This window comes from Streptomyces sp. CA2R106, from assembly GCF_037034245.1.
Lineage (GTDB): Bacteria > Actinomycetota > Actinomycetes > Streptomycetales > Streptomycetaceae > Actinacidiphila.
This window is the reverse complement of record NZ_JBAGKC010000004.1, coordinates 230687-346029: the sequence shown is the minus strand read 5'-3', so window position 1 is coordinate 346029 and position 115343 is coordinate 230687. Positions and strand designations below refer to the sequence as shown.

General features: G+C 73.4%; 95 protein-coding genes, 1 pseudogene and 1 riboswitch (2 of these 97 running past the window's edge). Of the genes and pseudogenes, 65 read left to right on the top strand and 31 right to left on the bottom strand.

The genetic code is table 11. The annotated features are described in order from the left end of the window. On the bottom strand, positions 1–630 hold the 5' end (the start) of the coding sequence (locus WA788_RS09230; RefSeq protein WP_335973947.1) for an anthranilate synthase family protein. 1374 nt of this gene lie to the left of the window's left edge; the window shows 630 of its 2004 coding nt (coding positions 1–630); it begins with the start codon at positions 628–630; its stop codon lies off the left edge, out of view. Positions 631–954: 324 nt separating this feature from the next. Between WA788_RS09230 and WA788_RS09225 the strand changes: the two genes are divergently transcribed. Continuing rightward, positions 955–2304, top strand: a complete 1350-nt coding sequence (locus WA788_RS09225; RefSeq protein WP_335973944.1) for a class II 3-deoxy-7-phosphoheptulonate synthase — start codon at positions 955–957, stop codon at positions 2302–2304. Between the two features lie 162 nt (positions 2305–2466). Next, positions 2467–2760, top strand: coding sequence for a (2Fe-2S)-binding protein (locus WA788_RS09220; RefSeq protein WP_335973943.1), 294 nt, complete (start codon positions 2467–2469; stop codon positions 2758–2760). 27 nt (positions 2761–2787) lie between these two features. On the opposite strand, the gene bfr is transcribed toward WA788_RS09220, so the two are convergent. Beyond that, entirely contained in the window at positions 2788–3267 is a 480-nt protein-coding gene (gene bfr / locus WA788_RS09215; protein WP_335973936.1) for a bacterioferritin, read from the bottom strand. Between the two features lie 146 nt (positions 3268–3413). Here bfr and WA788_RS09210 point away from each other — a divergent pair, with 146 nt between their 5' ends. Beyond that, positions 3414–4028: a sulfite oxidase-like oxidoreductase gene (locus WA788_RS09210; RefSeq protein ID WP_335973932.1), complete on the top strand. Its 615-nt coding sequence runs from the start codon at positions 3414–3416 to the stop codon at positions 4026–4028. 112 nt (positions 4029–4140) lie between these two features. Here the strand turns inward: WA788_RS09210 and WA788_RS09205 are convergent, their stop codons facing one another. The 5 genes from WA788_RS09205 to thiO form a co-directional block, all read right to left on the bottom strand. Next, positions 4141–5022 carry a deoxyribonuclease IV gene (locus WA788_RS09205; protein ID WP_335973929.1) on the bottom strand — a complete coding sequence of 294 codons (882 nt, stop codon included), beginning with the start codon at positions 5020–5022 and terminating at the stop codon, positions 4141–4143. Between the two features lie 78 nt (positions 5023–5100). Beyond that, entirely contained in the window at positions 5101–7059 is a 1959-nt protein-coding gene (pknB, locus tag WA788_RS09200) for a Stk1 family PASTA domain-containing Ser/Thr kinase (protein ID WP_335973927.1), read from the bottom strand. 371 nt (positions 7060–7430) lie between these two features. Next, positions 7431–8276: a thiazole synthase gene (locus WA788_RS09195; RefSeq protein ID WP_335973924.1), complete on the bottom strand. Its 846-nt coding sequence runs from the start codon at positions 8274–8276 to the stop codon at positions 7431–7433. 3 nt (positions 8277–8279) lie between these two features. Further along, complete coding sequence (gene thiS, locus WA788_RS09190; RefSeq protein WP_335973920.1) at positions 8280–8486, bottom strand: sulfur carrier protein ThiS; 207 nt, start codon at positions 8484–8486, stop codon at positions 8280–8282. Further along, entirely contained in the window at positions 8483–9643 is a 1161-nt protein-coding gene (gene thiO / locus WA788_RS09185; RefSeq protein WP_335973917.1) for a glycine oxidase ThiO, read from the bottom strand. The genes thiS and thiO overlap by 4 nt, the downstream gene beginning before the upstream one ends. Continuing rightward, positions 9640–9752: riboswitch (TPP riboswitch) on the bottom strand. It overlaps the preceding gene by 4 nt. 109 nt (positions 9753–9861) lie before the next feature. Between thiO and WA788_RS09180 the strand changes: the two genes are divergently transcribed. From WA788_RS09180 to WA788_RS09160, 5 genes are all read left to right on the top strand, one after another. Beyond that, positions 9862–11073, top strand: a complete 1212-nt coding sequence (locus WA788_RS09180; RefSeq protein ID WP_335973912.1) for an NAD(P)/FAD-dependent oxidoreductase — start codon at positions 9862–9864, stop codon at positions 11071–11073. An 81-nt stretch (positions 11074–11154) separates the two neighbouring features. Beyond that, positions 11155–11529, top strand: coding sequence for an Rv2175c family DNA-binding protein (locus tag WA788_RS09175; protein WP_335973908.1), 375 nt, complete (start codon positions 11155–11157; stop codon positions 11527–11529). A 99-nt stretch (positions 11530–11628) separates the two neighbouring features. After that, complete coding sequence (thiE, locus tag WA788_RS09170) at positions 11629–12366, top strand: thiamine phosphate synthase (RefSeq protein ID WP_335973905.1); 738 nt, start codon at positions 11629–11631, stop codon at positions 12364–12366. A gap of 135 nt (positions 12367–12501) precedes the next feature. Further along, positions 12502–13422, top strand: a complete 921-nt coding sequence (metF, locus tag WA788_RS09165) for a methylenetetrahydrofolate reductase [NAD(P)H] (protein WP_335973901.1) — start codon at positions 12502–12504, stop codon at positions 13420–13422. Positions 13423–13458: 36 nt separating this feature from the next. After that, on the top strand, positions 13459–14556 hold the full coding sequence (locus WA788_RS09160; RefSeq protein WP_335973897.1) for a hypothetical protein: 1098 nt from the start codon (positions 13459–13461) through the stop codon (positions 14554–14556). Positions 14557–14575: 19 nt separating this feature from the next. Here WA788_RS09160 and WA788_RS09155 read toward each other — a convergent pair whose 3' ends face one another. From WA788_RS09155 to WA788_RS09145, 3 genes are all read right to left on the bottom strand, one after another. Next, positions 14576–16831, bottom strand: a complete 2256-nt coding sequence (locus WA788_RS09155) for a terpene synthase family protein (protein WP_335973893.1) — start codon at positions 16829–16831, stop codon at positions 14576–14578. A gap of 154 nt (positions 16832–16985) precedes the next feature. After that, the gene (locus tag WA788_RS09150; protein WP_335973890.1) at positions 16986–18497 is read right to left on the bottom strand and encodes a phytoene desaturase family protein; all 1512 of its coding nucleotides are present in this window, start codon (positions 18495–18497) and stop codon (positions 16986–16988) included. A 438-nt stretch (positions 18498–18935) separates the two neighbouring features. Beyond that, entirely contained in the window at positions 18936–19562 is a 627-nt protein-coding gene (locus tag WA788_RS09145) for a TetR/AcrR family transcriptional regulator (protein WP_335973887.1), read from the bottom strand. Between the two features lie 212 nt (positions 19563–19774). Between WA788_RS09145 and WA788_RS09140 the strand changes: the two genes are divergently transcribed. Then, complete coding sequence (locus WA788_RS09140; protein ID WP_335974167.1) at positions 19775–20293, top strand: SAV_6107 family HEPN domain-containing protein; 519 nt, start codon at positions 19775–19777, stop codon at positions 20291–20293. Positions 20294–20300: 7 nt separating this feature from the next. Here WA788_RS09140 and WA788_RS09135 read toward each other — a convergent pair whose 3' ends face one another. Then, complete coding sequence (locus tag WA788_RS09135; protein ID WP_335973882.1) at positions 20301–21185, bottom strand: LysR family transcriptional regulator; 885 nt, start codon at positions 21183–21185, stop codon at positions 20301–20303. Between the two features lie 95 nt (positions 21186–21280). Here WA788_RS09135 and WA788_RS09130 point away from each other — a divergent pair, with 95 nt between their 5' ends. After that, positions 21281–22306, top strand: coding sequence for an amidohydrolase family protein (locus tag WA788_RS09130; protein WP_335973877.1), 1026 nt, complete (start codon positions 21281–21283; stop codon positions 22304–22306). A gap of 172 nt (positions 22307–22478) precedes the next feature. On the opposite strand, the gene WA788_RS09125 is transcribed toward WA788_RS09130, so the two are convergent. The 3 genes from WA788_RS09125 to WA788_RS09115 are packed head-to-tail and all read right to left on the bottom strand — an operon-like array spanning position 22479 to position 26625. Next, on the bottom strand, positions 22479–24089 hold the full coding sequence (locus WA788_RS09125; RefSeq protein WP_335973872.1) for an acyltransferase family protein: 1611 nt from the start codon (positions 24087–24089) through the stop codon (positions 22479–22481). After that, the gene (locus WA788_RS09120) at positions 24086–26257 is read right to left on the bottom strand and encodes a bifunctional polysaccharide deacetylase/glycosyltransferase family 2 protein (protein WP_335973868.1); all 2172 of its coding nucleotides are present in this window, start codon (positions 26255–26257) and stop codon (positions 24086–24088) included. The genes WA788_RS09125 and WA788_RS09120 overlap by 4 nt, the downstream gene beginning before the upstream one ends. A gap of 38 nt (positions 26258–26295) precedes the next feature. Continuing rightward, positions 26296–26625 (bottom strand): hypothetical protein, encoded by a 330-nt coding sequence (locus WA788_RS09115; RefSeq protein WP_335973866.1) that lies wholly within the window; start codon positions 26623–26625, stop codon positions 26296–26298. A 299-nt stretch (positions 26626–26924) separates the two neighbouring features. On the opposite strand from WA788_RS09115, the gene WA788_RS09110 reads away from it, so the two are divergent. From WA788_RS09110 to WA788_RS09095, 4 genes are all read left to right on the top strand, one after another. Further along, positions 26925–27968: a glycoside hydrolase family 26 protein gene (locus tag WA788_RS09110; protein WP_335973863.1), complete on the top strand. Its 1044-nt coding sequence runs from the start codon at positions 26925–26927 to the stop codon at positions 27966–27968. Positions 27969–28103: 135 nt separating this feature from the next. Then, positions 28104–29417, top strand: coding sequence for an outer membrane protein assembly factor BamB family protein (locus WA788_RS09105; RefSeq protein ID WP_335973859.1), 1314 nt, complete (start codon positions 28104–28106; stop codon positions 29415–29417). 167 nt (positions 29418–29584) lie between these two features. Next, positions 29585–30367 carry a methyltransferase gene (locus WA788_RS09100; protein WP_335973856.1) on the top strand — a complete coding sequence of 261 codons (783 nt, stop codon included), beginning with the start codon at positions 29585–29587 and terminating at the stop codon, positions 30365–30367. Positions 30368–30649: 282 nt separating this feature from the next. Then, complete coding sequence (locus tag WA788_RS09095) at positions 30650–31060, top strand: DUF3040 domain-containing protein (protein ID WP_335973853.1); 411 nt, start codon at positions 30650–30652, stop codon at positions 31058–31060. Between the two features lie 144 nt (positions 31061–31204). On the opposite strand, the gene WA788_RS09090 is transcribed toward WA788_RS09095, so the two are convergent. The 4 genes from WA788_RS09090 to WA788_RS09075 form a co-directional block, all read right to left on the bottom strand. Further along, positions 31205–33619, bottom strand: coding sequence for a transglutaminase family protein (locus WA788_RS09090; RefSeq protein ID WP_335973850.1), 2415 nt, complete (start codon positions 33617–33619; stop codon positions 31205–31207). After that, on the bottom strand, positions 33616–35241 hold the full coding sequence (locus tag WA788_RS09085; RefSeq protein WP_335973849.1) for a DUF58 domain-containing protein: 1626 nt from the start codon (positions 35239–35241) through the stop codon (positions 33616–33618). The genes WA788_RS09090 and WA788_RS09085 overlap by 4 nt, the downstream gene beginning before the upstream one ends. Further along, complete coding sequence (locus tag WA788_RS09080) at positions 35241–36287, bottom strand: AAA family ATPase (RefSeq protein WP_335973847.1); 1047 nt, start codon at positions 36285–36287, stop codon at positions 35241–35243. Before WA788_RS09080 ends, WA788_RS09085 begins: the two co-directional genes overlap by 1 nt. 151 nt (positions 36288–36438) lie before the next feature. Next, a complete protein-coding gene (locus tag WA788_RS09075; protein ID WP_335973845.1) occupies positions 36439–36996 on the bottom strand; it encodes a beta-class carbonic anhydrase in 558 nt (185 codons plus the stop codon). A gap of 196 nt (positions 36997–37192) precedes the next feature. Here WA788_RS09075 and mraZ point away from each other — a divergent pair, with 196 nt between their 5' ends. The 17 genes from mraZ (at position 37193) to WA788_RS08990 (ending at position 56530) form a co-directional block, all read left to right on the top strand. Further along, positions 37193–37633 carry a division/cell wall cluster transcriptional repressor MraZ gene (gene mraZ / locus WA788_RS09070; protein ID WP_335973841.1) on the top strand — a complete coding sequence of 147 codons (441 nt, stop codon included), beginning with the start codon at positions 37193–37195 and terminating at the stop codon, positions 37631–37633. Between the two features lie 323 nt (positions 37634–37956). Further along, positions 37957–38919 (top strand): 16S rRNA (cytosine(1402)-N(4))-methyltransferase RsmH, encoded by a 963-nt coding sequence (gene rsmH / locus WA788_RS09065; RefSeq protein WP_335973838.1) that lies wholly within the window; start codon positions 37957–37959, stop codon positions 38917–38919. Further along, a complete protein-coding gene (locus tag WA788_RS09060) occupies positions 38916–39524 on the top strand; it encodes a hypothetical protein (RefSeq protein ID WP_335973835.1) in 609 nt (202 codons plus the stop codon). The genes rsmH and WA788_RS09060 overlap by 4 nt, the downstream gene beginning before the upstream one ends. A gap of 4 nt (positions 39525–39528) precedes the next feature. Next, the gene (locus WA788_RS09055) at positions 39529–41661 is read left to right on the top strand and encodes a peptidoglycan D,D-transpeptidase FtsI family protein (protein WP_335973830.1); all 2133 of its coding nucleotides are present in this window, start codon (positions 39529–39531) and stop codon (positions 41659–41661) included. Positions 41662–41774: 113 nt separating this feature from the next. Continuing rightward, on the top strand, positions 41775–43355 hold the full coding sequence (locus tag WA788_RS09050; RefSeq protein WP_443033996.1) for a UDP-N-acetylmuramoyl-L-alanyl-D-glutamate--2,6-diaminopimelate ligase: 1581 nt from the start codon (positions 41775–41777) through the stop codon (positions 43353–43355). Beyond that, a complete protein-coding gene (locus tag WA788_RS09045) occupies positions 43352–44788 on the top strand; it encodes a UDP-N-acetylmuramoyl-tripeptide--D-alanyl-D-alanine ligase (RefSeq protein WP_335973822.1) in 1437 nt (478 codons plus the stop codon). Before WA788_RS09050 ends, WA788_RS09045 begins: the two co-directional genes overlap by 4 nt. Then, positions 44785–45849, top strand: a complete 1065-nt coding sequence (gene mraY / locus WA788_RS09040; protein WP_335973818.1) for a phospho-N-acetylmuramoyl-pentapeptide-transferase — start codon at positions 44785–44787, stop codon at positions 45847–45849. Before WA788_RS09045 ends, mraY begins: the two co-directional genes overlap by 4 nt. Next, entirely contained in the window at positions 45846–47363 is a 1518-nt protein-coding gene (murD, locus tag WA788_RS09035) for a UDP-N-acetylmuramoyl-L-alanine--D-glutamate ligase (protein ID WP_335973814.1), read from the top strand. The genes mraY and murD overlap by 4 nt, the downstream gene beginning before the upstream one ends. Before the next feature lie 265 nt (positions 47364–47628). Then, positions 47629–49071: a putative lipid II flippase FtsW gene (gene ftsW / locus WA788_RS09030; protein ID WP_335974165.1), complete on the top strand. Its 1443-nt coding sequence runs from the start codon at positions 47629–47631 to the stop codon at positions 49069–49071. 6 nt (positions 49072–49077) lie between these two features. Next, positions 49078–50166, top strand: coding sequence for an undecaprenyldiphospho-muramoylpentapeptide beta-N-acetylglucosaminyltransferase (gene murG, locus WA788_RS09025; protein ID WP_335973811.1), 1089 nt, complete (start codon positions 49078–49080; stop codon positions 50164–50166). A gap of 85 nt (positions 50167–50251) precedes the next feature. Further along, positions 50252–51043: a cell division protein FtsQ/DivIB gene (locus tag WA788_RS09020; protein WP_335973807.1), complete on the top strand. Its 792-nt coding sequence runs from the start codon at positions 50252–50254 to the stop codon at positions 51041–51043. Positions 51044–51304: 261 nt separating this feature from the next. Next, positions 51305–52552, top strand: a complete 1248-nt coding sequence (gene ftsZ / locus WA788_RS09015; protein WP_335973804.1) for a cell division protein FtsZ — start codon at positions 51305–51307, stop codon at positions 52550–52552. A gap of 10 nt (positions 52553–52562) precedes the next feature. Continuing rightward, positions 52563–53345, top strand: coding sequence for a peptidoglycan editing factor PgeF (gene pgeF / locus WA788_RS09010; RefSeq protein ID WP_335973801.1), 783 nt, complete (start codon positions 52563–52565; stop codon positions 53343–53345). A 6-nt stretch (positions 53346–53351) separates the two neighbouring features. Further along, positions 53352–54071 (top strand): YggS family pyridoxal phosphate-dependent enzyme, encoded by a 720-nt coding sequence (locus tag WA788_RS09005; RefSeq protein ID WP_335973796.1) that lies wholly within the window; start codon positions 53352–53354, stop codon positions 54069–54071. Positions 54072–54166: 95 nt separating this feature from the next. Next, positions 54167–54784, top strand: a complete 618-nt coding sequence (locus WA788_RS09000) for a cell division protein SepF (RefSeq protein ID WP_335973794.1) — start codon at positions 54167–54169, stop codon at positions 54782–54784. Positions 54785–54876: 92 nt separating this feature from the next. Further along, positions 54877–55164, top strand: coding sequence for a YggT family protein (locus WA788_RS08995; RefSeq protein WP_335973791.1), 288 nt, complete (start codon positions 54877–54879; stop codon positions 55162–55164). 46 nt (positions 55165–55210) lie between these two features. Next, positions 55211–56530, top strand: a complete 1320-nt coding sequence (locus WA788_RS08990; RefSeq protein ID WP_335973787.1) for a DivIVA domain-containing protein — start codon at positions 55211–55213, stop codon at positions 56528–56530. A 188-nt stretch (positions 56531–56718) separates the two neighbouring features. Here the strand turns inward: WA788_RS08990 and ileS are convergent, their stop codons facing one another. Continuing rightward, complete coding sequence (ileS, locus tag WA788_RS08985) at positions 56719–59856, bottom strand: isoleucine--tRNA ligase (RefSeq protein ID WP_335973783.1); 3138 nt, start codon at positions 59854–59856, stop codon at positions 56719–56721. 599 nt (positions 59857–60455) lie between these two features. Between ileS and WA788_RS08980 the strand changes: the two genes are divergently transcribed. The 4 genes from WA788_RS08980 to WA788_RS08965 all read left to right on the top strand — a co-directional run bounded on the left by WA788_RS08980 (position 60456) and on the right by WA788_RS08965 (position 64570). Beyond that, positions 60456–61154: a TraR/DksA family transcriptional regulator gene (locus WA788_RS08980; RefSeq protein WP_335973782.1), complete on the top strand. Its 699-nt coding sequence runs from the start codon at positions 60456–60458 to the stop codon at positions 61152–61154. Between the two features lie 223 nt (positions 61155–61377). After that, positions 61378–61971 carry a signal peptidase II gene (gene lspA / locus WA788_RS08975; protein WP_335973780.1) on the top strand — a complete coding sequence of 198 codons (594 nt, stop codon included), beginning with the start codon at positions 61378–61380 and terminating at the stop codon, positions 61969–61971. A 44-nt stretch (positions 61972–62015) separates the two neighbouring features. Beyond that, the gene (locus WA788_RS08970) at positions 62016–62957 is read left to right on the top strand and encodes an RluA family pseudouridine synthase (protein ID WP_335973776.1); all 942 of its coding nucleotides are present in this window, start codon (positions 62016–62018) and stop codon (positions 62955–62957) included. A gap of 20 nt (positions 62958–62977) precedes the next feature. Next, on the top strand, positions 62978–64570 hold the full coding sequence (locus WA788_RS08965; protein WP_335973772.1) for a Na+/H+ antiporter: 1593 nt from the start codon (positions 62978–62980) through the stop codon (positions 64568–64570). A gap of 22 nt (positions 64571–64592) precedes the next feature. Here WA788_RS08965 and WA788_RS08960 read toward each other — a convergent pair whose 3' ends face one another. After that, entirely contained in the window at positions 64593–65645 is a 1053-nt protein-coding gene (locus WA788_RS08960) for a mechanosensitive ion channel family protein (protein ID WP_335973768.1), read from the bottom strand. A 127-nt stretch (positions 65646–65772) separates the two neighbouring features. Between WA788_RS08960 and WA788_RS08955 the strand changes: the two genes are divergently transcribed. Next, on the top strand, positions 65773–66348 hold the full coding sequence (locus tag WA788_RS08955; protein ID WP_335973764.1) for a dienelactone hydrolase family protein: 576 nt from the start codon (positions 65773–65775) through the stop codon (positions 66346–66348). A gap of 63 nt (positions 66349–66411) precedes the next feature. On the opposite strand, the gene WA788_RS08950 is transcribed toward WA788_RS08955, so the two are convergent. The 4 genes from WA788_RS08950 to WA788_RS08935 all read right to left on the bottom strand — a co-directional run bounded on the left by WA788_RS08950 (position 66412) and on the right by WA788_RS08935 (position 72001). Continuing rightward, positions 66412–67218 carry a thioredoxin domain-containing protein gene (locus tag WA788_RS08950; RefSeq protein WP_335973761.1) on the bottom strand — a complete coding sequence of 269 codons (807 nt, stop codon included), beginning with the start codon at positions 67216–67218 and terminating at the stop codon, positions 66412–66414. Positions 67219–67335: 117 nt separating this feature from the next. Beyond that, entirely contained in the window at positions 67336–68016 is a 681-nt protein-coding gene (locus tag WA788_RS08945; RefSeq protein ID WP_335973757.1) for a hypothetical protein, read from the bottom strand. Between the two features lie 117 nt (positions 68017–68133). Further along, positions 68134–71697: a DNA polymerase III subunit alpha gene (gene dnaE, locus WA788_RS08940; RefSeq protein ID WP_335973752.1), complete on the bottom strand. Its 3564-nt coding sequence runs from the start codon at positions 71695–71697 to the stop codon at positions 68134–68136. Between the two features lie 130 nt (positions 71698–71827). Continuing rightward, complete coding sequence (locus WA788_RS08935) at positions 71828–72001, bottom strand: hypothetical protein (protein ID WP_335973748.1); 174 nt, start codon at positions 71999–72001, stop codon at positions 71828–71830. A gap of 225 nt (positions 72002–72226) precedes the next feature. Between WA788_RS08935 and WA788_RS08930 the strand changes: the two genes are divergently transcribed. From WA788_RS08930 to WA788_RS08915, 4 genes are all read left to right on the top strand, one after another. After that, positions 72227–73453, top strand: coding sequence for an NYN domain-containing protein (locus WA788_RS08930; protein ID WP_335973745.1), 1227 nt, complete (start codon positions 72227–72229; stop codon positions 73451–73453). 144 nt (positions 73454–73597) lie between these two features. Continuing rightward, complete coding sequence (locus WA788_RS08925; protein ID WP_335973740.1) at positions 73598–74599, top strand: ABC transporter ATP-binding protein; 1002 nt, start codon at positions 73598–73600, stop codon at positions 74597–74599. Then, on the top strand, positions 74596–75414 hold the full coding sequence (locus WA788_RS08920; protein WP_335973737.1) for an ABC transporter permease: 819 nt from the start codon (positions 74596–74598) through the stop codon (positions 75412–75414). Before WA788_RS08925 ends, WA788_RS08920 begins: the two co-directional genes overlap by 4 nt. Positions 75415–75514: 100 nt before the next feature. Then, positions 75515–76261 carry an ABC transporter permease gene (locus WA788_RS08915; RefSeq protein ID WP_335973733.1) on the top strand — a complete coding sequence of 249 codons (747 nt, stop codon included), beginning with the start codon at positions 75515–75517 and terminating at the stop codon, positions 76259–76261. On the opposite strand, the gene ybaK is transcribed toward WA788_RS08915, so the two are convergent. Together ybaK and WA788_RS08905 are read right to left on the bottom strand one after the other, a co-directional pair. Next, positions 76235–76744 (bottom strand): Cys-tRNA(Pro) deacylase, encoded by a 510-nt coding sequence (gene ybaK / locus WA788_RS08910; RefSeq protein WP_335973729.1) that lies wholly within the window; start codon positions 76742–76744, stop codon positions 76235–76237. The two genes, WA788_RS08915 and ybaK, sit on opposite strands and share 27 nt — an antisense overlap. 47 nt (positions 76745–76791) lie before the next feature. Continuing rightward, positions 76792–77508 carry an LON peptidase substrate-binding domain-containing protein gene (locus WA788_RS08905; RefSeq protein WP_335973727.1) on the bottom strand — a complete coding sequence of 239 codons (717 nt, stop codon included), beginning with the start codon at positions 77506–77508 and terminating at the stop codon, positions 76792–76794. A 223-nt stretch (positions 77509–77731) separates the two neighbouring features. Here WA788_RS08905 and hisD point away from each other — a divergent pair, with 223 nt between their 5' ends. From hisD to WA788_RS08855, 10 genes are all read left to right on the top strand, one after another. Further along, the gene (gene hisD / locus WA788_RS08900; protein ID WP_335973724.1) at positions 77732–79042 is read left to right on the top strand and encodes a histidinol dehydrogenase; all 1311 of its coding nucleotides are present in this window, start codon (positions 77732–77734) and stop codon (positions 79040–79042) included. Beyond that, on the top strand, positions 79039–80208 hold the full coding sequence (locus tag WA788_RS08895; RefSeq protein ID WP_335973721.1) for a histidinol-phosphate transaminase: 1170 nt from the start codon (positions 79039–79041) through the stop codon (positions 80206–80208). Before hisD ends, WA788_RS08895 begins: the two co-directional genes overlap by 4 nt. After that, positions 80205–80798: an imidazoleglycerol-phosphate dehydratase HisB gene (gene hisB / locus WA788_RS08890; protein ID WP_335973719.1), complete on the top strand. Its 594-nt coding sequence runs from the start codon at positions 80205–80207 to the stop codon at positions 80796–80798. Before WA788_RS08895 ends, hisB begins: the two co-directional genes overlap by 4 nt. Before the next feature lie 16 nt (positions 80799–80814). Beyond that, positions 80815–80967, top strand: coding sequence for a hypothetical protein (locus WA788_RS08885; protein ID WP_335973717.1), 153 nt, complete (start codon positions 80815–80817; stop codon positions 80965–80967). 14 nt (positions 80968–80981) lie between these two features. Continuing rightward, positions 80982–81629, top strand: a complete 648-nt coding sequence (gene hisH / locus WA788_RS08880) for an imidazole glycerol phosphate synthase subunit HisH (protein WP_335973715.1) — start codon at positions 80982–80984, stop codon at positions 81627–81629. A gap of 175 nt (positions 81630–81804) precedes the next feature. Then, positions 81805–82530 carry a bifunctional 1-(5-phosphoribosyl)-5-((5-phosphoribosylamino)methylideneamino)imidazole-4-carboxamide isomerase/phosphoribosylanthranilate isomerase PriA gene (gene priA, locus WA788_RS08875; RefSeq protein WP_335973713.1) on the top strand — a complete coding sequence of 242 codons (726 nt, stop codon included), beginning with the start codon at positions 81805–81807 and terminating at the stop codon, positions 82528–82530. Between the two features lie 107 nt (positions 82531–82637). Beyond that, entirely contained in the window at positions 82638–83087 is a 450-nt protein-coding gene (locus WA788_RS08870) for a Rid family hydrolase (protein WP_335973710.1), read from the top strand. Then, complete coding sequence (hisF, locus tag WA788_RS08865; RefSeq protein ID WP_335973706.1) at positions 83084–83839, top strand: imidazole glycerol phosphate synthase subunit HisF; 756 nt, start codon at positions 83084–83086, stop codon at positions 83837–83839. Before WA788_RS08870 ends, hisF begins: the two co-directional genes overlap by 4 nt. A 163-nt stretch (positions 83840–84002) precedes the next feature. Next, positions 84003–84623: a helix-turn-helix domain-containing protein gene (locus WA788_RS08860; protein ID WP_335973703.1), complete on the top strand. Its 621-nt coding sequence runs from the start codon at positions 84003–84005 to the stop codon at positions 84621–84623. Between the two features lie 189 nt (positions 84624–84812). Beyond that, entirely contained in the window at positions 84813–86234 is a 1422-nt protein-coding gene (locus tag WA788_RS08855; protein WP_335973700.1) for an MFS transporter, read from the top strand. A gap of 30 nt (positions 86235–86264) precedes the next feature. Here the strand turns inward: WA788_RS08855 and WA788_RS08850 are convergent, their stop codons facing one another. Then, positions 86265–86897 carry a TIGR03085 family metal-binding protein gene (locus WA788_RS08850; RefSeq protein WP_335973698.1) on the bottom strand — a complete coding sequence of 211 codons (633 nt, stop codon included), beginning with the start codon at positions 86895–86897 and terminating at the stop codon, positions 86265–86267. 67 nt (positions 86898–86964) lie between these two features. Continuing rightward, positions 86965–87924 (bottom strand): hypothetical protein, encoded by a 960-nt coding sequence (locus WA788_RS08845; protein WP_335973695.1) that lies wholly within the window; start codon positions 87922–87924, stop codon positions 86965–86967. Between the two features lie 126 nt (positions 87925–88050). On the opposite strand from WA788_RS08845, the gene hisI reads away from it, so the two are divergent. The 3 genes from hisI to WA788_RS08830 all read left to right on the top strand — a co-directional run bounded on the left by hisI (position 88051) and on the right by WA788_RS08830 (position 94785). After that, positions 88051–88407 (top strand): phosphoribosyl-AMP cyclohydrolase, encoded by a 357-nt coding sequence (gene hisI, locus WA788_RS08840; protein ID WP_335973692.1) that lies wholly within the window; start codon positions 88051–88053, stop codon positions 88405–88407. A gap of 130 nt (positions 88408–88537) precedes the next feature. Then, a complete protein-coding gene (locus WA788_RS08835) occupies positions 88538–90046 on the top strand; it encodes an anthranilate synthase component I (RefSeq protein WP_335973688.1) in 1509 nt (502 codons plus the stop codon). Between the two features lie 878 nt (positions 90047–90924). Then, the gene (locus WA788_RS08830) at positions 90925–94785 is read left to right on the top strand and encodes a kelch repeat-containing protein (protein ID WP_335973684.1); all 3861 of its coding nucleotides are present in this window, start codon (positions 90925–90927) and stop codon (positions 94783–94785) included. Positions 94786–94876: 91 nt separating this feature from the next. Here the strand turns inward: WA788_RS08830 and WA788_RS08825 are convergent, their stop codons facing one another. Both WA788_RS08825 and WA788_RS08820 read right to left on the bottom strand, forming a co-directional pair. Next, complete coding sequence (locus WA788_RS08825; protein WP_335973678.1) at positions 94877–97813, bottom strand: helix-turn-helix transcriptional regulator; 2937 nt, start codon at positions 97811–97813, stop codon at positions 94877–94879. 175 nt (positions 97814–97988) lie between these two features. Further along, the gene (locus tag WA788_RS08820; RefSeq protein ID WP_443033995.1) at positions 97989–99230 is read right to left on the bottom strand and encodes a S53 family peptidase; all 1242 of its coding nucleotides are present in this window, start codon (positions 99228–99230) and stop codon (positions 97989–97991) included. A 245-nt stretch (positions 99231–99475) separates the two neighbouring features. On the opposite strand from WA788_RS08820, the gene WA788_RS08815 reads away from it, so the two are divergent. The 12 genes and pseudogenes from WA788_RS08815 (at position 99476) to WA788_RS08765 (ending at position 114957) form a co-directional block, all read left to right on the top strand. Beyond that, entirely contained in the window at positions 99476–100165 is a 690-nt protein-coding gene (locus tag WA788_RS08815; protein ID WP_443033994.1) for a TIGR02234 family membrane protein, read from the top strand. A gap of 854 nt (positions 100166–101019) precedes the next feature. Then, entirely contained in the window at positions 101020–101274 is a 255-nt protein-coding gene (locus tag WA788_RS08810; RefSeq protein ID WP_335973673.1) for an HGxxPAAW family protein, read from the top strand. 177 nt (positions 101275–101451) lie between these two features. Next, positions 101452–101910, top strand: a complete 459-nt coding sequence (locus WA788_RS08805) for a DUF2752 domain-containing protein (protein ID WP_443033997.1) — start codon at positions 101452–101454, stop codon at positions 101908–101910. A 160-nt stretch (positions 101911–102070) separates the two neighbouring features. Further along, positions 102071–102880, top strand: a complete 810-nt coding sequence (trpC, locus tag WA788_RS08800; protein ID WP_335973669.1) for an indole-3-glycerol phosphate synthase TrpC — start codon at positions 102071–102073, stop codon at positions 102878–102880. Between the two features lie 62 nt (positions 102881–102942). Further along, positions 102943–103086, top strand: a complete 144-nt coding sequence (gene trpM / locus WA788_RS36030; RefSeq protein ID WP_435133069.1) for a tryptophan biosynthesis modulator TrpM — start codon at positions 102943–102945, stop codon at positions 103084–103086. Between the two features lie 53 nt (positions 103087–103139). Beyond that, on the top strand, positions 103140–104393 hold the full coding sequence (gene trpB, locus WA788_RS08795) for a tryptophan synthase subunit beta (protein WP_335973665.1): 1254 nt from the start codon (positions 103140–103142) through the stop codon (positions 104391–104393). Then, entirely contained in the window at positions 104390–105208 is an 819-nt protein-coding gene (gene trpA / locus WA788_RS08790; RefSeq protein ID WP_335973662.1) for a tryptophan synthase subunit alpha, read from the top strand. Before trpB ends, trpA begins: the two co-directional genes overlap by 4 nt. 397 nt (positions 105209–105605) lie before the next feature. Then, positions 105606–106427 (top strand): DsbA family protein, encoded by an 822-nt coding sequence (locus WA788_RS08785; RefSeq protein WP_335973657.1) that lies wholly within the window; start codon positions 105606–105608, stop codon positions 106425–106427. Positions 106428–106563: 136 nt separating this feature from the next. After that, a pseudogene (gene lgt, locus WA788_RS08780) lies at positions 106564–107409 on the top strand (prolipoprotein diacylglyceryl transferase); the annotation flags it as partial. A 343-nt stretch (positions 107410–107752) separates the two neighbouring features. Further along, entirely contained in the window at positions 107753–108499 is a 747-nt protein-coding gene (locus tag WA788_RS08775; protein ID WP_335973655.1) for a VIT1/CCC1 transporter family protein, read from the top strand. Positions 108500–108938: 439 nt separating this feature from the next. Beyond that, positions 108939–113501, top strand: coding sequence for a glutamate synthase large subunit (gene gltB, locus WA788_RS08770; RefSeq protein ID WP_335973652.1), 4563 nt, complete (start codon positions 108939–108941; stop codon positions 113499–113501). Continuing rightward, entirely contained in the window at positions 113494–114957 is a 1464-nt protein-coding gene (locus tag WA788_RS08765) for a glutamate synthase subunit beta (RefSeq protein WP_335973647.1), read from the top strand. Before gltB ends, WA788_RS08765 begins: the two co-directional genes overlap by 8 nt. 163 nt (positions 114958–115120) lie before the next feature. On the opposite strand, the gene WA788_RS08760 is transcribed toward WA788_RS08765, so the two are convergent. Beyond that, positions 115121–115343, bottom strand: the final stretch of a protein-coding gene (locus tag WA788_RS08760) for a hypothetical protein (RefSeq protein WP_335973643.1). The gene runs 704 nt beyond the window's last position; only the last 223 of its 927 coding nucleotides appear in the window; the start codon falls outside the window, past its right edge — the gene reads right to left on this strand; its stop codon occupies positions 115121–115123.

The window sequence follows — 115343 nt, the reverse complement described above, 5'->3', positions numbered from 1 at the left end:
CACATGGACCTCCGGGCTGGCGCCCACCAGCGTCCGCTCGGGGGTGTGCACGGTGTACGTCCAGTACGCGCCCCGCTCGCCGCGCAGCAGCCTGCCGAACAGCTCCAGCGCCGCCGCCGGCCCGAAGTCCGGCACGACACCGCGGAAGGTGCGCCGGATCACGAAGTTGGCGCCCTCGCCGCGGCCGATCTCCTCCTCGAGCACCTGCCGCACGATCCGCGCGTACGCGTCGTCGTCCACGTCGAACGCGCCGCCCTCGACCCGCACTTCGGACCCGCCCGGCAGCTCCCGCAGCGCGTCCCGCACCTCGGCGAGCGGGAGTTCGTACACCTCCTGCGGGCGCAGGACGACCAGCGGGGTGCCGTCGTCATGGACGTCGAAGCCCCGCTCGCGGATCTGCCGGAAGGGCACCAGGGCCAGCGCGTCGGTGACCGGGGCGCCGGGGGCGCCGGAGGGCAGCGGGATGCCGGCGAGCGTGTCGACCTGCTCGACGGGGCCGAGCAGCACCTCGACCACGTCCTGCGGGCGGCCGGGGGTGCGGCGGTGCAGCAGGGCGAAGGGCGGGCAGGCGGGGTCGAGCAGGCGCTGGACGAGCCGGGCGGCGCTGGGGGGCGGGGCGGAGTGGGGCACGGCGGGCGTTCCTTCCTGGACGTTCCTGGACGTTCCTGGATGTTCCTGGACGTTCTCGGCGGGCGACGGACGGGAAGGGCGGCCGGACCCGGAAACACCGAAGGCCGCCCTCGGGCGGCCTTCGCGACGTGTTCTGCGCGCGATGTCTAACGGGCCGCCGTGGAAGCGGTCCGCCAGCAGGAGTGCTGGGTGGTGCGGGTGATCATCGCGGTCATGGTCCCGAGCCTACCGCAACCGGGCGGCGACGATCCGCACACGGGGCGGAACGTCTCATCCACTGAGCGCAGCGGTCCGGGCCCGACCCGACCACGTAGGGTGGGGCCCGTGACCGTGAATGCCGAAACCCATGCCGGGACCCGTACCTGGCAGTCTCTTCCCGCGGCGCAGCAGCCTGAATGGCCCGACCCCGAGGCGCTGCGCGACGTGATCGCCGAGCTCGCCTCGTATCCGCCGCTGGTCTTCGCCGGCGAGTGCGACCAGCTGCGCGCCCGCATGGCCGAAGTGGCCGAGGGCAAGGCGTTCCTCCTCCAGGGCGGCGACTGCGCCGAGGCGTTCGACGCCGTGGGCGCGGACCAGATCCGCAACAAGCTCAAGACGCTGCTCCAGATGGGAGCGGTGCTCACCTACGCCGCTTCGGTGCCGGTGGTGAAGGTCGGCCGGATCGCCGGCCAGTACAGCAAGCCGCGCTCCAAGCCGACCGAGACCCGCGACGGCGTGACGCTGCCGACCTACCGCGGCGACTCGGTGAACGGCTTCGAGTTCACCGCCGAGGCCCGCGTGCCCGACCCGCAGCGGCTGAAGCGGATGTACCACACCTCCGCCGCCACGCTGAACCTGGTGCGCGCCTTCACCACCGGCGGCTACGCCGACCTGCGCCAGGTGCACGCCTGGAACCAGGACTTCGTGAAGTCCTCGCCGTCCGGGCAGCGGTACGAAGCCCTCGCCCGCGAGATCGACCGCGCGCTGACCTTCATGGCCGCCTGCGGCACCGACCCGGCCGAGTTCCGCACCGTCGAGTTCTACGCCTCCCACGAGGCGCTGCTGCTCGACTACGAGACGGCGCTGACCCGGACCGACTCGCGGACCGGCAAGCTCTACGACGTCTCCGGCCACATGCTGTGGATCGGCGAGCGCACCCGGCAACTCGACGGCGCGCACATCGAGTTCGCCGCGCAGATCGGCAACCCGATCGGTGTGAAGCTCGGCCCGTCGACCACCCCGGAGGAGGCGCTCGCCTACATCGACCGCCTCGACCCGGACCGGGTGCCCGGCCGGCTCACCTTCGTGGTGCGGATGGGCGCGGACAAGGTCCGCGACAAGCTGCCGACGCTGGTGGAGAAGGTCACCGCGTCCGGGGCGAAGGTGGTGTGGGTCAGCGACCCCATGCACGGCAACACCTTCGAGGCCGCCTCCGGCCACAAGACCCGCCGCTTCGACGACGTCCTGGACGAGGTGAAGGGCTTCTTCGAGGTCCACCACGGCCTGGGCACCCACCCCGGCGGCATCCACGTGGAGCTGACCGGCGACGACGTCACCGAGTGCGTCGGCGGCGGCGACGAGATCTTCGTCGACGACCTGCACCAGCGGTACGAGACGGCGTGCGACCCGCGGCTCAACCGCAGCCAGTCGCTCGACCTGGCGTTCCTGGTCGCCGAGATGTACCGGGGCCAGTAGCAGCGGGCGCCGGCACCCGGCCCGTCGGTGCCGGCTTCGAGAAGTATCCGCGGAGGGGCGCGTATCACACCGGTACGCGCCCCTCCCGGCTTTTCTTCCGCGCGACCGTCTGGGTAAGGTAAGGGTTACCTCAGCTTCTGGCCCTCGATCGGTGGTGACCGCGTGTACGTCTGCTCGTGCTTCGGCATCACCGAGCAGCAGGTGAAGCAGCACGCCGAAGAGGGCCGCTGCACCCCGCGCCAGATAGCCTCCGCCTGCAAGGCAGGCACGGACTGCGGGTCCTGCGTCAAGCGCATCCAGGCGGTGCTGGGCCGCGGCGACGGCTGCGTCACCCGCCACGGGCTGGCCGCCCCGGCCGCTGCGGCCGGGCCGGCCCCGGCCGATCTCGCGCAGCCGGAGATCCCGCGGCCGGACCCCGCGCCGCCCGCCCTCCGGCCGCTGCGGCGCGTCGCCTGACCCGCGGCCGCGCACCTCAGGGGCGGATCAGCTCTCCGGCTGCTCGATCTGCTGCGCGATGTACAGCGGCTCGCCCAGCTTCTCGATCAGGCCGAGCTGCGTGTCCAGGTAGTCGATGTGGTGCTCCTCGTCCTTGAGGATGTCCTCGAACAGCCGGGCCGAGGTCACATCGGACTTCGACCGCATCAGGTCGATGCCGCGCCGCAGCCGGTCGATCGCCTCGACCTCCACCAGCCGGTCGGCCTGGAACATCTCGGTGACGGTCTGCCCCACCCGCACATGGAACAGCCGCTGGTAGTTCGGCAGCCCCTCCAGCAGCAGGATGCGGTCGGTGATGATCTCCGCGTGCCGCATCTCGTCGAACGACTCGGCCCTGGTGTTCTTCGCGAGCTTCGTCCACCCGAAGTTGTCCTGCATTTTCGCGTGCAGGAAGTACTGGTTGATCGCGGTCAGCTCGGCGGTCAACTGCTCGTTGAGGAACTCGATGACCTCGGGGTCGCCCTGCATGGCAACGCCGTCCTTCCCGTTCGGGCCCGATATGTCCGCGCATCCTTGCACCGCGTGACCGTTCGATCCAGTAAGTGCACGCTTACGGTGTCGGCGCCGCCCGGCCCGCGGCCCGAGCACGGTGTCCGGTCTGTCACCATGGACGTATGAGTCGGCAAGCGCATCCGGAGGGGCGGCTCCCCCCGGGGCAGCGGCTCCAGCGGGGCTGGCCGGTCACGCACTACGGGCCCGTGCCCCGCTTCCGCCCCGAGCGCTGGGACTTCCGCGTCTTCGGCGCCACCGCGCACGGCGCCCGCCCGGTGTGGAACCACGACGAGTTCTCCGCGCTGCCGTACACCACCGTGGTCGCCGACTTCCACTGCGTCACCAAGTTCTCGATGACCGGCATGGAGTGGGGCGGGGTCTCCGCCGCCACCGTCGCCGAACTCGCGCCCCCGGCGGCCGACGTCACCCACGTCATGGTCTGGGCCGAGTACGGCTTCAGCTCCAACCTGCGGATCGAGGAGTTCCTCGACGACCTCACGATCTTCGCCACCCACCAGGGCGGCCAGCCCCTCACCGCCGAACACGGCTTCCCCGTCCGCCTCGTCGTGCCCCGCCTCTACGCCTGGAAGGGCCCCAAGTGGGTGCGGGGCATCGAGTACATGACGGCCGACCGCCGCGGTTTCTGGGAGGAACGGGGCTACCACAACCTCGCCGACCCCTGGCACGAACAGCGCTACTCCTTCCAGGAATCCCCGGGCGACGGCCCCGAACTCTGAGCCCGGCTCACCCCGCCGGGCGCCCCAAAGGGGCGCGGGGAACTGCGCGACCAGCCAGAGCGTGGCCCGCAGTCCGCACACCCGCGGCATGGGGCAGACGCGGCCGTAAGGGTCACCCCTCCCGAAGGGACTGGAGCAACTTCACGTCAGAAGCGTGCCCTTCAACTCCCCCCGGGGTCTCGATGACCAAGGGCACCCCGTCCGTCGCCGGGTGGGCCAGAACCTCACGGAAGGCGGCCACCCCGATCCGCCCGGCACCAATATTCTCGTGGCGGTCGAGGTGCGCCCCGCACCCCGCCTTCGAGTCGTTCGCATGGATCAGCCGCAGCCGCCCCGCCCCCGCGGCCCCCTCGATCTCCGCGAACATCCGGTCCACCCCGCCGGGCGCCGCGATGTCGTGCCCGGCGGCGAACACATGGCAGGTGTCCAGGCACAGCCCGACCCGCGGATGCCGGTCCAGCGCGTCCAGATACGGCCCCAGGTCCTCCGCCAGCGAACACAGCGAGGACCCCTGCCCGGCGGTCGACTCCAGCAGCAGCCACGGGTCGTCGTCGTGCGTCAGCTCCTCCAGCAGCGGCCGCACCCGCTCCCGTACCTGCGCAAGAGCGGCCTCCCGGGGGCGGCCGCCGGTCGCGGAACCGGTGTGCACCACCACCCCGAGCGCCCCGATCCGCCGCCCCCGGCGCAGCGAGTGCCGCAGCGACGCCACCGAGCGGTCGACGGTCTCCGGCGTGTGCGAGCCGAAGTTGATCAGATACGGCGCGTGCACGTACGCGGGGATGCCCGCGCCGGCGCAGCGGGCGCGGAACTCCTCGTCCTGCGCCGGATCACCCGGGCCGGTCGCCCAGCCCCGGGGGTTGGCCACGAAGACCTGCACCGCCTCCGCGCCCAACTGCTCGGCGTAGCCCAGGCCCTTGGTGGCCAGGCCGCCCGCCACCGGCACGTGCGCGCCGACCGGATTGCGGCGGCGCCCGGGCGCGGTCTGCTCGTTCACTCGTCCGTCACCGGTCTTCACAGTTCGTCGTTCGGGTCGGTCAGGGCACCCAGGGTCGGTCAGCGCATCCAGAGTCGGTCAGCGCGCCCAGAGGGTGATCGTCGCGCCCTTGGGGGCCTGGCTGCCGCCGTCGGGGGACTGGCTGAACACGGTACCGCTGAAGAAGAGGTTGATCACCCGCACCTCGAAGCCGGCGGCGGTGAGGATCTTCTTCGCGTCGCCCGTCTTCTTCCCGGTCACGTCCGGCACCGGGAACTGCTGCTGGCCCTTGGAGACCGTGATCGTCACCGAGTCGCCCGCCGCGGCCTGGCCCCCGGCGCCCGGAGACTCCAGCGCGACCTTGTCCTTGTCGGCCACGTCGGAGAAGACCTTGCCCGGCGCGAGCACCACCTTCAGCCCGGCCGCCTCCAGGTCCTGCTGCGCGTCGGTGACCGACTCGCCGACCACGTCGGGGATGTCGACGGGGGCGCCGCGCGAGACGGTGATCGAGACGCGCTTGCCCGGGTCGGTCTGGGTGGTGCCCAGCGGGTCGGTGGACACGACCCGGCCGCGCGGCACGTCGTTGCTGTACGCCTGGGTGACCGTGCCCGGCACCAGGCCCGCGGCCTTGATCTCCTTGCGGGCGGTGGCCAGGTCGCGCCCGGCGACGTCGGGCACCCGGACGTGCTGGGGGCCCTTGGAGACCGTCAGGGTCACCGTGCCGTTGCCGCGGATGCGCCGGCCGGGGGAGGGGTCGGTGGCGATCACGCTGCCGCGCGGCACCGTCAGCGAGAAGCCCTGCTTCACCTTGCTGTCCAGCCCGGCCTGCTCGATCTTCTGCTCGGCCTTCGCCTGCGGCAGCGACAGCACGCCGGGGACCGTCGTGAACTGGCCGTCGTTGATGTACCAGACGCCCGCGCCGACCCCGAGGACGACCAGCAGGGCGACGAGCACGGCGAGCGGGCCGCGGCGCGAGCGCGCCCACCCGGGTGCCGGGGCGGGGGGAGGGTCGTCCGGCGGCGGGGTGGGCAGCAGCAGGCGGGTGGTGCGGTCCGGGACCGCGCCGTCGGGCCGCGCCACCACGCTGGTGGGCTCCTCGGAACCGGGCGGCAGTACGGGCGGCACCTCGTCGGTGGGCACCTCGTCGGCGTGCACCTGGTCGGCGGGCTCGGGTGCCGCCGGTCCGGCCGGGCGCGCGTCCAGCTCCTCCGCGGTCAGCGCCGCCCGCGCCGTACGGGTCTCGGCGAGCAGTTCCACCGCGTCCGCCGGGCGCTGCTGCTGCGGGCGGGCGCAGGCCCGCGCCACCAGCGCGTCCAGCAGCGGCGGTACGGTCGGCACGACCGCGGAAGGCGGCGGCACGTCCTCGTTGACGTGCTGGTACATCACCTTCATCGGGGTGTCGCCGTCGTACGGCTTGCGGCCGGTCAGCATCTCGTAGAGCACCACGCCGCACGCGTACACGTCGGCCCGCTGGTCCACGGTGCCGTGGCCGATCTGCTCCGGCGCCAGGTACGACACGGTGCCCAGCACCACGCCCGTCGACGCGCTCGTCTTCGTGTCGATCGCCCGCACCAGGCCGAAGTCGGCGACCTTCACCCGGCCGTCGTCGCCGATCAGCACGTTCTCCGGCTTCATGTCCCGGTGCACCAGACCCGCGCGGTGCGCCGCGCCCAGCGCCGCGAGCACCGGTTCCACGATGTCCAGCGCCGCGTGGACCTGGAGCGCCCCGCGCTCCCTCAGCACGTCCCGCAGCGTGCAGCCCGCGACGTACTCCATCGCCAGGTACACGTACGTGCCGTCCGTGCCCTGGTCGAAGACGCCCACCACGTTCGGGTGCGCGAGCTTCGCGACCGCCTTCGCCTCGCGGATGAAGCGCTCCACGAACACCGCGTCGTCCGCGAGGCGCGGGTGCATCACCTTCAGGGCGAGCTCCCGGTCCAACCGGGTGTCCACGGCGCGGTAGACCGTCGCCATCCCGCCGACGGCGATGCGCTCCTCGACCAGATAGCGCCCGTCGAGCGTCTGCCCGACGAGCGGGTCCTCCACGCTGGTGTCCACGGCCACCGATTCTACGAGGCGGTTCGCACCCAACCGCGGGATCACGGCGCAATGTGTCCCACCCGTGCGGATTCGCTACGCGGTTGTAACCGTCCCCGTCCCCCTCCTCCCGCCCTGCGGGCCCCACGGCCCCCGCCGCGACGGTCCCGTCCCGCCCCCGGCCGCCGCCGGCTTCTTTCGCGGGAGGGCCCGAGCAAAACCAGGGGCGCGGGGAACTGCGCGGCCAGCCAGAGCGCACCGTGAGGTGAACGAGGACGGGAGGGGGCACTACCCAGGGGCGCGGGGAACTGCGCGACCAGCCGGAGCGGGGCGTGGGGTGGACGGGGACCGGAAGGGGCACCAGCCCCGGGGGCGCGGGGGAGGGCGGCGCCCTAAGCGCGGGGGGCTGGGGGCGGCGCCCCCAGGGAGAGGGCGCCGTTCGAGGGGGTCGAAGCGAGGGCACCGTACCTGCGGGGGATACGCCCGGCCCGGTGGGCGAGCCGGCCGGCGGAAACGGCCTCCCGCATGGCCGCGGCCATGAGCACGGGCCGCTGCGCCCGGGTGACGGCGGACGCGAGCATGACGGCATCGCACCCGAGTTCCATGGCGAGCGCGGCGTCGGACGCGGTGCCGGCCCCGGCGTCGAGGATGACGGGCACGGACGCCCGCTCGACGATGAGCTGGAAGTTGTGCGGGTTGCGAATCCCGAGCCCGGAGCCGATCGGCGAGCCGAGCGGCATGACCGCCGCGCACCCGACATCCTCCAACTTGCGGGCGAGCACGGGGTCGTCGCTGGTGTACGGCAGCACCGTGAACCCGTCGTCCACCAACGTCTCGGCAGCGTCGAGGAGTTCGACCGGATCGGGCAGCAACGTCCGCTCGTCGGCGATCACTTCGAGCTTGACCCAGTCGGTGCCGAGCGCCTCCCGGGCGAGCCGCGCGGTGAGGACGGCCTCGCCCGCGGTGAAGCAGCCGGCCGTGTTCGGCAGGACACGAACCCCCAACCGGCTCAGCACGGACAGCACGGAACCCTTCGCGGTGGGGTCCAGCCGCCGCATCGCGACGGTCGTCAGCTCCGTACCGGAGGCGACGAGCGCCCGCTCCAGCACGTCGAGGCTCGGCGCCCCGCCGGTGCCCATGATCAGCCGGGACCCGAACACGGCGTCGCCGATCCGCAGCGGATCAGCCCCGTCAGGCGACGCGGACGGCGCGGCCTGCGCCGACGGTGTCGTGTGCAACGCTCAGCCCCCCTGGACCGCGGTGAGGATCTCCACCCGGTCGCCGTCGGCGAGCCGGGTCGCCGACCAGCGCGAGCGCGGCACCACCGCCTCGTTGAGCGCGGCGGCCACCCCGGTGGTCGCCGCGCCGTACCGGGCGACGAGCGTACCGAGCGCGATCGGCTCCTCCAGAGCGCGCGGCTCCCCGTTGACGAGCACGCTGATCGTCATACCGTCTGCTCCTCACGTACGGCCGCGAACCGCCCGGCGGCGAACGGCTCGGCGTACCGCGGCAGACGTCCGGTGTCCAGGACATGGCCGAGGACGTCCCCGGTGACGGGCGTGAGCAGCACCCCGTTGCGGTGGTGCCCGGTGGCCAGCAGCAGACCCTCCAGGTGGGAGGGCCCCAGCAGGGGAGCGTTGTCCGGCGAGCCGGGCCGCAGCCCCGCGAGGGTCTCGGTGAGGGGGAGTTCGGTGATGCCGGGCACCAGGTCGTGCGCGTCCCGCAGCAGTTGGTAGACGCCGCCCGCGGTCACCGCGGTGTCCCAGCCGAACTCCTCGCTGGTCGCGCCGAGCACCAGTTCCCCGTTCTCCCGCGGCACCAGGTAGACATGGCTGCCGCGGACCACCGCGCGGACCGTGCGGGACAGGAACGGCGCCCGCCCGGCCGGCATCCGCAGCCGCAGGATCTGCCCCTTCACCGGCCGCACCGGCGGCAGCGCGTCCGGCGGCAGCCCCGCCAGCCGGCCGCTCTCGCAGCCCGCGGCCAGCACGGTGCGCCCCGCCACCGCCCGGGTGCCGTCGGCGAGTTCGGCGCCGGTGACCCGGTCGCCCGCGCACAGCACCCGCGCCGCCTTCGCCCGTACGAACTCCACGCCCGCCGAGCACGCCGCCCGCAGCAGCGCCGCCGCCAGCCGCCGCGGATCGACCTGGTGGTCGCCGTCCACCCGCAGCCCGCCGCGCACCCCGGGGGCGAGCAGCGGCTCCAGCCGGCGGCAGTCCCGCCCGGTCAGCCACTGCGCGGCCAGCCCCAGCGAGGTCTGGAAGGCGTGCAGGTCGCGCAGGTCCGCCCGGTCGTCCGTGTCCAGCGCCACCGCGAGGGTGCCGCACGGCCGGTAGCCGGTGTCCAGACCGGTGGCGTCGGCCAACTCCGCGACCAGGTCCGGATAGCGCGCCGCCGACGCCAGGTTCAGGTCGAGCAGCGTCTGCTCGCCGTACTGCAACTCCGTGACCGCGGCGAGCATCCCCGCCGCGACATGGGCGGCGCCGCCGCCGGGGGACGGGTCGGCCACCACCGTGGACAGCCCGCGCTGGGCGGCGCGCCACGCCGTCACCAGGCCGATGATGCCGCCCCCCACGACGAGGACGTCCGCTGTTCGGGTACGCATGAGTCTCGGCTGCTCCCTTCGCCGGCATGACCCGGATCAGGTTCGTACGGTCGGCGGCCGGCCAGCCGCCCTCTCAGCCCGGTGCGTCCGGGCTCCCGCGAATTCGCTTCCGGTCAGCTTAACCGAGGGCCCGCCGGCGGGCGCCGCCGCGTCCACCGCGGTGGACGGGCCGCCCCGACCCCCGCCCCGGCGCCGCCCCGACGCGCTAACGTGTCCCGGTGAGCGAGCGTCACGCAGTGATCGTGGGGGCCGGCATGGCCGGCGTGCAGACGGCCGTCGAGCTGCGGCAGCAGGGCTGGCGCGGCCGGATCACCCTGCTGGGGGACGAGCCCCACCCTCCGTACGACCGCCCCCCGTTGTCGAAGGCGGTGCTGCTGGGCGCGGAGGGCGGCGCCCTGGCCGACGTGCGGTTCGACGTCGACTTCGCCGCCTTGGAGGTGGACCTGCGGCTGGGCGTGCACGCGCAGGCGCTGCGCGCCGCGGCACGCCAACTCGTCACCGACGCGGGCCTGGTGGCCTATGACGCGCTCGTCCTGGCCACCGGCGCCTACCCGGTGGCGCTGCCCGGCACCGCCGGCCGCCCCGGCGTCCACCCGCTGCGCACCCTGGACGACGCCGCCGCGCTGCGCCCGGTCCTGGAGCGGCGCGAGCACGTCGTGGTGGTCGGCGCCGGCTGGATCGGCGCGGAGTTCGCGACGGCGGCCCGCAAGGCCGGCTGCGAGGTGACGGTGGTCGAGGCCGCCGACCGCCCGCTGTCCGGTGTGCTGCCCGCGTCCGTCACCGCGCACATGACCGGCTGGTACGACGAGGCCGGCGTGACCCTGCTGACCGGCACCACCGTGGCCGAGGCCGCGGCGGGCGGGGTGGTGCTCGCCGACGGCAGCCGCCTGGCGGCCGGCGCCGTGGTGGTCGGGATCGGCGCCCGCCCCGCCACCGGCTGGCTGGCCGGCTCCGGGGTCACCCTGGACCCCCAGGGCGCGGTGCGCGCCGACGAGCGGCTGCGGGCCACCGCGCCCGACGTGTACGCGGTCGGCGACTGCGCGTCCTTCCCCTCCGCCCGCTACCACCGGCGGCTGCTCGTCCACCACTGGGACAACGCGGTCCAGGGCCCGCGCACCGCCGCCGCGAACCTGCTCGGCGGCGAGGAGGCGTACGACCCGGTGCCGTACTTCTGGTCCGAGCAGTTCGGGCGGTTCGTGCAGTACGCCGGGTTCCACCGGGACGAGGACACGATGGTCCGCCGCGGCGACCCGTCCGGCGACTCCTGGTCGGTGCTGTGGCTGCGCCGCGGCGTGCTGGTGGCGGTGCTCGCGGTGGGGCGGCCCCGGGACATGGCGCAGGGCCGCAAGCTGATCACCCAGGGTGCCGAGCCGGACCCGGCGCTCGCCGCGGACCCGGCGGTGCCGCTCAAGGCCGCGGTGCCGCACTGACGCCTGCCGCGGGGGCGCGGGGGACACCGTGACGGCTCAGCGGTGGGGGCGATTGTCAGCCGCAGGTGGCAGGCTTGTCCCGTGACTGCTTACTCGTCGGTTGACGCGCACATTGACGCTCTCGTCCCCTCCTGGCTCACCCTGCCCGAGGTCGCGGAGCGGCTCGGCCTCGAAGTGACCCGTATCCGGCCGCTGATCAAGGAAGGGCAGCTCATCGCGGTCCGGCGCGGGGAGAACAAGGTGCTGATGGTGCCGAGCGACTTCATCGGAGACGGCAAGATCGTGAAGGGCCTGCCCGGCACCCTGACCCTCCTGAAGGACGACGGGTTCACGGACGACGAGGCCCTGGAGTGGCTCTTCACGCCCGACCCGACCCTGCCCGGCACCCCCGCCAACGCGCTGCGCGAGAATCGCGGGACCGAGGTGAAGCGCCGCGCGCAGGCGCTCGCCGTGTAGCCCGCGCCCTGCCGGGGCCGCCGGCCGCCGCCCGTACCGCACCCGCGGACGCGCGCGGCGGCGGCCCGCACCGGGGCGCACCGACCCCGGGAGCCCGCGATGCCCACCCCGACCGCGTCCGACCGCCTCGCCGCCGCCCGGCTCTACCTGTGCACCGACGCGCGCACCGGCCGCGGCGACCTCGCCGCGTTCGCGGACGCCGCACTGCGCGGCGGGGTGGACATCATCCAGCTCCGCGACAAGGGCATCGAGGCCCGCCAGGAACTGGCCGCGCTGGAGATCCTCCGCGACGCCTGCCGCCGCCACGGCAAGCTCCTCGCCGTCAACGACCGCGCCGACATCGCCCACGCCGCCCGCGCCGACATCCTCCACCTCGGCCAGGACGACCTGCCGGTCCCCGCCGCCCGCGCGATCCTCGGCCCTGACGTCCTCATCGGCCGCTCCTGCCACACCGCCGCGGAGGTCGACGCCGCCGCCGTCCAGCCCGGCGTCGACTACTTCTGCACCGGGCCGGTCTGGCCGACCCCCACGAAGCCCGGGCGCCCCGCACCCGGGCTCGACCTCGTCCGCCACGCCGCCGCGCTCCGCCCGGCCCGGCCCTGGTTCGCGATCGGCGGGATCGATGCCGCCACCCTCCCCGCCGTCCTCGCCGCCGGCGCCCCCCGCATCGTCGTCGTCCGCGCGATCACCGGTTCCCCCGCCCCCCACGAAGCCGCGGCCGCCCTGACCCGCACGATCCGCTGCACGGTGCCCGACAGGGGCGCGGGGAACTGCGCGAGCAACCAGCTTCCGGCCGGTGGTCCGGACGCGACAGCAACAGCCCCTTCGGGCCGGTGACGACCTGCACCACGGAACAGGGTTGGTCGCGCAGTTCCCCGCGCCCCTGTCCGGCACCGTTCTCCGCGGCAGCGGCCCCCCGGGAGTGGCTGGACGCACTAACGTGTGGTGGCCGCCACACGTTAGCCTGCTGACATGGCCTTGGGGACTTCATCCACACGTACGGACCGCGCGACCACGATCCGTGAGCTGCTCGCGTCCGGCCACCGCTCCTACTCCTTCGAGTTCGCCGCGCCGCGTACGGAGAAGGGCGAGCGCACGCTGTGGAACGCGATCCGGCGGATCGAAGCCGTCCGTCCGACGTTCGTGTCGGTCACCTACGGCGCCGGCGGCTCCTCGCGGGAGGGCACCGTACGGGCCACCGACCGCATCGTGTCGGACACCACGCTGACCCCGTGCGCCCACCTGACCGCGGTGAACCACTCGGTCGCCGAACTGCGCAACATCATCGGCCAGTACGCCGACGCCGGTATCCGCAACATCCTCGCGGTGCGCGGCGACCCGCCCGGCGACCCGATGGGCGAGTGGGTGGCGCACCCGCAGGGCCTGACGTACGCGGCCGAGCTGGTGCGGCTGGTCAAGGAGTCCGGGGACTTCTGCGTCGGCGTCGCGGCGTTCACCGAGATGCACCCGCGCTCGACGGACCCGGCGGAGGACACCCGGCACTTCCTCGACAAGTGCCGCGCGGGCGCGGACTTCGCGATCACCCAGATGTTCTTCGACCCCGAGGCGTACCTGCGGCTGCGCGACCGGGTGGACGGCGCGGGCTGCACGGTGCCGGTGATCCCCGAGGTGATGCCCGTCACGAACGTCCGGCAGATCGAGCGCTTCTCGCAGCTCGGCAACGCGCCCTTCCCTCCTGAGCTGGCCGAACGCATCCTCGCGGTGCAGGACGACCCGGCGGAGGTGCGGAAGATCGGCATCGAGTTCACCACGCGGATGTGCCGGCGCCTCATGGACGAGGACATCCCGGGTCTCCACTTCATTACTCTTAACCACTCCACCGCATCGCTGGAGATCTACGAGAACCTCGGGCTGCACCAGCGGGCGGCGTGACCGCGGGCGACCGCCCCTAGGTGAGGAAGTGGGCACATGGGCTACTCGGTGCTCTACATCGCGTTCGGCATCGTCGCGCTGTGGCTGCTGGGCGAGGTACTGCTCCAGTACAAGGCCCGGCTGCGGTGGCGGGTGCTGGCCTTCGCCGGCTTCCTCGGCCTGGTGGTGGGGGTCGCCGACCGCAGCATCGTGCTCATCCTGCTGGGCGCGGTCGCCTTCGGCGCCGGGCAGAGCATGGTCACGCTCTCCTACAAGCGCGGCTTCTCCGCCGGCTGGGCGATAGGCGGCCGCCCCGGCTCCAGCCGGCGCCGCAGGTCGGCGGGGGCCCGCCCGGCCGAACCGGTGCTGGCGGTCGGCCCGATCGAGCCGGACACCCCCGACGCGGCCCAACCGGACGTCTCCGCCGAGCAGTTGGCGGGGATGGGCGCCACCGCGGTGCACGACTTCCCGCCCGTGCCCGGCGACGGCCAGGACGGCTACGGCGCCGAGCAGGCCGTCTACCAGCCGGTTCCGCTGCCCGACGACAGCGGCGAGTACCCGCTCTTCGACGGCCAGTCGACGTACACCCCCGACCCGTACACCAGCGGCGGTTACGAGGGGTACGGCGCGCAGGGCTACCAGAGCTGGACCGGCTACGAGCAGCAGCCGTCCTGGGAGCAGGGCCCCCCACACGGCCCCCAGCAGGACGCGCAGCAGGGCGCCGGCCAGGACGGCGGCGGCTACCAGGAGCAGCCCGCGGCGGCCGCCGCCTCGTACGGCTACGACCCGGACGAGCAGGACGTGTTCGGCAACTCCCGCGCCACCGACGGCGACAGCTACGGCGCCGGGTACGGCAGCGGCGGGGACTGGCAGTTCGCGCAGTCCTCCCCGCAGCAGCCCGCGGCGGAGCCGTACGGCGACTACGGCTACGGCGGCCAGCAGCAGTACGGGCCGCAGGGCTACGGCCAGCAGCCCTACGACCCGCAGCCCTACGACCCGCAGCCTTACGAGGCCCCGCAGCCCTACGATCCCCCCCAGCCTTACGACCAGCAGCAGGCGTACATCCCGCAGCAGCCGCAGCAGCCGCCGTACGAGCAGCAACAGCCGCAGCAGCAACAGGAGTACGCCGACCCCTACGACCCGTACCGCTACTGACCGGCCGGGCGGGCGGCGGTCAGCGCCCGCCCAGCAGGGACGCCAGCCGGGCCGCGGACAGGCCCGGGCCCGAGGGGATCGTCCACGCGCTCCACGGGTGCCGCACGGCCGCCGCGGCCGGGGCGTGCGGATGGTGGCGCACCAGGGCCTCGTCGGTGTAGCGGGCGCACCCTTCGTGCCAGGTGAGGATGCCGGCCATCCAGTCCCGCAGCTCCCGCACATAGCGGAGCAGCATCTCGCGCCCCGGCTCGTCGAGGTCGAACTCGGTGAAGAGCGACGGGAGTTGGTGCTCGGTGATGTGCTGGAACTCCGCCATGCGGGCGGCCATCAGGTCCCCGACGACGTCCATCGCCTGCTGCGGGCCGCAGTCCAGGAAGTTCTGCACCACCAGTACCGCGTTGTGCAGGTCCCCCTCGAACTCGATCTCCTTGCGGTAGGAGAACACGTCGTTGAGCAGGCAGGCGAAGTCCTGGGCGGCGACCTCCATGCCGTGCACCGGCCGGGAGCGGTAGACCTCGTCCGGCAGCGTGTCGCCGTGGCCGATCCGGGTCAGGCTCATCGTCAGGTCCGAGCCGAAGGTCTTGCGGCGCATCTCGATGTAGTCCACCGGGTCCGGCACCCGGTTCAGCCGCTGGTTGGCCAGCTCCCACAGCCAGCTCGCGCACATGTCGTCGATCGAGGCGCGGAAGCTCCGCCGCTCGGCCGGGGCCATCGGGCCCGCGGTGCGCCGCCACAGGTCGGCGAGCGAGCGCTCCAGCGCGGTCAGCGGCGGCGGCACCGCGCCCGCGTCCAGCGGCATGAACAGCTTGAAGCGCTCGGTGGTGATCCGGGCCGCCGCCAGGTCGCCGGAGCGGCCGAATACCACCGGGTAGTAGTCGTCGCCGTAGGTGCCCCAGGTCAGCCAGTCCGTGACCAGGTCCAACTGCTCGGGCGAAGCGGCCGGATGGATGCCCGCCGCGCACAGCGCGAAGTCGTAGTCGGCCAGTTGCCCCGCGTTCCACAGGCCCTCCGGCAGCGGGCCGCCCGGCTCGGGGTCCAGCAGGCCCATCCGGCGGCTCCAGGCCGCGTTGTGCGCCCGGGCGGCGTCCAGGTGCGGGCTGAGCGTCGTGGCGAACGGCATCGGCACCGCGGGCAGCCGCAGGCGGCCGACCGGCCGGAAGGGCGCGTGGCCGTAGGCGCGGGCGCGCTGCGGCAGCGTCCCGGCGAGCGAGGCGGCGATCTGCGCGGCCGAGGTGCCCAGGCCGGTCGGCCCGCCGAGCGCGCCCACCGCCCGCGACGCGCCGTCCGCGCCATTCATGTAGCGGCTGGAGCGCAGATGCCACTCATGGCCGCCGGACTGCCAGTCCTGCAACCCCTTCACATAGCCGAACACCGCCAGCCGCTGCGCCGGGTCGAGCCCGAACTCCTCGAAGAGCGGCTCCACTTCGGTCAGCGCGGTGTGCTCGAACTGGTGCAGCCGCGAGGTCAGCAGGTCGTTCACCGCGTCGGCGGCCTCCTGCGGGGCGAGATCGAGGAAGCGCTCCAGCACCAGCACGGCGTTGGACAGCTCGCCCTCGTCCTCAATCTCCCGCTGGTAGGAGAACAGGTCGTTGCGCAGGTGCACCGCGTCCGCGAAGCAGTCGCGCAGCACCCGCATCGGGCGGCTGGCCGCGATCACGTCGGGCACCTCGGCGCCCGCCGCGTGCTCGATCAGGTTCGCCGACCACGGCGCCCCGCCGACCTTGCGGCGCATCTCGATGTACTCGATCGGGTTCGCCACCCGCCCGGCGCTGATGTTCGACAGCTCCCACAGCGACTCCTCCAGCAGGTGCCGGGTGCTCTCGTGGAACCGCCGCCGGTAGCCCTCCGACATCTGCGGCACCGTCCGCCGCCACAGGTCGGCCAGGCCCGCCTCCACCTGGTTCGTCGGCTCCGGGACCTCCTGCGCGAGGTCCACCGGCATGAAGGCGGGCAGCCGGTCCAGGTACGCCTTCGCACCCGCCATGTCCGGGGTGCGCTTGAAGATGTCCAGGAAGTGGTCGTCGAAGAAGAACACCCACACGTACCAGTCGGTGACGAGGTCCAACTCCGGCCCCGGCGCGTCCGGGTGGGTGTACGCGCACAGCAGGGCGTAGTCGTGCGCGTCGAAGTCCGACTCCGCCCAGACGCCCGAGCCCTCGATCATCGCCATCTGCCGGGCCCACTCCTTCGAGTGCTCCCGGGCGCTTTCGAGGTGCGGGTTCAGCCGCGCCGGGTACGGCACGTAGAACGCGGGCAGTACGAAGGGCTGCGGCATCCTGGGTAAGACCTTCCGCTCAACCGATGACCGGTACAGCGCTCACGCTAGGTCGGCCCCGGTCGGCCCGGTGAGCCGCCAACGCCCTTTTCCGCCCGATGGGTTGAATTCCGCGGCCGGGCGATTAACGATCTTGCACCCGGTTCCGCGGACGTCAGCGGCTGCCGCCCGGGCCCCCGGCGACCAGGTCGGCCACGATCGCGGCGGACATGCCCGCGTGCGGCAGCCCGCCGCCCGGGTGCGCCCAACCCCCCAGGAAGTACAGCCCCTTCACCGGCGTCCGGTTCGGCGGGCGCAGCAGGGTGCCGCCCGCGCCGGGCAGCGAGGGGACCGGCACGCTGCCGCCCGCCGCGCCCGTCGCCCGCTCCACGTCCAGCGGGGTGCGGACCTCCCGCCACAACTCCCGCTCCCGCAGACCCGGTACGGCCCGCTCCGCGACCTCCAGCAGCCGCTCGGCGAACGCGTCCGCGAACCCCCCTTCCGACCAGTCCACTCCGGCGCCCCCGCCGGAGCTGTGCCGCGGCACCGTCGCCGTCACGGTCACCGCCTCGTGCCCGTCGTCCGGGCGCAGCGCCGGGTCGTCGGGCCGCAGCACCGCGACCGTCAGCGCGTCCACCGGCGGCGCCCCGGCCCGGCGCCGCCCGAACACCCACTCCAGCGCCGCTCCCCGGTCCGCGGCGTGCACGACCGTACGGTGCGCCGTACCGGCCGGACGCGAGCCCCGCAGCGCCACGTGCACCGTGCAGCGCCCCGGCTCGCCCCGCGCCCCCGTCAGCGGCGCCGCGGCCTGCGGCAGGCTCTCCTGCGGCAGGTACGGCACCGGCACCGAGGCGGCCACCACGTCCGCGTCGGCCACCTCGCCGTCCGCGAAGCGCAGCCCGCGCACCACGCCGCCGCGCACCTCCACGCCCGCCACCTCGCGGCCGAAGCGGAACTCCACCCTGCGGGCGCGGCACCGCTCGTACAGCGCGTCCGCCAGCGCGCGCAGCCCGCCGCGGACGTACCAGACGCCGAACGACTGCTCCAGGTACGGCAGCACCGCCGCCGCGGCCGGCGCCGTCCGCGGGTCCAGCCCGTGCCCCAGGGCGTACCACTCCAGCAGCGCCGCCGCCCGCACGTCGCCGCCCAACTCCCGCGCCGCCACGTCCGCCAGGGACGGCGACCGCCGCAACAGGCCCCTCCTGCGCCCCGGGTACGGGTCCTTCGCCAGCGGCCCCGGGTCCGCGACCGGCTCCTCCAGCAGCGGCCGCCGCACGCCCTCCCACACCTCGCGGGCCCGGACCAGCACGTCGCTCCAGCGCTCACCGCTGCCCGCGCCGAACGCCGCGTCCAGCGCCTCGATCACGCCCGAGCGGGAGGCGTTCGGCAGCGCCACGTCCGTGCCGTCGGCGAACACGTGCCGCGCCGCGGGGTCGGTCTGCACCAGCTCGACGCACTCCTCCAGCGGCTCCCGGCCCGTCTTCACGAACAGGTCGCGGTACACCGCGGGCAGCACCAGCACGCCCGGGCCCGTGTCGAACGCGAAGCCCTCCCGCCGCAGCGCCCCCACCGCGCCCCCGTACGTCTCCCCGCGCTCGTACACCACGACCTCGTGCCCGGCCGCACCCAGCCGCGCCGCCACCGCCATCGCGGCCATCCCCGCGCCCACCACCGCAATCCGTCCCATCCCGCGAGCGTATCCACTCCGTGTGCCCCCTTCTCCCCCCGGGCGCCCCCGCCCCGTCGGCCCCGGGACCCCCGGTGGACGGCCGCCCGCGCCGTTCCCCGCGCCCCTGGGTGGCCTCGGGACTTCGCGGAGGAGCCGCAGTTGCCCAGGGGCGCGGGGAACTGCGCGCGCAACCGGCCACCGGCGGGGGCCGGGCACGGACGCAACCGGAGCGGCGGGGCGGGGGAGGTGGACGGAAGGCCCGAGCGATACCGGGGCGGCGGGGCGGGGCAGGTACGTGGGGGTACCTAGGTAGAGGGATGAGTACCTGTACGGATGGCCCGGCCGAGCGCAGCGGGAAGAGTAGGGGTCGCGGGAGGGGCGCGGCCGGGGCCGCCGACACGGGGCGGCGGAAACGGTCCCGCGCCCCCAGACCCGCAACGGGGGTTGGCCCGCGGATCACCGAGTGGTTCGGTGCGCCGCGGCGCCGCCCACCCGCCCCTGGAGCAGCTGCGAGAGCGTCGCGTGGACGTCGTCGAGACTCCGCTCGGGCTGGAACGCCTGCCAGTCCAGGGCGGCGACGAGCACCATGCCGAAGAGCGCGGACGCGGTCAGGGGCACGTCGATCTCGTCGCTGACCTCACCGCGCTGCACCGCCTCGCCGAGCACCTGCTCGACGACGGCGACCGCTTCCTGGCGCACCGTCATCAGGGTGTCCTGCCAGGTCCGGTTGGTCCGCCACAGCTCGGCGACGTAGAGCTGGGTGAAGGACGGGTAGCGGACGATGAAGGCCAGGCCGGACCGGATCATCGCGTTGAGCGCGTCGACCCGGGTGCCGCCGCGCGAAGCCGTCTCGCCGGCGGCGCGCCGCAGGGACACCGTGAGCAGCCCGACGCCGTGCCGCAGCAACTCCTCGAACAGCACGTTCTTGCTGGCGAAGTTGTAGTAGACGGTCCCCTTCGCGACGCCGGCCCGCTCGGCGATCTCGTCGACCGTGGTGGCGGAGAAACCCTGCTCGGCGATGAGGGTGACGGCGGCCTCGAAGAGCCTCTGCCGGGTTGCCTGGCGTCGTGCGGAGGAGGTCATGGCCCCGATTCTGCCCGCACCGCGACCGCGGTTCTTCCACCCGGCGGGGCCCACCGGACCCGGGATACGCGCGTAGCGCGGCACGTCCGTGCAGGTCAGAGCCGATTGTCAGTGGTGGCGCCGATGATGGGAACCGATCGGGAAGCAGGAGGAAGCAGCAGGCAGCTACGGAGAGAAGGAGGCTCGCCATGGCCGTACCCGCGATGCAGCCCATGCCGTCCGTACCGTCAGGCCCACTGACACCGTCCGGGCCCGCGCGGCGCGAGGGCACCGGCGCTCCCGCCCGCGCCGGAGCGCCCGCCGACATCCACCCCGTGCTGCGCCGCGCCGCCGCGTCGCCCGCCGCACTCGACCTGCTCACCCAGGCCCACCTCGGACTGGAGGAGGCCGCCCGGCTCGACGCCCCCCACGAGCGGTACGCGACGGCGCACCTGGCCGCGCTGCGCACCGCCGCCGCGGTGCTCGCCGTCCGCGGCCGCCCCGAGCTCCATCCCCGCAAGCGCGCCCGCATCCGCAGCGCGTGGGAGGTGCTGCCCGAGGTCGCGCCCGAACTGGCCGAGTGGAGCGCCCTGTTCGCGGCCGGCGCCGAGCGCAGGGCGCGCGCCGAGGCGGGCATAGCCGGCGCGGCCGGCCCGCGGGAGGCGGACGACCTGCTGCGCTCGGCCGGCATGTTCCTGCGCCTGGTGGAGCGCATGCTGCTGCTCCGGCCCGCGGCAGGCGGCACGCTCTAAGGGCAACTCACGTCGCAGGTGCCCCGGCGGGGCTCGCCGTCCGGCGGCCGATGTCGACGTACTCCCCGACCAGTGCGTCACGCCGGGAACTCCTCCAGGCAAGGCAGACCCGGGACGGGGGGATGTCGTCGACGAGGACATGGGTGATGTCGGGGCGAGCGAAGTACAGGGCCGTCGAGAGCGGTACGACGATGACACCGCGTCCCGCGGCGACATGCTCAAGCAACTCCTCGATGCTCCGCGCGGCGGGCACCGGCTGTGCCACGCGTTCGTCCGCGGGCACCGGGATGCCGCCATGCCGTTCGGGCACGTCGTCGAGGAGCAGGCGTTCGGCTGCCACCTCGGTGATGTGCACCGTCTCGCGCTGTGCGAGCCGGTGGTCGGCCGGAAGTTCGACCACCCGCGGCTCGGAGAACAGCGGCTCGACCGACAGGCCGTGAGCGCGGAAAGGGACACGCAGGTAACCGACGTCGACCTGGCCGCTCCTGACGGACTCGGCCCGCTGGAGGAAGTCCATGCGGAGCACCTCCACGGAGACGTCGGCGTGGCGGGCGGAGAACGCGCGGACGGCAGGGGCGATGGACACACCGGGAGTGAACCCGACCGTGAATCTGCGCAGGCCGGTGGCCACGTCGCGAACGCGGCGCCGGGCGGCTTCCGCCGCCGCGAGCAGACCGAGTGCTTCCTCCAGCAGGGCCTCGCCGACCGAGGTGAGCCGCGTCCCCTTGGCGTCCCGGTGGAACAGCGTGGCATCCAAGTCCTTTTCCAGCGAACGGATCTGGCGGGAGAGGACTGGTTGCGCGATGTGCAGGGCCTCCGCGGCGCGGACAAAGGACCCGTGGTCGGCGACGGCGACGAAGTAGCGCACCTTGCGCAGGTCCAGGTCCCTCACACGCACTCCCAGCCCTGCACCGATGCCTTGAGGGTATGGCAAGGGCCGCGGAAGGTCTTGGACGGGACAGGCCGACCGGCGGGACCATCAGGGGCATGAAGATCATCTGTGTCGAAGAACACACGGTCGACCGGGAGATGGCGAAGGCCGTCGCGCCCGCCCTGCTGCGGGAAGCGCCTTACATGGGCGCCCAGTGGGGCGCGGAGGCACCCTGGCCGCGGGGCAGCGGGCGTCCCACGGTCGTCTCGGTGCGGGAAGCCGAAGAGCTGGCCGTGGATCTCGGCGAGGGCCGGATCAGGGCCATGGACGAGCACGGCATCCAGATGCAGGTGATCTCCTGCACCACGCCGGCGCAACTCGCTCCCGCCGAGCAGGCCGTGGCCCTCACACGGGCTGCCAACGACCGGCTCGCCGGCGCGGTCAAGGCATACCCGGACCGGCTGAGCGGATTCGCGGTCCTGCCGTGGCAGGACCCGCGGGCGGCAACCGCCGAACTGGAAAGGTGCGTCGGCGAACTGGGCCTGAAAGGGGTACTCATCGCGGGCCGCCCGGGGGACACGTTCCTGGACGACCTGCGGTACGCGCCGGTGCTCCAGAAACTCAGTGATCTGCGGGTGCCCCTCTATGTCCACCCCTACCACCCGCTGCCGCGGGTGCAGGACGCCTACTACGGCGGTTTCTCCCCCATCGTCAGCTCGTGGCTCTCGCTCGGCGCGTGGGGGTGGCACAACGAGGCCGGCGTGCACGTCCTGCGTCTGATTCTCTCCGGAGCGTTCCAGCGGCACCCGGACCTCCAGGTCATCAGCGGGCACTGGGGGGAGATGGTTCCGTTCTCCCTGCAACGCCTCGACGATACGCTCCCGCCGAAACGGACCGGCTTGCCGGACACCATCACCGAGATCTACCGGAGACATGTCTGGGTCACCCCCAGCGGCATCTGGGGCCTGCCGCACTTCGAGTTCGTGCGCAAGGTGGTGGGCGCCGACCGGATCATCTGGTCCGTCGACTACCCGTATCTGGCGCTGGACGGAACACGCGCCTTCATCGAGAAGCTGCCGGTCGGTGAGGAGGAGAGGGAGAAGATGACCCATCTCAACGCCGAGGGGCTGTTCGGGCTCTGACGCGGTGCCCCTCGCCACCGCGCACCAGGACGCGGTGGCGAGGGGGTGTCCGACCCGGCGGACGCCCTTTCGCTTCGGATGCGGGCGCCATGTCGTCGGTGCTGCCCGCGCCCGCCGCCATCCCGGCGCGGAGCGCCGGAGAGCATGCGACGCTCGTTGGCCGAGGGCCTGCTCAGGCGCGGCGGCGGCCCTTGACCCGGCGGGGATAGGGGAAGAGGCGGGGGCGGCGTTTGGCGGCCGCGTCCTCCACCCAGCCGAAGAGCAGCAGGGCCAGCACGATCAGGGGGATGGCGACCAGCAGGGGGAGCCACTGGCTGGTGAGCAGCCAGCGCAGGTGGGCGTACGCATACGGGTCGTTCCAGAGCTGGTCGATGATCGGTTCGGTCATCACCAGGGCCACGCAGTGCCACAGGTACACCGAGACCGCACGGGAGTTGAGCAGCGTGATCACGCCGTTGAAGCGTTCCAGCGGTCTGGGCCAGTGCTCCCACGACGGGCTGAGGTGCAGCAGCAGCATCACGCAGCCGAACGACCAGACCGCCTGGGCCAGTGGCACCGCCTCCAGGTCGGGGCCGACGCGGGGGTTGTCGACCGGTGCCCGCTGGAGCAGCCAGAAGCCGGCCACCAGCACCAGCGGGGCGATCGACGGCACCACGTACTGCGGGATCTTCCGCAGCAGGCCCTCCTGGTGAGCCATGCCCAGCAGCCAGCAGGCGCCGAATGTGGTGAAGTCGGTGGCGGTCTCCATGATCCGGCCGGACTGGTCCACCAGGCCGGAGTTGAGGAACGCGGAGCCCGCGAGCGGCACCAGCAGCGTCACCCAGGGCAGCCGCCGCACAGCCTTCAGCATCAGTGGCGAGAACAGGACGTACCACAGGTACGCGCGCAGGTACCACAGCGGGACGACGACCTGCTCGGCCCAGCTGTGCGGTAGGTGGCCGGCGAAGCCGTGCACGCTGTCGGCATACGGCGGGGTGCTCAACGGCAGGACCCAAAAGGCGAGTTCGCCCCACCACCAGCGCGGGTGCCCGTCGGTGTGCGGCCCCCATCCATCCAGGACCATGGCGGTCAGCACGACGGCGCCGAACATCCACATCGGCGGCAGCAGACGGCGGGTGCGGCTGCGGATGACGCTCCAGGCGGGGCGCTTGAGCGAGCGGGCCATCAACGAGCCCGCCAGGGCGAACATCACGCCCATGGAGGGGAAGACCAGCGGCAGCCAGGTCCAGCCGAAGTTGTGGTACACCACGACCCGGACGAGTGCGAGGGCGCGCAGCAGGTCGAGGTAGCGGTCCCGCCCGCCGCGCGGACGGGGTGCCGGGGCGGTGTCCGCGGCCCCGGGACCGGCGGCCGGCCCGGCATCGGGGCCGGCCGGCTCCGGGTCGGTCCGGAGCGGGTCGGTCCGGTGGACGAACGCCTCCGGCACGGTGATGGTCCGCAGTTGGACGGTCTCGGTGTCGTCCGTCACCAGCGTGTCGCGCTCGGCCGCGCTCATGAAGCCGCGGTCGGCGGCCGGGCGGGCGTACGGGCCGCCGAAGCCTCCGTCCGCACCGCCCGCGTGCCCGCTCCGGCCCGCCGCACCCCAGTACCCGGCTCCCTCCGGGACACCGCCGTACCCGGCGCCCTCCGGCGAACTCCCGTACTCCGCGCCCTGGGGAGCGCCCCCGTACCCGTACCCGGCGCCCTCCGCCGCCGCGCCCGCGTGGCGGCCGCGGCCGGCGGTGCCCCGCTGCCCGGGCTGCTCCGGCATGCCCAGCGCGTTGTCCCGTTCCACGGTGCTCATGTGCGCACCGCCTCCCCCGTGGTGACGTCCAGGCCGACCTCGCCGGTGCGGCGCAGCTTCTGCCAGCGCAGCCGGCCGCCGGTCAGGGCGGTGATCCAGGACTGCAGCAGGACCATGTACATGAGCACCCGGTAGACCACCTGCTGCACCGGCAGCGTGATCAGGTACCAGGCTTTCTCGCGGTCCAGCCGGAAGGACCACCAGGCGCAGAAGCCCTGCAGGAGCAGGACCGCGAACCAGGCACTCAGGCTCTTGTACGGGTCCACGAAGAAGCAGCCGTAGATCATGGAGATGTCGATGGCCGGCGCGAGCAGCGGCGTGACGACCATGAAGAGGGCCACGAATGGCAGCCCGACGCGCCCGAAGCGCCCGCCGGGGCCGCGTTCCAGGACGGCGTGGCGGTGCTTCCACATCGCCTGCATCGTGCCGTAGCTCCAGCGGTAGCGCTGGGACCACAGCTGGCTCATGCTGCCCGGGGCCTCGGTCCAGGCACGGGCGTTCTCGGCGTAGACGATCCTCCAGCCGGCCCGGTGGAGCGCCATCGTGACGTCGGTGTCCTCGGCGAGCGTGTCGTCGCTCATGCCGCCGGCCTGCACCAGCGCCTCGCGGCGGAAGGCGCCGACCGCACCGGGGATGGTGGGCATGCAGTTGAGGACGTCGTACATGCGGCGGTCGAGGTTGAAGCCCATCACGTACTCGATGTGCTGCCAGGCGCCGATCAGGGTGTCGCGGTTGCCGACCTTCGCGTTGCCGGCCACCGCCCCGATCCGCGGGTCGCCGAAGGGCTGCACGAGTTCGCGCACGGTCGCCGGCTCGAAGACGGTGTCGCCGTCCATCATCACGATCAGGTCGTGCGAGGCCGCGGCCACGCCGGTGTTGAGGGCGGCCGGCTTGCCGCTGTTGGGCTGCCGGATCAGCCGGACCATCGGCAGGTCCAGCTCCTCCACGATCGCCGCGGTGTCGTCGGACGAGCCGTCGTCGACGACGACCACCTCGATCGGGTGGTCGCTCGCCGCCAACGAGAGCAGGGTGTTGGTGATGCACTCCTGCTCGTTGTAGGCGGGCACGATGACGCTGACCGGCTCGGTGACCGGCGGCCCGTAGCGGAAGCCGGGCTTCCTGGTGCGGCGCACGTGCAGGAGCGACAGTACGAACATCAGCGCGAACCGGGTGAAGACGAGCACGCCGACCACCGCCAACAGCGCCACCAGCCAGGGCATCACCCCCACGGAGAAGGAGGTGCACCACACGAAGAACCGTCCGGCCCACAGCGTGGAGCCGTGGACCTTGGTGTTGGCCGAGCCGGTGCCCAGCGCCTCGCCGACGGTCTTGAAGGTGTAGCCCTGCGCCCTGAGCTTGTCGATGATCAGCGGCAGCGCGGCCAGCGTCTGCGAGCGGTTGCCGCCCGCGTCGTGCATGAGGATCATCTCGCCCTGGCCGGGCAGCTTCGGCATCGCGGCCTGCACGATCGCGCCGACGCCGGGGCGCTTCCAGTCGTCGGTGTCCTTGTCGATGAAGGTCACCAGGTAGCCGTCCGCGCCCACCGCCTTGGTGACCGGCCAGGACCAGTCGTCGAGGGCGTCGGCGGTGGAGGAGTACGGCGGCCTGAAGAGGCTGCTGTGGATGCCGGCCACCCCGGCGAGGGCGAGCTGCGTCTCGCCCAGCTCCCAGTGCAGCCGCATGTTGTTGTGCAGGGCGAGGTCGGGGTGCGTGTAGGTGTGCACGCCGATCTCGTGGCCCCCGGCGACGATCCGCCGGATCAGCCCGGGGTTGCGGGTCGTCATGGAGCCGGTGACGAAGAAGTCCGCCTTGACGTGCTTCTCGGCGAGCACGTCGAGGATCTTCGGCGTCCACTGCGGGGAGGGCCCGTCGTCGAAGGTCAGCACCACGGTCTTGTCCGGGACGGTGTAGCTGACGGGGTGGTCCTGCTTGGCGCCGCGGGCGTCCACGACCGGGCCGCCTTCCAGCACGCTCTTGGGCACCGTGGTCTTGTCGACGGAGACGGCCACCTTCTCGTCGTGGAAGACCTCGTTGTTCGCCATGCCGCGCAGGACCAGCAGGGCCAGCAGGGTGACCAGCAGCGTGACCGGCAGGAAGAAGCGCAGAGGTGGCGCCGCGAGTCTGCGCGGGCGCAGCACCGACCTGCTGGGGCGTTGGTGGCGCGACATGTTCGACGAGTCCTCGGGCGGTTACGGGGCGGTGGCGGTCACGGCGAGCCGAAGAGGGACGAGGAGGCGCCGCCCGCGGCGGTGGTGGTGGCGGAGGGGGTGTCCCCGGTGCGGTCGGCCTTGCCCGGCGGGGCGGGTTGGGGGGCGTCGACGTACTGGCCGGGCGGCAGGGTGTCCGCCGTCCTCGGCACGTGCAACGGCGGGGCGTCAGCCTGGGTGCCGAGCAGGCCGGAGACCATCGCCAGGGTGAGGCCGACGAAGGCGACGCCGACCCCCCAGCCCAGACCGCGCAGCCGCCGGCCGCGACGGCCCGACCGGTCGACGAACACGGGTGAGGGTTCGACGACTTCGGACAGGCTGCTGGTCACCGAACGCCTCGGACTTTCCTGATCGTGCCACCACTGCTGCGGGAGTCGAAAAGTAGCGTTCGTACCTGGCAAGCACTCGACCGGTTGGGCCCCTTGCCCCGATTTACCCGCCACCTGTGACGAAAGTGTGATGAAAATATGGTGATCGGCTTCTCGGAGCATAAGATCCTGGTCGCGCAGCCAAGCGCTCGCCTGGCCCCGCATCACCGCTGACTCGACCCTGACGTGCCGTCGCCCCGTCCCCCGCCCGGTCGCCGGCCCTGCCAACGACCCGTCTCCACCTGCCCGATCGGACCTCCATGGCCAGAATCCGCCGCCTCGGCCGCCCGGCCGCCGCCATCCTCACCGTGGCGGTACTGCTGCTGACGGCGGCGTGCGGGGGCGGCGGCAGCGACTCCCCGAAGGCGGCGGCGAGCACCGGGACCGGGGGCCCCTACGACGTCTCCGCGCTGCGGAACGAGCTGGGCGCCCTGGGCACCGCCGCCGGCCGGACGGCCTCGGCGGGCCGACTGCTCGGCGTGGTGGACGACAAGTCGCCCTGGCAGTACGGGATCGTGCAGTCCTTCACGGCGCAGGCCGGCCGCGCCCCGGACGTGCGCGAGTACTACGCCTCCTGGGGTGACGACTTCGACGCCCAGGGCAACGCCTTCCTGTGGCAGCACGGCCGGTTGCCGATGCTCTCCCTGGTGCCGTCGGACACCTCGCTCGCCGACATCGCCGCCGGCCGCGACGACGGGTACGTGCGCCGGCTGGCCGGGCAGATCGCCTCCTACCGCGGGCCGCTGGTGCTCTCCTTCGCCGGCGAGATGAACGGCCCGTGGAACTCCTGGGGCCCCGGCCACGCGACGGCCGCCGACTTCACGGCGGCCTGGCGGCACGTCCACGACGTCTTCCGCCGGCAGAAGGTCGGCAACGTCATCTGGGTGTGGAGCCCGCACGTCGTCGACAGCGGCACGACGGCCAAGCTGGAGCCGTACTACCCGGGTGACGCCTACGTGGACTGGGTGGGGCTGATCGGCTACTACGGCCCGATCGACGGCACCGCGTTCTCCAGCCTCTTCACGCCGACCATCAAGCAGATCGCCGCCTTCGCCGATAAGCCGCTGCTCATCACCGAGACCGGCGTGGCCGAGAGCCCCCACAAGGAGGCGCAGGTGCGCGACCTGTTCCAGGGCGCGGCCGCGGCCGGCGTGATCGGCCTGGTCTGGTACGACCAGCGCAAGGACTGGCCGGGCAGCACTCAGTTGATGGACTGGCGGATCGACACCTCGGTCGGCTCCCGGGCCGCCTTCCGCCTGGAGTCCGCGCGCTACGACTTCGGCCACCCCTTCGGCGGCGGCTGACCGGGGGCGGGAGCGAGCAGCACCGTCGCACGGGCTCCGGAGCCCCGGAAACGCCGAGCGCCCGGCGGGGGCCGACCAGGAGCCCGCAAGCCCGTCTAGGGCTCACCGCACGCCAAGGAAAGGGACGCACCAGGGATGACGACGCAGATGGCGCCGGAGGAGGGGAGCCCGGCGCGGCCCGACGGCAGGGCCGCCGCCCGGGCGGCGGACCGGGCCGCGGCGCGCTCCGGCCGGCGTCGCACCCGGCGGCTCGTGCTCGCCCTCGTGCTGCTCGCCGCGGTCGGCGGCGGCACGGCGGTCGCGCTGCACCGGGAGGACGCCGCCCCCACCGCGTCCCGGCACCTGGCCACCGCCTGGCAGCACCCTGCGCCGGATGCCGACGACGCGCTGGTCGGCAGTTGGGTCACTGGCAAGCTCCTGATCCGCGCCAGCACCGACGGCGGCCTGCGGGCCTACCGGCTGGCCGACGGCGCACCGGCCTGGAGCGCGGCGCTGCCGCCGAAGATCGCGCACGGCGGCACGCGGCCCTGCGCGATGTCGCCCACCCTCACCGCCGGCGGCCTGGGCACCATCGCCTTCGGCAAGGACGGCAGCACCTGCACCACGCTGGCCGGCATCGACGCCGGGACCGGCAAGGTGCTGTGGACGGTGCCGCTGACCGACGCCAAGCACCCCACGGCGGCGGCCGCCGACACCTATGTGCAGGGCGGCGTCGCCACCATCGTCAGCGAGAACTTCCTCGGCGGCCTCGACATCCGCACCGGGCGGCGGGTGTGGGGCTTCAGCCCGCGCGGCTACTACTGCAACGCCTACGTGTGGGGCGGCACCGGGGTGGTGCTGGTGGACGACTACTGCGCCGACCGCAAGGCGCCGTTCACCCTGGCCGCCTACGACGGCGCGACCGGCAAGCGGCTGTGGAGCAGGCAGCAGGACGCGCACACCGACGTGGCGCACGTCTTCAGCGCCTCCCCGCTGATAGCCGGGGAGCACACGGCGGGCGAGGACAGCGTCCGGGTGATCGAGCCGACCGGGAGCAGCCGCAAGCTCGCCGTGGGCGACACCGAACTCGACCCCGGCAACGGCACCGACGCCGACCACAGCGCCCGCGTCATCGGCAAGGTGCTGGTCACCCCGGCCCAGACGGCGGCGGGCCCCGAGATCGACGGCTTCGACGTGGCCACCGGCGCGAAGCTGTGGCACCTCCCGGCGATCGCGCTGGCCACCCCATTGAAGGCGGACGACCCGGTCTACGCCCTCACTGGCACCCCCGCCGCCCCCCAGGTGGTCCGCGTCGCGCCGCGCACCGGCCGGGCCACGCCCGTCGCCGCCCTCCCCGCCGAGAACTCCAGCCGGCACTTCACCGCCGGGGCCCTGTACGTGACGCCCGACGGCGGCGTCCTCGAAGTCGCCGCACAGGCCACCTCCGGCGGCGTCACCTACGCGCGCTGAGCCCGCGCCCGGCCCAGGACACCCCCAGGCCGGCCACACCGTATGCATCAACGACCCGCGAAGTACGGGTCTAGAGTGGGACGTGGCCGCGCCCATGGTGGCCGCCACCCCCCCCAGCACCACCGCCGGCAGCATCGCCGGCACCACCGCGAGGAGAGCCGCCCGCCATGTCCCGTGCAGGGTCCAGTCCAGGAGGGCCGGAGCCGATCCGCCCCCGTGCCAGCCTTCGTACCGCTGTGGTGTGGGAGGTGCTCCAGGGCGCCCTGGAGAGGCGGACCAAGGCCGCGGACCGCCCGGTGCTCGACGTCCTGGACATCGGCGGCGGCACCGGCAACTTCGCCGTGCCCGTCGCCCGCCTCGGCCACCGGGTCACGGTCGTCGACCCCAGCCCGGACGCGCTGTTCGCGCTGGAGCGCCGGGCCGCCGAGGCCGGGGTGACCGACCGCGTCACCGCCGTCCAGGGCGATGTGCACGGCCTGCTCGGCGTGGTCCGCCCCGGCGGGTACGACATGGTGCTGTGCCACGGCGTGCTGGAGTACGTCGACGACCCCGCGGAAGGCGTGCGCAACGTGGTGGCAGCCCTCCGCCCGGCCGGCTCGCTCAGCCTGCTCGCCGCCGGCCGCGGCGGCGCCGTCCTCGCCCGTGCGCTGGCCGGCCACTTCGCCGAGGCCCAGCAGGCGCTGCTCGACCCGGACGGACGATACGGCGCCGCGGACTCCCTGCCCCGCCGCTTCACCGCCGACGGCCTGACCCGCCTGGTCGGCGAGGCGGGCCTGCGCACGGCCTCCGTGCACGGTGTGCGGGTCTTCGCCGACCTGGTGCCCGGAGTGCTGGTCGACACCGAGCCGGGCGCCCTGGAGGCCCTGCTGCGGCTGGAGCTGGCCGCCGCCGAGGACCCCGGGTTCCACTCGGTCGCCACCCAGCTCCACGTCCTCGCCGAGCGCGACTGACCCGCCCCGGGCGGTCACCGTGCGCCCGGCGCCCGCCCCGGGCGCACCGCGGGCCCGCGGCGGAGCCCGCCACGGGCCCGGCCGGACCGGCCGCCGAGTCCGTCACAGCCCCGCCCGCGCCGTCATTCCTGACCGTATGCTGGCATGACGTGGCGTCCGACGGGGAAGAAGTGCCCCGTCGGATTGGCGCAGTGGGGTGGGTTTCACGCAGCGGATTCCCGCCTATCCTGAAAGGGTCGGACCCGGTCGCGGCCCCGCGCGACCGACGAGTAGGAGGTCTCCGTGCCGCTCTCGGAGCACGAGCAGCGCATGCTCGAGCAAATGGAGCGCGCGCTGTACGCCGAAGATCCCAAGTTCGCGTCGGCGCTCGAGGGAAACGGAGTGCGCGCGTTCACCCGTCGCAGGGTCTACCTGGCCGTGCTCGGCTTCGTGTGCGGGATCGCGCTGCTCATCGGCGGAATGGTCGCGCAGCAGGCCTGGCTCGGTGTGGTCGGGTTCCTGGTGATGCTGGCGTGCGCCGTCCTCGCGGTCACCGCCTGGCGCCGCGCCAACCGGCCCCCTGAGGCCGGGCCCGCCGCGGTCCCCGGACACTTCGGCCGCCGCTTCGGAGCCCGTCGCCAGCAGCGCCGCGGCAAGGTCATGGACCGCATCGAGGAGCGCTGGCAGCGCCGCCGCGACCAGCAGGGCCAGTAACACCGTTCGTCGTACGAAGGGCGCGCCCCCGACCGGGGCGCGCCCTTCCGCGCGGTCCGGGCCCCGTACCGCGACGGTCCCGGTACCGCAACGGCCCCGCAGCGGCGGCGGGCCCCGTACCGCGGCGGGGCCCGCCACCCGCCGTCACGGCGCCTCGCGCGCCGCCTTCCCGCGCAGCAGCCCGCCCAGGTTCCGCACCGGCGCCGCCAGCCGCTGCCCGGCCGCCCGGGCCCGCCCGGTGGACGCCGTCCAGCGGGCGGCCAGCCCCCATCCGATCCGGGCCGCCGACCGCGGCAGCACCGCGGCCCGCAGCCGCCCGCGGCGGTTCGTGCCCGCCTTGAGGCCCTGGTGGACCCGGTGGACATCGCCGGCGAGCCCGGTGGCCGGGCGGGGGTCGGCGGCGTACAGGGTCTGCTCCACGGCCGTGGCGAGCCGGGCGGCCGACGCGGCCGGCTCACCCGTCAGGCGCCCGTCCCGGACCAGCCGGGCCATCGCCCGCCGGGGTGTCTCCGAGCCGTCCGGCGGGATGCCGTAGTCCCAGCCGGTGTCGACGACTTCCCGCCACGCGGCCAGCGCCAGCCCCTCGGTCCGGTCACCGCCGCCGAGCCGGCGTCTGCGCAGCCGGGAGCGCCACAGCAGCGGCGTGGTGGGCAGCAGCAGCACCAGCAGCGCGGCCAGCACGACCAGGGCCGCCCGGCCGCCGCCGAAGCCGCCCCCGGAGCCGCTGCTCGCCGGCAGCGCCTGCTGCGCGCACGTGCTGCTGTCCGACGCGGTGCCCGGCTCGCAGCTCTGCGTCGGGGTGGGCGTGTCGGTGGTGGCGGGCGCCGAGGTGTGCGGCGCGACGTCCTGGTCGCCGGAGGTGCCCGACGGCGTGGTGGTCTGGGTGTAGTCCGGCGCGCTGCCGCGGTAGGGCGTCGGCTCGAACCGGGTCCAGCCGATCCCCTCGAAGTACAGCTCCGGCCAGGCGTGGGCGTCCTTCAGGCCCACCGTCATCAGGCCGTCGGCGTCGGCGGTGGGGGAGCCGGGGGTGAAGCCGATCGCGACCCGGGCCGGGATGTGCAGGGTGCGGGCCATCGCCGCCATGGTGAAGGCGAAGTGGACGCAGAAGCCCTCCTTCGTCTGGAGGAACCGGGCGATCGCGTCGACCCCGGTGCCCGCCTTGGCCTGCGTGTTGTACACGAACTGGCCGGAGGTGAAGTAGTTCTGGAGGTCGACGGCCCGCTGGTAGTCGTTGGTGGCGCCCTTCGTCTCGCGCAGCGCGGTCTGCTTGACGATCGCGGGCAGCGAGTCGGGCACCTGCTCGTACTGCTCGGCGATCCGGCCGGTGGCCTTCGGGGCCTGGGCCAGCTGCTGCGCGGTCGGGTCGACCTCCATGCTGGTGACGGTGTAGTGCTGGCCGGCCGCGGTCTGGCCGTGCGTGCCGACGAGCATCCGGCCCTCGGGCTGGTACTTCCACGCGCCGGTGGTCTGCACGCTCGTGGCGGGGAACGGCAGCGGCAGCATGTCCTGCACATAGCTGTCGTCGACCCGGACCCGGGTGGTGGCGGTGGTGTACTTCACGTCGGCCGCCATGCCCTGCGGGCGCGGCAGTTGGGCCGGCAGGGCCTCGGTCGGCAGGTTCGACGGCACCCACTGCGTGCCGTCGAACTTGTCCAGCGCCGCGATCCGCAGGTACATGCCCGAGGCGGGCTTCGCGGTGGTGGAGTAGGTGAGCACCTCGCTGTTGCTCGGCTGGTTCAGGTTGTCCTGGAGGGCTGCGACCAGGTTGACCGAGCCGCCACCGCGGCCGATGCCGCCGCCGTGGCCCGAGGTGTCCAGCAGTCCGCCGCCGAGCGAGGGCAGCGCGGCCGGCGCGACCAGCGCGATGCCCAGCGCCAGCACGCCGATCCGGCGGGCGCCGCGCACCGGGGTCGACCCGCTCTGGGCGAAGGGGCTGCTGCCGCCGAAGGAGCCGGAGGGCGGCCCGCTGCTGAACACCCGGCCCCAGCGGGACATCCGGTCCCGGCCCTCGGCGAGCAGCAGCAGGAGGTAGCCGGCCGCGGCCAGCAGGAAGTACAGCCAGGCGGCGCTGCCGCTGTCCAGGCCGGCGGCGACGGAGTACAGCGCCAGCAGCGGCAGCCCGGCCGGGGCCGCGCTGGTGTACGTCACCGCCATCGCGTCGACCACCAGCGCCACGACCGTCACCCCGCCGACCAGCAGCAGCCGGATACCGGGGCTGACCGGCGCGGGGATCGAGTAGTTCGAGACGTCGGTGATGCCCTGCTGGACCACCTGGCCGAGCTGTTGCAGCGCCTGCGGGCCCGGCAGCAGCCCGCCCAGGGCCTGCTGCGAGGCGAACATCGCCGTGAGCGCCACCAGCGACACCAGGGCCTGCACCAGCACCGTCAGCGGTCGGGCCAGCGGCACCCGGCGGCACCCGGCGCCCACCGCGGACTGGAGCAGGACCAGCAGCAGCGCCTTGCCGTACCAGGTGCTGTTGTCGGTCAGGGGCAGCAGCGCGGCTGCGGCCAGCATGGAGGCCACCACCGCGCACACCGTGAGCCGTGCGCGTCCGCTCATCCCGCCGCCCCCGCTCCTCGCGGCGCCTGCCCGGCCCGCGCCTGCCGCGTCGTCTCCTCGCGTGACCGGTAACGGTCCGCGTGCTGCCAGAGTTCCGGCAGCGAGGCGCCCGGCTGCACCTCCACCACGCTCCAGCCCGCCTCGCGCAGCATCCGCACCGCGCGCTCGGTGCTGTCCGGCTCGCCGCCGGCGCCCGGCTGCACCGCGGACAGCTCCGGGCCCGGCCGGGTCCCCAGCTCGCGGGCCAGCCAGTCGTCGCTGTCCAGCACGAACGCCACCGCGCCGCCGGCCCGTTGCCGCATCCGCGCGATCGTGGCCGCCTGCTCCTGGTAGAGGTCGCCGAAGAAGCCCACGAGCAGGCCCTCGCTGCCGGCCCGCAGCACGTCGTAGGCCGCGGCCAGCGAGTCGCCGTCGGAGTGGTCGACCACCGCGAGCGTGTCCAGCAGCAGCCCGGCCATGTCGCCGGAGTCGGCGCCGTAGCCGGACGTGCCCTCCGGGCCCGGCACGCTGCTGCCGGTGTCGGTGAGCAGCCGCACCGCGAAGCCGCGCTCCAGCATGTGGGTGGCCACCGACGCGGCGCCGGAGACCGCCCACTCGAAGGCGGAGTCGGGCCCGGCGCCGAAGTAGGCGTCCCTGCGGGTGTCGAGCAGCACCGTGCAGTGCGCCCGGTTCGGCTGCTCCTCGCGGCGCACCATCAGCTCGCCGTACTTCGCGGTCGACCGCCAGTGCACCCGGCGCAGGTCGTCGCCGTGCCGGTAGCCGCGCGGGATCACGTCGTCGTCGCCGGCCAGCGCCAGGGCCCGGGTGCGGCTCTCGCCGTAGCCGGAGGACTCGCCGGCCAGCCGCACCGGCGGCAGCGGCTCCACCCGGGGCACCACGGTCAGGGTGTCGAAGGCGCTGAAGGACCGGGTCAGCTCGACCATGCCGAACGGGTCGGTCAGCCGCAGCTGGAGCGGGCCCAGCGGGTAGCGGCCGCGCAGGTCGGAGCGGACCCGGTAGGACACCTCGCGGTGGCCGCCCGGCTCCACCCGGTCCAGCACGAACCGCGGCCGCGGCCCGAGCACGTAGGGCACCCGGTCCTGGAGCATCAGCAGCCCGGTGGGCACCCGCGAGACGTTGTCCACCCGCAGGTGCACCCGGGCCTCGGACATCGCCGGGACCCGGGACGGCGCCAGCCGGCGGCTGCCCGCGACCCGGTAGCGGGTGCGGTAGAGCACCGCCACGCACACCAGCGGCAGCACGGCCAGCAGCAGCCCGACCCGCAGCAGGTCGGACTGGCCCAGGACGTACGAGCAGGCGGCCGCGGCCACCCCGGCGGCCACGAACGACCGGCCGCGGGTGGTCAGCCCGCCCAGCGCCCGGCGGAAGCCGCCGGTGGGCCGCTCGTCGGCGGAGGTGGGGCCGACCGGCGGAACGCCCGGCGCCCGCGGCGCCGGCTGCCCGGCGTACGGCCCCGCCCCGGGCGGCTGGGCGTAGGGCCCCGGCTGCGGCTGCTGCCGGGCCTGCGGTGCGGGCGGGGCGCCGTACGGGCCCGGGTACGCGCCCGGCGGGCGCGGCGGCGCGGGCGGACGGCCGCCGGGCGGGCGGGCGCCCGGCGGGGGCGGCCCTGCGGGTGTGCCCATCACACGCCCCGCGCGTCCGGCATGCCCTGGGGCCGCCCGGCCGGCCGCTGCGGCCAGCCGGCGCCCCCGCCCGCGCCCGCGGCCGGGTCGGGCACCGGTACGCGCTGCACGATCTCCGCCACCACCTGCTCCGGCGTGCGCCGGTTCAGCTGCGCCTGCGCGGTCGGCAGCAGCCGGTGCGCGAGGACCGCGGCGGCCAGCGACTGCACATCGTCGGGCAGGACGTACTCGCGGCCGTCCAGCGCCGCGGAGGCGCGGGCGGCCCGCACCAGGTGCAGGGTGGCGCGCGGGGAGGCGCCCAGCCGCAGGTCCGGGTGGCTGCGGGTGGCGCCCACCAGGGCCACCGCGTAGCGGCGCACCGGCTCCGAGACGTGCACCTGCCGCACCGCCTCGATCAGCTTCACGATGTCCTGGGCCTCCGCGACCGGCTGGAGGTCGTCCAGCGGGGAGACCCCGCCGTGCACGTCGAGCATCTTCAACTCGGCCTCGGGACTGGGGTAGCCGATCGAGACCCGGGCGGTGAAGCGGTCCCGCTGCGCCTCCGGCAGCGGGTAGGTGCCCTCCATCTCCACCGGGTTCTGGGTGGCGATCACCATGAAGGGGCTGGGCAGTTCGTAGGTGGTGCCGTCGATGGTGACCTGGCGCTCCTCCATCGACTCCAGCAGCGCCGACTGGGTCTTCGGCGAGGCGCGGTTGATCTCGTCGCCGACCACGATCTGCGCGAAGATCGCGCCGGGCTTGAACTCGAAGTCCCGCCGCTGCTGGTCGAAGACGCTCACCCCGGTGATGTCCGAGGGCAGCAGGTCGGGCGTGAACTGGATGCGCCGCACGGAGCAGTCGATGGACCGCGCCAGTGCCTTGGACAGCATGGTCTTGCCGACGCCCGGCACGTCCTCGATGAGCAGGTGGCCCTCGGCCAGCAGGACGGTCAGTGCGATGCGTACGACCTCGGGCTTGCCCTCGATCACGTTCTCCACGCTCCGGCGCACCCGCTCCGCGGTCGTGGTCAGATCGCTCAGTTCCGCTCGAGCGTCAAAGGTCGTCACCCGGTACTCCTCGGCCTGTTCCATTGGGGCCCCAGGGCCTCGGTCGTCCCTGGACCGCGGCCCTCCCCGATTGCGCAACGCCCGCCGCGGGCGGGACGTGCCGCATCCTGCATTCTTCCCTCACGGGGAGGGCCGCGTCACTCGCCTGCCGTTACTTGTTCGTGATTTCCCGCAGCAGGCCGGTGTGGACGTCGAAGACGAAGCCGCGCACGTCGTCGGTGCGGGCGAGGAACGGGGAGGTCCTGACCCGGGCCATGGACTGCCGCACGTCCTGGTCGATGTCGGTGAACGCCTCGACCGCCCAGGTGGGGCGCTGGCCGACCTCGTGCTCCAGCTCGGTGCGGAAGTCCTCGGTGATGGTCTGCATCCCGCAGTTGGTGTGGTGGATCAGGACGACGGAGCGGGTGCCGAGGGCGCGCTGGCTGACGGCGAGGGAGCGGATGGTGTCGTCGGTGACGACCCCGCCCGCGTTGCGGATGGTGTGGCAGTCGCCCAGCTCCAGGCCGAGCGCCTGGTGCAGGTCGAGCCGGGCGTCCATGCAGGCGACGACCGCGACCTTCAGGACCGGGGCGGCACCCATGCCCGGGTCGGTGAACTCGGCGGCGTAGCGCCGGTTGGCGGCGACCAGCCGGTCGGTGACGGAGGAGTCGGCGCCGGGGGCGGTCCCGGGGGCGGGGGGATTCGCGGGGGCGCTGGCATCTGTCGACATGTCTATGACGGTATCCGAGCCGGCCGGAACCGCAGGGGGCGCACCTTCCGCACCGGTCAGGACACGAGGGCGCACGGCGGGCGCGTCCGGCGTACACGGGGGCGCGCCCCCGGCGCGGCCGCCGTTGACCGTGGGGCATGGTGGAGTAAAGTGGCGCGAAGTGGTGCCGTTGGCCGGAGGTGTCGGGAGGTGTGCGGTGTTCCTGGGATTCCTCGGGACCTACACCCCGCGGCTCGACGACAAGAACCGGCTGGTGCTGCCGTCCCGGTTCCGCGAGCAGCTCGCCGACGGCCTGGTGATGACCCGCGGGCAGGAGCGCTGCCTGTACGTGTGGCCGGTCGAGGGCTTCCGGGCCGCCACCGAGCAGTTCTCCGGGGCGCCGCTGACCTCCAAGGCCACCCGGGACTACCTGCGGGTGCTCTTCGCCGGCGCCCATGACGAAGTGCCCGACAAGCAGGGCCGGGTGACGGTGCCGCAGCCGCTGCGGGACTACGCGGGCCTGGTCCGCGAGTGCGCCGTGATCGGCGCGAACACCCGGGTGGAGATCTGGTCGGCGGACGCCTGGGAGCGGTACCTGGCCGCCCAGGAAGACACCTTTTCGGCCCTGTCCGAGGAGGTTCCGCCCGGATTACTGTGAGCGCGGCCCCCGCCCCGGCGCGGCGCGCACCACTTCGTCCCACCCCGGTGCGGACGCGCGGCCCGGCCTCCTCCCGCTCCCGGCTGCCGCTGGCACCACTTCCCCGGTGCCAGGGGACCGCCGCACCGAGCGGGCGGGGACCAGGTTCCGCGTCCACCGAGCCGTTGCCGGCCGTAGCGTGTCCGTCGTGCTTGTCTGGCAGCCGGCGCCCGTATCGTCGGATGCCCGGACCCGACCTGCGGGACCGTTCCACCGCCACGACCGCCCGACGCCGTGCCCGACCCCACCGCGCTACGCCGTCCCTACCGTTCGATAAGGGCCACATGAGCAACCCGTCCCCGCGGCACATCCCGGTGATGCTGCGGCGCTGCCTCGATCTGCTGGCCCCCGCGCTCGCCCGGCCCGGTGCCGTCGTGGTCGACGCCACGCTGGGACTCGGCGGGCACAGCGAGGCGCTGCTGACCACCTTCCCCGAGTGCCGGCTGATCGCGGTGGACCGCGACCCGGTAGCCCTGAAGCTGGCCGGGGAGCGGCTGGAGCCGTTCGGGGAGCGCGCCACCTTGGTGCACGCGGTCTACGACGAACTGCCCGAGGTGCTGCGGCGGCTGGGCGTCCCGCGGGTGCAGGGCGTGCTCTTCGACCTCGGGGTCTCCTCGATGCAGCTCGACGAGGCCGACCGCGGCTTCGCCTACGCCCAGGACGCGCCGCTGGACATGCGGATGGACCAGTCCACCGGGATCAGCGCCGCCGAGGTGCTGAACACCTATCCGCCCGGGGAGCTGGTGCGCATCCTGCGCGCCTACGGCGAGGAGAAGTTCGCCCGCAAGATCGTGGACGCGGTGGTGCGCGAGCGGGAGCGGGAGCCGTTCACCGGCAGCGCGCGGCTGGTCGAGCTGATCCGGCAGGCGCTGCCGCAGGCCGCCAAGCGGACCGGCGGCAATCCGGCCAAGCGCACCTTCCAGGCGCTGCGGATCGAGGTCAACGGCGAGCTGGCGGTGCTGGAGCGGGCGGTGCCCGCGGCGGTGGCCGCGCTCGCGGTGGGCGGCCGGATCGCGGTGCTGTCCTACCAGTCGCTGGAGGACCGGCTGGTCAAGCAGGTCCTCGCGGCCGGCGCCGCGCAGACCGCGCCGCCCGGGCTGCCGGTGGTGCCCGAGCAGTACCAGCCGCGGCTGAAACTGCTCACCCGCGGCGCCGAACTGCCCGGCGAGGACGAGATCGCCGGGAACCGGCGGGCCGCGCCCGCCCGGCTGCGCGGCGCCGAACGCATCCGGGAGGACGTGCGATGAGCGACGGCACCGGACGCGAGGGGCGCGGCGGCCGCGGCACCGTACGCGGCGCGGTGCGCGGCGGCGCGCTGGGCGCGCGGCTGGGTGCCGGGAGGTCCGCAACCGCCCGGCGTACCCCGTTCGTCGTTCTTGTCGTGACACTGCTCGCCGGGGGACTCATCTCGCTGCTGATGCTCAACGCGGCGCTGAACCGGGACTCGTTCAAGCTGGACAAGCTCCAGGACCAGACGACGCACTACACCGACCAGCAGCAGCAGCTCCAGCAGGAGGTCGACGGCTACTCCGCGCCCGAGACGCTGGAGAAGCGCGCCCGCGAGCTGGGCATGGTGCCCGGCGGCGACCCGGCCTTCCTCGACCCGAACGGCAAGGTGCAGGGCACGCCGTCGCCCGCGACCGCCCCGCCCGCGCCTCCGCCGACCACCACCCCGCCGCCGACGACCCCGCCCGCCACCCCGTCCGGCACCGCCACCCCGGCGGGCACCACCGGCATCACCAGTACGGCCGGCACCACCGGTACGGCCGGCACCACCGGTACATCGGGTACTTCGGGTACATCGGGTACGAGTACGGCGGGCACCCCCACGACACCGACCCCCGGCAGGTGAGCGCGTGACCCCCCGCGACGACGCAGACCGCCCGCGCGGCGCCCGCCCGCAGCCGCGCCGCACCGCCCGCCCCGCGGCGCCGCGGCCCGACGCCGACCCCGCGGACGGCGGCCGCCCCCGCGCCCCCCGCGTACCCCGGCCGGGCGGCACCGGCGGCGCGGGCAGCTCCGGCGGTACCGGCGGCCCCCGCCCGGCCCGCGCGGGCCGCAACGGCCCCTGGCGGGCCGACCCCGTACGCCCCGTCGGCCGGGCCGCCGCGCTGCGCCGCAACCGGCCCGGCGGCCCCCGGGCGGTGCGCCTGGGCGCGGTCCGCCCCCGGCTGCGGCTGGTCGGCGTGGTCCTCACCCTGGTGATGTCCGTGTTCGTGGTGCGCCTGCTCCAGGTGCAGGCCGTCGACGCGTCCGCCTACGCCGCCAAGGCCGCCGTCAACCGCTGGGTCACCCACGAGGTCACCGCCGACCGCGGCACCATCACCGACCGCTCCGGCGTGGACCTGGCCACCACCGTGGACGCCTTCGACATCACCGCGGACCCGTACCTGTTCACGCCCGCGCAGGCGAAGGTGAAGGACGCGCCGCAGCAGGCCGCGCAGCTGCTCGCGCCGATCGTCGGCGGCGACGCCACGAAGATCGCCCAGCAGCTGGCCACCCCCAAGTCCCGCTACCAGATCATCGCCCAGCAGCAGTCGCCGCAGGCGTGGAACCAGATCCAGGACCTGAAGTCCACCCTCGCCGCCAAGGCCGCCGCCGGACAGGGCGCCGACGTGCTCGCCGGGATCTTCGACGTGCCGCACTCCAAGCGGGTCTACCCGGCCGGCGACCTGGCCGCGGGCGTCGTCGGCTTCGTCAACAGCCAGGGGCAGGGCGCCGGCGGCCTGGAGTCGATGCTCGACAAGGAACTCGCCGGGAAGAACGGCAAGATCCGCTACGCCCAGTCCGACGGCCGCCAGGTGCCCACCGCCGGCAGCCAGGAGCAGCCCGCCGTGCCCGGCACCGACGTGCAGCTCACCCTCGACCGCGACATCCAGTGGGCCGCCCAGAGCGCCATCACCCAGCAGGTGCAGAAGTCCAAGGCCGACCGCGGCTACGTCATCGTGCAGGACCCGCAGACCGGCCAGGTGCTCGCGATGGCCGACGCCCCCGGCTTCGACCCCAACGACTTGTCGCACGCGGACTCCGCCGCCCTCGGCAACGCGGCCGTGCAGGACGCCTACGAGCCCGGCAGCGTCAGCAAGCTGATGTCGATGTCCGCGATCATCGACACCGGCACCGCCACCCCCACCACCCGCGTCACCGTGCCCGGCACCCTGCCGCGCGCCGACCGGCTCTTCCACGACGACGTCGACCACGGCACCTGGTACCTCACCCTCAACGGGGTCCTCGCCAAGTCCAGCAACATCGGCACCATCGAGGCCACCGGCCAGCTCGGCAAGACCCAGGCCCAGGCCAACCAGGTGCTCTACTCCTACCTGCGGAAGTTCGGCATCGGGCAGCCCACCGGCACCGGCTTCCCCGGCGAGACCCCCGGCATCCTCGCCAAGCCGCAGGACTGGAACGCCTCCCAGCAGTACACGATCCCCTTCGGCCAGGGCCTGTCGGTCAACGCCCTCCAGGCCACCTCGGTCTACTCCACCATCGCCAACGGCGGGGTCCGGGTCGAGCCCAGCCTGATCCGCGGCACCACCGGACCCGACGGCCGGTTCGTGCCCGCCGCCGCCCCGAAGAAGACCCGCGTGGTGTCGCAGCAGACCGCCAGGACCGTCTCCGAGATGCTGGAGTCGGTGGTCGGCAGCGAACAGGGCACCGGCATCAACGCCCGTATCGACGGCTACCGGGTGGCCGGCAAGACCGGTACGGCCAACCGGGTGGACCCGACGACCGGCCGCTACAAGGGCTACACCTCCTCGTTCTTCGGCTTCGCGCCGGCCGACAAGCCGCGCGTCACGGTCTCCTGCGTGATCCAGAACCCGACGAAGGGCAGCTACTTCGGCGGCGACATCTGCGGCCCGGTCTTCAAGCAGGTCATGCAGTTCGCCCTCAAGTCCCTGGGCGTGGCGCCCTCCGGCGCGCCCGCGCCGAAACTGCCGGTCACCTGGAACCCGTCAGAGCCGGCCACCCACGACAAGAAAGCCGGGTGATCACCATCGGCAGCCGACCCACCCCGCCCGCGCCCTCCGCGCCCGGCGCCGCCACCGGCCGCGACGGCCGCCGTTTTGGCCCGGACCCCGGCCCGCCCGGTAATCTCGCGGCCGTGCCCACAGCTGATCAACCCACCCTCAGACCGCCGGGCGCCCCGCGCCCGGCCCACGTGCGCCCCACGCCGCTGGCCGACCTCGCCCGCCGCCTGCCAGGAGCCGCGGACCCGGCGGCCGGCCCCGCGGCCGACGGCGGCCCGCAGGTCACCGGCATCACGCACGACTCCCGCGCGGTCCGCCCCGGCGACCTGTACGCGGCCCTGCCCGGCGCCCGCGCGCACGGCGCCGACTTCGCCGACCAGGCCGCCCGGGCCGGCGCGGTGGCGGTGCTGACCGACCCCGCCGGCGCCGAACGCGCCGCCGCCACCGGACTGCCCGTCCTCACCGCGCCCGACCCGCGCGCGCAGATGGGCGAGCTCGCCGCCGTCGTCTACGGCCGGCCCGGCGAGGGCATGCTGCGGATCGGCATCACCGGCACCTCCGGCAAGACCACCACCTCCTACCTCGTCGAAGGAGGGCTGCGGGCCGGCCACGCCGCCGGCCGCACCGGGCTGATCGGCACCGTCGAGACCCGGATCGGCGACGAGCGGATCAAGAGCGAGCGCACCACCCCCGAGGCCACCGACCTCCAGGCGCTCTTCGCGGTGATGCGCGAACGCGGCGTGGACGCGGCGGTCATGGAGGTCTCCAGCCACGCCCTGGTCCTCGGCCGGGTCGACGGCACCGTCTTCGACGTCGGGGTCTTCACCAACCTCAGCCCGGAGCACATGGAGTTCCACTCCGGCATGGAGGACTACTTCCAGGCCAAGGCGCGGCTGTTCACCCCGCAGCGCAGCCGGCTGGGCGTGGTCAACCTCGACGACGAGTACGGCCGCCGGCTCGTCGCCGAAGCCTCGGTGCCGCTGGTCACGTTCTCCGCGCAGGGCAGCCTCGACGCCGACTGGCGGGCGGAGGACGTACAGGCCGGCCCGATGGACAGCCGCTTCACCTCGATCGGCCCCAAGGGCGAGCGGGTGCGGGCCGTGGCGCCGCTGCCCGGCCCGTTCAACGTCGCCAACACCCTGGCCGCGCTGGCCGCGCTGGCCGCCGCCGGCGTCGACCCGCAGACCGCCGCCGACGGCATCGCCGCCGTCCCCGGCGTCCCGGGCCGGCTGGAGCGGGTCGACGCCGGGCAGCCCTACCTGGCGGTCGTGGACTACGCCCACAAGACCGACGCCGTGGAGTCGGTGCTGCGCGCGCTGCGCACCACCACCGACGGCCGTATCCACGCCGTGCTCGGCTGCGGCGGCGACCGGGACGCCACCAAGCGCGGCCCGATGGGCGCGGCCCTCGCCCGGCTCGCCGACACCGCCGTCCTCACGTCGGACAACCCGCGCTCGGAGGACCCGCTCCAGATCCTCACCGCGATGCTCGCCGGCGCCGCCCAGGTGCCGGCCGCGCAGCGCGGACACGTCATCGTCGAACCCGACCGGGCCGCCGCGGTGGCCGCCGCCGTCGCGCTCGCGCGGCCCGGCGACATCGTGCTGGTGGCCGGCAAGGGCCATGAGCAGGGCCAGGACATCGCCGGAGAGGTACGCCCCTTCGACGACCGAGAGGTGCTGCGCGCCGCGATCGATAAGGACCGACAAGAACAGTGATCCCACTCACCCTCGCCGAGGTCGCACGCGCGGTCGGCGGGAGCACGCACGACATACCGGACAGTGCGGTGCGCGTCACGGGCCCGGTGGTCAAGGACTCCCGCGAGGTGGTCCCCGGCGCCCTGTTCGTCGCGTTCGCCGGGGAGCGCTCCGACGGGCACGACTTCGCCGCCAAGGCCGTCGCCGACGGCGCGGTGGCGGTCCTCGCGGCCCGCCCGGTCGGCGTGCCCGCCGTCGTGGTCGACGACGTCCAGGCCGCGCTGGGCGCCCTCGCCCGCCATGTCATCGAGCGGCTGGGCGCGACCGTGGTGGCGCTGACCGGCTCGGCCGGCAAGACCAGCACCAAGGACCTGCTCGCGCAGCTCCTCCAGCGCCTGGCGCCCACCGTGTGGACACCCGGCTCGTTCAACAACGAGATCGGGCTGCCGCTGACCGCGCTCGGCGCCGACGAGGGCACCCGCCACCTGGTGCTGGAGATGGGCGCCCGCGGCATCGGCCACATCGCCTACCTGACCGGGCTCACCCCGCCCCGGATCGGGCTGGTGCTCAACGTGGGCAGCGCGCACATCGGCGAGTTCGGCGGCCGCGAGCAGATCGCGCAGGCCAAGGGCGAACTCGTCGAGGCGCTGCCGAGCGCGGCCGAGGGCGGCGTCGCCGTGCTCAACGCGGACGACCCGCTGGTGAGTGCCATGCGCACCCGAACCACGGCGAAAGTGGTGACCTTCGGCGAAGCCCCCGAAGCGGACGTACGCGCCGAGAACGTGACGCTCAACGCCAGCGGACAGCCCCACTTCACGCTGCGCACACCCTCCGGGTGCGCCGAAGTGACCTTGCGCCTGTACGGTGAGCATCACGTGTCGAACGCGCTCGCCGCGGCCGCCGTCGCCCGTGAACTCGGCATGCCTGTCGAGGAGATCGCCACCGCGCTCTCCGCGGCCGGCTCGCTCTCGCACTGGCGGATGGAGGTCACCGAGCTTCCCGACGGCGTGACGGTCATCAACGACGCCTACAACGCGAACCCCGAATCCATGAGGGCAGCCCTGCGCACACTCGCGGCGATGGGCAGCTCCGTACGGGCCCGGGGGGGCCGTACCTGGGCGGTGCTGGGGACGATGGCCGAACTCGGCGAGCAGTCGCTCGCTGAGCACGACGCGGTGGGGCGGCTGGCCGTCCGACTCAACGTCAGCAAGCTCGTGGCCGTCGGCGGTACCGAAGCCGGTTGGCTGCAAATGGGCGCTTACAACGAGGGTTCGTGGGGTGAGGAGTCGGTGCACGTGTCCGACGCGGAGGCGGCGGTCGACCTGGTGCGCGCGCAGGTGCGGCCGGGAGATGTCGTGCTGGTGAAGGCATCGAGGTCGGTGGGGCTTGAGTCCGTCGCCCTCGCGCTGATCGAGGGCGCCGGTGGCGCGGCCCGCGAGGGTGCCACCCGATGAAGCAGATCCTCGTCTCCGGTGTTCTGGGACTGTTCCTGTCGCTGTTCGGCACCCCGCTGCTGATCCGCCTGCTGGCCCGCAAGGGCTACGGGCAGATGATCCGGGACGACGGCCCGAAGGCGCACCACAGCAAGCGCGGTACGCCCACCATGGGCGGCATCGCCTTCATCTCCGCCACGGTGCTCGCCTACGTCATCACCAAGCTCGCCACCGGTGACAAGGCCACCATGTCCGGGGTGCTGGTGCTGTTCCTGACCGTCGGCATGGGCCTGGTCGGCTTCCTCGACGACTACATCAAGATCGTCAAGCAGCGCAGCCTGGGCCTGCGGGCCAAGGCGAAGATGGCCGGGCAGCTCATCGTCGGCATCGCCTTCGCGGTGCTGGCGCTGAACTTCCACGACTCGCGCGGCCAGACCCCGGCGTCCACGAAGCTCTCCTTCACCACGGACTTCGGCTGGTCGATCGGCCCGGTGATCTTCGTGATCTGGGCGCTGTTCATGATCCTGGCGATGTCCAACGGCGTGAACCTCACCGATGGCCTCGACGGCCTGGCCACCGGCGCGTCCGTGATGGTCTTCGCCGCCTACACCGTCATCGGCGTCTGGCAGTACGGCCAGTGGTGCGGCGCCCCGGTCAGCGCCAACGGCGCCTGCTACGAGGTGCGCGACCCGCTCGACCTGGCCGTGGTGGCCGCCGCGCTGATGGGCGCCTGCTTCGGCTTCCTGTGGTGGAACACCTCGCCCGCGAAGATCTTCATGGGCGACACCGGCTCGCTCGCGCTGGGCGGCGCGCTGGCCGGCTTCGCGATCTGCTCGCGCACCGAACTGCTGCTGGCGATCCTCGGCGGCCTGTTCGTGCTGATCACCATGTCCGTGGTCATCCAGGTCGGCTCCTTCCGGCTCACCGGCAAGCGGGTCTTCCGGATGGCGCCACTCCAGCACCACTTCGAACTCAAGGGCTGGAGCGAGGTCCTGATCGTGGTCCGCTTCTGGATCATCCAGGGCATGTGCATGGCCGTCGGCCTCGGCCTGTTCTACGCGGCCTGGGTGGCGGCGTCATGACGGGCCCCCAGCCCGGCGCCGACCCGGCCGAGGGGAACGGCCCGGCCCGCTTCGGCGACCTGGCCGACTTCAAGGGCGCCGCGGTCACCGTCGCCGGGCTGGGCGTCTCCGGGGTGCCCGCCGCGAAGGCGCTGCTGCGCCTGGGCGCGCACGTCACCGTGGTCAACGGCCCGGCCGGCGACAAGCAGCGCGCCGAGGCGGCCGAACTGACCGCGCTCGGCGCGGCCGTACGCCTCGGCGACGCCGAGACCCTCCCCGGCGGCACCGAACTGGTCGTCACCACCCCCGGGTGGAAGCCGTCCAGCCCGCTCTTCGCGGCCGCCGAGGCCGCCGGGGTGCAGGTGTGGGGCGACGTCGAACTCGCCTGGCGGCTGCGCGGACCGGACGCGGCGCCCTGGCTGGCGATCACCGGCACCAACGGCAAGACCACCGCCACCCGGATGCTCGCCGCGATCCTCACCGCGGCGGGCCTGCGCACCGCGGCCGTCGGCAACATCGGAGTCTCGCTCTTCGACGTGGTGCTCGGCGAGCCCGCGGACGGGCCCTACGACGTGCTGGCCGTCGAGCTGTCCAGCTACCAGCTGCACTGGGCGCCGAGCCTGCGGCCGCACTCCGCGGCCGTGCTCAACCTCGCACCCGACCACCTGGACTGGCACGGCTCGATGGCCGCGTACGCCGCGGACAAGGGCCGGATCTTCCACGGCAACCAGGTCGCCTGCGTGTACAACACCGCGGACCCCGAGACCGAGCGGCTGGTCCGCGAGGCCGACGTCGAGGAGGGCTGCCGGGCGATCGGCTTCACCCTCGCCGCACCCGGGCTCTCGCAGTTCGGCGTGGTCGACGGCATCCTCGTGGACCGCGCGTTCGTCGAGGACCGGCAGCACCGGGCACAGGAGCTGGCCGAGGTCGCGGACGTCCAGCCGCCGGCCCCGCACAACATCGCCAACGCGCTGGCCGCCGCCGCGCTGGCCCGCGCCTTCGGCGTCCCGCCCACCGCCGTACGCGAGGGCCTGCGGGCCTTCCGGCCGGACGCCCACCGCATCGCCGAGGTCGCCGTCCTGGACGGTGTCGCCTACGTCGACGACTCCAAGGCCACCAACACGCACGCGGCCGCCGCCTCCCTGGCGGCCTACCCGTCGGTGGTCTGGCTGGCCGGCGGGCTGGCGAAGGGCGCGGAGTTCGACGAACTGGCCGCGGCCGCCGCGGACCGGCTGCGCGCGGTGGTGCTCTTCGGCGCCGACCGGGCGGTGATCCGGGAAGCACTGGCGCGACACGCCCCGCAGGTCCCGGTGGTGGAGCTGGAACGGACCGACACTGGGGCGATGTCCGCCGCCGTCGGCACGGCCCGCGACCTCGCCCGGCCGGGCGACACGGTCCTGCTCGCCCCGGCCTGTGCGTCGATGGACATGTTCACCAACTACAACCAGCGTGGTGACCTGTTCGCCGAGGCGGTACGGGCGCTCGCCGCCGCCGACGGGCAGCAGGAGGCCGGCCCGGCCGGCCACGGCCGCTGACCGGCGGCCCCGGCTCGGGGCGGCGGCCGGCCGTACCCGCGCACTGAGGAGGGGACGCATGCCCCGTGACCGCTTCACCGCCCCGGGCGGCGCCGACGAGCGCCCCCCGGGCGCGGTCCGCCGCCAGGTCGACGGCGCGGACCGGCTGCCGCCGCCCGTCCGCGCGGCCCGGCAGCCGGGCCGGGGCGACGAAACCCCCGAGGGCGGCCGCCGCACCACCCCGGGCCGACCGCCCGCGGCCGGCGGGTCTTCCGCAGGCGGCGGCATGGGTCGGCTGTCGCCGTCCGGGCGTGGCGGGGCCGCGGCGAAGGGCGCTCCCGGTGCCCGGGGTGGCGGTGCCGCTTCCGGTGGTGGGCGGGCCGCGCGCTCGGCGGGGGCGGCCGCCGCCCGACCCCGGAGCGGCCATGTGCCCGCCGCCCGGGCACCCCGCCTCTCCGCCGGAGGCAGCCGCGGCAGCGCCCGCCGCGCCGCGGCCCGGCTGCCGAAGCAGCTGCGCGAGGCATGGGACCGCCCGCTCACCGCGTACTACGTGATCATGGGCGCCGCGCTGCTGATCACGGTGCTCGGCCTGGTGATGGTGTACTCCGCGTCGATGATCCAGGCGCTGCGCTACGGCCTGCCCTCGACGTACTACTTCCGCAAGCAGCTGATGGCCGTGGCGATCGGCTCGGTGCTGCTGTACGCGGCCGCGCGGATGCCGATCCGGCTGCACCGGGCACTGGCGTACCCGCTGCTGCTCGGCGCGGTCTTCCTGATGTGCCTGGTCCAGGTCCCGGGGATAGGGCAGACGGTCAACGGCAACACCAACTGGCTGTCCATCGGCGGCCCGTTCCAGCTCCAGCCCAGCGAGTTCGGGAAGCTCGCGCTGGTGCTGTGGGGCGCGGACCTGCTCGCCCGCAAGAACGAGAAGAAGCTGCTCACCCAGTGGAAGCACCTGCTGGTCCCGCTGGTGCCGGTGGCCGTCCTGCTGCTCGGCCTGATCATGCTCGGCGGCGACATGGGCACCACCATGGTGCTCACCGCGGTGCTCTTCGGCCTGCTGTGGCTGGCCGGCGCCCCGACCCGGATGTTCACCGGGGTGCTCGCCGCGGCCGGCGCGCTGGCCGCGCTCTTCGTGCTGACCAGCCCGAACCGGATGGGCCGGCTGCACTGCATCGCCGCGACCTCGCCGGGCGCAGGCGACCAGTGCTGGCAGGCCGTGCACGGCATCTACGCCCTCGCGTCCGGCGGCTGGTTCGGCACCGGCCTGGGCGCCAGCGTGGAGAAATGGGGCGAACTGCCCGAGCCGCACACCGACTTCATCTTCGCCGTGACCGGTGAGGAACTCGGTCTGGCCGGGACGCTGTCCGTCCTCGCCCTCTTCGCGGCACTAGGCTACGCGGGTATCCGCGTGGCCGGTCGTACGGAGGACCCCTTCGTCAGGTTCGCAGCGGGTGGCGTGACCACCTGGATCACGGTGCAGTCCGTGATCAACGTCGGTGCGGTGCTCGGCCTGCTGCCGATCGCCGGGGTCCCGCTGCCGCTGTTCTCCTACGGGGGGTCGGCCCTCCTGCCGACCATGTACGCGGTGGGCCTGCTGATCGCCTTCGCCAGGAGCGAGCCGGCGGCGCGGGCCGCCCTGGTCACCCGGGAACGCAGCTCCCTGACCAGGGCGATGAGACGGACGATGCGACGGCGTACCGGAAGGCGGCCGTCGGGAGAGCGGTGAATTTCGGTGCATGTCGTACTCGCCGGCGGCGGGACCGCCGGCCACATCGAGCCGGCACTCGCGCTCGCCGACGCCCTGCGCCGGCAGGACCCGGCCGTGGGCATCACCGCACTGGGCACCGAGCGCGGACTGGAGACCAGGCTCGTGCCCGAACGCGGCTACGAACTCGCCCTCATCCCCGCGGTGCCGCTGCCGCGCCGGCCCACCCCCGAACTCATCACCGTGCCCGGGCGGCTGCGCGGCACCATCAAGGCCGCCGAGCAGGTGCTCGAACGCACCAAGGCGGACTGCCTCGTCGGCTTCGGCGGCTACGTCGCCCTGCCCGGCTACCTCGCCGCCAAGCGCCTGGGCGTGCCGATCGTCGTCCACGAGGCCAACGCCCGCCCGGGCCTGGCCAACAAGATCGGCTCCCGCTACGCGCACACCGTGGCCGTCGCCACCCCGGACAGCAAGCTGCGCGACGCCCACTACATCGGCATCCCGCTGCGCCGGTCCATCGCCACGCTCGACCGGGCCGCCGCCCGCCCCGAGGCCCGGCACGCCTTCGGCCTGGACCAGAACCTGCCGACGCTGCTGGTCTCCGGCGGCTCCCAGGGCGCCCGGCGGCTCAACGAGGTGGTGGCCGCCGTCGCCCCGCGGCTCCAGCAGTCCGGAGTGCAGATCCTGCACGCGGTCGGCCCGAAGAACGAACTGCCGCAGTCCGACAACATGCCCGGGATGCCGCCGTACCGGCCGGTGCCGTACCTCGATCGGATGGATCTCGCCTACGCCGCCGCGGACATGATGCTGTGCCGGGCCGGTGCGATGACCGTCGCCGAACTCTCCGCGGTCGGGCTGCCCGCGGCGTACGTGCCGCTGCCGATCGGCAACGGCGAGCAGCGGCTCAACGCGCAGCCGGTGGTCCGGGCCGGCGGCGGACTCCTCGTCGACGACGCGGAACTGACGACGGACTGGGTGCTGGGCCAGGTGCTGCCGGTGCTCACCGACCCGCACCGGCTGTACGACATGTCCCGCGCCGCCGCCGAGTTCGGCCGCCGCGACGCGGACGACCTGCTGGTGCGCATGGTGTACGAAGCGGTGGCCGCCCGGCGCTGACGCCGCTCCCGCCGCCGCGCGTTGCCGCGGCCGCGGGCCGACACGTTGCAGGATAGGGGCATTACCGCCCACATCGGAGGCCGAGATGACCCGACTCGCATCGCCCGGCGCGAGCCGTGTGGAGGGCGGGCCGCGCCCGTCCAGCCGGATGGATTCCGGGAGTTCCCGGGTGCGCCGCCGGCGCCGCGCCCTGCTGCTGGGGCTGGTCGCGCTGACCGTGGTCGGCGGGGGCGGCGGCTATCTGGTCTACGGCTCCCCGCTGCTGCGGGCCGAGCACGTCAAGGTCAGCGGAAATTCCGTATTGACCGATGATCAGATCGTCGGTGCGGCGAAAGTCCCCCTCGGCGGCGCCCTGTTCTCCGTGGACACCGGCGCCGTCAGCAGGCGCCTCACCGCCGCGCTGCCGCGGATCGACCATGTGGCGGTGGAGCGCTCCTGGCCGCACACCGTGCGGTTGAGGATCACCGAACGCACCCCGTCGGCCGTCCTGAAGAACGGCACCCGGTTCACCGAAGTCGACCGCGACGGCGTGCGGTTCGCCACCGTGGCGAAGGCCCCCCGCGGCGTTCCGCTGATCCAGTTGGCCGCCCCGCGCGCGGCCAGCGTCCGCCAGTTCGGCACCAAGGGACTGCTGCGCGCGGCCATCGAGGTCTCCGCCGATCTGCCGCGCGCCCTGAACGGCCACGCCACCGCGATCCGGGTGCGCTCCTACGACGGCATCACCGTCGAACTCTCCGGCGGGCGCGAGGTGGTGTGGGGGAGCAGCACGGACGGCGCAGCCAAGGCGCGCGTGCTCACCGCACTGATGAAGGCGCAGCCCGACGCGACGCACTACGACGTCAGTGCGCCCACCGCCCCTGCCGCGTCAGGGAGTTGACGCGGCGCCGGCCAAGCGGGACAAGGCGTGCGGCCCCGGCTGCGCAACGGACAGCGTGATCACATAGGGTGAAAAGAAAAACGGGAGGTTCGGCGTGTTCGTTGAACCGCCACCGCTTGTCGACTTAGTGTCTCGTCCCAAGGGAACACATGGGACCCGCTTACGGCTAACCCTAAACCTCAGCGTTAGGGTTCGTCCCGGCATCGGCGAGCGTAACCGACCGTCCCACCGATTCGTAACTCGAGGCGAGAGGCCTTCGACGTGGCAGCACCGCAGAACTATCTCGCAGTCATCAAAGTCGTCGGCATCGGCGGCGGTGGCGTCAACGCCATCAACCGGATGATCGAGGTCGGTCTCAAGGGCGTCGAGTTCATCGCGATCAACACCGATGCACAGGCCCTGCTCATGAGCGACGCCGACGTCAAGCTCGACGTCGGCCGCGAACTGACCCGGGGCCTCGGTGCGGGCGCCAACCCCGACGTCGGCCGCAAGGCGGCGGAGGACCACCGCGAGGAGATCGAAGAGGTGCTCAAGGGCGCCGACATGGTCTTCGTCACCGCGGGCGAGGGCGGCGGCACCGGCACCGGTGGCGCCCCCGTCGTGGCCAACATCGCCCGCTCGCTCGGCGCGCTGACCATCGGTGTGGTGACCCGCCCCTTCACCTTCGAGGGCCGGCGTCGCGCCAACCAGGCCGAGGACGGCATCGCCGGCCTGCGCGAGAACGTCGACACCCTGATCGTGATCCCCAACGACCGGCTGCTGTCGATCTCCGACCGCCAGGTGAGCGTCCTGGACGCCTTCCGCTCCGCGGACCAGGTGCTGCTGTCCGGTGTGCAGGGCATCACCGACCTGATCACCACCCCGGGCCTGATCAACCTCGACTTCGCCGACGTCAAGTCGGTGATGTCCGAGGCGGGTTCGGCGCTCATGGGCATCGGCTCCGCCCGCGGCGACGACCGCGCGGTCGCCGCGGCCGAGATGGCGATCTCCTCGCCGCTGCTGGAAGCCTCCATCGACGGCGCCCGCGGTGTGCTGCTGTCCATCTCCGGCGGCTCCGACCTCGGCCTGTTCGAGATCAACGAAGCGGCCCAACTGGTCAGCGAGGCCGCCCACCCCGAGGCGAACATCATCTTCGGCGCGGTCATCGACGACGCCCTCGGCGACGAGGTGCGGGTCACCGTGATCGCCGCCGGCTTCGACGGCGGCCAGCCGCCCACCAAGGGCGGCCGGGAGAAGCTGGTCGGCGGCTACACCGCCCGCGAGGACTCCGGCAGCGGCACCGGCCCGTCCGGCGCCGGCCGCGCCGCCGGCGCCGACGCCGGCCGGCCCACCTCGTCGTTCACCGGCATCGGCAGCGTGCCGGCCCCGCCGGCCGAGCGCGACCCGGAGCCGGAGAGCGAGCCGGTCGCCGAGACCTCCCCGACCCCGGTCGGCCCGCTGGTCCCGCCGGCCCGGCCGTACCAGGACCCGGCCGTCGAGGAACTCGACGTCCCCGACTTCCTGAAGTGACCGCCCGGCAGTGATAGGGCACAGCACGACCGTGGGCGGCGCGCACTTCGCCTTCACCGACCGGTGGGGCGGGGTGAGCGCCGTTCCGTATGACAGCCTCAACCTCGGTGGCGCGGTGGGCGACGAGCCGGCCGCCGTCCTGGCGAACCGGGACCGCGCCGCGCGGGCGCTGGGCCGCGACCCCGCGCGCGTGGTGTGGATGCACCAGGTGCACGGCCGCGACGTCGTCGCCGTCGACCGCCCGTGGGGCGACCGGCCGGCGCCCGCCGCCGACGCCGTCGTCACCACCCGCGCCGACCTCACCCTCGCGGTGCTCACCGCCGACTGCGTGCCGGTGCTGCTCGCCGACCCCGACGCCGGGGTGGTCGCCGCCGCGCACGCCGGGCGCCCCGGCCTGCTGGCCGGCGTGGTGCCGGCGGCCGTGGACGCGATGGTCGAGCACGGCGCACGCCGGGAGCGGATCAGCGCACTGCTCGGCCCCTCGGTGTGCGGTAAGTGCTATGAAGTGCCCGCCGCGCTCCGGAGCGAGGTCGCGGCCGCCGTGCCCGAGTCGTACGCCGAAACGAGCTGGGGTACGCCCGCGCTCGACGTGGGCGCCGGAGTGACCGCCCAACTCGCGCGCTGCGGCGTACGGGTGGTCGAGGGGCCGGCCGTCTGCACGCGGGAGTCCGCGGACCACTTCTCCTACCGCCGCGACCGCACCACCGGTCGGCTGGCGGGCTACGTCTGGTGCGACGGCGGACCTGCCGGCGCTGCCGGCGCGGGCGCCTCGGCGCCGGAACGGACCGGGTGAACGCGCGTGCCCAGCAGAGTCGAACAGATCTCCGTGAACCTCGCGGCGGTGCGCGACCGGATCGCGCGCGCGTGCGACGCGGCCGGCCGCGGCCGCGACGAGGTCACCCTGATCGTGGTGACGAAGACCTATCCGGCCGAGGACGTCCGCACGTTGGCCGGGCTCGGCGTCCGGCACGTGGCCGAGAACCGCGACCAGGACGCCGCGCCCAAGGCGGCCGCCTGCGCCGAACTCCCGCTGACCTGGCACTTCGTGGGACAGTTGCAGACCAACAAGGTGCGCTCCGTGGTCCGTTACGCTGACCATGTGCACTCGGTCGACCGCCCCCGCCTGGTCGCCGCGCTGTCCGGCGCGGCGGTGGCCGCGGGCAGACCGCTCGGCTGCCTGGTCCAGGTCGCCCTGGACGCCGAGTCCGGCGACCGCGGCGAGCGCGGCGGGGTGGCTCCCGACGCGGTGGGCCCGCTCGCCGACGCCATCGCCGCCACCGACGGGCTGCGGCTCGACGGCGTGATGACCGTCGCCCCGCTCGCCGGCCGGTACGCCGGCCAACCGCGGGCGGCCTTCGATCGGTTGGTGGAAATCTCATCCCGCCTGCGCGAGACGCATCCGGCTGCGAACATGGTCTCGGCAGGGATGAGTCAGGATCTCGACGAAGCGGTGGCGGCCGGAGCGACACATGTACGCGTCGGTACGGCGGTACTCGGAGTCCGTCCCGGGCTCCGGTAACGTCACCAAACAAGTCGGACCACAGCATAAATATGGTGTGGCGGCCGCCGAGGGCGGCGGCCGCGGACCGAACCCCCGCTGAGAGGACGCAGAGCATGGCCGGCGCGATGCGCAAGATGGCGGTCTACCTCGGCCTCGTGGAGGACGACGGGTACGACGGGCCGGGTTTTGACCCTGACGACGAGTTCGAGCCCGAGATGGCCGCGCCGCCCAGCGGTCGCGCCGACCCGGAGCCCGAGCACGTCGCCCCCCGCCGACCGCACAGCCAGCACGTGGCGCCGAGCCCGCAGCCGCAGGACGAACCCCCGCGACTGGTACATGCCCCGGCGCCGCGCGAACCGCGGATCGCCCCAGTGGCATCCATCACACCCGAACGCCAGAACCTGGAGAAGAACGCACCGGTGATCATGCCCAAGGTCGTGTCAGAGCGGGAGCCGTACCGGATCACCACGCTGCACCCCCGGACCTACAACGAAGCCCGTACCATCGGGGAACACTTCCGCGAAGGCACCCCGGTGATCATGAACTTGACGGAGATGGACGACACCGACGCGAAGCGACTTGTCGACTTTGCCGCCGGTCTGGTCTTCGGCCTGCACGGCAGCATCGAGCGGGTGACGCAGAAGGTCTTCCTTCTCTCGCCTGCTAACGTCGATGTCACGGCGGAGGACAAGGCTCGCATCGCCGAGGGTGGGTTCTTCAACCAGAGCTAGCCTGAACCTGGTCTGACCAGGCAGAACGCAACCGCACGACATGTAGGACCCGGTCGGCAGGCCGATGGATGAGCAGGGGAGAGGGAAGCGCGATGAATGTCGCACTCCAGGTGCTGTACATCGCGCTGTACTGCCTCCTGTTCGTGCTCATCTTCCGTTTGGTGATGGATTACGTCTTCCAGTTCGCCCGTTCATGGCACCCTGGGAAGGCGATGGTGGTCATCCTGGAGGCCGCCTACACTGTCACCGATCCGCCACTTAAGCTTCTGCGGCGTTTCATTCCGCCGCTACGTCTCGGGGGCGTGGCGCTCGACCTGTCCTTCTTCGTATTGATGATCATCGTATACATCCTGATCTCCGTCGTCGGGGGTCTGATGTGAACGGTGCGGGCTCCCGATATGTCGACGATCACGTTGAGGTGAAGAGATGCCGCTGACCCCCGAGGACGTTCGGAACAAGCAGTTCACGACCGTCCGCCTCCGAGAGGGCTATGACGAGGACGAGGTCGACGCCTTCCTCGACGAGGTGGAGGCGGAGCTGACCCGACTGCTCCGCGAGAACGAGGACCTGCGGGCCAAGCTGGCCGCCGCGACTCGGGCCGCCGCTGCCAACCAGCAGCAGCAGTCGCAGCAGAACATGCGCAAGCCGGAGCAGCAGGATCGTCCGGTGCCCGCCGCCATATCCGGTCCGCAGCCGGTGCAGCAGCAGATGCCGCAGCAGCAGGTGGGCCCGCCCCAGCTGCCGGGCGGCGCGCCGCAGTTGCCGGCTGGACCGAGCGGCCAGCAGCAGCACGGGCCCGGCCCGATGCAGCAGATGGGCCAGCACCCCATGCAGCAGGGCCCCGGCCCGATGGGGCAGATGGGCGGCCAGCACCCGATGCAGCAGGGGCACCCCATGCAGCAGCAGGGTCCCGGCGGCATGCAGGGTCCCGGCGGTCCCGGTGGACCGGGTATGCAGGGTCCCGGCGGTCCCGGTGGACCGGGTATGCAGGGCCCCGGCGGCCCCGGCCCGATGGGCCAGCACCCGATGCAGCAGCAGGGCCCCGGTGGCGACAGCGCCGCCCGCGTCCTCTCGCTCGCCCAGCAGACCGCGGACCAGGCCATCGCCGAGGCGCGTTCCGAGGCCAACAAGATCGTCGGTGAGGCGCGCAGCCGTGCCGAGGGCCTGGAGCGGGACGCCCGCGCCAAGGCCGACGCGCTGGAGCGGGACGCCCAGGAGAAGCACCGCGTCGCGATGGGCTCCCTGGAGTCCGCGCGGGCCACGCTCGAGCGCAAGGTCGAGGACCTGCGCGGCTTCGAGCGGGAGTACCGCACCCGGCTGAAGTCCTACCTGGAGTCGCAGCTGCGCCAGTTGGAGAACCAGGCGGACGACTCGCTCGCCCCGCCGCGGACCTCCCCGCCCGCGCCGTCGCTGCCCTCCGCACCCTCCATGGGCGGCGGGTCGATGGGCGGCAACAGCTCCATGGGCGGAATGGCGCCCGCGGGTGCCGGTGCGTCCATGGGCCACAGCGGCTCCGGCGGACCGTCCTACGGCGGCGGCGCGCAGAACGGCGCCATGAGCAACGCGGCGATGGGCAACGGCGCCATGAGCAACGGCCACACGCCCGGCCCGACGTACGGCGGCCAGCAGCAGATGTCGCCCGCGATGACCCAGCCGATGGCACCGGTGCGGCCCCAGGGCCCGCAGCCGTTGCAGCAGGCGCCCACGCCGATGCGCGGGTTCCTCATCGACGAGGACGACAACTGAACAGCTAGGTCGGCGCGGTAGCGCCACCCGTCCAGCACGACGAAGGTCCGGGCCCCCGGGGAAACATTTCCCCAGTGGGGCCCGGACCTTTTTGCCGTTTCCTGCCGGGCAGCCTGCCTGTCGAGGGCACCGCGAGCCGCCCCTTGAGGGTGGCGGGCACCCTCAAGAGGCGGCGGGGACCTGCGCGGTCAGGCCTTGTGCAGGTGGAAGACCAAGGTGAGCGGCTCGTCGGTGAAGGCGGGGCCGAAGTCGGCGGTGGGCGCGCCCTGGGCGAAGTCCACGGCGAGCACCTCCTCCGCGATCAGCCCGGCGTGCGTGGTCAGGGCGGTGACGACATCGGCGTCCTGCGCCGACCAGCGCACCGCGATGCGGTCGGCGACGTCCAACCCGGACTGTTTGCGGGCCTCCTGGATCAGCCGGATCGCGTCCCGGGCGAGCCCGGCGAGCCGCAGCTCCGGCGTGATCGCGAGGTCGAGCGCGACGGTCGCACCGGAGTCCGAGGCGACGGACCAGCCCTCGCGCGGGGTCTCCGTGACGATGACCTCCTCCGGGGACAACTCCACCGTCTCCCCGTCGACCTGCACGCTGGTGGCGCCCCGCTCCCGCAGCTCGGCCGCGAGCACCGCGGCGTCCGCGGCGGCGACCGCGGCCGCGACCGCCTGCACCCCCTTGCCGAACCGCTTGCCCAGCGCCCGGAAGTTCGCCTTGGCGGTGGTGTCCACCAGCGACCCGCCGACCTCGGCGAGCGCCGCCAGCGAGGAGACGTTCAGCTCCTCCGCGATCTGGTCCCGCAACTCGGCCGGCAGGGTGCCGAAGCCGCTCGCCGCCACCAGCGCCCGGGACAGCGGCTGCCGGGTCTTGACCCCGGACTCCGCGCGGGTGGCGCGGCCGAGTTCGACCAGCCGGCGCACCAGCCGCACCTGCTCCGACAGCTCCGGGTCGATCCGGTCGGCGTCGGCCACCGGCCACTGCGCGAGGTGCACCGAGTCCGGGGCGTCGGGCACCACCGGGACCACCAGGTCCTGCCAGACCCGCTCGGTGATGAACGGCACCAGCGGCGCCATCAGCCGGGTGAAGGTCTCCAGCACGTCGTGCAGGGTGCGCAGCGCCGCCGCGTCACCCTGCCAGAACCGCCGCCGGGAGCGCCGTACGTACCAGTTGGACAGGTCGTCGACGAACGCGGAGAGCAGCTTGCCGGCCCGCTGGGTGTCGAAGTCCTCCAGCGCCTCGGTGGTGTTGCGCACCAGCGCGTTCACCTCGCCGACCAGCCAGCGGTCCAGCAGCGGCCGGTCCGCCACCGCCGGGTCGGCCGCGGACGGCGCCCAGTGGGAGGTGCGGGCGTACAGCGCCTGGAAGGCGACGGTGTTCCAGTAGGTGAGCAGCGTCTTGCGCACCACCTCCTGGATGGTGCCGTGCCCGACCCGGCGGGCCGCCCACGGCGAGCCGCCCGCCGCCATGAACCAGCGCACCGCGTCCGCGCCGTGCTGGTCCATCAACGGGATCGGCTGGAGGATGTTCCCCAGGTGCTTGGACATCTTGCGGCCGTCCTCGGCGAGGATGTGGCCCAGGCAGACCACGTTCTCGTAACTGGACCGGTCGAAGACCAGGGTGCCGATCGCCATCAGCGTGTAGAACCAGCCGCGGGTCTGGTCGATCGCCTCGGAGATGAACTGCGCGGGGTAGGTCCGCTCGAACAGCTCCTTGTTGCGGTACGGGTAGCCCCACTGCGCGAACGGCATCGACCCCGAGTCGTACCAGGCGTCGATCACCTCCGGCACCCGGGTCGCGGTCGCCCGGCAGGTCGGGCAGGGGAAGGTGACCGCGTCGATGTACGGGCGGTGCGGGTCGAGCCCGGACTGGTCGGTGCCGGTCAGCTCGGTCAGCTCCGCCCGCGAGCCGACGCAGGTGAGGTGGCCGTCGGCGCAGCGCCAGATGGGCAGCGGAGTGCCCCAGTAGCGGCTGCGGGACAGCGCCCAGTCCACGTTGTTGTCCAGCCAGTCCCCGAAGCGGCCGTGCTTGACGGTCTCCGGGTACCAGTTGGTGCGCTCGTTCTCCCGCAGCAGCGCGTCCTTGACCGCGGTGGTGCGGATGTACCAGGACGGCTGGGCGTAGTAGAGCAGCGCGGTGTGGCAGCGCCAGCAGTGCGGGTAGCTGTGCTCGTACGGCAGGTGCCGGAAGAGGCGGCCGGCCGCGTCGAGTTCGGCGACCAGCGTCTCGTCGGCCTTCTTGAAGAACACCCCGCCGACTTCTGGCACGTCCGGCTCGAAGGTGCCGTCCGGGCGGACCGGGTTGACCACCGGCAGGTCGTACGCGCGGCAGGTCTTCAGGTCGTCCTCGCCGAACGCGGGGGACTGGTGCACCAGACCGGTGCCGTCCTCGGTGGTGACGTACTCGGCGTTGACGACGAAGTGCGCGTCGGGGATCTCCACGTAGTCGAACGGGCGCCGGTAGGTCCAGCGCTCCATCTCGCGCCCGGTGAAGGTCTGCCCGGTGGCCGTCCACCCTTCGCCCAGCGCCTTGCCGAGCAGCGGCTCGGCGACGACCAGCTGCTCGGTCCCGTCGGTGGCCACCACGTAGGTGACCTCGGGGTGGGCGGCGACCGCGGTGTTGGAGACCAGCGTCCAGGGGGTGGTCGTCCACACCAGGAGCGCGGCCTGACCGGCCAGCGGCCCCGAGGTGAGCGGGAAGCGCACGTAGACCGACGGGTCGACGACCGTCTCGTACCCTTGCGCGAGTTCGTGGTCGGACAGCCCGGTCTGGTCGCGGGGGCACCAGGGCGCGACCCGGTAGTCCTGGACGAGCAGGCCCTTGTCGAAGATCTGCTTCAGCGACCACCACACCGACTCGATGTACTGCGGGTCCATGGTGCGGTAGGCGTCGTCGAGGTCCACCCAGTAACCCATGCGCGTGGTCAGCTCGGTGAAGGCGTCGGTGTGGCGGGTCACCGACGCACGGCACTTCGCGTTGAACTCCGCGATGCCGTACTTCTCGATGTCCTGCTTGCCGGTGAAGCCCAGCTCCTTCTCCACCGCCAGCTCGACCGGCAGGCCGTGGCAGTCCCAGCCGGCCTTGCGGGTCACGTGGTGGCCCTGCATGGTCTTGAAGCGCGGGAAGACGTCCTTGAAGACCCGGGCCTCGATGTGGTGGGCGCCGGGCATGCCGTTGGCGGTGGGCGGGCCCTCGTAGAAGATCCAGTCGGGGCGGCCCTCGGACTGCTGGACCGAACGGGCGAAGGTCTTCCGGTCGCTCCACAGCTCCAGCACCTCGCGTTCGAGGGCGGGCAGGTCGACCTGGGCGGGCACCTGGCGGTACTGCGGCTGGCTCATCAGGGGTTCTTCCTCCGGCGGACGCTTGGCGCTGGTCGCGTTCTTCCGTCGGAGGGACGAGAACCCGTGCCGGCGCTCCCGCGGTACCACCCTCCTTGGCGGTGTCCGGGCCCGTACGGGACCCACCGCCCCCTCATTGGGGTCGCGAGGCCGGTTCTACCAGCAGACGGGCGGTGCGCGCCCGTGGGCCTTCTTCCGGCGGCTCCGGGGTGATCTTCACACCGCGCACGCCCCCGGGCTTCCACCGTCCCCGGGTCGCTCATGGCTGCGTGCGGCGCTACTCGTCCCATCCACGCCTTTCGCTGCGCCCAGTGTACGGGCCCGCGCGGCGCGCCCGCGCACGGTTTTCGCCCGCGCCGAGGGGCGCGCCCGGGGGCGCGGGCACTGACCCTGATGGCGGCGTTTGTTCCAGGATGCGGCATGGTTCGCGGCTCGCGGCGGAATACCTGACCGTGAGCTGGGCACAACGGATGCAGACCGGTTCCCGCCGAAGGGGCCGGTCGGCCCGGCAGCGCGCCCCGTTGCCGCGGGTCGGTGCCCGATTTACCGTTTCCGGCACGATTCGCGAACGAGATCACTGAGGTGAAGGGGCCGCGGCCATGGTCGTCAAGAAGTCCGCCGAGACCGCGGCGGTGAAGCAGCCCGCGGCCGGGAAGACGCCCGCGAAGAAGGCCGCGGCGAAGAGGGCAGCGAAGAAGGTGGCGGCGAAGAAGACGGCGGCCGGCCGGACCGCCGCCGAGAAGGCCGCGGTCAAGAAGGCCGCGGTCAAGAAGGCACCGGCCAAGAAGGCGGCCGCCGCCGGGAAGACGGCGGCGAAGAAGACAGGAGCCCGCAAGGTGGCAGCTAAGAAGACCGTGGCGAAGGCGGCCGACTCCGCGGTGCCCGCGGCGCGGATCGCGGCGGAGCCCGGCAGCCTCGCGGTGCTGCCCGGCGAGGACCCGTGGACCCCCGAGGAGATCGAGGAGGCCCGCGCGGAACTGCTCGCCGAGGTGGAGCGGCTCCGCACGGAGATCGCCTCCTCCGAGGCCGCGGTGGCCGGGCTGCTGCGGGACTCCGGCGACGGCGCGGGCGACGAGGCCGACACCGGGTCCAAGAACATCACCCGCGAGTCGGAACTCGCGCTCGCCGCCAACACCCGGGAGATGCTCACCCAGGCGGACCACGCGCTGCGCCGCCTCGACGAGGGCACCTACGGGCTCTGCGAGGTCTGCGGCAAGCCCATCGGCAAGGCCCGCATGCAGGCGTTCCCCCGCGCGACCCTCTGCCTGGACGACAAACAGCGCCAGGAGCGCAGGTAGCTTCCGCGGGCGGCGGAGCCTGACCCCCGGGTGCCCCTGTGCTGCCGGTTCCGGGACCTCTCGGTCCGCGGTGGCTGGTCGCGCAGTTCCCCGCGCCCCTGCGGGCGCGACCAGCCCACCACCGGGAGGTGGTCCCGGAACCGGCGGTACGGGGCAGCCCGGGGGGTCGGGCCCCCTTGGTACCCTCGCACCGAGGGTCGGGCACACACAGCTAGGGACTGACGTGACGGAAGCGGAGCGCACCATCGCCACACCGGAGACACCGGACGGGGACGCGGGTGCGGAGGAAGCCGCGCCGGCGTCCCCGCGGGGGCGGCGGCGGGTGGCGGTGCTGATAGGTGTCGCCGCGCTCGCGTACCTGCTGGACCTGCTCTCGAAGCTGTGGGTCGTGCACAGCCTGGAGCACCACGCCCCGATCGACGTGTTCGGCCACTACCTGCGGCTGGACGCCATCCGCAACGCGGGCGCCGCGTTCGGCATGGGCCAGGGCATGACCGTGGTGTTCACGGTGATCGCGGTGGGCGTGATCGTGGTGATCGCCCGGCTGTCGCGCCGCCTGTACAGCGTGCCGTGGGCGATCGCGCTGGGCCTGCTCCTCGGCGGAGCCTTCGGCAACCTCACCGACCGGGTCTTCCGCGCGCCCGGCGGCTTCCAGGGCCGGGTGGTGGACTTCATCGCGCCCGAGCACTTCGCGATCTTCAACCTCGCCGACTCCGCGATCACCTGCGGGGGCGTCCTGATCGTGCTGCTGTCCTTCCTCGGCATCGAGCCCGACGGCAGGCGCCAGCAGCGCGAGGACGACGGCCCCCAGGACTGACCTGCGGGCACTTCGGCCGCGCCGCGTCCGGCATACTCGACCGGGTGAGTACGCTTCCCGAGGTCCGCTCCCTGCCCGTGCCCGACGGCTTGGAGGGCGAGCGCGTCGACGCCGCCATCTCCCGTATGTTCGGCTTCTCCAGGACGAAGGCGGCCGAGCTCGCCGCGTCCGGGAAGGTGTCGATCGACGGCGCCGCGGCCGGCAAGTCCGAGCGGGTGCACGGCGGGGCGTGGCTGGAAGTGGAGATGCCGGCGCCCCCGGCCCCCGTGCAGATCGTCGCCGAGCCCGTCGAGGGCATGGAGATCGTGCACGACGACGACGACGTGGTGGTCGTCGTCAAGCCGGTCGGCGTGGCGGCGCACCCCAGCCCCGGGTGGACCGGGACCACCGTGATCGGCGGGCTGGCCGCCGCCGGGTACCGGATCTCGACGTCGGGCGCCGCCGAGCGCCAGGGCATCGTGCACCGGCTGGACGTCGGCACCTCCGGGCTGATGGTCGTGGCCAAGTCCGAGCGGGCCTACACCCGGCTGAAGCAGCAGTTCCGGGACCGGGTGGTCGACAAGCGCTACCACGCCCTGGTGCAGGGCCACCCGGACCCGATGAGCGGCACCATCGACGCGCCGATCGGCCGCCACCCCACCCACGACTACAAGTGGGCGGTCGTCGCCGACGGCAAGCCGTCCGTGACGCACTACGACCTGATCGAGGCGTTCCGCTCCGCGAGCCTGCTCGACATCAAGCTGGAGACCGGCCGCACCCACCAGATCCGGGTGCACATGTCCGCGCACCGCCACCCCTGCGCCGGCGACCTCACCTACGGCGCGGACCCGACGCTCGCCAAGCGGCTGGGGCTGACCCGGCAGTGGCTGCACGCGGTACGGCTGGGCTTCGAGCACCCCGCCGACGGCGAGTGGGTCGAGTTCGAAAGCACATACCCGGCAGACCTCCAGGCCGCGCTGGACGTGGTGCGGGCCGACAGCCAGTAGCCGCGTGGCAACCTAGCGGCGTGGACCAACTCGCGCTGTTCTTCGCGATCATGCTGGCCGCGATCGTCATGGTGCCCGTCGCGGACCGGGTCGGGCTGCCCTCGCCGGTGCTGATGACCGTGGTGGGCGGCATCCTGGCGCTGATCCCGCAGGTGCCGAACATCCAGATCAACCCCGATCTGATCCTGCCGCTGGTGCTGCCGCCGCTGCTGTACGCGTCGGTGCAGCGCACGTCCTGGCGGCAGTTCGCGGCCAACCGGCGGGCGATCTTCCTGCTGGCGGTCGCGCTGGTGTTCCTCACCACCGCCGCCGTCGCGGCCGTCGCCGACGTGGTCGTACCCGGGATCACCCTGGCCGCCGCGGCCACGCTGGGCGCCCTGGTGGCGCCGCCGGACCCGGTCGCGGCGACCGCGGTGGCCGGCAGCCTCGGCCTGCCCCGCCGGATGATCTCCATCCTGGAGGGCGAGGGGCTCTTCAACGACGTCACCGCGATCGTGCTCTACCACGTGGCCGTCGCCGCGGTGGTCTCCGGCCACTTCTCGCTGCCGCACGCCATCCTGGAGTTCGTGCTGTCCGCGGTGGTCGCGGTCGCCGTCGGGCTGGCGCTGGGCTGGGGCGCCAACAAGCTGATGGGCGTGGTCGGCGACGCCACCTTGCAGATCGGCCTGTCGCTGCTGGTGCCCTTCGCCTCCTACACCATCGCCGAGGGGCTGCACGGCTCCGGGGTGCTGGCGGTGCTCACCGCGGCGCTGTTCCTCACCGAGTACGCCTTCGAGGCCGACGACGTCTCCGCGCGGCTGGCCGGCAACACGTTCTGGGAGATCGTCGACACCCTCGTGACCGGCATCGCCTTCGGGCTGATCGGCCTGGAGATGCACCACGTCTTCAGCGCCGCCGCCGGGAACTGGGGGCCGCTGCTGCGCGACGCCGGGCTGATCGTCGCGGTCGTGGTCGGCATCCGGCTGCTGTACCTGCTGCCCGCCGCGGCCATCGCGAAGCGGCTGCACACGCTGCGGGACATGGACGAGGACATCCCGCTGACCTGGCGGGAGACGGTCACCATGTGGTGGGCCGGGATGCGCGGGGTCGCCTCCGTCGCGCTCGCGCTGGCGATCCCGCTCACCACCGACCACGGCGACCCGTTCCCCGCCCGCGCCCAACTCCTGTTCATCGCCTTCTCCGTGGTGCTGGTCACCCTCGTGCTCCAGGGCCTCACCCTGCCCTGGCTGGTGCGCAGGCTCGGGGTCAGCGCGGACGTCGAGGAGGAGCACGACCAGGAACGGGCACTGGCGCTGCGGGCGATGAAGGCCGCCCGGCGGCGGCTGAAGGAGATCGAGACCTCCGAGACGCTCGACGAGGAACTCGCGGAGATGCTCTACCACCGGGCGATGGACCTCGGCGCCCGGATCTCGCCGGACGTCATCGACGACGAGCGGCGCGAGAGCCACGCGGGGCGCGCCAAGCGGATCAAGGCGCTGCGCCGCATCCAGGACGACATGCTGTCCGCCGCCCGGCACGAGGTGCTCTCCGCCCGCAGCGAGCCCGGCTCCGACCCCGAGATCGTCGACCGGGTCCTGCGCCACCTCGACCTGCGCTCCATGCGCGGGGCGTAGAGCGCCGGGGGAGGAGCCGTACCTACTCGGCGGTGGGGTCCGGCGCGGGGTCCTGCATCTGGAGGTTGACGCGCGGCAGGGCGTAGGGGTGTTCGGCGCGCAGCCAGTCGATCAGCTGCTCGCGGATGTGGCAGCGCAGCGCGAAGATGTCGCCGGCGTCCTTGGCGGTGACGACGGCGCGGACCTGGACGGTGCTCGGGGTGGTGTCGAGCACCACCAGGCTCCAGGCGCGGCGGTCCCACTCCGGGGCCTGCTCCAGGATCTCCAGCAGCCGCTTGCGCATGAGGTCCATGGGCGCGGAGTGGTCGAGGTGGAAGATCACCGCGCCGGTCATCCGCGGGTCGCCGCGCGACCAGTTCTCGAACGGCTTGCTGGTGAAGTACGACACCGGCATGGTGATCCGCCGCTCGTCCCAGGTGCGGACGCTGAGGAAGGTGAGCGTGATCTCCTCGACCTCGCCCCACTCGCCGTCGACCACCACGGTGTCGCCGATCCGTACCATGTCGCCGAAGGCGATCTGCAACCCGGCGAAGAGGTTGCTCAGCGTGGACTGGGCCGCGACACCGGCGACGATGCCGATGATGCCGGCCGACGCCAGCACCGAGGCGCCGACGGTCCGCATCTCGGGGAACGTGAACAGCATCGAGGCGACCGCGATCACCCCGACGATCGCGGTCAGCACCCGCTGGATGAGGGTGAGTTGGGTCCGCAGCCGGCGGATCTTCGGCACGCTGTGCGCAGTGGCGGCGTACCGGGCGTAGGAGGAGTCGATGACGGCGGCGGCGACGCGGACCACCAGCCAGGCGGACGCGGCGATCAGCACCAGGGTGAGCGCCTGCCCGATGGAGGCGGCGTGCTGGTCCTCGAAGTGCGCGGCGTGGTAGGCGCCGCGCAGCAGCGCGGTGCACAGCACCACCTGGGAGGGCAGCCGGCAGCGCCGCAGCAGGTCCCACAGCGGGGTCTCCGGGTGCCGCGCGTCGACCGAGCGCAGCGCCCGGTCGCCTATCCAGCCGAGCAGCACCGTCAGCACGACCGCGGCGCCGACCACCACGATCGGCCGCAGCATGCTCTCCATGCCCACCACCTGTTTCAGTTCCTGTCCGTCGGCGGCCCCGTAAGGCACCTGTGTACGGCGTCCGGCCCGCCGCTGGCAACTGGCACCATGGGTGGTGTACCCGACGGACCGTGAACGAAGGCCCCTTGTGACATCTCACACGATCGTGCTGCTGCACTCCACCTACGGGCTGCGGCCCGCCGTCCACACCGCCGCCGAGCGGCTGCGCGCGGCCGGGCACGAGGTGTACGTGCCGGACCTGTTCGACGGGCGGACCGCCGACAGTGTCGAGGAGGGCCGGGAGATCGCCGACGGGATCGGCAACGACGAGCTGCTGCGCCGGGCGATCACCGCCGCCGCGCCGCACTCCGAGCAGGGCCTGGTCTACGCGGGCTTCTCGGTCGGTGCCGCGCTCGCGCAGAACCTCGCGCTCGGCGACGAGAAGGCCCGCGGGCTGCTGCTCCTGCACGGTACCTCGGACATCGCCGACGGTGCGGCGACCGACATCCCGGTGCAGCTCCACGTCGCCGACCCGGACCCGTTCGAGACGGAGGACTGGCTCAACGCGTGGTACCTGCGGATGCGGCGGGCGGGTGCCGACGTCGAGGTCTTCCGCTACCGCGGCGCCGGCCACCTCTACACCGACCCCGACCTGCCGGACTACGACGAGCAGGCCGCCGAGGCCACCTGGTCCGTCGCCCTGGACTTCCTCCGCGACCTCTGACCCGCCCCGGCCCGCCCGGGTGCGCGGCCCCGCAAGCCTGCGGCCTGCGGGGCCCGCGGCCCGCTACTTCAGGTCGGCCTTGATGCCGGCCTGCACCGTGGCCACCTTCACGCCGTTGACGTCCACGTTCTTGCCGTTGACGTGCACGGTCGGGGTGCCGGAGATCGAGTTGTTGTCGAGGTACTTCTCGAACGCGGCGCTGGTGTCCAGCGCCCACTTGTCGTAGGTGCCGTTGTTCACCGCGGTGGTGAACTTGGTGTTGCCCTTCAGGGCGGGCACCTTGGCGGCGACCTTGAGCAGGTAGGCGTTGTCGTTGAACTTGTCGGTGGTCTCGTCCGGGTGGTACGTCTTCGAGTACAGCAGGGTGTGGTACTGCTCGAACGCGTCGGTCGACACGTTGAGGGCCGCGCCCAGCGCGCTCAGGGCCCGCTTGGAGCCGGTGCCGCCGAGGTTGGTGTCCAGGAACGTGCCCATGTGCAGCACGATCTTGTAGTCGCCGTCGGTGGCGCCCTTGAGCACCGCGGCGCCGGACTCCTGTTCGTAGGCGGCGCAGTACGGGCAGCGCATGTCCTCCCACTCCTCGACGGTGTTCTTGTTGTTCGCGTCGCCGAGGGTGATGGTGGTGCCGTTGGTGCCCGAGGTGTTGGCCGGCTTGACCAGGGTCTTCTTCGCCGCCGCGCTCCAGTAGCTGGGCTTGTTGGCGTTGTTGACGGCCACGGCTATGCCGCCCGCGGCGGCCAGCACCACCACGACACCGGCGGCGACCAGGACCTGGCGGCGCACCTTCGCGCGCTTCGCCTCCTTCTCGCGCTGGACGCGCAGCCGCTCGCGGGCGGCGGCCTTGCTCTGCTTGCTGTTCCTGCTGCTCATGGCTGGGTGACTCCGTGGGGATGACGCGTGACGCACGCGTGGCTGTGTGATGGGGACATACGGATCGGTCCGGCCGCCTGTTCAGGCCGTTGCGGCCGTTGCGGCCGTCCGAGCCGTTCAGGCGGCGAGCGCGAGCGGAGGTCCCCGGCGTACGACGGAGTGCAGCAGTGGCCGGGCGGCCAGCCGGCCGGCGGCCGGGGCGGCGGCGCGGACCCGGCCGGCGGTGGCGCCGGTGAGGGCGGCGACGGCGCCGGCGGCGAACAGCAGCGGGCGGAACGCGGCGACGGCCACCGCCCGCAGCACGCGGTGCACCGCGGCTTCGCCGCGCCGCAGCCACCAGGACGCGACCAGGCCGACGCAGACGTGCACGGCCAGCAGCAGCCACGGCAGGGCCGACGTGCCGGTGTGGACGGCGGCGGCCTGCGCGGGGGAGACCTCGGGCAGCCTGGCGCCGACCTGGCCGTGGCAGACGACCGCCTCGTGCAGCGACCGCCACGAACCGGTGACCGGGCCGCCGTCGGGCCCGTAGCAGGACTGCTGGCCGGAGGTGAAGACGGTGTCCACGGCCAGTTCCAGCGGCACCATCATCCCGCTGATCGCCCAGAACCCGCGCTCGCGCCGCCCCAGCGCGTAGGCCAGCGCGAAGACGGCCGCGAAGGCGGCGAGGACGACGGTCAGCGGCAGCGGCCGGTGGGCCATCAGCACATGGGAGGTGGAGGAGAGCGTGACGCAGAGCGCGGCGAAGAGGGCGGCGCGCGCCGCCCTCAGCCGCGGACGTATCTCGCCCATGGTCTCCATGGGCACAGAGTGTGCCACGCGAACCTGTATGCGTGACTTAAAGGTCGGATAACAACACGAAGACAGTGCGGGCGCGCCGGGGGCCGGGGCTCCCGGCGCGCTCACTGCGGGTGGCGGCTAGGCGACGCCGAGCCAGACCTCGGCGCCGAAGGAGACCTTGATCTCGGAGGCGACCGTGGTGGGGTCGACGAGGAAGCCGAGTTCGTAGACGGTGGTCTTCTGCGGGCCGGCGACGCGGGCGCGGACCGGGCTGTCGCCGGGGTGCGAGGACAGGATGCGGCGCAGTTCGCTGATCGCGTCCTGGCGCAGGATCTTGTGCTCGCGGAAGGACAGCTGCACCGGCGGCTTGCCGCCGCTCTCCGCGGAGGAGACGTCCAGCTCGGCCAGCTCCGAGCCGATGATGTTCATGGTGCCGTCGCGGTCCTGGGCCCGGCCGGTGATCGAGACGACGCTGTCGGGGATGAGCGCGTGGCCGACGAGCTGGTAGGTCGCGGGGAAGAAGCAGACCTCGATACTCGCGTCACGGTCGGCGAAGGTGACCGCGGCCCACGCGTTGCCCTGCTTGGTCATCTTGCGGTCGACGCCGGTGATGAGCCCGGCGACCTTCACCGGCCGCTCCTGGCCGGAGGCCAGCAGCTCGGCGAGCGTGGTGTCGCGGTTGCGGGCGAGGATGTGCTCGGTGCCGTCCAGCGGGTGCGCCGAGACGTACAGGCCCAGCATGTCCCGCTCGATGGCGAGGAGTTGCTTGCGCGGCCACTCCGTCTCGGGGATCGCGAAGTCCAGCCCGAAGGTCTGCACGTTCTCGTCGGGGCCGCCCAGGCTCGCGAAGAGGTCGTCCTGGCCGTACGCCTCGGCCTTCTTGACCGGGACGATCGCGTCGACGGCGTCCTCGAAGACCGCGGACAGCCCCATCCGGGTGTGGCCGAGGGAGTCGAACGCGCCCGCCTTGATCAGCGACTCGATGGCCCGCTTGTTCAGGACCGGGATGCTCACCTTGTCCAGGAAGTCGGCGAACGAGGTGAACTGGCCCTTGGACTTGCGCGCCGAGATCAGCGCCTCGATCACGCCCTCGCCGACGTTCCGGACGGACTTCAGCCCGAACCGGACGTCCTCGCCGACGGCGGTGAACTCCGCGACGGACGCGTTCACGTCGGGCGCCAGCACGTTGACCCCGCTCTTGCGGGCGTCGGCGAGGTAGATCGCCGCCTTGTCCTTGTCGTCCCCGACCGAGGTGAGCAGGGCCGCCATGTACTCGGCCGGGTAGTTGGCCTTGAGGTAGGCGGTCCAGAAGGACACCAGTCCGTAGCCGGCGGTGTGCGACTTGTTGAACGCGTATCCCGAGAACGGGAGCATGACGTCCCACAGCGCCTTGATGGACTCCTCGGAGTACCCGTTGTCCCGCATGCCGCCGTGGAACTTCTCCCACTCCGCGGCCAGCACCTCGGGCTTCTTCTTGCCCATCGCGCGGCGCAGCAGGTCGGCGCCGCCGAGGGTGTAGCCCGCCAGCTGGCGGGCGATGGCCATGATCTGCTCCTGGTAGATCAGCAGGTGGAAGGTGTTGCCGAGGATCGGCTCCAGCGCGTCCTTCAGCTCCGGGTGGATCGGCTCGACCGCCTGCCGTCCGGTCTTGCGGCTGGCGTAGTTCATGTGCGCGTTGGCCGCCATCGGGCCCGGCCGGTACAGCGCCAGGGCCGCCGCGATGTCCTCGAACCGGCTCGGCTCCATCGCCTTGAGCAGGGTCCGCATGCCGCCGCCGTCGAGCTGGAAGACGCCGAAGGTGTCGCCGCGGGCGAGCAGCGCGTAGGTGTTCTTGTCGTCCAGCGGGATGTTCTCGGTGCTCAGGTCGACCCCGCGGTTCTCCCGCACGTTCTGGATCGCCTGGTCGATCACGCCCAGGTTGCGCAGGCCCAGGAAGTCCATCTTGACCAGGCCCATGGACTCGCACGACGGGTAGTCGAACCCGGTGATCTTCGTGCCGTCCTTCCGCATGTGCAGCGGAATGCGGTTGGTCAGCTTGGTCTTCGACAGGATGACCGCGGCGGCGTGCACACCGGTGTTGCGGATCAGGCCCTCGACGCCCTTGGCGCTGTCGACGACCTTCTTGACGTCCGGTTCGTTCTGGTAGAGCGTCCGGATCTCGCCGGCCTCGCCGTACCGCGGGTGCTCGGGGTTGAAGATGCCGTCGATCGGGATGCTCTTGCCCATCACGTCGGCCGGCAGCGCCTTGGTGATCCGCTCGCCGTGCGCGAAGGGGTAGCCGAGAATCCGCGACGTGTCCTTGATCGCGTTCTTCGCCTTCAGCTTGCCGAAGGTGTTGACCAGCGCGGTGTACTCGTCGCCGTACTTCTCCACCACGTAGGCGACCATCTGGTCCCGCTTGCGGTCGTCGAAGTCGAGGTCGACGTCCGGCGGGTTGATGCGCTCGGGGTTGAGGAACCGCTCGAAGAGCAGGCCGTGCTCCAGCGGGCACAGCTCGGTGATCCGGGTCGCGTAGGCGACGATCGAACCGGTCGCCGAGCCGCGGCCCGGGCCGACCGGGATCTTGTTGTCCCGCGCGTACCGGCAGATGTCCGCGACCACGAGGAAGTACGACGAGAAGCCCATCGGACCGATGACCTTCATCTCGGTCTCGAAGCGCTCCAGCACCTCCGCCGGGATCGGGTCGCCGTAGCGCATCGCCAGGCCCTTGAGGACCTCCTTGCGCAGCCAGGACTCCTGCGTCTCGCCCTCGGGGACGTCCGGGTACTGCGGCATCTCGTCCTCGAGGTCGAAGACCTCGTCGTACGACTCGATGCGCTCGGCGATCAGCAGCGTGTTGTCGCACGCCTCCGGCAGCTCCCGGAAGAGCTCCCGCATCTGCGCGGCGGTCTTGAGGTAGTAGCCGGTGCCGTTGAACTTGAAGCGGTTCGGGTCGTCCTTGTTCTTGCCGACGCCGATGCACAGCAGGTTGTCGTGCGCGTCGGCGTGCTCCTCCAGGACGTAGTGCGCGTCGTTGGTGGCCAGCAGCGGGATCTCCAGCTCCTTGGCCAGCCGCAGCAGGTCGCCGCGGACGTTCCGCTCCAGGTCCAGCCCGTGGTCCATCAGCTCCAGGAAGTAGTTCTCCTTGCCGAGGATGTCCTGGTAGGAGGCGGCGACCTTCTTCGCCTCGTCGTACTGGTTCAGCCGCAGCCGGGTCTGGATGGCGCCCGAGGGGCAGCCGGTGGTGCCGATGATGCCGCCGGCGTGCTCGGAGATCAGCTCCATGTCCATGCGGGGCTTGCCGGCGGGGAACTGCCCGGTGTAGCTGGCCTCCGTCGACAGGTAGAACAGGTTCCGCAGGCCCTCGACGTTCCGCGCCCACATCGTCATGTGGGTGAAGCGGCCGCCGCCGGAGACGTCCTTGCTCCCCTCGCCGTCGTCCGACATCGCCCGCTGGCCGCCCGGGCCCCAGAACTCCTGCTTCTTGTACCGGCGGTGCGACGGCGCGACGTACGCCTCGATGCCGATGATCGGCTTCACGTCGTCGAAGCCCTTGGCGACCTGCTGGAACTCGTACGCACCGAACATGTTGCCGTGGTCGCTCATCGCGATGGCGGGCATGCCCTGCCGTGCGACCTCGGTGAACATGGGCTTCAGGCGCTGGGCGCCGTCGAGCATCGAGTACTCGGTGTGGTTGTGCAGGTGAACAAAGCTGTCGGCCACCGGGCTGGCACCTCCAGGACGGTCGAGGGGAGGGCTCCACCCTAGTCCGCCCCGCCCACACGACGCCGAACGCGGGGGCACCCCCTTGCCGGAGGCACCCCCGCGTCCGTGAAGTGCGGGTCAGGCGCGATCAGTTGTGGCCGAACTTCTTCTGCTGCTTGCGCGCCACGCGGGTGGCCGCGGGCATCATGTGCTCCTCGGCCACGGTGCCCTTGTGCTGGGGCTCCTGGGCCTCGCCGGCCGGGTGGGACCGCTCGTCCTGGCGGTCGCGCTGCGGGCGGTTCTGGTTCCGGTTCTTCGCCACGATCGTGCCTTCCTGGTGAGGGGATGGTGGCCGATCGGCCGCAATCAGACTGACACGGTGGGGCGAAGGTCGCATTTCGGGCGTTTGGGACCGGCGTTGGCCGGGAAAAACCGCCGACCGCCACGCCGAAGATCGTGTTCGCGGTCATAACCCCCGGGCATTCGGGCAGACTCGGGGGAAACTCAGGGGGCATCCGTGCCGGGGGTCGACCGGAAGAGGTGCAACATGGACCGCTGCGTCGTCCTGGTGGACGCCGGGTACCTGCTGGGCGCAGCGGCGAGCCTGCTGGCCGGCGAACCGTCGCGTTCGCGGATCACCGTCGATCATGCCGCCGTGGTCGCCGGCCTGCGCGAACGCGCCGAAGCGGAGACCGGTCAGCCGCTGCTGCGGATCTACTGGTTCGACGGGGCCCCCGACCGCGTTCCGCAACCCGAGCACCGCCGGCTGCGGGTGATGCCGCGCGTCACCGTACGGCTCGGCGCCCTCACCCGAACGGACGGCAGGTGGGCGCAGAAGGGCGTCGACGCCGCGATGCACGCCGAGCTGTCCGAACTGGCCCGCAACCGGGCCTGCTCCGACGTGGTGCTGGTCACCGGCGACGGCGACCTGCTGCCCGGCATGATGTCGGCCAAGGAGCACGGCGTGGCCGTCCACCTGTGGGCCGTGCAGGCCGCCGACGGCGACTACAACCAGTCGGAGGACCTGGTCGCCGAGGCCGACGAGCGCCGCGTGCTGGACCGGGAGTGGATCACCGCGGCGATCCGGGCGCGGGAGGTCGCCGGGGCCTGCGGGCCCACACCCGGGCCGCGCCCCGGGGTACGGCCGGAGATCGCCGCGATCCTGGCCGCGCCGCTGCCGGAGCACGCCGCCGCGCCCCGCGCGGTCCAGCCGGCCCCCGCCGAGACCCCCGCGAAGAACGGCAGCGCGCCCGCCCCGCACCCCGGCGACACGGCGACCGCCCCGGCACCCGGCAAGGGCGTGCCCACCCCGAAGGACCTCGCCGACCTCGGCCGCGTGCACGCCCAGCCGGCGCCGCCCCCGGCCCACCCCGCGCCCAGCACCCTGCGCTGGTCCTCCGACAAGGGTTGGACCGACCGGCCCGGCGCCGACCAGCCCGACACCTCCGGTCTGCCGACCCTCGCGCAGCTCACGACCGCGGAGCAGCGCTGGGCCGACCGCGAGGCCGACATCACCGCGGTCAGCGGCGACCCCTACGAGGTCGGGCAGGTCTTCGCCCGCCGCTGGATCGCCCGGGTCGGCGACCGCACCCACCTGGAGCACCTCTCCACCCACTACCCGCGCGTCCCGCACCGGATCGACGGGGAACTCCTGCGCTACGCGGCCCGCTTCGGGCTGCTGGCACACAAGGACGACCAGATCGACGAGAACGACCGCTACGCGATCCGCGCGGGCTTCTGGCGCGAGTTCGACACCGCCTCCCCGGCGGACTGAACCGCCCGTCGCGCAGACCGGCCGACGAGGGCCGCACGGGGGCGGATACCGCACGCCGGGGCCACGCGCCCCTGACGGGCGCCGTTTTCCGCCGGGGCACCCCGTTTCGTGGTGGGGCGCGGGGACCGCGTACTCTCGGTGCTCGTGAGGACGGGCACCGAAGGACGGGCGAGACCGGCGGTAGCCGTACGCGGCCTCGTCCGGACGTACCCGGGCGGCCGGGGGCGCCGCGGCCGGGACATCCCGGCGGTGCGGGCCAACGACGGCATCGACCTGGACGTACACACCGGCGAACTCTTCGGCATCCTCGGCCCGAACGGCGCGGGCAAGAGCACCCTGGTCCGCCAGCTCACCGGCCTGCTGCGGCCGGACGCGGGCAGCATCGACCTGCTCGGCCACGACCTGGTGCGCCACCCCGAGCGCGCCGCGCGGCTGATCGGCTTCCTCGGCCAGGAGTCCACCGCCCTGGACGAGCTGACGGTCGCGCTCGCCGCGGAGACCACCGGCAGGCTGCGCGGGATGCCCGCCGCCGCGGCCCGCACCGCACGGGACGCGGTCCTGGACGAGCTGGGCCTCGGCCCGCTCGCGGCCCGCCCGATCAAGCGGCTCTCCGGCGGGCAGCGCCGCCTCGCCTGCTTCGCCGCGGCCCTCGTCGGCCCGCGGCCGGTCCTCGTCCTGGACGAGCCCACCACCGGCATGGACCCCGTCGCGCGCCGCGCGGTGTGGGCGGCGGTGGACCGGCGCCGCACCGAGCAGGGCACCACCGTCCTGCTGGTCACCCACAACGTCATCGAGGCCGAAACGGTGCTGGACCGGGTCGCGGTCCTCGACCACGGCCGGGTCATCGCCTGCGACTCGCCCGCCGGGCTGCGCGCCCTGGTCGAGGGCGAGGTGCGGCTCGACCTGGTCTGGCGGCACGACCCCCCGGCCGACCTGCCCGCGGTCGCCGCGCTGCGCCCCCTGGCAGAGGTCGCCGGCCGCCGCTGGACGCTGCGGCTGCCGCAGGAACGGGCCAGGGCCGCGGTCGCGGAGGTCACGTCCGGCCCGGCGTTCGCCGCGCTGGACGACTTCACCCTGGCCATGCCCAGCCTGGAGGACGTCTACCTGGCGCTCGGCGGCAGCAGCGAGGGACTGGTGAAGGTATGACCCTGGCGGCACCGGCCGGTCTCGAACCCGGCGAGCTGATCGGCGGCGGCGCCACACCGCTCGCCCCACGGGCCCGGCTGTGGCCCGCGCTCGGCGCGGTCTACCGGGCCCAGCTCTCCCGCGCCCGGGTGGCGCGCATCCCGCTGCTGTTCGTCGCCACCTTCCAGTCCATCGGGATCATGGTGATGCTGCGCGGCGTGGTGCACGCCGGCGACGGCGAGGCGGCCCGCGCGGTCGTGGCCGGCTCCAGCGTGCTGGTCGTCGCGTTCGTCGCGCTGAACCTGCTCGCCCAGTACTTCGGCCAGCTGCGCGCCTCCGGCGGCCTCGACCACTACGCGACGCTGCCGGTGCCGCCGGCCGCGGTCGTCCTCGGCGCGGCGGGCGCGTACGCCTCGTTCACCGTGCCCGGCACCCTCGTCACCGCGGTCACCGGCTGCGTGCTGTTCCACCTGGGCCTGGCCAACCTGTGGGTGCTGGTGCTCGTGGTGCCGCTGGCCGGCGCCGCGATGTCCGGGCTCGGCGCGGCCTGCGGGCTGCTCGCACCCCGGCAGGAGATCGCCACGCTGCTGGGGCAGCTCGGCATGTCCGCGGCCCTGCTGCTCGGGGTGCTGCCGGCCTCGCACATGCCCGCGCCGGTCGGCTGGGCGCGCGACCTGCTGCCGTCGACGTACGGGGTGGAGGCGTTCGCCCGGACCTTCGGGCACGGCGGCACCGACTGGGCCGCGGTCGCCGGGGACCTCGCGGTGTGCGCGGGCGTCGGGGTCGCCTCGCTGGCCGTGGCGACCTGGGCGTACCGGCGGGCCGCCCGCCGCTGACCGCCGTACGGCCGGGCGCCGACCGGCCGGTGGAGGCCCGCTTCCCGGCGGCCGTACGGCCGGTGGCGCACCCGCCGGGAACACCTGGCACGATGGCCTGGTGACCGCTCCTCTGACGCCCGAGCCTTCGAACTCCGGGTCCCCGCAGCCCGAGCCCGCGCCGCCCGAGGGCCCGCAGGACCCGACCGTCCCGCAGCTTCCGCCCCTTCCCGCGGGAGGCCCGGCGGAAAGCGGCGACGGCGCGACGCTCGCGCCCTACCAGCCCGGCCGGGACCGCGACAGCGTCGGCACCGCGCTGCGCAACGGGCTCGTCGTCGCGGTGCTCGTCGCGGTCTGCGGGATCATCCTCGGGCTGTTCTGGCTGTGGCTGTCGCCCCGGGTGCCGATGGTCTCCGACGGGCAGGCGGTCTACCTCAAGGACACCGAGGGCGAGGAGGCGATCGGCGGCGACGGCACGTTCGTGGTCATCGCGCTGATCCTGGGCGCGCTCACCGCCGCCGCGGTGTTCTGGCGCCACCGCAGGGGCGGCGTCGGCGTCGTCTTCGGCCTGGCGGTCGGCGGCGCGGTCGCCTCCGTCATCGGCTGGCGGCTGGGCGTGTGGCTCGGCCCGACCACGGACATCATCGCGCACGCCAAGCAGGTCGGGCCGAAGGTGGTCTTCGACGGCCCGCTGAAGCTGCGCGCCAAGGTCGCGATCGTGGTCTGGCCGGCCGCCGCGATGCTGGTGTACTCCGCGCTCACCTACACCTTCGGGGTGCGCGAGGAGCCGCGCCCGGGAACCTGGGCCGGGGAAGCCAAGGAGGCCGAGGAGGCAGAGGGGTCAGCCCCGGGCGGCCGGGCGCAGTAGCGGCGCGGTCGCCGCGCCGGTCAGCCGCACCAGCTCGGCCGGCGCCAGCTCCACCTCCAGCCCGCGCTTGCCCGCGGACACGAACACCGTCGGATGCGACAGCGCGGTGGCGTCCACCACTGTCGGCAGCGCCTTGCGCTGGCCGAGCGGGGAGATGCCGCCGCGGACGTAGCCGCTGCTGCGCTCGGCCGCGGCCGGATCGGCCATCGCCGCGCGCTTGCCGCCCGCCGCGGCCGCCAGCGCCTTCAGGTCCAGCGAGCCGGACACCGGCACCACCGCCACCGTCAGCGCGCCGTCCACCTCCGCGACGAGCGTCTTGAACACCCGGCCGGGCTCCACGCCGAGCGCGGCCGCGGCCTCCTGGCCGTAGGACAACTCCCCGCCCGGGTCGTGCGGGTACGCGTGCACGGTGTACGGCACCGCGGCCCGGTCCAGCGCGACGGTCGCCGGAGTGCCGCCGCCGGTACGTGACTTCTTCGCCATGACCGGCAAGCCTGCCAGGTCCGGCCGCAGCGGTGCGGCCCGGCCGGTCAGTTCGCGCAGATCGCCTGCTGGGTCAGGTCCACCGCGGGCAGCGACGGCAGCTTCTCGATGACCGCGACCTCCCGGCGCAGCAGCCGCAGCTCCTCGCCGAGCCGGGTGGCGGTGTCCGGCGCCTCCAGCAGCCGCTGCTTCGCCGGCGTCTCGGCGATCATCGTGGCCGCCACCAGGTACGACAGCACCGTCGGGTTGTCGGTGAACTCCTGCCCGGACAGGCTGCGTTCGCGCGAGCCGGCCAGCCGCTTCTGGTAGGTGCGGAACGCCCGGGTCACCTCCGGCGCCAGCCCGCCCGCCCCGCTGCCGGGCTCCTCCGCCAGCTCCTCGACCTCCGCCGTCAGGTAGGCCCCGGACGCGTCCACCGACAGCAGCCGGAACCGTACGATGCCGGTCGCGTGCATCCGGAAGCCGCCGTCGCCGCTGTCCACGATGTCGGCCACGTCGGCGACGCAGCCGTACCCGTACAGCGCCGCCATCGGGTCGTCGCCCAGGCCCGCGGCCGGACCGGTGGCCCGGCCCTCCTGACCGGTCGGCGCGATCTCCTGGCCGTTCCTGATCGCCACCACCCCGAACCGCCGCGGCGCGTCCTCCGGCAGTGCCCGCAGGTCGCGCACCAGGGCCCGGTAGCGCTCCTCGAAGACGTTCAGCGGCAGCACCAGCCCCGGGAACAGCGGCGAACTGAGCGGGAAGAGCGGAAGGCGATCGGTCACAGCGGTCAGCGTACGGGCAGTACGCCCCCGTTCGGCACCCTTCCCGGCGCCCGTGCTGTCAGCAGGGCCGCCCGCCGTGCCGCAGGCCGTGCCACACGCCGTGCCGCGCGGGCCCCGCGGGGGCCCGGAACGCCCGCGCCGCCGTCTTGCCGCCGCCTCGCCGCCGTATCACGGAGTGGAACCGCGGAACAGGTGCCCTGGGCAGGTCTCTACACTTGGCACCGTGATCTCCCGAATCGATCTGCGCGGTGCCGCCTTCCCCGAGGGCGGGATCGACCGCGACCTGCTGCCCCGGGCCGAGTTCGACGTGGAGGCCGCGCTCGACGCCGTGCGGCCCATCTGCGAGGACGTGCGCCATCGCGGCGGCGCGGCGGTGATCGAGTACGGGGAGCGCTTCGACGGGGTGCGCGTGGAGCGGCTGCGGGTGCCCGCCCAGGCCCTGGCCGACGCCCTCGACCGGCTCGACCCCGAGGTCCGCGCCGCCCTGGAGGAGTCCATCCGCCGGGCCCGGACCGTCCACCGCGACCAGCGCAGGACCGACACCACCACGCAGGTGGTGCCCGGCGGCACCGTCACCGAGCGGTGGGTGCCCGTCGAGCGCGTCGGGCTGTACGTACCGGGCGGCCTGGCCGCCTACGCGTCCTCCGTGGTGATGAACGTGGTGCCCGCCCAGGAGGCCGGCGTCGAGGGCGTCGCGGTCTCCTCCCCGCCGCAGAAGGACAACGGCGGCCTGCCCGCCGCGCCGGTGCTCGCCGCCTGCGCCCTGCTCGGCGTGGACGAGGTCTACGCCGCCGGCGGCGCCCAGGCCGTCGCCATGTTCGCCTACGGCACCGACGAGTGCCGCCCGGTCAACCTGGTCACCGGCCCCGGCAACATCTACGTCGCCGCCGCCAAGCGCCTGCTCAAGGGCCGGATCGGCATCGACGCCGAGGCCGGACCGACCGAGATCGCCATCCTCGCCGACGCCTCCGCCGACCCCGCCTTCGTGGCCGCCGACCTGATCAGCCAGGCCGAGCACGACACGCTGGCCGCCGCCGTCCTGGTCACCACCTCCGCCGAGCTCGCCGACGCCGTCGACAAGGAACTCGACGTGCAGGTCGCCGCCGCCAAGCACCGCGAGCGGATCGCCGCCGCGCTCGCCGGCCGCCAGTCCGCGACCGTCCTGGTCGACACCCTCGCCCAGGGCCTTGAGGTCGTGGACGCCTACGCCGCCGAGCACCTGGAGATCCAGACCCAGGACGCCGCCGCCGTCGCCGCCCGCGTGCGCAACGCCGGCGCGGTCTTCGTCGGCCCGCACGCCCCGGTCTCCCTCGGCGACTACTGCGCCGGCTCCAACCACGTGCTGCCCACCGGCGGCTGCGCCTGCCACTCCTCGGGCCTGTCCGTGCAGTCCTTCCTGCGCGGCATCCACGTCGTGGACTACTCCCGCGACGCGCTCGCCGACGTCGCCCACCACGTGGTGGCGCTGGCCACCGCCGAGGATCTGCCCGCGCACGGCACCGCCGTGACCGTACGGTTCGGAGCCGGATCATGACCTCACTCGACGACCTGCCGCTGCGCGGCGAACTGCGCGGCCAGTCCGCGTACGGCGCCCCGCAACTCGACGTGCCGGTGCGGCTGAACACCAACGAGAACCCGTACCCGCTGCCCGAGCCGCTGGTCGCGCGGATCGCCGAACGCGTCACCGAGGCCGCCCGCAACCTCAACCGCTACCCGGACCGGGACGCGGTCGAGCTGCGCACCGCGCTCGCCGAGTACCTCAGCCGCACCGCGGGCCACCCGGTCGCCGCCGGCCAGGTCTGGGCCGCCAACGGCTCCAACGAAGTGATCCAGCAGCTGCTCCAGGCGTTCGGCGGGCCCGGCCGCACCGCGATCGGCTTCGAGCCGTCGTACTCCATGCACGCGCTGATCTCCCGCGGCACCGGCACCGGCTGGGTGTCCGGGCCGCGGCACGCCGACTTCACCATCGACACCGAGGCGGCCTGCCGCGAGATCGCCGCGCTCCGCCCCGACGTCGTCTTCGTCTGCTCGCCGAACAACCCGACCGGCACCGCGACCGACGCCGCCACCGTGCTGGCGCTCTACGAGGCCGCACAGGCCGCGAAGCCGTCGCTGGTGGTCATCGACGAGGCGTACGGCGAGTTCTCGCACCGGCCCTCGCTGCTGCCGCTGATCGACGGCCGGCCGAACCTGGTGCTGACCCGCACCATGTCCAAGGCGTTCGGCGCGGCCGGGCTGCGGCTGGGCTACCTCGCGGCCGACCCGGCCGTGGTCGAGGCGGTCCAGCTGGTCCGGCTGCCCTACCACCTCTCGTCGGTCAACCAGGCGACCGCGCTGGCCGCGCTGGAGTACACCGACACCCTGCTCGGCTACGTCGAGCAGCTCAAGGCCGAACGCGACCGCGTCGTCGCCGAGCTGCGCGCCATCGGCTTCCAGGTCACCGAGTCCGACGCGAACTTCGTGCAGTTCGGCCGCTTCGCCGACAGCCACGCCGCCTGGCAGGCGTTCCTCGACCGCGGGGTCCTGATCCGCGACAACGGCGTCCCCGGCTGGCTGCGGGCGTCCACCGGCACACCCGCCGAGAACAGCGCGTTCCTGGACGCGGCCAAGGCCGTGTACGCGACGTACGGCACCGAGCACACCGAGCACAGCACCGAGCACAGTGGCGGCGACCGCCGCACCGACAAGGAGTCCGCATGACCCGCGTGGGCCGCGTGGAGCGCACCACCAAGGAGACGTCCACCGTCGTCGAGATCGACCTCGACGGCACCGGGCAGGTCTCCGTCTCGACCGGCGTGGGTTTCTACGACCACATGCTCGACCAGCTCGGCCGGCACGGCCTGTTCGACCTCACCGTGAAGACCGAGGGCGACCTGCACATCGACACCCACCACACGATCGAGGACACCGCGCTCGCGCTCGGCGCCGCGTTCCGGCAGGCGCTCGGCGACAAAGTCGGCATCTACCGCTTCGGCAACTGCACGGTGCCGCTGGACGAGTCGCTCGCCCAGGTCACCGTCGACCTGTCCGGCCGCCCCTACCTGGTGCACACCGAGCCCGAGCACATGGCGCCGATGATCGGCTCCTACGACACCACGATGACCCGGCACATCCTGGAGTCCTTCGTCGCCCAGGCCCAGGTCGCGCTGCACGTCCACGTGCCCTACGGGCGCAACGCGCACCACATCGTGGAGTGCCAGTTCAAGGCGCTGGCCCGGGCCCTGCGCTACGCCAGCGAGCGCGATCCGCGCGCCGCGGGCATCCTGCCGTCCACGAAGGGCGCGCTGTGAACAAGAAGGGTGCGCTGTGAACAAGGGGTCGTCCCTCTTCATCCTGCTCGGGCTGTTCCTGGCCGGCGGGGTCTACTCGTTCTGGAAGCAGAAGCAGTCCAAGAGCCTGATCACGCTGCTCGCGATCGGGTCGGCGATGGCGCTCGTCACCGGCCTTCTCCGGCTGTAGAGGAGCGTGCGGACATGACCAACACCAGCGGCAAGAGCGTCGTCGTCCTGGACTACGGCTTCGGCAACGTGCGGTCCGCCGAGCGGGCGCTGGCCCGGGCCGGCGCCGAGGTGGAGATCACCGCGGACTACGACCGCGCGATGGCCGCCGACGGGCTGCTCGTGCCCGGCGTCGGCGCCTTCGCCGCCTGCATGGAGGGCATCAGGAAGGTCCGCGGCGACTGGATCGTGGGCCGCCGGCTCGCGGGCGGCCGCCCGGTGCTGGGCATCTGCGTCGGCATGCAGGTGCTCTTCAGCCGCGGCATCGAGCACGGCGTGGAGAGCGACGGCCTGGACGAGTGGCCCGGCACCGTCGCCCCGCTGCGCGCGCCGGTCGTCCCGCACATGGGCTGGAACACCGTCCAGGCTCCGCCGGACTCCCAGCTGTTCGCGGGGCTGGCGGAGGACGCCCGGTTCTACTTCGTGCACTCCTACGCGGTGCGCACGTGGGAGATGGAGCCGTCTTCCAGCGCGATCCGCGCCCCCAAGGTCACCTGGGCCACGCACGGCGAGCCGTTCGTGGCCGCGGTGGAGAACGGCGCGCTGTGGGCCACGCAGTTCCATCCGGAGAAGTCCGGGGACGCGGGCGCGCGGCTGCTGGAGAACTGGCTCGACACGCTCTGACCCGCCCCGTGGGCGCCCGCGGCCTCCGCGGCGCCCGGGGCACCGGCCCGTACGGCGCTCGCGCTGCCGCACCCGCGGGACCGTACCGCCGCCGCCCGCCCGTCCCTCCCGCCGTACGGCCGCCGCGCCGTAGGCCACCGTTCCGCATCCGCCCGACCCCGAGGACCGCAATCCGATGAGCACGCTCGAACTCCTCCCCGCCGTCGACGTCCGCGACGGCCAGGCCGTCCGCCTGGTGCACGGCGAGTCCGGCTCCGAGACCTCCTACGGCGACCCGCTCGCCGCGGCGCTGGCCTGGCAGCAGGCGGGCGCGGAGTGGCTGCACCTGGTCGACCTCGACGCGGCGTTCGGCACCGGTGACAACCGCGAGCTGATCGCCGGGGTGGCCCGCACCATGGACATCAAGGTCGAGCTGTCCGGCGGCATCCGCGACGACGACACCCTCGCGGCGGCCCTGGCCACCGGCTGCACCCGGGTCAACCTCGGCACCGCCGCGCTGGAGAGCCCGCAGTGGGTGGCGAAGGTGATCGCCGAGTACGGCGACCGGATCGCGGTCGGCCTGGACGTGCGCGGCACCACGCTGCGCGGCCGCGGCTGGACCCGCGACGGCGGCGACCTGTACGAGACGCTGGCCCGGCTGGACTCCGAGGGCTGCGCGCGGTATGTCGTGACCGACATCGCGAAGGACGGCACCCTCCAGGGCCCCAACCTGGAGCTGCTGGAGAACGTGTGCGCGGCCACCGACAAGCCGGTGGTCGCCTCGGGCGGCGTCTCCAGCCTCGACGACCTGCGGGCGATCGCCACTCTGGTGCCCAAGGGCGTGGAAGGCGCGATCGTCGGGAAGGCGCTGTACGCACAGGCGTTCACGTTGCAGGAAGCCCTGGAGGCTGTGTCCCGATGACCGAATCCCCGGAACCGCCCGAGTCCCCGCGCGCCCCGCGACCCTCCCGTTCCGCCGGGGAACCGGCGCCCGCAGGGAGCGCAGGGAGCGCGGGGAGCTCCGAGAGCGTGGAGAGCGCCGGTCAGGTGCAGCGGCTGCGCTCGGAGGACAGCTCCTGGGAGGAGGCGATCGGCTCCTCCCGCGCGGTCGCGGCGGGGGACCGGGTGCTGGTCTCCGGGGTCACCCCGTCGCCCGCGGCCGGCAGCGCACCGGGCGACGACGAGCCGTACGGCCAGGCGCTGATCGCGTTCCGCGGCGCGCTGTCGGCGCTGGAGCCGTTCGGGCTGGACGCGGCCAGCGTGGTCCGGACCCGGATGTACCTCAGCCACGCCCGGGACGCCGACGAGGTCGGCCGGGCGCACCGCGAGGTGTTCGGCGCGGCGCGGCCGGCGGCCACCATGGTCGTGGTGGCGGGCTTCGCGGACTCCCGGGTGCTGGTCGAGGTGGAGATCGAGGCGTACCGCGGTGACGCGCGGCGCGGGCCTGAAGAACCTGGTGAACGAGAAGAGGGCGCATGAGCCTGGCGGTCCGAGTCATCCCCTGCCTGGACGTGGACGCCGGGCGGGTGGTCAAGGGTGTCAACTTCCGGAACCTGCGCGACGCGGGCGACCCGGTCGAGATGGCGAAGCTGTACGACGCCGAGGGCGCGGACGAGCTGACCTTCCTCGACATCACCGCCTCCTCCGGTGACCGGGAGACCACCTACGACGTGGTGCGGCGCACCGCGGAGCAGGTGTTCATCCCGCTCACCGTCGGCGGCGGGGTGCGCAGCGCGGACGACGTGGACAAGCTGCTGCGGGCCGGCGCGGACAAGGTGGGCGTCAACACCGCGGCCATCGCCCGGCCCGAGCTGATCCGGGAGATCGCCGAGCGGTTCGGCCGCCAGGTGCTGGTGCTGTCGGTGGACGCCCGGCGCGCCCCGGACGGCTCGTTCGAGGTCACCACGCACGGCGGTCGGCGCGGCACCGGTATCGACGCCGTGGAGTGGGCCGAGCGCGCCGCGGACCTCGGGGCGGGCGAGATCCTGCTCAACTCGATGGACGCGGACGGCACCAAGGACGGCTACGACACCGAGATGATCGCGGCCGTCCGCGCCCGGGTGAGCGTGCCGGTGATCGCCTCCGGCGGGGCCGGGCAGGTCGCCGACTTCGCGCCCGCGGTCGAGGCCGGCGCGGACGCGGTGCTGGCCGCGTCCGTCTTCCACTTCGGCGACCTGCGGATCGGCGAGGTCAAGTCCGCGCTGCGCGGGGCGGGCCACCCGGTCCGCTGAGCGGGTCCGCTGTGCGCATCCGCTGTGCGGGTGCGGGTGCGGGCGCGGGCGGGGGTGCCGGTGTCCCCGCGGCCGTCGCCGTTGCCGCTCGTGCCGGCCGATGCGAAAGAAAAGTTGCGCAAATAATATTGTGCAACTTAATTTTCCTATCTACGGTGAGAGGGTGGCAGACGAACCGGCAGCACCGTCATCCGACCCGCACGGGCCCGACCCGCGCATCACCGACCTGGACGCGCTGAAGGTCTTCACGCACCCCCTGCGCATCCGGATCTACCGCGCCCTCTACACCAGCCGCGAGGCCACCGCCTCTCGGCTGGCCGACCAGGTCGACGAGGCGGTCTCCCTGGTCAGCTACCACCTGCGCAAGCTCGCCGCGCACGGCTTCATCGTCGAAGCGCCGGGCCACGGCGGCGACGGCCGCGAGCGCTGGTGGCAGCTCTCCTCCGACCGCGGCTTCACCTTCCGCAACGCCGACTTCGACGACCGGCCCGAGGGCGCCGCCGTCGTCAGCCAGGTCACCCGGCAGCTCCTGGCCACCCGCAACGAGCGGTACGAGCAGTACCTCGACGAACAGGCGGCCTGGTCCAGGGAGTGGACCTCGGCGGCGTTCAGCAGCGAGTACATGCCGCGGCTGACCGCCGCGGAACTCCAGGAGATGGCCGACGAGATGAGCGCCCTGATGCGGCGCTGGACCGAGCGCGGCAGAGCCGCCGAGGAAGCCGGCGACATCGAGGGCCGCGAACACGTGGCGGTCCAGATGTACGGCTTCCCGTACCGCGACTAGGAGTCCGCTCCCCGCCCGCCTGACAACCGCCCCGCCCGGCCCTGCTGTTCCCCGACCATCCGGCGCGCCCTTGCCCGACCGCCCGCCGGTAGGGCCCGCATGCCCCGCTCCCTGTCATTGCGTGATGATTCGTCACTTTGCGTGTCTTACATGTAGAAGCGAATCGCCCACCAGGAAGGCCCGCCCGCCATGATCGGCACCGCGCACGCCGCTATACCACCCGCCACCGTCTCCGCCCACCGCGACCCGAACGTGCTGCGCTGGCTGGCCGCCTACACCGCCTCCCTGCTCGGCGACAGCGTCTACTTCCTCGCCCTCGGCTTCGCCGCCGCCAAGGTCGCGCCACCCGCCGAGGTCGGCGTCGTCATGGCCGTCGGCGCGGTGCCGCGCGCCCTGCTGCTGCTCGGCGGGGGAGTGGTGGCCGACCGGTTCGGGCCGCGCCTGGTGGTGATAGGCAGCGACGCGGTGCGCTGCGTGCTGATCCTCGCCGCCGCCGCGGTGCTCGCGCTGACCGCCCCCGGGCTGTGGCTGCTGATCGCCCTCGCCCTGGTCTTCGGCGTCGTGGACGCGCTGTTCCTGCCCGCGGTCGGCGCGCTGCCGCCACGGCTGGTCACCGGCGACCAGCTCGTCCGCCTCCAGGGGATGCGCGCGCTCGCCGTCCGCACGGGGAACATCGCCGGGCCGCCGCTCGGCGGACTCGCCATGGGACTCGGCGGCGCGAGCACCGCGTTCGCCGTGGCCGGCGGGCTGTTCGCGCTGTCCGTACCGCTCCTGCTCGGCACCCGCATCGGCGCGTCCACGCACCGCGACGACCCGGCCGCTGGACTTGCCGCACGTGCCCGGCCCGATGGATACGACACACCCGGCGAACTCGCGGAACCCCCCGAATTCGCTGCACCCACCGGACCCACCGGACCCGCCGCACCCGCCGCACCCGCCGCACCCACCGAACTCGCCGCACCCGATGGACCCGATGGACCCGCTGCACCCCCGGAACTCGCCGACCGCGGCAGCGCCTGGGCCGAGCTCCGCGACGGGCTGCGCTACGTCCGCCGGCACCGCCTGGTCGGGCCGCTCGTGCTGTCCGGCGCCGTCAGCGAGTTCGGCCTCGTCGGCCCGCTCAACATCGGCATGGTGCTGCTCGCCCGGCAGCGCGGCTGGGGCTCGGCCGGCTACGGCTGGATCATCGCCGCGTTCGGCGCCGGCGCCGCCGCCAGCGCGCTGCTGCTCACCGTACGCGGCAGGGTGCGCCGGGCCGGTGTCGTCCAGATCGCCACGCTCTTTGCCGGCTCGGCCGCCATCGGGCTCATCGGCGCCGCCCCGGTGCTCGGCGCCGCCGTCGTGCTCGCGCTGCTCGCCGGACTCATCTGCGGCATCTGCGGGGGGCTCGCCGTCGCCATGATCCAGACCGCCACCGACCCCGCCTACCTCGGCCGCGTCACTTCCGTCATGAGCCTCACCGGTTTCGGTATCGCGCCGCTGGTCTACCCGGCCTTCGGCGCCGCTGTCTCCCTCTGGGGCCCCACCCCCGTCTTCCTCGCCGCCGCGGCCGTCAGCATGCTCGGCGGCGTCATAGCCCTGTCCTCCCCCGCGGTCCGCACCGCGGACTGAGGGGGAGGACAGGGGAGACCCAGTGGGGGACTACACGCCCAGACGGGCTTCGTAGACCTGGGCGACGGCGTCCTTGGGGCCCTCGGTCTGGACGTCGGCGGCGGATTGGCGGCCGGAGGCGAACATCGCCAGCTCCGCGGGCTCGCCGGTGACCGTGACCACCGGGGTGCCCTTGTGGGCGACGGCGGTGCGGCCGTCGGGGCAGCGCAGCACCAGCCCGACGGGGCTGCGGCGCCCGAACAGGCGGGCGGCGCGTTCGAGCCGCGACCACAGCGCGTCGCCGAAGACGGGGTCGATGGTCCGGGGCGTCCAGTCCGGTGCGGCCCGCCGCACATCCTCGGTGTGGACGTAGAACTCCAGGGTGTTCGACGCCTCGTCAACCTGCTTGAGGGAGAAGGGGGACAGCCGCGGCGGACCGGTCCTGATCAGCTGGATCAGCTCGGCGTAGGGCTTGGCCGCGTACTCGTTGCGCACCCGCTCCAGGCGGTCGGCGAGTTGGGGTACCACCATCCCCACGGCCGCGTCCCCACGGCGCTCGCGGACCACCACGTGGGCGGCGAGGTCCTTGGCGGTCCAACCCTCGCAGAGCGTCGGGGCGTCGGGCCCCGAACGCTCCAGCAGGTCGGCGAGGAGCAGACGTTCACGCTGCGCATGGGTCGTCATGTCCGCAAGGCTAACCGCGAAGCGGCCCGAATCATCCCTGTTCGGGCCGCGGCGCGTCCGCCACCGGTCAGAGCTTGCTGTACAGCTTCGTGCCGTTGGTGCCGTTGTTGCGGGTCAGCGAGCAGGTGACCGTCTTCTTGCCCTGCAACTCGTACGTGACGAGCTTCGGGAACAGCGCGTAGGGGTAGTACTCCCGGCCGTCCTGCGGAAGGTGCTTGCGCGCGTCGGTCTGGCACAGCGACAGCGCCTTGGTCTGGATCTCGTCGTCGCTGGAGAACGTGCCGCTCAGCGTCTCGTTCGCGACCACCTGCGCGTCGTGCGCCGAACTGCACGACCGCTTCGTCACCTCGGAGACCGACGGGGTCAGCGACGGCGCGTCGAAGCAGGTGCCCGGCGACAGCGAGACGTACGGCACCAGCTTCTCGGTGGGCGACGAGGAGTCGGTCGGCAGGCCGGTGTCGTCACCGGTGGGCAGGTCCGTCGGGAGGGTGAACGACGGGTCGCCCGTGGGCAGGTCCGACGGCAGCGTGAACGAGGGGACGCCGGTGGGCAGTTTGCTGGTGCTGGCGGTGCCGGTCGGCTTGTCGTCGGCCTGGTTCTTCTTGTCGTCACCCCCGCTCGACAGGGCTATGCCGCCGATGATCGCGCCGATCACCACGACCACGCCGACCGCGATCCAGGCGTTGCGCTTCTTGTTGTTCGGCGGCGGGGGCGGCTGCTGGTAGCCGAAGCCCTGCGGGTCGCCGGGGTAGCCGAAGCCGCCGCCGGGCGCCGGCGGACCGGGAGGTCCGGGCGGGCCGTACCCGCCCGGCTGGCCCTGCTGCGGGTAGCCGTACGGCTGCTGGCCGCCGGGCTGCTGCGGATAGCCGTACGACTGGCCGCCGCCCGGCTGCTGGGGGGCGCCGAAGCCGCCCTCACCCGGCGGGGGAGGGGGCGGGGGCGGCCCGAAACCCTGGGGCGGCCCGAAGCCGCCACCCTGCTCCGGGGGCGGCGGCGGACCATCTGACGGCGGCGGAGGAAAACCCATGGCAAAAGGATGCCCCATACGGGTGACACAGGGCGAGCTCCTACCGCATACCGGACAACCTCCTTGCGGCGTTTGGCGTTCCATGCGGCTTTTCTCGTTGCGGGAAATCAGCGGCAGAATGGGAACATGTCCTCCAGCTCCCTTGACTCCGCGATCGCCGCGCGCCTCAAACGCAACCCGGACGGTCTGATTCCGGCCATCGCCCAGCAGTACGACACCGGCGAGGTGCTCATGCTCGGCTGGATGGACGACGAGGCTCTCCACCGCACCCTCACCACCGGCCGCTGCACCTACTGGAGCCGCAGCCGCCGCGAGTACTGGGTCAAGGGCGACACCTCCGGCCACGTCCAGCACGTCAAGTCCGTCGCCCTGGACTGCGACGGGGACACCCTCCTCGTCCGCGTCGACCAGACCGGCGCCGCCTGCCACACCGGCGCCCGCACCTGCTTCGAGGAGGACACCCTCCTCAAGGAAGAGGGGTAGCGGCTCCACCGGCGCGGACACCGCGCGTGCGGCTCCCGCCGGCGGGCGGTCCCGGAGCCGGCAGCACCCGGCGGCCGGGCGGGACAGGCGGGCGGGACAGCGCGCCGCCCGGACGGCTAGTCTCCGCTGCATGGACCTCGCTACCTTCCGCAAACTCGCCGTCGACCGCCGCGTCATCCCGGTCACCCGGCGATTGCTCGCGGACGGCGACACCCCGGTCGGCCTGTACCGAAAACTCGCGGGGGAACGCGTCGGCACCTTCCTGCTGGAGTCCGCCGAGGACAGCAAGGCATGGTCCCGCTACAGCTTCGTCGGGGTGCGCTCGGCCGCGACGCTGACCGTCCGCGACGGGCAGGCGCACTGGCTCGGCACCCCGCCGGTCGGCGTCCCGGTGGACGGCGACCCGCTGGTCGCGCTGCGCGCCACCGTGGAGGCGCTGCACACCCCGCGCGACCTCGGCGCGGGCATGCCGCCCTTCACCGGCGGCATGGTCGGCTACCTCGGCTACGACATCGTCAGGCGGCTGGAGCGGATCGGCGACCTGGGCGGCGACGAACTCCGGCTGCCCGAGCTGACGATGCTGCTCACCTCGGACATGGCCGTGCTGGACCACTGGGACGGCAGCGTGCTGCTGATCGCCAACGCGATCAACCACAACGACCAGGACACCGGCGTGGACGAGGCGTACGCCGACGCGGTGGCCCGGCTGGACGCGATGGAGGCGGACCTCGGCCGCCCGGTCGAGCACCCGCCGGTCGCCCTGCCGTCCTCACGGCTGCCGGAGTACACCACCCGCTGGGGCGGCCAGGACTTCCGCGACGCCGTGGAGGACGTCAAGGAGCGGATCAGGGCGGGCGAGGCGTTCCAGGTGGTGCCCTCGCAGCGGTTCGAGACGCCGTGCACGGCAAGCGCGTTGGACGTCTACCGGGTGCTGCGGGCCACCAACCCGAGCCCGTACATGTACCTGCTGCGCTTCCCGGGCGAGGACGGCGGCGCGGCGGGCGGCTTCGACGTGGTCGGCTCCAGCCCCGAGGCACTGGTCAAGGTGGAGGCCGGGCACGCGATGGTGCACCCGATCGCCGGGACCCGGCCGCGCGGCTCGACCCCGCAGGCCGACGCGGCCCTCGCCGAGGAACTGCTCGCCGACCCCAAGGAGCGCGCCGAGCACCTGATGCTGGTCGACCTGGGCCGCAACGACCTCGGCCGGGTCTGCGAACCGGGCAGCGTGGAGGTGGTCGACTTCATGTCGATCGAGCGCTACTCGCACGTGATGCACATCGTCTCGACCGTCACCGGCCGCGTCGCGCCCGGCCGCACCGCCTTCGACGTGCTCACCGCCTGCTTCCCCGCGGGCACCCTCTCCGGCGCCCCCAAGCCCCGGGCGATGCAGATCATCGAGGAACTGGAGCCCAGCAGGCGGGGGTTGTACGGGGGCTGCGTCGGCTACCTGGACTTCGCCGGCGACTCCGACACCGCGATCGCGATCCGCACGGCGCTGCTGCGCGACGGCACCGCCTACGTCCAGGCGGGCGCGGGCATCGTCGCCGATTCCGACCCCGTCGCCGAGGACACGGAGTGCCGCAACAAGGCCGCCGCGGTGCTGCGCGCCGTCGACACCGCCAACCGCCTCCACCCCTGACACCCGCCCCCGGGCGGCGGCCCAACCCGGCCGCCGCCCGCACAGTCCACTGACCGCCGCCGCCCGCCGTTCGGCGTCCACTGTCCGGCCATGGGTTGCGCTGCTCCCGCCTGTCGCCGGCGGATCGCCACCCGCCGCCCGCGCGGTGTGCCGACCCGCCATCGGCAACGGTCTGGCGCCCGCTGCCCGCCGTCGGGTCGTGTGTCGCGCTGCGCGCTGCCCGGCGTCGGCGGATTACGGTTCCCGCCCGCGGCCCGTCTGTGCCCGCCGTCCGCGAGGCCGGGCGGGGGGCCGCCGCTTGTGCGGCTTGCTGACCTGACGCTGGCAGCGCTTGCCGTCTGCTGCCCGCGTGGCGCCGGTCGTCGGCACGGGCCGCTGCCTGGCGCCCTTCTCCCGCAACTCGCCGAGAGCCGCTCGCTGCACCGGGGTCGTTGCGCGCATGCCGCCGCCCGCCGTCCGGTGGCTGCCGCTGCGCTGCGGGTTTCCCCGCCGAGCGCTGAGTGCCGTTTGCCGCTTGCTGTACGGCGGTTGTGGCGGGCTCGCCGCTGTGCGTCGGCAGCCGTTCCTTGCCGAGCGCGTTCGCCGGTGCGTGCTGCTGCCCGGCGCGTGCCGTCTGCCGTCTGCCGGTTGTCGCCGGGCCGCCGGCGGCCGTATGCCGCTGCACGCCGTACGTCGGCGGGCGTTCGCTGGTTGCCGCCCGCCAGGGCACCGCGGGGGGTTGTTTAGGTCATCTGCCCGATCGTCAACGGGCCCCGGCGGTGCGGATACTGGGCGCGCCTCCACCGACGATTACCCGCACGGCGGGCGCGCCGACGCGCGGCCGACGAGTCGTCAGGACCGACGAAAGGGTGACCTCCGCCATGTTCCGACGCGGGCGCATGCGCGCGCCTGTCCCGCTGTTCATCGCCGCCGTCGCGCTCTGCACGCTGGCCGCCGGCCAGGGCACCGGCGCCGCGGCCACGCCGTCCCCGGCGACCGCCGTGACAACGACCGCCGCCGCCACGAGCACCACCGGACCCGAGGTCCCCCGCGCCCTCGCCGACGACCTGCCGCAGTACACCCCGGCCGGCTGCGCCGCCGCCGACGCGGACTCCGGGCAGCCCGTTGCCACCTGCGACGCCCTGATCCGCACCGGCACCAGCCACACCGTCCGGGCGGATGCCGCCGGGCCGCCGTCCACCGCGCTGACCCCCGCCGACATCCAGCAGGCCTACCGGCTGCCCGCCGACGCGGGCCAGGGGCAGACCGTCGCGGTGGTCGACGCGGGCGGCTACGCCGCCGCCGAGTCCGACCTCGCGGCCTTCCGCGCCCAGTACGGCCTGCCCGCCTGCGGGAGCTCCGACGGCTGCTTCCGCAAGGTGGACCAGCGCGGCGGCACCGGGTACCCCGCCGACGACGCCGGATGGGCCCTGGAGACCGCGCTCGACCTGGACGCCGTGTCCTCCGCGTGCCCGCAGTGCCACATCCTGCTGGTCGAGGGCGACTCGGCGGACATCGGCGACCTCGGCGCCGCCGCGGACACCGCGGTGCGCCTGGGCGCGAAGTTCGTCTCGAACTCCTACGGCCTGTCCGGCGAGAACAGCATCGAGACCTCCTACTCCGCGTACTACGACCACCCCGGCGTCGTGGTCACCGCGTCCACCGGGGACAAGGGGAACATCGTCAACTGGCCGGCGTCCGACCCGGACGTGGTCGCCGTCGGCGGCACCACACTGACCGCCGACGCCGGCAGCGACCGCGGCTGGCGCGAGTCCGCCTGGTCCGAGGGCGGCAGCGGCTGCTCGCTGTACGAGCCGCAGCCCGCCTACCAGAGCGGGCTGGCCACCGGCTGCGCCCGGCGGGCGACCGCCGACATCGCCGCCGACGCCGACCCGCAGACGGGCCTGGGCGTGTACGACACGCTCGGCCAGGACGGCTGGCTCCAGGTCGGCGGCACGAGCCTGTCCGCGCCGCTGATGGCCGCGATGTACGCGCTGGCCGGCACCCCCGCCGACGGCACCTACCCGGTCACGTATCCGTACACCGATCAGGGCAACCACCTGTTCGACGTCACCGCCGGCACCGACGGCAGCTGCGGCACCGTGCTGTGCACGGCCGGCGCCGGCTGGGACGGGCCGACCGGCCTCGGCACCCCCGACGGCGTGTCCGCGCTCGCCCAGCAGCCCGGCGGCACCGTCGCCGGCCACCTGACCGACGCCTCCGGCGGGGCCGGGCTGCCCGGCGCCGTGGTCACCTTCACCGCCGCGGACGGCACCCTCACCTACCGGGCCACCGCCGACTCCTCCGGTGCCTACACCCTGACCCTGCCGGCCGGCACGTACACCGCCGCGGCCACCGACTTCGGCTACGACACCGCGAGCGCGTCCGGCGTCACCGTGTCCGTCGGCGGGTCCGCCACCACCGACCTCGCCCTGACCAAGCAGCCCACCCGCACGGTCAGCGGCACGGTCACCGACGGCTCCGGCCACGGCTACCCGCTCTACGCGAAGATCACCATCGACGGCTACCCGTCCGGGGTGCTCCACACCGACCCGCAGACCGGCCGCTACTCCGTCGAGCTGCCCCGGAACGCCGCGTACACGCTGCACGTGGCGTCGGTCTACCCCGGCTACGAGCAGTCCGACGGCACCGTCACCGTCGGCACGTCGGACGTGCGCCACGACGTGCGGCTCTCCGCCGACCGGGCCGGGTGCGCGGCGCCCGGCTACGCGTACCCGGCGGCGGCCGACTTCGAGGGCTGGTCGACCGCGCCGCGGAGCGGGTGGACCGTCACCGGAGGAAGCGCGGGCGACACCTGGCAGTTCGACTCCTCGCAGTGGAACCTCACCGGCGGCAGCGGCAACTTCGCCACCGCCGACCCCTACGACCACGCGGGTGCCGCCGAGGACACCACCCTGACCACGCCGGCGATGGACCTGAGCGGGCAGACCGACCCCGCGCTGCACTTCGACACCGCCTACCTCGGCACGTCCGACACGACCGCCGACGTCGGGCTGAGCACCGACGGCGGGAAGACCTGGACCTCGGTGTGGCACCAGACCACCGGTGACATGATCAGCTCGGTCAGCCTGCCGCTCACCGCCGCCTACGGCCGCGGCGACGTCGAGCTGCGCTTCCACTTCACCGGGCAGGGCACGACGCTCTGGCAGGTGGACGACGTGACGGTGGGCAGCTGCGCGACCGTGCCCGGCGGGATCGTCACCGGCACCGTCACCGACGCGAACACCGGCAAGGCGGTCGACGGCGCCGTCGTCACCGACACCGCCGACCCCGAGGTGACCACCTCCACCGCCGCCACCCCGGACGACCCGGCGCTGCCGGACGGCTGGTACTGGCTGTTCGCCCAGGGCGCCGGCCGCCACACCTACACCGCGGCCGCCAACCGCTACACCACGGCCACCAAGGCCGTCGCCACCACCAGGGACACCGTCACCACCACGCACACGGCGCTCGCCGCGGGCCGACTGGCGGTCACCCCCGGCAAGGTCACCGCGAGCGCGGCCCTGGGCAAGCAGGACCGGCAGAAGGTCACCCTCACCAACACCGGCGGCGCGCCGATCACCGTCACCGTGGGCGAGCAGAGCGGCAGCTACACCGCCGGCACCGGCGCCGCATCCGGCAGCTGGCAGCAACTGCCCGCGCTGCCGCAACCGGTGATGGACAACGCCGAGGCCTCCTACCAGGGCAGGGCGTACTCCGTCGGCGGCATCCGCCAGATCGTCGGGGGCACCGCGCTGGCCGAGGCGTACGTCTACGACCCGGTGGCCGCGGCCTGGCAGCGCATCGCCGACCTGCCCGAGCCGCTGGCCGGCGCGTCGGCGGCCTTCCTCGACGGCACCTTGTACGTGGTCGGCGGCTGGACCGGCGACGCGAACGCGGGCACCGTCCAGATCCGGTCCGCCGTCTACGCGTACCATCCCGCCGCCGACACCTGGACCACGGTCGCGAGCCTGCCCGCACCCGAGGAGACCGCGGCCACCGCGGTGCTGGACGGCGGGCTCTACGTCGTCGGCGGCTGCTTCCAGGGCTGCGGCCCGCTCCGGTCGGACGTCTACCGCTACACCCCGGCCACGGACACCTGGACGGCGGTCGCCGACTACCCGAGCACCGTGCAGCGCGAGGCGTGCGCGGGGATCACCGGGGAGGTGGTGTGCGCCGGCGGGGCGAGCCAGGACTCCGCCGGACACACCCAGGCCCTGGCGACCGCCTACGCCTACAACCCCCGTTCCGACAGCTGGACCCGGCTGCCCGACCTGCCCTACCCGGTCTGGGGCATGGCCTCCAGCGGCGCCAACGGCGAACTCCAGGTCGCCGGCGGCTACACCGCCTCGGGCTCCACCGACCGGGCGATCCAGTTCGACCCGGTGACCGACCGGTGGACCGACCTGCCGGACACCCCGCTCGCGCTGCTGCGCGGGGGAGGCAGCGGGTGCGGGATGTACCAGGTCGGCGGCGACTACGCCAACGGCCTGTCCTTCGGGGTGGGCACCACCGACGCCGACGTGCTCCCCGGCTTCGACCAGTGCGGGGGCGACGACGTCGGCTGGCTGACCGAGCAGCACACCACCCTCACCATCAAGCCCGGGCACTCCGCGGTCCTCCAGGTCACCGCGGACGCCGCGGACGTCCCCGCGGCCGGCCGCTACACCGCGGGCCTGACCCTGGTCACCGACGCGCCCTACGTCCATCCGCCGGTGCCGGTCGCCTTCACCGTCACCCCGAAGAAGGGGCACCACTGACCCGGAGGCTCCGACCCGCGGCCCCGCGCCCTTGCGAGCACGCAAGGGCGCGGGGCCCACGGGGTTCCAGGGGCGCACGACGTCGCGGGGCTCACGAGGTGCCGGGGCCGGGCGGGCCCCCGGCGTCGTACCCGGCCTGGGTGACCCGTACCGCCAGCGCCGTCCGCGAGGAGACCCCGTGCTTGCGCATCGCCGAGTTGAGCTGCGTGGCGACCGTCTTCGGCGAGCGGGACAGCGCCTTGGCGATCTCCCGGTTGGTCAGGCCGGTGGCGACCAGCCGGACGACCTCCAGCTCGCGCGGCGAGAGGCGGTCGCCGTAGCCGCGCCGGCCGGGCCGCCAGGCGCCGTCGGTCCCGGCGCCGTGCGCGTCGAGCACGTGCCGCACCCGGTCCGCGTCGTGCCGCGCCCCGAGCGCGGTGAACTCGCGCCAGGCCGTGCGCAGTTCGGTTAGCGCGGGGGCCCGGTTCCGGTCGGGCAGCAGGCACCGGGCCCGGCGCTCCCGGGCCTTCGCCGCGTCGTACGGGCGGGGCAGCGCCTGCCACGCGGTGGCGGCCGCCTCCCAGGCCGCGGCCGCCGCCGCCAGGTCGCCGCGGCCCTCGGCGAGCAGGGCGCGGCAGCAGGCGAGCGTGGCGGCGAGCACGGGCGCGTCGCGGCCCCGGGCGCCGTCCTCGAAGGCCGCGGCCAGCGACTCGGCCTCGCCGCGGCGGCCGGCCGACAGCAGCGCCGCGAGGTGCTCGGGCAGGACCTCCCCGGCCCACAGCCAGACGCCCTTGCGGACCATGCGGGCGACCGGTTCCGCGGTGAGGTCCGCCGAGGGCCGTGCCGCGACCCTGGACAGGGCGCCGGCGGTCTCCGCGGGCAGGTCGGTGGTGCCGCGCCGGGTGCTCTCCTCGCGCACCGCCGCGAGCACGGCGCGGGCGGACTCGTCGGGGCCGCCGCGGGCGACCCGCAGCTGCGTGCCGACCAGCAGGGCGTCCATGCGGATCAGCGGTTCGCCGTCCACCTCCTGCCAGGCCGCGAGCCGTTCGTCCAGGCCGTCCCAGGCGCCGGTGAGCCAGTCCAGGTGGCCGGTGGTGACCACGGCCAGGTCGCGCAGCCGCTGGTAGCCGTGCCGGCCGGCGACGTCCACCGCCGCGGCGAGGTAGCGGCGGGCGTCGGCGTACCGGCCCCACTTCATCGCCGCGTGCCCGGTGTTGAGGTGGAACCGGGCGGTCAGCATCGCGGCCCGCGGGCTCGACTCGTCCGCGCCGACCCGGCCGGCCAGCTCCCACCCGGACTCCTCGCCGAGTTCGAACAGCGCGGTCATCCGGGCCAGCCGCAGTTCGATCCCGTCCACCGGGCCGATGTCGGAGGCGGCCGCGACCGCCTCCGCCCGCTCCAGCCAGCGCAGGTGCGTCGCCACCGGCCAGGAGCCGTGCAGCGGCAGCCCCAGCACGGTCATCGCCGACGCGATCGGGTAGCCGTGGTCGGCCAGGTCGGGGATGGCCTGTTCGAGGACGGCCGCCGCCTCGGTGTACTCGCCCACCGTCAGCAGCATCCGGCCCAGTTGGGCGCGGACGGCGGCCCGGTCGCGCCGGCCCAGCCGCCCGGAGTCCAGCACCGCCCGCAGGGTCCGTACGATCTCCCCGGCCCGGGGATCACCGGTGAACGCGTGCGCCGACACCTGCCCGGCCAGGGCCGCGACCTCGGTGGGCGGCAGCGTCGGTTCGGTGATCAGGGCGTGCAGCAGCGTCGCCGCCGTCAGGTGGTCCCCGGAGGACAGCGCCAGCAGGGCGGTCTGCCGGGCATAGCCGAACCACCGCCGGGTCAGCCCGGCCTCCCGGAAGTGGTGGGCCAGTCGCCCGACCGGCGGCGGCACCGCGGCCTCCAGCGCCTCGCCGGCCCGGCGGTGCGCGGCCGCGCGCTCGGGGGCCGGCGCCCGGTCGTACACCGCCCGCGCGGCGAGCACGTGCCGGAAGGCGATCCCGGTCCGGCCGGCGGCGAGGCCCCCGCCGGGCCGGGTGGCGGTCTCCCCGAGCAGCCCGCTGCCGTACGCCGCGCGCAGCGCCGCGGGCCAGCGGGCGGCCGGCAGGCCCGTGACGGCCGCCAGGGTGTGTTCGTCGACCGGGTCGGTGAGCACGGCGGCGGCCAGCAGCACCCGCCGGGCGTCGGCGGTGAGCCGGGCCACCCGCTCGGTCACAGAGTCGCGGATCGTCGGCGGTACGGCGATCTCGTCCAGGCCGCGGCGCGCCCACTCGCCGTCGCGGCAGGTGAGGTCGTCCCGGTCGCGCAGGAGGCGCACGCACTCCTCCAGCGCCAGCGGCACCCCCTCGGTCCGGTCGTGGAGGAAGGCGGCGAAGGCGGCCGAGACGCGCGCGCCGCCGAGCATCGAGGACGCGAGTCCCGCCGCGTCGGACACCGGCAGCCCGCCGAGGGTCACGCGCACCTGCCGGACGTCCGGCGCCGGGCGGGAGGTCAGCCGCAGCAGCGGCGAGCCGGCCGCCACCTCCTCGGGACGGTAGGTGAGCACCAGGGTCAGCGGCCGGGGCCGGCGGGTGGCGACGTACACCAGGAAGTCCCATGTGGTGCTGTCGGCCCAGTGCACGTCCTCCACGACCAGCACCCGCACGCCGGCCCGGTCGAGCAGTTCGGCCAGGGCCCGGACGAGTTGGTGGCGGGCGGCTCCGGCGTCGGGCGGTGCCTCGGGTGCGGGCGGCAGGGCGCCGGACCACTCGGGGAACAGCGGGCGCAGCACGCCCGCGACGGCGGTCAGCCCCAACGCGGCCACGTCGGGCGCGGCCTGCCGTACCGCGTCCACCACGGGCCCGAGGGTGAAGGCCTCCAGGAACGGCGGGCACACCGCCGGCAGCGTCCGCGCGCCGTCGGGGTCGCCGGCCGCCACCGCCTCCCGCACCAGCCGGCTCTTGCCGATGCCCGCCTCGCCCTCGACCAGGACGAGCGCGGGCGGGCCCGCCAACGCCTCCACCACCCGGGCGAGTTCGCGGTCGCGCCCCACGAACCGCGTCCCGTCGAGCGCGTGTTCGGCCACCCGGTCCCACCCTTCGTCCGGCACCCCCGTCCGACCGGCCAATTCTCATGTGCGGCCCGGGGGAACACCAGGGGGGTCGTTCGGCGGGGGAGAACGCGCGGTTCCCCGCACCCCTTGTGGAGGAGGGTGCGGGGAACCGGGTGAGCGGTGTGCTGCCCTGGCGGGCCGCCGGTTGTCAGCCGGTGAACGCCGTCAGGCCGTTCGGGGTGCCGAGACCGGTCGGGCCGTCGTAGCCGCTGGCGCCGCCGCACAGGTAGGACGTGCTGCACGAGCCGTTCGAGCCGCTGGTCACGTCGTTGAGGGCGGACGTGTGACCGTACGGGAACGACGCCGGGGTGGAGCCGGACGACGGGGTGCCCGCGAGCGCGTAGACCGAGGCGATGATCGGCGAGGACACGCTCGTGCCGCCGAAGACCTCCCAGCCGCCGTCACCGCCGTAGGTGTCGTAGACCGCGACACCTGTGCTGGGGTCGGCCACCGCCGAGACGTCGGCCACCGTGCGCTTGGAGCAGCCGGTGTCCGTCTGCCAGCTCGGCTTCGCGTCGTAGGCCGAGCAGCCCGAACCGGAGCCGTCCCACACCGACTCGCTCCAGCCGCGGGAGGAGGAGTCGGACGTCAGCGAGGTGCCGCCGACCGCGGTGACGTACTTCGAGCCCGCCGGGTACTCCACGCCGTAGCCGGAGTCGCCCGCGCTGACCGTGATGGCCACGCCCGGGTGGTTGAAGTACGAGCTGTCGTACGACGTGTCGGAGGAGGACTCACCGCCGCCGTAGCTGTTGGAGACGTACTTCGCGCCCAGCGACACCGCGGTGTTCACGGAGGTGCCCAGGGCGCTCATGCTCGAACTGCTCGCCTCCACCAGGAGGATGTGGCACTGCGGGCAGACCGCGCTGACCATGTCCAGGTCGAGGGAGATCTCCTCGGCCCAGCCGGCGTCGGCGCTCGGCAGCGAGGTGGTGCTGCCGCTCTGGCCGACCTTCTTGAAGCAGCCGTTGGCGGTGGTGCACGCCGACAGGCCGTAGGTGGAGCGGTAGGTGGCGAGGTCGGACTCGGCGTTGGGGTCGTCGTAGGCGTCGACGATCGCCACGGTGGCGCCCGAACCGCCGGTGGTCGGCAGGTTGTAGGCGGAGTGCAGGTCGTCCGGGCCGAAGCCGGACGGGTCGGCGGCCGGGCTGACGGCGCCGGTGGAACGGGCCAGGGTGTTCGCCCCGCTGGTGACCTTGACGGCCTGACACGCCATCTGGCCGACGCCCGAGGGGACGGCACACGAGTGGGCTGTGCGCAGCGTGTGCGCGGTCGTGGCGGCCTCGGCCGACGAGGCGAGGGCGAGTCCGGACGCGGCCAGCCCTGCTGCTGCGGTCAGCGCGATGCCGGTACGGAGTGAGAGGGGCTTGAAGTTGCCGAAGGAGAGGCGCAACCGACTTCCTCCTGTGGTGGGGGGTGCGAGGAGTAGTGCGTGCGAAAGCTGTTGCTTCTGTTCGGTTTTGGGAACAGTGGGACGCCCGGCACGTTATTACTGACGAGTCCACGTCAACAAGGGAGCTCTGGCGATCTCCGCTTTACCTTCACCTGGCGGGTACGGGGGCTCCTCATGACCCCCGCGCCGCGCCCTGCCCGGCACCCCGCCGCCGGGCGCCGCGCGGGCAGGGGGATAGTGGAGGGGTGAACACGCCCCCGGCCGCGCCTGAGCACCCCGCGACGTCCACCGAGCAGCCCGACCCGGCCGAGCCCGGCGGACCCGGCGTCGTGCGCCGCGGCGACCCCGCGCGCCGCACCGCCTACCGCGCCCTGGCCGTCGCGCTCGCCTGCGGCGTCGTCGGCGCGAGCCTGGTGCTGCTGGCCGCCGGCAAGACCTGGGCCCGCGGCACCGCCTCCTCCGCCGGCCACGCCATGCCCGTGCACGCCAGCGGCAGCCAGATGACCGCGCTCCCCGGCGCCCTCGCGCTGGTCGGGCTCGCCTCGCTGGTGGCGATCTTCGCGGTCCGCCGGATCGGCCGCTACACCGTGGCCGCGCTGCTCACCCTCAGCGGGCTCGGCGCCGCCGCCACCGCGCTCGCCCGCCGCGGCGACCACGGCGCACTCGACTCCGCCGCCGCCACCGCCACCAGCCTCACCCACGCCACCGCCGCCCACACCGCCACCACCGGCTGGCCCTACGTCTCCGTCCTCGGCGGCGTCCTCCTGCTCCTCGCCGGGCTCACCGCCCTGCGCTACGGCTCCCGCTGGCCCGCGATGTCCTCCTCCACGCGCTACGAACGCCCCTCCACCGCCGCCGCCCGCCCGGTCGACCCGGACCGCCCGGAAGACCTCTGGAAAGCCCTCGACCGCGGCGAGGACCCCACGGCACGCTAGCCACGTCCCAGGTCCGGGGCGCCCGACTTGCCCGGCGAGCCATCACGTGCGAGCGGTTCTTAGGGGTTGGTGCCGTTGCGTGGAGCCGTTTTTACGGGTTGGTGCCGTTACGTGCGAGCCGCACTTATGGGTTGGCACCGTCACGTGCGAGCCGTTCTTACGTGTCGGGCGCCCGACGGGCCCCTTTTTTGCCGCCGCTTCGCCTCCGGGCGCTTTAACCCGGTGTCGACGGTCGATCATGCTCGACCCCTCGTTCCTCGGGGTCTCCGCGTGTTCTCCCTTTCGACACCGGCGCGCCCTTCGGCTCACCGGCTACCACGGGTCGGCCGGGAGAAGGTTGGTCGCCCTTGCGTGGAAGCCCCCACCGCACGTGCGCCCGGGGGCCCGATCGGGGTGCCCAACTTCCCCCCCGGCCCGCCCGTGGTAGCCATCGAGCCAAAGGGGGCGCCGGTGTCGAAAAGGAGAACACGCGGAGGTTCGCGAGGAACGAGCGAACCGAGCATGATCGACTGTCGACACCGGGTTAAAGCCCCCGGAGGCGAGAGGGCGGCAAAAAAGGAGCTGGGCGGGTGCCCGACACGTAAGAACGGCTCGCACGTGACGGTGCCAACCCGTAAGAACGGCTCGCACGTAACGGCACCGCCCCGTAAGAACCGCTCCCACGTAACGGCACCACCCCCTAAGAACCGCTCCCACGTACGGGTCGGCAGGCAGCAGGTGGGGTGCCCTCTGGCGGCGGGGTGGGTGAAAACGTCACCCCCCGGTGGGGGGAGGTGCGTCCCCACGCGCAACAATGGGGAGGAAGTGGGAGGCGCAGGACGCCCGACCCGACCCCGACTCAGCAGGGAGCACACATGGCGGCACAGCACGGCCACGGACACACCCCAGCCGCCTGGACCGGTGTGATCATCGCGTTCATCGGTAGCTGCCTGGCCGGCGGCTTCATGGTGGCGGCGAACACGGCCGGTTTCTGGCTGGGCATGGCGATCATCGCGGTCGGCGTCGTCGTCGGCGGTGTGATGAAGCTGATGGGCCTCGGCCAGAAGTACGAGCCGATCCAGCGCACCGGCGGCAGCATCGAGAAGCCCGGCGCCCACGCCGGCGTCTGAGCGCGCCGCGCAGGACCCGGCAGGCACGGGACCCGGTCGGCCCAACGGCCGGAACCGGGCGGAGGCCCGGGCCGCAGCCGCCAGAGCTTCGCAGGACCCCGCAGGGCGCAGTGCCCGGACCCCGTCCGCGCGCTGCGCCTTCGTGTGTCCGGGGGCAGAATCGGCGCCGTGACGCACCTGACCTCCCAGGCGCCCCGGGCGCCCCTGGCCGCGGAGCGGGACCGCGCTCCCGGCGCCCGCGGTGTGCTGCGCCGCGCCGCCGTACCGTTCGGGGTGCTCGGCGGGGTCGCGGCGGCGTTCGCGTACGTGGGCGCCGTCGACCCCAACACGCCCGGGCACTATCCGGCCTGCCCGCTGCTGTACTACACGGGCGTGTACTGCCCGGGCTGCGGCGGTCTGCGCGGCGCGTACGCGCTGGCGCACGGCCACCTGCGCACCGCGCTGGGCTGCAACGCGGTGGCCGTCGCCGGATATGCCGTCTTCGCCGTCGTCTGGGTGCTGTGGGCGGTGCGGGCGGTGCGCGGCCGACCGTTCGACCCGGCGGTGCGGCCGGCCTGGCGGTGGGCGGTCGGCGGGCTCGTGCTGGCTTTCACCGTTGTCCGGAACCTGCCGTTCGGCGCCGCGCTCGCCCCGTGACCTGCGCGGCTGCCCCGAGCGCGTTCGTCCAGGTGGTGGGATCGCGGGCGGCGCGATTCGGGTAGCGTGCCCCCCGCCCGATACCATCGGAGCGCCGGCGGTCAACCGCCACTGGCTTGATCATTTCGCTGCTCGGACCGGCCGGAAGGGGAGTTCTCGCGTGAGTGTGCTCGACGAGATCATCGACGGAGTACGAGCCGACCTCGCCGAGCGACAGGCCCGGGTCTCTCTCGACGACCTCAAGGAGCGCGCGGCCAAGGCGCGGGACGCCCGCGACGGCGTGGCCGTCCTGCGCGGCGAGGGCGTCAAGGTGATCTGCGAGGTGAAGCGCTCCAGCCCCTCCAAGGGCGCGCTCGCCGCGATCGCGGACCCGGCTGCCCTCGCGGCGGACTACGAGGCCGGAGGCGCCGCGGCGATCAGCGTGCTCACCGAGCAGCGCCGGTTCGGCGGGTCGCTCGCCGACCTGGAGGCGGTCCGGGCGAAGGTCGACACGGCCGTGCTGCGCAAGGACTTCATCGTCACCGCCTACCAGCTGTGGGAAGCCCGCGCCTACGGCGCCGACCTGGCGCTGCTCATCGTCGCCGCGCTCGACCAGCCCGCGCTGGTCTCCCTCGTCGAGCGGGCCGAGTCCATCGGGCTCACCCCGATCGTCGAGGTGCACGACGAGGAAGAGGTGGCGCGGGCGGTCGACGCGGGCGCGCGGATCATCGGGGTCAACGCGCGCAACCTCAAGACGCTCGAGGTCGACCGGAACACCTTCGCGCAGGTCGCGCCGGAGATCCCCGACCACATCGTGAAGGTCGCGGAGTCCGGCGTGCGCGGGCCGCACGACCTGATCGCCTACGCCCACGACGGCGCCGACGCGGTCCTGGTCGGCGAGTCGCTGGTGACCGGGCGCGACCCGCGGACGGCCGTCGCCGACCTCGTCGCCGCCGGCGCGCACCCGGCTCTGCGGCACGGCCGCGACTGACCGTACCGGGGCGGCTCCCGGGCGCGGCTCCACGCGCCGCCCGGCCCGCTAGACTTTCCCCCATGGCCATCGCGCAGCGTCTCGCACCCGGGTGCAAGCCCCGCGGCTGCCGTGCGCCCGCGCGGCGGGTGCTGGGCCGCCGGGTGCGGTACGTCATCGGGTGCGAGCCGGGCCAGGTGAACGGGAGCCGATGGCGCCGCGGCTGAGCCGCGCAGCAGCCGTCCGCCACCTCGCACCGACCACCCCCCAGGGGACATGTATGTCCGACACGCCAGACACGCACACCTTCTTCCTGCCCGACCCGCAGGGCGCCGTGCCCACCGAGGCCGGCTACTTCGGCCCGTTCGGCGGCAAGTTCATCCCGGAGGCGCTGGTCGCCGCCGTGGACGAGGTCGCCGCGGAGTACGAGAAGGCGAAGGCCGACCCGGCCTTCGCCGCCGAACTCGACGACCTGATGGCCAACTACGCCGGCCGTCCGAGCGCGCTCACCGAGGTGCCGCGGTTCGCCGCGCACGCCGGCGGCGCGCGGGTCTTCCTCAAGCGGGAGGACCTCAACCACACCGGTTCGCACAAGATCAACAACGTCCTCGGGCAGACCCTGCTCACCAAGCGCATGGGCAAGACCCGGGTCATCGCGGAGACCGGCGCGGGCCAGCACGGCGTGGCGACGGCCACCGCGTGCGCCCTGTTCGGCCTGGACTGCACCATCTACATGGGCGAGATCGACACCCGGCGCCAGGCGCTGAACGTGGCGCGGATGCGGATGCTCGGCGCCGAGGTGGTCGCGGTCACCTCCGGCAGCCGCACGCTGAAGGACGCGATCAACGAGGCGTTCCGCGACTGGGTCGCGAACGTCGACCGCACCCACTACCTCTTCGGCACGGTGGCCGGCCCGCACCCCTTCCCCGCCCTCGTGCGGGACTTCCACCGGGTGATCGGAGTGGAGGCCAGGCGCCAGCTGCTGGAGCGCGCCGGCCGGCTGCCGGACGCGGCGGTGGCCTGCGTCGGCGGCGGTTCCAACGCGATGGGCCTGTTCCACGCGTTCCTGCCGGACGCCTCGGTCCGGCTGGTCGGCTGCGAGCCGGCCGGACACGGCGTGGACACCGGCGAGCACGCGGCGACCCTGACCGTCGGCGAGCCCGGCATTCTGCACGGCTCCCGGTCGTACGTCCTCCAGGACGACGAGGGGCAGATCACCGAGCCGTACTCGATCTCGGCCGGCCTGGACTACCCGGGGGTCGGCCCCGAGCACTCCTACCTCAAGGACACCGGCCGCGCCGAGTACCGCGCCGTCACCGACGACGCGGCGATGCAGGCGCTGCGGCTGCTGTCCGAGACCGAGGGCATCATCCCCGCGATCGAGAGCGCCCACGCGCTCGCCGGCGCCCTGGAGATCGGCCGCGAGCTGGGCCCCGACGGCCTGGTCCTGGTCAACCTCTCCGGCCGCGGCGACAAGGACATGGACACCGCCGCCCGCTACTTCGGGCTCTACGACGAGGGGGACGCGAAGTGAGCGGCACCATCACGCTGCTGGAACAGACCATCGCCGACGCCCGCGCCGAGCAGCGCGCCGCACTCGTCGCCTACCTGCCGGCCGGGTTCCCGACCGTCGACGGCGGCATCGAGGCGGTCAAGGCGGCGTTCGAGGGCGGCGCCGACATCGTCGAGGTCGGGCTGCCGCACAGCGACCCGGTGCTGGACGGGCCGGTCATCCAGACCGCCGACGACATCGCGCTCAACAAGAACCACGTCCGTATCGCCGACGTGCTGCGCACCGTGCGCGAGGGCCACGCGGCCAGCGGCAAGCCGGTGCTGGTCATGACGTACTGGAACCCGGTCGACCGGTACGGCGTCGAGCGGTTCGCCGCGGAGCTGGCCGACGCGGGCGGGGCCGGCTGCATCCTGCCGGACCTGCCGGTGGAGGAGTCCGAGACGTGGCGGAAGGCGGCGCAGGCGCACGGGCTGGCCACCGTCTTCGTCGTCGCGCCCTCCAGCCGCGACGAGCGGCTGGCGCGGATCACCGCCGCTGGCAGCGGCTTCGTCTACGCGGCCTCCCTCATGGGGGTCACCGGCACCCGGGCGAGCGTCGGCGAGCAGGCGGCCGGGCTGGTCGCCCGCACCCGCGCGACCACCGACCTGCCCGTCTGCGTCGGGCTCGGCGTCTCCAACGCCGAGCAGGCCGCCGAGGTGGCCGGCTTCGCCGACGGCGTGATCGTCGGCTCCGCGTTCGTCAAGCGGCTCCTCGACCACCCCGACCTCGCCGACGGCCTCGCCGCCGTCCGCGCCCTCGCCGCCGACCTGGCCCAAGGCGTCCGCCGCGCCCCCTGACCCACCGGGGTGCCCCCGGACGCCGTGCCGGGACCTCGCCGCCCGTGGGTGGCTTGTCGCGCAGTTCCCCGCGCCCCTCCGGGCGCACCCCGGCTTCCCGGGAAGAGCCCACCTTAGGGGCGCGGGGAACTGCGCGCGCAACCCCCCACCGGCAGGTGGTCCGGGAACCGGGCAGCAAGGGGCACCCCCGAGCGGACCGGCATCACGGGCTACCCGTGCATACCCAGGGGCGCGGGGAACGGCGCGACCAGCCACCCACCCACCGCAAGGTCCCGCACCGCACAGAACGGGGCACCCGGGCGGGTCCCCTCACCCTTACGTGCAGAAAAAGTCACCCGGGCGGGCGAAAAACCCCCACGGCGCGAGCCAAGCGCAGCGCCCCCCCGGTTGGTACGACGTGAGCGAGAAGAACCGGAACGGAAAGACCAGCGCGCGTCAGGCGCTTCAGGCGCAACGCGAGCGGGACAAGGCCAGGGCCAAGCGGAAGCGCACCCTGACGGTGGCGGGAGCCGTGGTGGTCGTACTGGCCGCGGCGGCCGGGATCTCCATCGCGGTGGCCGACCACAGCGGCAGCAAGAGCAGCTCCGGCGACTCCGCGGGCACCGTGACGGCCCCGCGCGGCGCGACCGGCAAGGACAACCTGGTGATCCCGGTCGGCGCGGCCGACGCGCCGTCCACGCTGACCGTCTACGAGGACTTCCGCTGCCCGGCGTGCGACGAGTTCGAGAAGACCTTCACGCCGACCATCCACAGCCTGGAGGACAGCGGCGCGCTGCGCACCGAGTACCACCTGGTCACCCTCATCGACGGCAACCTCGGCGGCACCGGCTCGCTCAACGCGGGCAACGCGGCCGCCTGCGCCCAGGACCAGGGCAAGTTCCGCGCCTACCACGACGTGCTGTACGACAACCAGCCCGACGAGCAGGACGACAAGTTCGGCACCAAGTCGACCCTGCTCACCCTGGCGGGCAAGGTGCCGGGCCTGAAGAACGCCGCCTTCACCGCCTGTGTGGACAACGGCACCCACAACGCCTGGGTGAAGAAGTCGAACGACGCGTTCAACACCGCCGGCTACAACTCCACCCCGACGGTGCTGCTCAACGGCAAGAGCATCTACGGCACCACCGCGCTGACCCCGGCCTCGCTCAAGCAGATGGTCCAGTCCGCGAACAAGGGCAAGAAGCCGGGCACGGTCACCGCGACGCCCAGCCCGTCCTGACCCGCCCCGACCCGCCCCGACCCGTCCTGACCCGTCCTGACCCGGACACGGACGGCGACCGGAGGTAGGACGTTATCCAGACGTAGCCGGGTGGGTTGCCGGATCACCCGCCCGGCACGGTAGCGTCGGCAGTGCCATGGAACTCGCATACATTCCCAGCCCGTCGCGCGGAGTCATCCACCTCGGACCGATCCCGCTGCGTGGCTACGCGTTCTGCATCATCATCGGTGTCTTCGTGGCCGTCTGGCTCGGGAACAAGCGGTGGATCGCCCGCGGCGGCAAGCGGGAGACCGTCGCGGACATCGCGGTGTGGGCGGTGCCGTTCGGCCTGGTCGGCGGCCGTCTGTACCACGTGATCACCGACTACGAGCTGTACTTCACCGGCGGCAACGACTGGGTGAACGCCTTCAAGGTGTGGGACGGCGGCCTGGGCATCTGGGGCGCGATCGCGCTCGGCGCCCTGGGCGCGTGGATCGGCTGCCGTCGGCGCGGCATCGCCCTGCCCGCCTACGCCGACGCGATCGCCCCGGGCATCGCCTTCGCCCAGGCCATCGGCCGCTGGGGCAACTGGTTCAACCAGGAGCTGTACGGCAACCACACCAGCCTGCCGTGGGGCCTGAAGATCACCAGCACCGCGGGCGACCGGGTGCCGGGCATCTACCAGCCGACGTTCCTGTACGAGTGCGTGTGGTGCATCGGTGTCGGGTTCCTGGTGATCTGGGCCGACCGGCGCTTCCGGCTCGGCCACGGCCGCGCCTTCGCGCTCTACGTGGCGTCGTACTGCGTGGGCCGCGGCTGGATCGAGCACATGCGCTCGGACTACGCGCACCACATCCTGGGACTGCGTCTCAATGACTGGACGGCGATGGTCGTCTTCCTCGCCGCGGTGCTCTACATGGTGCTCTCGGCGCGGATGCGGCCCGGCCGGGAGGCCGTTGTCGAGCCTGGCGCCGAGCCGGTGGCCGACCCGTCCGGTGCGGCCGGCCCCGACGAGACCGCCGACCCGGTCAACACCGCCGAGACCGTCGACGCGCCGGACGTGCCCGGTGGCTCCGACCAGGACGGGACGCCCGGCGCCCACGCGCCGACCGAGGCCGCCGACGCGGGTGCCGCCCCCTCGGGCGCGGCCTCCGAGCCGTCCTCCTGAACGCCGTCTGACCTCTTCCCTCCCGTTCCCTCCCGCCCCCGCCGGTCGCCCTACTGAGTGGCGAAACCGCAGGTCAGGGCAGCCTTCCCTTGCTGGCGGCGACCCGGAATGCCGCGTACGGTCGAAGCGTTGGCCAGATGTGCGCGGGTCGCTGGTGCGCCCGGGGGAGGGGTAGGACATGACGACGGCCGCTGTGGAGCCGACCGGTACGGCGACGCCGTACGAGGTGTCCGAACCCGCCGAGCACAGCCACCGCGACGTCAGCGGGGGCTGGCTGCGGCCCGCGGTGTTCGGCGCGATGGACGGCCTGGTGTCGAACTTCGCCCTGATGACGGGCGTCGCCGGCGGTGACGTCAGCTCGCGGACCGTGGTGGTGACCGGACTGGCCGGGCTGGCCGCGGGCGCGTTCTCGATGGCGGCCGGCGAGTACACCTCGGTCGCCTCGCAGCGCGACCTGGTCCGGGCCGAGCTGGCGGTCGAGCGGACCGAACTGGACCGCCACCCCGAGGCGGAGCTGCGCGAGCTGGCCGCACGCTACGTGGCGCGCGGGGTGGAGCCGGAGCTCGCCCACGAGGTCGCCCGGCAGCTGTCCGCCGACCCGGAGCAGGCGCTGGAGATCCACGCCCGCGAGGAACTGGGCGTCGACCCCGCCGACCTGCCGTCGCCGCTGGTCGCGGCGGCCTCGTCGTTCGTGTGCTTCGCGCTGGGCGCGCTGCTGCCGGTGCTGCCGTACCTGCTGGGCGCGACCGCGCTGTGGCCGGCGGTGGTACTGGTGCTGGTCGGCCTGTTCGGCTGCGGCGCGGCGGTGGCCGGGGTGACCGCGCGGTCGTGGTGGTTCGGCGGGCTGCGGCAGCTGGCACTGGGCGCGGCCGCGGGCGGCGTCACCTTCGGGCTGGGCGCCCTGATCGGCTCCGCGGTCGCCTGACGACCTGCGGAAAGAGGTACTCACCGAGGCCGTCCGACCCCTCTTGACGGGCGGCCTTACCATCGAAATACGGGCCGCGCAGGCGGTTCGTCGGAAACTTCTGTTTCCCCTTCGTTTCAGCGCAGGCCGCACGGGGCATCAGTCGGTAACGCAACCGGCAGAGCTTTCCCCCAAGGCTCGTCGAGCCGTGTCCGGGCACCCCCGCTCGCGGCGCCGGAATCGTCCGTACCACCCCCCGCGGCACGACGCTGGCCTGAAGTAGCTGTTCCACCCGGCCGGACCCACCTTGTATGTCCACATGATGGAATCGAGTATCCACTTCTCGAACACTCGTCCATCATGTAACCTGCACGAAATCGCAGAGGGCCAACGTCGTCCCTGTTGCGCATGCCCGATAACGGGCGATGCATATCAGCCACATGACGACGACGGGAGAGCCATGCGTTCGCGTTCCGCGTTCATGGACGGGCGCCCCGCCCCGCAGGGGATGTACGATCCCCGCCACGAGCACGACGCCTGCGGCGTCGGCTTTGTCGCCACGCTCAGTGGCGAGGCGAGCCATCAGCTCGTCCAGCAGGCCCTGACCGTCCTGCGCAACCTGGAACACCGCGGCGCCACCGGGGCCGAGCCGGACTCCGGCGACGGCGCCGGCATCCTGCTCCAGATCCCCGACGCTTTCCTGCGCTCCGTCGTCGACTTCGAGCTGCCCGCCGCCGGCCACTACGCCGCCGGCCTCGCCTTCCTGCCCACCGAGCCCGACGACCGCACCAAGGCCGTCGACGCCATCGAGCGGATCGCCGCCGAAGAGGGCCTGACCGTCCTGGGCTGGCGCGAGACGCCGACCGACCCCGACCTGCTCGGGGCCACCGCCCGCTCCACCATGCCGCACTTCGCGCAGCTTTTCGTCGCCGACCAGGCCACCGGGCGCGCCGGCATCGAGCTGGACCGCCCCGCGTTCGTGCTGCGCAAGCGCGCCGAGCGCGAGGCCGACGTGTACTTCCCGTCGCTGTCGGCCCGCACCATCGTCTACAAGGGCATGCTCACCACCGGGCAGCTGGAGCCGTTCTTCCCGGACCTGTCCGACGAGCGCTTCGCCACCGCCATCGCCCTGGTCCACTCGCGGTTCTCCACCAACACCTTCCCGAGCTGGCCGCTCGCCCACCCCTACCGGTTCGTCGCGCACAACGGCGAGATCAACACCGTCAAGGGCAACCGGAACTGGATGCGGGCCCGCGAGTCGCAGCTGGCCAGCGAGCTGCTCGCCGGCGCCGCCGCCTCCACCGACCTGGAGCGGATCTTCCCGATCTGCACCCCCGGCGCCTCCGACACCGCGTCCTTCGACGAGGTGCTGGAACTGCTGCACCTCGGCGGCCGCTCGCTGCCGCACAGCGTGCTGATGATGATCCCCGAGGCGTGGGAGAACCACACCTCGATGGACCCGGCCCGCCGCGCCTTCTACCGCTACCACTCCACGCTGATGGAGCCCTGGGACGGCCCGGCCTGCGTCACCTTCACCGACGGCACCGTCGCCGGCGCGGTCCTGGACCGCAACGGGCTGCGCCCGGGCCGCTACTGGGTGACCGACGACGGCCTGGTGGTGCTCGCCTCCGAGTCCGGCGTGCTGCACGACATCGCGCCGGAGAAGGTCGTCCGCAAGGGCCGGCTCCAGCCGGGCCGGATGTTCCTGGTCGACACCGCCTCGCACCGCATCGTCGAGGACGACGAGATCAAGGCCGAGATCGCCGCCCAGAACCCGTACGCGGACTGGCTGGACGCCGGGCTGATCGAGCTGGCCGACCTGCCCGAGCGCGAGCACATCGTGCACACCCACGCCTCGGTCACCCGCCGCCAGCAGACCTTCGGCTACACCGAGGAGGAGCTGCGGGTCCTGCTCGCGCCGATGGCGCGCACCGGCGCGGAGCCGATCGGCTCGATGGGCACCGACTCGCCGATCGCCGCCCTGTCCGACCGGCCGCGGCTGCTCTTCGACTACTTCACCCAGCTCTTCGCGCAGGTCACCAACCCGCCGCTGGACGCCATCCGCGAGGAACTGGTCACCTCGCTGATCTCCACCATCGGCCCGTCCGGGAACCTGCTGGAGCCCAGCCCGGCCTCCTGTCGCAACATCACCCTGCCCTTCCCGGTGATCGACAACGACGAGCTGGCCAAGCTCATCCACGTCAACGCCGACGGCGACCTGCCCGGCCTGAAGGCCGCCACGCTCTCCGGCCTGTACCGGGTGGCGGACGGCGGCGAGGCGCTCGCCGCGCGCCTGGCGGAGATCTGCGCCGAGGCCGACGCTGCCATAGAGGACGGCGCCCGCCTGATCGTGCTCTCCGACCGGCACTCCGACGCCGAGCACGCCCCGATCCCGTCGCTGCTGCTGACCTCCGCGGTGCACCACCACCTGATCCGCACCAAGCAGCGCACCCAGGTCGGCCTGATCGTCGAGGCCGGCGACGTCCGCGAGGTGCACCACGTCGCGCTGCTGATCGGCTACGGCGCCGCGGCCGTCAACCCGTACCTGGCGATGGAGTCCGTCGAGGACCTGGTCCGGGCCGGCACCTTCCTGCCCGGCGTCGACGCCGACACCGCGATCCGCAACCTCATCAAGGCGCTCGGCAAGGGCGTGCTGAAGGTGATGTCCAAGATGGGCATCTCCACCGTGGCCTCCTACCGCGGCGCGCAGGTCTTCGAGGCGATCGGCCTGGACGCGGAGTTCGTCGACACCTACTTCCACCTCACCGACACCAAGATCGGCGGGGCGGGCATCGACGTCATCGCGCGCGAGGTCGCCGCCCGGCACGCCAAGGCGTACCCGGTCTCCGGCATCCCCGCCGCGCACCGCCGGCTGGAGATCGGCGGCGAGTACCAGTGGCGCCGCGAGGGCGAGCCGCACCTGTTCGACCCGGACACCGTCTTCCGGCTCCAGCACGCCACCCGCAGCCGCCGCTACGACATCTTCAAGCAGTACACCTCGCGGGTGAACGAGCAGTCCGAGCGGCTGATGACGCTGCGCGGCCTGTTCGGCCTCAAGCACGACCGCCCGGCCATCCCGATCGACGAGGTCGAGCCGGTCAGCGAGATCGTCCGGCGGTTCTCCACCGGCGCCATGTCGTACGGCTCGATCTCCCGCGAGGCGCACGAGACGCTGGCCATCGCGATGAACCAGCTCGGCGGCAAGTCCAACACCGGCGAGGGCGGCGAGGACCCGGAGCGGCTGTACGACCCGGCCCGGCGCAGCGCGATCAAGCAGGTCGCCTCCGGCCGGTTCGGCGTCACCTCCGAGTACCTGGTCAACGCCGACGACATCCAGATCAAGATGGCGCAGGGTGCCAAGCCCGGCGAGGGCGGCCAGCTGCCCGGCCACAAGGTGTACCCGTGGATCGCCGGCACCCGGCACTCCACGGCGGGCGTCGGCCTGATCTCGCCGCCCCCGCACCACGACATCTACTCCATCGAGGACCTCGCCCAGCTCATCCACGACCTGAAGAACGCCAACCCCCGGGCCCGCGTGCACGTCAAGCTGGTCTCCGAGGTCGGCGTCGGCACGGTCGCCGCGGGTGTGTCCAAGGCACACGCCGACGTGGTGCTGATCTCCGGGCACGACGGCGGCACCGGCGCCTCCCCGCTCACCTCGCTGAAGCACGCGGGCGGCCCCTGGGAGCTCGGCCTGGCCGAGACCCAGCAGACGCTGCTGCTCAACGGGTTGCGGGACCGGATCGTGGTGCAGACCGACGGCCAGCTCAAGACCGGCCGGGACGTGGTGATCGCGGCGCTGCTGGGCGCCGAGGAGTTCGGCTTCGCCACCGCGCCGCTGGTCGTCTCCGGCTGCGTGATGATGCGGGTGTGCCACCTGGACACCTGCCCGGTGGGCGTCGCCACCCAGAACCCGGTGCTGCGCGACCGGTTCTCCGGCAAGCCGGAGTTCGTGGTGAACTTCTTCGAGTTCATCGCCGAGGAGGTCCGGGAGATCCTCGCCGAGCTGGGCTTCCGCACCATCGAGGAGGCCGTCGGCCACGCCGAACTGATCGACGCCGGCCGCGCGGTGGAGCACTGGAAGGCGCAGGGCCTGGACCTGGCCCCGCTGCTGTACGTGCCGGAGCTGCCCGAGGGCGCGGCGCTGCACCGCACCACCGGCCAGGACCACGGCCTGGAGCGCGCGCTCGACAACGAGCTGATCCGGCTCGCCGCCGACGCGCTGGAGTCCGGCGCCCCGGTCCGCGCCCAGGTGCCGATCCGCAACGTCAACCGCACGGTGGGCACCATGCTCGGCCACGAGGTGACGAAGAAGTACGGCGGCGCGGGCCTGCCGCCGGACACCATCGACATCACCTTCACCGGGTCGGCCGGGCAGTCCTTCGGCGCGTTCGTGCCGCGGGGCGTCACGCTGCGGCTGGAGGGCGACGCCAACGACTACGTCGGCAAGGGCCTGTCCGGCGGCCGGGTGATCGTCCGCCCGGACCGCGGCGCGGACCACCTCGCGGAGGAGTCCACCATTGCGGGCAACACCATCGCCTACGGCGCGACCGGCGGCGAGCTGTTCCTGCGCGGGCGGACCGGTGAGCGGTTCTGCGTGCGCAACTCCGGTGCGACGGTGGTGGCCGAGGGCGTCGGCGACCACGGCTGCGAGTACATGACCGGCGGCCGGGCCGTGGTGCTCGGCGCCACCGGCCGGAACTTCGCGGCCGGCATGTCCGGCGGCATCGCCTACCTGCTGGACCTGGACCCCGAGCGCGTCAACCCCGGGATGGTCGAGGTCGAGCAGCTGACCGCCGACGACATCACGTGGCTGCACGACGTGGTGCGCCGCCACTTCGAGGAGACCGGTTCCACCGTCGCCGAGCGGCTGCTCGCCGACTGGGGCGGCGCCCTCACCCGCTTCGGCAAGGTCATGCCGAGGGACTACAAGGCAGTGCTCGCCGCCAAGAACGCCGCCGAGCTGGCCGGACTCTCGGAGTCCGAGACGACCGCGAAGATGATGGAGGCGGCAAATGGCTGACCCCAAGGGCTTCCTCACCACCCCGCGTGAGAACAACCCGACCCGCTCGGTCGAGGAGCGCAAGCAGGACTGGAAAGAGGTCTACGTCCCCGGCGGGCTGCTGCCGATCGTCAGCAAGCAGGCCGGCCGCTGCATGGACTGCGGCATCCCGTTCTGCCACCAGGGCTGCCCGCTGGGCAACCTGATCCCGGAGTGGAACGACTACGCCTACCGCGAGGACTGGACCGCCGCGTCCGAGCGGCTGCACGCCACCAACAACTTCCCGGAGTTCACCGGGCGGCTGTGCCCGGCGCCGTGCGAGTCCGCGTGCGTGCTCGGCATCAACCAGCCGCCGGTGACGATCAAGAACGTCGAAGTCAGCATCATCGACAAGGCGTGGGACAACGGCGACGTGACGCCGCAGCCGCCGGAGCGGCTGTCCGGCAAGACCGTCGCGGTGATCGGCTCGGGCCCCTCGGGCCTGGCCGCCGCCCAGCAGCTCACCCGGGCCGGCCACACCGTCGCGGTCTACGAGCGGGCCGACCGGATCGGCGGGCTGCTGCGGTACGGCATCCCCGAGTTCAAGATGGAGAAGCGGCACATCAACCGCCGCATCGAGCAGATGCGCGCGGAGGGCACCAAGTTCCGCACCGGGGTGCAGATCGGCACCGACCTCGACGGCGCGAAGCTGGTCCGGCGGTACGACGCGGTGGTCATCGCGGCCGGTGCCACCCAGTGGCGTGACCTGCCGGTCGAGGGCCGCGAACTGACCGGCGTGTACCAGGCGATGGAGTACCTGCCGCTGGCGAACAAGGTGCAGGAGGGCGACTTCGTCACCCCGCCGATCAGCGCCGAGGGCAAGCACGTGGTGGTCATCGGCGGCGGCGACACCGGCGCGGACTGCGTCGGCACCGCGCACCGGCAGGGCGCGCTGTCCGTCACCCAGCTGGAGATCATGCCGCGGCCGTCCGACGAGCGGCCCGCGCACCAGCCGTGGCCGACGATGCCGATGGTCTACAAGGTCACCTCCGCGCACGAGGAGGGCGGCGAGCGGGTCTACGCGGTCAACACCGTGCGGTTCACCGGCGACGCCGACGGGCACGTGCGCGAACTGCACCTGGTCGAGGTGGTCTTCCAGGACGGCAGGTTCGTGCCGCAGGAGGGCACCGAGCGGGTCATCCCGGCCGACCTGGTCACCCTCGCGATGGGCTTCACCGGCACCGACCAGAAGAACGGGCTGATCGAGCAGATCGGGCTGGAGCTGGACGCGCGCGGCAACATCGCGCGGGACGCCTCCTACGCGACCAACGTCGACGGCGTGTTCGTCGCCGGTGACGCCGGCCGCGGCCAGTCGCTGATCGTCTGGGCGATCGCCGAGGGGCGCTCCGCGGCGAAGGCCGTCGACGCCTACCTCACCGGGGTGCCCTCGGCGCTGCCCGCGCCGATCCGCCCGACCGACCGGCCGCTCACCGTCTGACCGGTCACCGGCCGACCTGATCGGCCGCACCGCCGGGCCCCGCCCGGCACCCGAGATGTCCCGCACAACGGCGTGCGGTACGCAGCAACACCCGCAACGCTCGCCACTCCCCGACCAAGGAGGCGGGCGTTGTGGCTTTTCCGGGACCTTCGCGGACCCGGCCCTACGTCTCGCACGCCAACTCCGTGGCGCACAGCGCGCACCGGGCGCGCAGCCGCCCCGCGCAGGGCAGGCGGATGCGCTGGAAGCAGGTCGGGCAGGCGAAGGAGACGCGCAGGTCGGCCGGGGGACCGGTGAACGCGTAGCCGGCGCTGTCCGGGGCGGCGCCGGCCCGGCGGTGCCGCGCGTACAGGCGGCGGGCCGCCCACGGCGCGGCGGCCAGCGGC

Excerpts from the sequence above, each read along its gene's own strand:
- WA788_RS09145 (WP_335973887.1), bottom strand. The coding sequence starts at position 19,562 with ATGACCTCCTCCGCACGACGCCAGGCAACCCGGCAGAGGCTCTTCGAG.
- WA788_RS08855 (WP_335973700.1), top strand. The coding sequence starts at position 84,813 with ATGATCGGCACCGCGCACGCCGCTATACCACCCGCCACCGTCTCCGCC.
- WA788_RS09060 (WP_335973835.1), top strand. The coding sequence starts at position 38,916 with ATGAGCGACGGCACCGGACGCGAGGGGCGCGGCGGCCGCGGCACCGTA.
- WA788_RS08845 (WP_335973695.1), bottom strand. The coding sequence starts at position 87,924 with ATGGGTTTTCCTCCGCCGCCGTCAGATGGTCCGCCGCCGCCCCCGGAG.
- WA788_RS08920 (WP_335973737.1), top strand. The coding sequence starts at position 74,596 with ATGACCCTGGCGGCACCGGCCGGTCTCGAACCCGGCGAGCTGATCGGC.
- WA788_RS08835 (WP_335973688.1), top strand. The coding sequence starts at position 88,538 with ATGGACCTCGCTACCTTCCGCAAACTCGCCGTCGACCGCCGCGTCATC.
- WA788_RS09120 (WP_335973868.1), bottom strand. The coding sequence starts at position 26,257 with ATGTCGCGCCACCAACGCCCCAGCAGGTCGGTGCTGCGCCCGCGCAGA.
- gltB (WP_335973652.1), top strand. The coding sequence starts at position 108,939 with ATGCGTTCGCGTTCCGCGTTCATGGACGGGCGCCCCGCCCCGCAGGGG.
- WA788_RS09100 (WP_335973856.1), top strand. The coding sequence starts at position 29,585 with ATGTCCCGTGCAGGGTCCAGTCCAGGAGGGCCGGAGCCGATCCGCCCC.
- trpB (WP_335973665.1), top strand. The coding sequence starts at position 103,140 with ATGTCCGACACGCCAGACACGCACACCTTCTTCCTGCCCGACCCGCAG.
- WA788_RS09150 (WP_335973890.1), bottom strand. The coding sequence starts at position 18,497 with ATGGGACGGATTGCGGTGGTGGGCGCGGGGATGGCCGCGATGGCGGTG.
- priA (WP_335973713.1), top strand. The coding sequence starts at position 81,805 with ATGAGCACGCTCGAACTCCTCCCCGCCGTCGACGTCCGCGACGGCCAG.
- WA788_RS08895 (WP_335973721.1), top strand. The coding sequence starts at position 79,039 with ATGACCTCACTCGACGACCTGCCGCTGCGCGGCGAACTGCGCGGCCAG.
- WA788_RS09125 (WP_335973872.1), bottom strand. The coding sequence starts at position 24,089 with ATGAGCACCGTGGAACGGGACAACGCGCTGGGCATGCCGGAGCAGCCC.
- WA788_RS09105 (WP_335973859.1), top strand. The coding sequence starts at position 28,104 with ATGACGACGCAGATGGCGCCGGAGGAGGGGAGCCCGGCGCGGCCCGAC.
- murD (WP_335973814.1), top strand. The coding sequence starts at position 45,846 with ATGACGGGCCCCCAGCCCGGCGCCGACCCGGCCGAGGGGAACGGCCCG.
- thiS (WP_335973920.1), bottom strand. The coding sequence starts at position 8,486 with ATGACGATCAGCGTGCTCGTCAACGGGGAGCCGCGCGCTCTGGAGGAG.
- WA788_RS09140 (WP_335974167.1), top strand. The coding sequence starts at position 19,775 with ATGCCGTCCGTACCGTCAGGCCCACTGACACCGTCCGGGCCCGCGCGG.
- WA788_RS08775 (WP_335973655.1), top strand. The coding sequence starts at position 107,753 with ATGACGACGGCCGCTGTGGAGCCGACCGGTACGGCGACGCCGTACGAG.
- WA788_RS09130 (WP_335973877.1), top strand. The coding sequence starts at position 21,281 with ATGAAGATCATCTGTGTCGAAGAACACACGGTCGACCGGGAGATGGCG.
- WA788_RS08850 (WP_335973698.1), bottom strand. The coding sequence starts at position 86,897 with ATGACGACCCATGCGCAGCGTGAACGTCTGCTCCTCGCCGACCTGCTG.
- ileS (WP_335973783.1), bottom strand. The coding sequence starts at position 59,856 with ATGAGCCAGCCGCAGTACCGCCAGGTGCCCGCCCAGGTCGACCTGCCC.
- WA788_RS09210 (WP_335973932.1), top strand. The coding sequence starts at position 3,414 with ATGAGTCGGCAAGCGCATCCGGAGGGGCGGCTCCCCCCGGGGCAGCGG.
- WA788_RS09075 (WP_335973845.1), bottom strand. The coding sequence starts at position 36,996 with ATGTCGACAGATGCCAGCGCCCCCGCGAATCCCCCCGCCCCCGGGACC.
- WA788_RS09020 (WP_335973807.1), top strand. The coding sequence starts at position 50,252 with ATGACCCGACTCGCATCGCCCGGCGCGAGCCGTGTGGAGGGCGGGCCG.
- WA788_RS09155 (WP_335973893.1), bottom strand. The coding sequence starts at position 16,831 with ATGCCGCAGCCCTTCGTACTGCCCGCGTTCTACGTGCCGTACCCGGCG.
- WA788_RS08960 (WP_335973768.1), bottom strand. The coding sequence starts at position 65,645 with ATGGAGAGCATGCTGCGGCCGATCGTGGTGGTCGGCGCCGCGGTCGTG.
- WA788_RS08990 (WP_335973787.1), top strand. The coding sequence starts at position 55,211 with ATGCCGCTGACCCCCGAGGACGTTCGGAACAAGCAGTTCACGACCGTC.
- WA788_RS08995 (WP_335973791.1), top strand. The coding sequence starts at position 54,877 with ATGAATGTCGCACTCCAGGTGCTGTACATCGCGCTGTACTGCCTCCTG.
- ybaK (WP_335973729.1), bottom strand. The coding sequence starts at position 76,744 with ATGGCGAAGAAGTCACGTACCGGCGGCGGCACTCCGGCGACCGTCGCG.
- trpM (WP_435133069.1), top strand. The coding sequence starts at position 102,943 with ATGGCCATCGCGCAGCGTCTCGCACCCGGGTGCAAGCCCCGCGGCTGC.
- WA788_RS09090 (WP_335973850.1), bottom strand. The coding sequence starts at position 33,619 with ATGAGCGGACGCGCACGGCTCACGGTGTGCGCGGTGGTGGCCTCCATG.
- WA788_RS08930 (WP_335973745.1), top strand. The coding sequence starts at position 72,227 with ATGGACCGCTGCGTCGTCCTGGTGGACGCCGGGTACCTGCTGGGCGCA.
- rsmH (WP_335973838.1), top strand. The coding sequence starts at position 37,957 with ATGAGCAACCCGTCCCCGCGGCACATCCCGGTGATGCTGCGGCGCTGC.
- WA788_RS09000 (WP_335973794.1), top strand. The coding sequence starts at position 54,167 with ATGGCCGGCGCGATGCGCAAGATGGCGGTCTACCTCGGCCTCGTGGAG.
- WA788_RS09085 (WP_335973849.1), bottom strand. The coding sequence starts at position 35,241 with ATGGGCACACCCGCAGGGCCGCCCCCGCCGGGCGCCCGCCCGCCCGGC.
- WA788_RS08950 (WP_335973761.1), bottom strand. The coding sequence starts at position 67,218 with ATGAGCAGCAGGAACAGCAAGCAGAGCAAGGCCGCCGCCCGCGAGCGG.
- WA788_RS08945 (WP_335973757.1), bottom strand. The coding sequence starts at position 68,016 with ATGGAGACCATGGGCGAGATACGTCCGCGGCTGAGGGCGGCGCGCGCC.
- WA788_RS09160 (WP_335973897.1), top strand. The coding sequence starts at position 13,459 with ATGGGCTACTCGGTGCTCTACATCGCGTTCGGCATCGTCGCGCTGTGG.
- metF (WP_335973901.1), top strand. The coding sequence starts at position 12,502 with ATGGCCTTGGGGACTTCATCCACACGTACGGACCGCGCGACCACGATC.
- ftsW (WP_335974165.1), top strand. The coding sequence starts at position 47,629 with ATGGGTCGGCTGTCGCCGTCCGGGCGTGGCGGGGCCGCGGCGAAGGGC.
- thiE (WP_335973905.1), top strand. The coding sequence starts at position 11,629 with ATGCCCACCCCGACCGCGTCCGACCGCCTCGCCGCCGCCCGGCTCTAC.
- hisH (WP_335973715.1), top strand. The coding sequence starts at position 80,982 with ATGACCAACACCAGCGGCAAGAGCGTCGTCGTCCTGGACTACGGCTTC.
- hisF (WP_335973706.1), top strand. The coding sequence starts at position 83,084 with ATGAGCCTGGCGGTCCGAGTCATCCCCTGCCTGGACGTGGACGCCGGG.
- WA788_RS08765 (WP_335973647.1), top strand. The coding sequence starts at position 113,494 with ATGGCTGACCCCAAGGGCTTCCTCACCACCCCGCGTGAGAACAACCCG.
- bfr (WP_335973936.1), bottom strand. The coding sequence starts at position 3,267 with ATGCAGGGCGACCCCGAGGTCATCGAGTTCCTCAACGAGCAGTTGACC.
- WA788_RS08980 (WP_335973782.1), top strand. The coding sequence starts at position 60,456 with ATGGTCGTCAAGAAGTCCGCCGAGACCGCGGCGGTGAAGCAGCCCGCG.
- WA788_RS09110 (WP_335973863.1), top strand. The coding sequence starts at position 26,925 with ATGGCCAGAATCCGCCGCCTCGGCCGCCCGGCCGCCGCCATCCTCACC.
- WA788_RS08810 (WP_335973673.1), top strand. The coding sequence starts at position 101,020 with ATGGCGGCACAGCACGGCCACGGACACACCCCAGCCGCCTGGACCGGT.
- mraY (WP_335973818.1), top strand. The coding sequence starts at position 44,785 with ATGAAGCAGATCCTCGTCTCCGGTGTTCTGGGACTGTTCCTGTCGCTG.
- hisI (WP_335973692.1), top strand. The coding sequence starts at position 88,051 with ATGTCCTCCAGCTCCCTTGACTCCGCGATCGCCGCGCGCCTCAAACGC.
- thiO (WP_335973917.1), bottom strand. The coding sequence starts at position 9,643 with ATGCGTACCCGAACAGCGGACGTCCTCGTCGTGGGGGGCGGCATCATC.
- WA788_RS08830 (WP_335973684.1), top strand. The coding sequence starts at position 90,925 with ATGCGCGCGCCTGTCCCGCTGTTCATCGCCGCCGTCGCGCTCTGCACG.
- hisB (WP_335973719.1), top strand. The coding sequence starts at position 80,205 with ATGACCCGCGTGGGCCGCGTGGAGCGCACCACCAAGGAGACGTCCACC.